102 protein-coding genes (2 of these 102 cut by a window edge) are annotated in these 113,914 nt (G+C 64.6%); 48 read left to right on the top strand and 54 right to left on the bottom strand.

Annotated elements, in window-relative coordinates; translation table 11 throughout:
* The 6 genes from hpaH to BRA471DRAFT_RS13510 form a co-directional block, all read left to right on the top strand.
* Positions 1-741, top strand: partial view of a 2-oxo-hept-4-ene-1,7-dioate hydratase gene (gene hpaH, locus BRA471DRAFT_RS13535; RefSeq protein ID WP_007608028.1) — the 3' portion only. Its footprint begins 66 nt before the window's first position; only the last 741 of its 807 coding nucleotides appear in the window; its start codon lies off the left edge, out of view; its stop codon occupies positions 739-741.
* Between the two features lie 30 nt (positions 742-771).
* Positions 772-1,170 (top strand): 5-carboxymethyl-2-hydroxymuconate Delta-isomerase, encoded by a 399-nt coding sequence (locus BRA471DRAFT_RS13530; protein ID WP_007608025.1) that lies wholly within the window; start codon positions 772-774, stop codon positions 1,168-1,170.
* Positions 1,163-2,701 carry a 5-carboxymethyl-2-hydroxymuconate semialdehyde dehydrogenase gene (gene hpaE, locus BRA471DRAFT_RS13525; RefSeq protein ID WP_007608023.1) on the top strand — a complete coding sequence of 513 codons (1,539 nt, stop codon included), beginning with the start codon at positions 1,163-1,165 and terminating at the stop codon, positions 2,699-2,701. The genes BRA471DRAFT_RS13530 and hpaE overlap by 8 nt, the downstream gene beginning before the upstream one ends.
* A gap of 133 nt (positions 2,702-2,834) precedes the next feature.
* Complete coding sequence (gene hpaD, locus BRA471DRAFT_RS13520; RefSeq protein WP_007608021.1) at positions 2,835-3,818, top strand: 3,4-dihydroxyphenylacetate 2,3-dioxygenase; 984 nt, start codon at positions 2,835-2,837, stop codon at positions 3,816-3,818.
* A 207-nt stretch (positions 3,819-4,025) separates the two neighbouring features.
* Positions 4,026-4,895 (top strand): fumarylacetoacetate hydrolase family protein, encoded by an 870-nt coding sequence (locus BRA471DRAFT_RS13515; RefSeq protein WP_007608019.1) that lies wholly within the window; start codon positions 4,026-4,028, stop codon positions 4,893-4,895.
* A gap of 25 nt (positions 4,896-4,920) precedes the next feature.
* Positions 4,921-6,549, top strand: coding sequence for a thiamine pyrophosphate-dependent enzyme (locus BRA471DRAFT_RS13510; protein WP_007608017.1), 1,629 nt, complete (start codon positions 4,921-4,923; stop codon positions 6,547-6,549).
* On the opposite strand, the gene BRA471DRAFT_RS13505 is transcribed toward BRA471DRAFT_RS13510, so the two are convergent.
* The 5 genes from BRA471DRAFT_RS13505 to BRA471DRAFT_RS13485 all read right to left on the bottom strand — a co-directional run bounded on the left by BRA471DRAFT_RS13505 (position 6,527) and on the right by BRA471DRAFT_RS13485 (position 11,416).
* Complete coding sequence (locus BRA471DRAFT_RS13505) at positions 6,527-7,768, bottom strand: MFS transporter (protein ID WP_007608015.1); 1,242 nt, start codon at positions 7,766-7,768, stop codon at positions 6,527-6,529. The genes BRA471DRAFT_RS13510 and BRA471DRAFT_RS13505 overlap by 23 nt on opposite strands.
* A gap of 53 nt (positions 7,769-7,821) precedes the next feature.
* Entirely contained in the window at positions 7,822-8,475 is a 654-nt protein-coding gene (alkB, locus tag BRA471DRAFT_RS13500; protein ID WP_007608013.1) for a DNA oxidative demethylase AlkB, read from the bottom strand.
* Between the two features lie 9 nt (positions 8,476-8,484).
* A complete protein-coding gene (locus BRA471DRAFT_RS13495) occupies positions 8,485-9,231 on the bottom strand; it encodes a 2OG-Fe(II) oxygenase (RefSeq protein ID WP_007608011.1) in 747 nt (248 codons plus the stop codon).
* Positions 9,232-9,387: 156 nt separating this feature from the next.
* Positions 9,388-10,074 (bottom strand): DUF2848 domain-containing protein, encoded by a 687-nt coding sequence (locus tag BRA471DRAFT_RS13490; protein WP_007608010.1) that lies wholly within the window; start codon positions 10,072-10,074, stop codon positions 9,388-9,390.
* A complete protein-coding gene (locus BRA471DRAFT_RS13485; RefSeq protein WP_007608009.1) occupies positions 10,067-11,416 on the bottom strand; it encodes an amidase in 1,350 nt (449 codons plus the stop codon). The genes BRA471DRAFT_RS13490 and BRA471DRAFT_RS13485 overlap by 8 nt, the downstream gene beginning before the upstream one ends.
* Before the next feature lie 173 nt (positions 11,417-11,589).
* Here BRA471DRAFT_RS13485 and BRA471DRAFT_RS13480 point away from each other — a divergent pair, with 173 nt between their 5' ends.
* The 4 genes from BRA471DRAFT_RS13480 (at position 11,590) to BRA471DRAFT_RS13465 (ending at position 15,423) form a co-directional block, all read left to right on the top strand.
* Positions 11,590-12,003 (top strand): Zn-ribbon domain-containing OB-fold protein, encoded by a 414-nt coding sequence (locus BRA471DRAFT_RS13480; RefSeq protein ID WP_007608007.1) that lies wholly within the window; start codon positions 11,590-11,592, stop codon positions 12,001-12,003.
* A 4-nt stretch (positions 12,004-12,007) separates the two neighbouring features.
* Positions 12,008-13,147, top strand: coding sequence for a hypothetical protein (locus BRA471DRAFT_RS13475; protein WP_007608005.1), 1,140 nt, complete (start codon positions 12,008-12,010; stop codon positions 13,145-13,147).
* A 107-nt stretch (positions 13,148-13,254) separates the two neighbouring features.
* On the top strand, positions 13,255-14,169 hold the full coding sequence (locus BRA471DRAFT_RS13470) for an SDR family oxidoreductase (protein WP_007608003.1): 915 nt from the start codon (positions 13,255-13,257) through the stop codon (positions 14,167-14,169).
* Between the two features lie 141 nt (positions 14,170-14,310).
* Positions 14,311-15,423, top strand: a complete 1,113-nt coding sequence (locus BRA471DRAFT_RS13465; protein WP_007608002.1) for an SMP-30/gluconolactonase/LRE family protein — start codon at positions 14,311-14,313, stop codon at positions 15,421-15,423.
* A gap of 130 nt (positions 15,424-15,553) precedes the next feature.
* Here BRA471DRAFT_RS13465 and ppc read toward each other — a convergent pair whose 3' ends face one another.
* The 5 genes from ppc to BRA471DRAFT_RS13440 form a co-directional block, all read right to left on the bottom strand.
* Positions 15,554-18,343 (bottom strand): phosphoenolpyruvate carboxylase, encoded by a 2,790-nt coding sequence (ppc, locus tag BRA471DRAFT_RS13460; protein ID WP_007607998.1) that lies wholly within the window; start codon positions 18,341-18,343, stop codon positions 15,554-15,556.
* A gap of 1,125 nt (positions 18,344-19,468) precedes the next feature.
* On the bottom strand, positions 19,469-20,200 hold the full coding sequence (locus BRA471DRAFT_RS13455; protein ID WP_231171111.1) for a chemotaxis protein CheB: 732 nt from the start codon (positions 20,198-20,200) through the stop codon (positions 19,469-19,471).
* 229 nt (positions 20,201-20,429) lie between these two features.
* Positions 20,430-20,834, bottom strand: a complete 405-nt coding sequence (locus BRA471DRAFT_RS13450; RefSeq protein WP_007607993.1) for a YccF domain-containing protein — start codon at positions 20,832-20,834, stop codon at positions 20,430-20,432.
* 170 nt (positions 20,835-21,004) lie between these two features.
* Positions 21,005-22,549 (bottom strand): acyl-CoA synthetase, encoded by a 1,545-nt coding sequence (locus BRA471DRAFT_RS13445; protein WP_007607992.1) that lies wholly within the window; start codon positions 22,547-22,549, stop codon positions 21,005-21,007.
* Positions 22,550-22,668: 119 nt separating this feature from the next.
* The gene (locus BRA471DRAFT_RS13440) at positions 22,669-23,478 is read right to left on the bottom strand and encodes a crotonase/enoyl-CoA hydratase family protein (protein WP_007607991.1); all 810 of its coding nucleotides are present in this window, start codon (positions 23,476-23,478) and stop codon (positions 22,669-22,671) included.
* A gap of 116 nt (positions 23,479-23,594) precedes the next feature.
* Here BRA471DRAFT_RS13440 and BRA471DRAFT_RS13435 point away from each other — a divergent pair, with 116 nt between their 5' ends.
* Positions 23,595-24,467 (top strand): SDR family oxidoreductase, encoded by an 873-nt coding sequence (locus BRA471DRAFT_RS13435; protein WP_007607990.1) that lies wholly within the window; start codon positions 23,595-23,597, stop codon positions 24,465-24,467.
* A 127-nt stretch (positions 24,468-24,594) separates the two neighbouring features.
* Positions 24,595-26,172, top strand: coding sequence for a fatty acid--CoA ligase (locus tag BRA471DRAFT_RS13430; protein ID WP_007607989.1), 1,578 nt, complete (start codon positions 24,595-24,597; stop codon positions 26,170-26,172).
* A gap of 177 nt (positions 26,173-26,349) precedes the next feature.
* Here BRA471DRAFT_RS13430 and BRA471DRAFT_RS13425 read toward each other — a convergent pair whose 3' ends face one another.
* Positions 26,350-27,624, bottom strand: a complete 1,275-nt coding sequence (locus BRA471DRAFT_RS13425) for an acyl-CoA dehydrogenase family protein (RefSeq protein ID WP_007607988.1) — start codon at positions 27,622-27,624, stop codon at positions 26,350-26,352.
* Between the two features lie 210 nt (positions 27,625-27,834).
* Here BRA471DRAFT_RS13425 and BRA471DRAFT_RS13420 point away from each other — a divergent pair, with 210 nt between their 5' ends.
* Positions 27,835-28,614 (top strand): enoyl-CoA hydratase-related protein, encoded by a 780-nt coding sequence (locus tag BRA471DRAFT_RS13420; protein WP_007607987.1) that lies wholly within the window; start codon positions 27,835-27,837, stop codon positions 28,612-28,614.
* Between the two features lie 159 nt (positions 28,615-28,773).
* Here the strand turns inward: BRA471DRAFT_RS13420 and BRA471DRAFT_RS13415 are convergent, their stop codons facing one another.
* Genes BRA471DRAFT_RS13415 through BRA471DRAFT_RS13405 form a run of 3 tightly spaced genes read right to left on the bottom strand, consistent with a single transcriptional unit; the run spans position 28,774 to position 30,920 of the window.
* Positions 28,774-29,145, bottom strand: a complete 372-nt coding sequence (locus tag BRA471DRAFT_RS13415; RefSeq protein WP_007607986.1) for a DUF6285 domain-containing protein — start codon at positions 29,143-29,145, stop codon at positions 28,774-28,776.
* Positions 29,146-29,148: 3 nt separating this feature from the next.
* Positions 29,149-30,135 carry a phosphotransferase family protein gene (locus BRA471DRAFT_RS13410; protein WP_007607984.1) on the bottom strand — a complete coding sequence of 329 codons (987 nt, stop codon included), beginning with the start codon at positions 30,133-30,135 and terminating at the stop codon, positions 29,149-29,151.
* Positions 30,132-30,920 (bottom strand): enoyl-CoA hydratase/isomerase, encoded by a 789-nt coding sequence (locus BRA471DRAFT_RS13405; protein ID WP_007607982.1) that lies wholly within the window; start codon positions 30,918-30,920, stop codon positions 30,132-30,134. The genes BRA471DRAFT_RS13410 and BRA471DRAFT_RS13405 overlap by 4 nt, the downstream gene beginning before the upstream one ends.
* Positions 30,921-31,087: 167 nt before the next feature.
* Here BRA471DRAFT_RS13405 and BRA471DRAFT_RS13400 point away from each other — a divergent pair, with 167 nt between their 5' ends.
* From BRA471DRAFT_RS13400 to BRA471DRAFT_RS13390, 3 genes are all read left to right on the top strand, one after another.
* Complete coding sequence (locus BRA471DRAFT_RS13400) at positions 31,088-31,867, top strand: SDR family NAD(P)-dependent oxidoreductase (protein ID WP_007607980.1); 780 nt, start codon at positions 31,088-31,090, stop codon at positions 31,865-31,867.
* A 108-nt stretch (positions 31,868-31,975) separates the two neighbouring features.
* Positions 31,976-32,356: a VOC family protein gene (locus BRA471DRAFT_RS13395; protein ID WP_007607979.1), complete on the top strand. Its 381-nt coding sequence runs from the start codon at positions 31,976-31,978 to the stop codon at positions 32,354-32,356.
* A gap of 305 nt (positions 32,357-32,661) precedes the next feature.
* Positions 32,662-33,939: an acyl-CoA dehydrogenase family protein gene (locus tag BRA471DRAFT_RS13390; protein WP_007593713.1), complete on the top strand. Its 1,278-nt coding sequence runs from the start codon at positions 32,662-32,664 to the stop codon at positions 33,937-33,939.
* Positions 33,940-34,112: 173 nt separating this feature from the next.
* Here the strand turns inward: BRA471DRAFT_RS13390 and yghU are convergent, their stop codons facing one another.
* Positions 34,113-34,994 carry a glutathione-dependent disulfide-bond oxidoreductase gene (gene yghU, locus BRA471DRAFT_RS13385; protein ID WP_007607978.1) on the bottom strand — a complete coding sequence of 294 codons (882 nt, stop codon included), beginning with the start codon at positions 34,992-34,994 and terminating at the stop codon, positions 34,113-34,115.
* 304 nt (positions 34,995-35,298) lie between these two features.
* Between yghU and BRA471DRAFT_RS13380 the strand changes: the two genes are divergently transcribed.
* The gene (locus tag BRA471DRAFT_RS13380) at positions 35,299-36,432 is read left to right on the top strand and encodes a nitronate monooxygenase (protein ID WP_007607976.1); all 1,134 of its coding nucleotides are present in this window, start codon (positions 35,299-35,301) and stop codon (positions 36,430-36,432) included.
* A gap of 186 nt (positions 36,433-36,618) precedes the next feature.
* Positions 36,619-38,136: an acetyl-CoA acetyltransferase gene (locus BRA471DRAFT_RS13375; RefSeq protein ID WP_007607974.1), complete on the top strand. Its 1,518-nt coding sequence runs from the start codon at positions 36,619-36,621 to the stop codon at positions 38,134-38,136.
* 152 nt (positions 38,137-38,288) lie between these two features.
* Here the strand turns inward: BRA471DRAFT_RS13375 and BRA471DRAFT_RS13370 are convergent, their stop codons facing one another.
* The 7 genes from BRA471DRAFT_RS13370 to ltnD all read right to left on the bottom strand — a co-directional run bounded on the left by BRA471DRAFT_RS13370 (position 38,289) and on the right by ltnD (position 49,639).
* The gene (locus tag BRA471DRAFT_RS13370) at positions 38,289-39,491 is read right to left on the bottom strand and encodes an efflux RND transporter periplasmic adaptor subunit (protein WP_007607972.1); all 1,203 of its coding nucleotides are present in this window, start codon (positions 39,489-39,491) and stop codon (positions 38,289-38,291) included.
* Positions 39,478-42,657 (bottom strand): efflux RND transporter permease subunit, encoded by a 3,180-nt coding sequence (locus tag BRA471DRAFT_RS13365; protein WP_007607970.1) that lies wholly within the window; start codon positions 42,655-42,657, stop codon positions 39,478-39,480. The genes BRA471DRAFT_RS13370 and BRA471DRAFT_RS13365 overlap by 14 nt, the downstream gene beginning before the upstream one ends.
* 165 nt (positions 42,658-42,822) lie before the next feature.
* Complete coding sequence (locus BRA471DRAFT_RS13360; protein WP_007607969.1) at positions 42,823-44,517, bottom strand: methyl-accepting chemotaxis protein; 1,695 nt, start codon at positions 44,515-44,517, stop codon at positions 42,823-42,825.
* A 261-nt stretch (positions 44,518-44,778) separates the two neighbouring features.
* Entirely contained in the window at positions 44,779-46,470 is a 1,692-nt protein-coding gene (locus tag BRA471DRAFT_RS13355) for a methyl-accepting chemotaxis protein (protein ID WP_007607968.1), read from the bottom strand.
* A 168-nt stretch (positions 46,471-46,638) separates the two neighbouring features.
* A complete protein-coding gene (gene otnK / locus BRA471DRAFT_RS13350) occupies positions 46,639-47,928 on the bottom strand; it encodes a 3-oxo-tetronate kinase (RefSeq protein WP_007607967.1) in 1,290 nt (429 codons plus the stop codon).
* Complete coding sequence (gene otnI, locus BRA471DRAFT_RS13345) at positions 47,925-48,707, bottom strand: 2-oxo-tetronate isomerase (RefSeq protein ID WP_007607966.1); 783 nt, start codon at positions 48,705-48,707, stop codon at positions 47,925-47,927. Before otnI ends, otnK begins: the two co-directional genes overlap by 4 nt.
* Before the next feature lie 14 nt (positions 48,708-48,721).
* On the bottom strand, positions 48,722-49,639 hold the full coding sequence (gene ltnD / locus BRA471DRAFT_RS13340; protein ID WP_007607965.1) for an L-threonate dehydrogenase: 918 nt from the start codon (positions 49,637-49,639) through the stop codon (positions 48,722-48,724).
* A 103-nt stretch (positions 49,640-49,742) separates the two neighbouring features.
* On the opposite strand from ltnD, the gene BRA471DRAFT_RS13335 reads away from it, so the two are divergent.
* A complete protein-coding gene (locus BRA471DRAFT_RS13335; RefSeq protein WP_007607964.1) occupies positions 49,743-50,435 on the top strand; it encodes an aldolase in 693 nt (230 codons plus the stop codon).
* A 128-nt stretch (positions 50,436-50,563) separates the two neighbouring features.
* On the opposite strand, the gene BRA471DRAFT_RS13330 is transcribed toward BRA471DRAFT_RS13335, so the two are convergent.
* From BRA471DRAFT_RS13330 to BRA471DRAFT_RS13305, 6 genes are all read right to left on the bottom strand, one after another.
* Positions 50,564-51,268 (bottom strand): ABC transporter ATP-binding protein, encoded by a 705-nt coding sequence (locus tag BRA471DRAFT_RS13330; protein WP_007607963.1) that lies wholly within the window; start codon positions 51,266-51,268, stop codon positions 50,564-50,566.
* Positions 51,252-51,983 carry an ABC transporter ATP-binding protein gene (locus BRA471DRAFT_RS13325; RefSeq protein ID WP_007607962.1) on the bottom strand — a complete coding sequence of 244 codons (732 nt, stop codon included), beginning with the start codon at positions 51,981-51,983 and terminating at the stop codon, positions 51,252-51,254. The genes BRA471DRAFT_RS13330 and BRA471DRAFT_RS13325 overlap by 17 nt, the downstream gene beginning before the upstream one ends.
* A complete protein-coding gene (locus BRA471DRAFT_RS13320; RefSeq protein WP_007607961.1) occupies positions 51,980-52,963 on the bottom strand; it encodes a branched-chain amino acid ABC transporter permease in 984 nt (327 codons plus the stop codon). The genes BRA471DRAFT_RS13325 and BRA471DRAFT_RS13320 overlap by 4 nt, the downstream gene beginning before the upstream one ends.
* Complete coding sequence (locus BRA471DRAFT_RS13315; protein WP_007607960.1) at positions 52,963-53,841, bottom strand: branched-chain amino acid ABC transporter permease; 879 nt, start codon at positions 53,839-53,841, stop codon at positions 52,963-52,965. The genes BRA471DRAFT_RS13320 and BRA471DRAFT_RS13315 overlap by 1 nt, the downstream gene beginning before the upstream one ends.
* A 152-nt stretch (positions 53,842-53,993) precedes the next feature.
* On the bottom strand, positions 53,994-55,238 hold the full coding sequence (locus BRA471DRAFT_RS13310) for an ABC transporter substrate-binding protein (RefSeq protein WP_007607959.1): 1,245 nt from the start codon (positions 55,236-55,238) through the stop codon (positions 53,994-53,996).
* Positions 55,239-55,328: 90 nt separating this feature from the next.
* The gene (locus BRA471DRAFT_RS13305; protein WP_007607957.1) at positions 55,329-56,144 is read right to left on the bottom strand and encodes a putative hydro-lyase; all 816 of its coding nucleotides are present in this window, start codon (positions 56,142-56,144) and stop codon (positions 55,329-55,331) included.
* Between the two features lie 120 nt (positions 56,145-56,264).
* Between BRA471DRAFT_RS13305 and BRA471DRAFT_RS13300 the strand changes: the two genes are divergently transcribed.
* The 4 genes from BRA471DRAFT_RS13300 (at position 56,265) to BRA471DRAFT_RS13285 (ending at position 60,670) form a co-directional block, all read left to right on the top strand.
* Positions 56,265-57,182 carry a LysR family transcriptional regulator gene (locus BRA471DRAFT_RS13300; RefSeq protein ID WP_007607955.1) on the top strand — a complete coding sequence of 306 codons (918 nt, stop codon included), beginning with the start codon at positions 56,265-56,267 and terminating at the stop codon, positions 57,180-57,182.
* A gap of 118 nt (positions 57,183-57,300) precedes the next feature.
* Positions 57,301-58,551: a Zn-dependent hydrolase gene (locus BRA471DRAFT_RS13295; RefSeq protein WP_007607953.1), complete on the top strand. Its 1,251-nt coding sequence runs from the start codon at positions 57,301-57,303 to the stop codon at positions 58,549-58,551.
* A gap of 12 nt (positions 58,552-58,563) precedes the next feature.
* Positions 58,564-59,475, top strand: a complete 912-nt coding sequence (locus tag BRA471DRAFT_RS13290) for an NAD(P)-dependent oxidoreductase (protein WP_007607950.1) — start codon at positions 58,564-58,566, stop codon at positions 59,473-59,475.
* Positions 59,476-59,596: 121 nt separating this feature from the next.
* Positions 59,597-60,670, top strand: coding sequence for a malate/lactate/ureidoglycolate dehydrogenase (locus tag BRA471DRAFT_RS13285; protein ID WP_007607948.1), 1,074 nt, complete (start codon positions 59,597-59,599; stop codon positions 60,668-60,670).
* Positions 60,671-60,837: 167 nt separating this feature from the next.
* On the opposite strand, the gene BRA471DRAFT_RS13280 is transcribed toward BRA471DRAFT_RS13285, so the two are convergent.
* Entirely contained in the window at positions 60,838-61,911 is a 1,074-nt protein-coding gene (locus tag BRA471DRAFT_RS13280; protein ID WP_007607947.1) for a tartrate dehydrogenase, read from the bottom strand.
* A gap of 157 nt (positions 61,912-62,068) precedes the next feature.
* Between BRA471DRAFT_RS13280 and BRA471DRAFT_RS13275 the strand changes: the two genes are divergently transcribed.
* Together BRA471DRAFT_RS13275 and BRA471DRAFT_RS13270 are read left to right on the top strand one after the other, a co-directional pair.
* Positions 62,069-62,845 (top strand): SDR family oxidoreductase, encoded by a 777-nt coding sequence (locus BRA471DRAFT_RS13275; protein ID WP_007607946.1) that lies wholly within the window; start codon positions 62,069-62,071, stop codon positions 62,843-62,845.
* A 126-nt stretch (positions 62,846-62,971) separates the two neighbouring features.
* A complete protein-coding gene (locus BRA471DRAFT_RS13270) occupies positions 62,972-64,390 on the top strand; it encodes an amidase (protein WP_007607943.1) in 1,419 nt (472 codons plus the stop codon).
* Between the two features lie 175 nt (positions 64,391-64,565).
* Here BRA471DRAFT_RS13270 and BRA471DRAFT_RS13265 read toward each other — a convergent pair whose 3' ends face one another.
* Positions 64,566-65,672, bottom strand: a complete 1,107-nt coding sequence (locus BRA471DRAFT_RS13265) for an amino acid ABC transporter permease (protein ID WP_007607941.1) — start codon at positions 65,670-65,672, stop codon at positions 64,566-64,568.
* A 2-nt stretch (positions 65,673-65,674) separates the two neighbouring features.
* Positions 65,675-66,862: an amino acid ABC transporter permease gene (locus tag BRA471DRAFT_RS13260; RefSeq protein WP_007607939.1), complete on the bottom strand. Its 1,188-nt coding sequence runs from the start codon at positions 66,860-66,862 to the stop codon at positions 65,675-65,677.
* Between the two features lie 86 nt (positions 66,863-66,948).
* On the opposite strand from BRA471DRAFT_RS13260, the gene BRA471DRAFT_RS13255 reads away from it, so the two are divergent.
* The 4 genes from BRA471DRAFT_RS13255 (at position 66,949) to BRA471DRAFT_RS13240 (ending at position 70,914) form a co-directional block, all read left to right on the top strand.
* On the top strand, positions 66,949-67,821 hold the full coding sequence (locus BRA471DRAFT_RS13255; protein ID WP_007607937.1) for a MurR/RpiR family transcriptional regulator: 873 nt from the start codon (positions 66,949-66,951) through the stop codon (positions 67,819-67,821).
* Positions 67,822-67,824: 3 nt separating this feature from the next.
* Positions 67,825-69,174, top strand: coding sequence for an aspartate aminotransferase family protein (locus BRA471DRAFT_RS13250; RefSeq protein WP_007607935.1), 1,350 nt, complete (start codon positions 67,825-67,827; stop codon positions 69,172-69,174).
* A gap of 12 nt (positions 69,175-69,186) precedes the next feature.
* On the top strand, positions 69,187-70,200 hold the full coding sequence (locus BRA471DRAFT_RS13245; RefSeq protein WP_007607934.1) for an amino acid ABC transporter substrate-binding protein: 1,014 nt from the start codon (positions 69,187-69,189) through the stop codon (positions 70,198-70,200).
* Between the two features lie 63 nt (positions 70,201-70,263).
* Complete coding sequence (locus BRA471DRAFT_RS13240; RefSeq protein ID WP_007607933.1) at positions 70,264-70,914, top strand: aspartate/glutamate racemase family protein; 651 nt, start codon at positions 70,264-70,266, stop codon at positions 70,912-70,914.
* Here BRA471DRAFT_RS13240 and BRA471DRAFT_RS13235 read toward each other — a convergent pair.
* A complete protein-coding gene (locus tag BRA471DRAFT_RS13235) occupies positions 70,911-71,558 on the bottom strand; it encodes a TetR/AcrR family transcriptional regulator (protein WP_007607932.1) in 648 nt (215 codons plus the stop codon). The two genes, BRA471DRAFT_RS13240 and BRA471DRAFT_RS13235, sit on opposite strands and share 4 nt — an antisense overlap.
* A 134-nt stretch (positions 71,559-71,692) precedes the next feature.
* Between BRA471DRAFT_RS13235 and BRA471DRAFT_RS13230 the strand changes: the two genes are divergently transcribed.
* The 5 genes from BRA471DRAFT_RS13230 to BRA471DRAFT_RS13210 are packed head-to-tail and all read left to right on the top strand — an operon-like array spanning position 71,693 to position 76,454.
* Positions 71,693-71,902 carry a ferredoxin gene (locus BRA471DRAFT_RS13230; RefSeq protein WP_007607931.1) on the top strand — a complete coding sequence of 70 codons (210 nt, stop codon included), beginning with the start codon at positions 71,693-71,695 and terminating at the stop codon, positions 71,900-71,902.
* Positions 71,903-71,958: 56 nt separating this feature from the next.
* The gene (locus BRA471DRAFT_RS13225; protein WP_007607928.1) at positions 71,959-73,182 is read left to right on the top strand and encodes a cytochrome P450; all 1,224 of its coding nucleotides are present in this window, start codon (positions 71,959-71,961) and stop codon (positions 73,180-73,182) included.
* Between the two features lie 33 nt (positions 73,183-73,215).
* Complete coding sequence (locus BRA471DRAFT_RS13220; protein ID WP_007607924.1) at positions 73,216-74,538, top strand: MFS transporter; 1,323 nt, start codon at positions 73,216-73,218, stop codon at positions 74,536-74,538.
* A gap of 3 nt (positions 74,539-74,541) precedes the next feature.
* Positions 74,542-75,204, top strand: coding sequence for a sulfite oxidase-like oxidoreductase (locus BRA471DRAFT_RS13215; RefSeq protein WP_007607923.1), 663 nt, complete (start codon positions 74,542-74,544; stop codon positions 75,202-75,204).
* Positions 75,205-75,230: 26 nt separating this feature from the next.
* Positions 75,231-76,454 carry a bifunctional alpha/beta hydrolase/OsmC family protein gene (locus BRA471DRAFT_RS13210; protein ID WP_007607922.1) on the top strand — a complete coding sequence of 408 codons (1,224 nt, stop codon included), beginning with the start codon at positions 75,231-75,233 and terminating at the stop codon, positions 76,452-76,454.
* Position 76,455: 1 nt separating this feature from the next.
* Here the strand turns inward: BRA471DRAFT_RS13210 and BRA471DRAFT_RS13205 are convergent, their stop codons facing one another.
* The 16 genes from BRA471DRAFT_RS13205 to BRA471DRAFT_RS13130 all read right to left on the bottom strand — a co-directional run bounded on the left by BRA471DRAFT_RS13205 (position 76,456) and on the right by BRA471DRAFT_RS13130 (position 90,693).
* Positions 76,456-77,538: a YeeE/YedE family protein gene (locus tag BRA471DRAFT_RS13205; RefSeq protein ID WP_007607921.1), complete on the bottom strand. Its 1,083-nt coding sequence runs from the start codon at positions 77,536-77,538 to the stop codon at positions 76,456-76,458.
* A 2-nt stretch (positions 77,539-77,540) separates the two neighbouring features.
* Positions 77,541-78,545: a zinc-binding alcohol dehydrogenase family protein gene (locus tag BRA471DRAFT_RS13200; RefSeq protein ID WP_007607920.1), complete on the bottom strand. Its 1,005-nt coding sequence runs from the start codon at positions 78,543-78,545 to the stop codon at positions 77,541-77,543.
* 181 nt (positions 78,546-78,726) lie between these two features.
* Positions 78,727-80,058 carry a phenylacetate--CoA ligase PaaK gene (paaK, locus tag BRA471DRAFT_RS13195; RefSeq protein WP_007607919.1) on the bottom strand — a complete coding sequence of 444 codons (1,332 nt, stop codon included), beginning with the start codon at positions 80,056-80,058 and terminating at the stop codon, positions 78,727-78,729.
* 28 nt (positions 80,059-80,086) lie between these two features.
* Positions 80,087-80,536, bottom strand: coding sequence for a hydroxyphenylacetyl-CoA thioesterase PaaI (gene paaI, locus BRA471DRAFT_RS13190; RefSeq protein ID WP_007607918.1), 450 nt, complete (start codon positions 80,534-80,536; stop codon positions 80,087-80,089).
* 55 nt (positions 80,537-80,591) lie between these two features.
* Positions 80,592-81,674: a 1,2-phenylacetyl-CoA epoxidase subunit PaaE gene (gene paaE, locus BRA471DRAFT_RS13185; protein ID WP_007607917.1), complete on the bottom strand. Its 1,083-nt coding sequence runs from the start codon at positions 81,672-81,674 to the stop codon at positions 80,592-80,594.
* A gap of 2 nt (positions 81,675-81,676) precedes the next feature.
* Positions 81,677-82,180, bottom strand: a complete 504-nt coding sequence (paaD, locus tag BRA471DRAFT_RS13180; RefSeq protein ID WP_007607915.1) for a 1,2-phenylacetyl-CoA epoxidase subunit PaaD — start codon at positions 82,178-82,180, stop codon at positions 81,677-81,679.
* A complete protein-coding gene (gene paaC, locus BRA471DRAFT_RS13175; RefSeq protein ID WP_007607914.1) occupies positions 82,174-82,950 on the bottom strand; it encodes a 1,2-phenylacetyl-CoA epoxidase subunit PaaC in 777 nt (258 codons plus the stop codon). The genes paaD and paaC overlap by 7 nt, the downstream gene beginning before the upstream one ends.
* 130 nt (positions 82,951-83,080) lie before the next feature.
* Entirely contained in the window at positions 83,081-83,368 is a 288-nt protein-coding gene (gene paaB, locus BRA471DRAFT_RS13170) for a 1,2-phenylacetyl-CoA epoxidase subunit PaaB (protein ID WP_007607912.1), read from the bottom strand.
* 10 nt (positions 83,369-83,378) lie between these two features.
* Positions 83,379-84,371 carry a 1,2-phenylacetyl-CoA epoxidase subunit PaaA gene (gene paaA, locus BRA471DRAFT_RS13165; protein WP_007607910.1) on the bottom strand — a complete coding sequence of 331 codons (993 nt, stop codon included), beginning with the start codon at positions 84,369-84,371 and terminating at the stop codon, positions 83,379-83,381.
* A 76-nt stretch (positions 84,372-84,447) separates the two neighbouring features.
* Positions 84,448-85,314 (bottom strand): phenylacetic acid degradation operon negative regulatory protein PaaX, encoded by an 867-nt coding sequence (paaX, locus tag BRA471DRAFT_RS13160; RefSeq protein ID WP_007607908.1) that lies wholly within the window; start codon positions 85,312-85,314, stop codon positions 84,448-84,450.
* Between the two features lie 197 nt (positions 85,315-85,511).
* Positions 85,512-86,282, bottom strand: coding sequence for a triacylglycerol lipase (locus BRA471DRAFT_RS13155; protein WP_007607906.1), 771 nt, complete (start codon positions 86,280-86,282; stop codon positions 85,512-85,514).
* A 201-nt stretch (positions 86,283-86,483) separates the two neighbouring features.
* On the bottom strand, positions 86,484-87,770 hold the full coding sequence (locus tag BRA471DRAFT_RS13150; RefSeq protein WP_007607905.1) for a DUF445 domain-containing protein: 1,287 nt from the start codon (positions 87,768-87,770) through the stop codon (positions 86,484-86,486).
* Positions 87,771-87,981: 211 nt separating this feature from the next.
* Positions 87,982-88,437, bottom strand: coding sequence for a phasin (locus tag BRA471DRAFT_RS13145; protein WP_007607904.1), 456 nt, complete (start codon positions 88,435-88,437; stop codon positions 87,982-87,984).
* A 203-nt stretch (positions 88,438-88,640) separates the two neighbouring features.
* On the bottom strand, positions 88,641-89,234 hold the full coding sequence (locus BRA471DRAFT_RS13140; protein WP_007607903.1) for a GNAT family N-acetyltransferase: 594 nt from the start codon (positions 89,232-89,234) through the stop codon (positions 88,641-88,643).
* A complete protein-coding gene (locus BRA471DRAFT_RS13135; RefSeq protein WP_007607902.1) occupies positions 89,231-90,313 on the bottom strand; it encodes an alpha/beta hydrolase in 1,083 nt (360 codons plus the stop codon). The genes BRA471DRAFT_RS13140 and BRA471DRAFT_RS13135 overlap by 4 nt, the downstream gene beginning before the upstream one ends.
* Positions 90,310-90,693 carry a hypothetical protein gene (locus BRA471DRAFT_RS13130; protein ID WP_007607901.1) on the bottom strand — a complete coding sequence of 128 codons (384 nt, stop codon included), beginning with the start codon at positions 90,691-90,693 and terminating at the stop codon, positions 90,310-90,312. Before BRA471DRAFT_RS13130 ends, BRA471DRAFT_RS13135 begins: the two co-directional genes overlap by 4 nt.
* 171 nt (positions 90,694-90,864) lie before the next feature.
* Here BRA471DRAFT_RS13130 and BRA471DRAFT_RS13125 point away from each other — a divergent pair, with 171 nt between their 5' ends.
* On the top strand, positions 90,865-91,779 hold the full coding sequence (locus tag BRA471DRAFT_RS13125) for an alpha/beta fold hydrolase (protein WP_007607895.1): 915 nt from the start codon (positions 90,865-90,867) through the stop codon (positions 91,777-91,779).
* A 146-nt stretch (positions 91,780-91,925) separates the two neighbouring features.
* Positions 91,926-92,390: a nuclear transport factor 2 family protein gene (locus BRA471DRAFT_RS13120; RefSeq protein WP_007607893.1), complete on the top strand. Its 465-nt coding sequence runs from the start codon at positions 91,926-91,928 to the stop codon at positions 92,388-92,390.
* Positions 92,391-92,490: 100 nt separating this feature from the next.
* On the opposite strand, the gene BRA471DRAFT_RS13115 is transcribed toward BRA471DRAFT_RS13120, so the two are convergent.
* The 6 genes from BRA471DRAFT_RS13115 to BRA471DRAFT_RS13090 form a co-directional block, all read right to left on the bottom strand.
* Positions 92,491-93,165 carry a spermidine synthase gene (locus BRA471DRAFT_RS13115; protein WP_007607886.1) on the bottom strand — a complete coding sequence of 225 codons (675 nt, stop codon included), beginning with the start codon at positions 93,163-93,165 and terminating at the stop codon, positions 92,491-92,493.
* Positions 93,166-93,196: 31 nt separating this feature from the next.
* The gene (locus BRA471DRAFT_RS13110; protein WP_007607884.1) at positions 93,197-96,430 is read right to left on the bottom strand and encodes a bifunctional cytochrome P450/NADPH--P450 reductase; all 3,234 of its coding nucleotides are present in this window, start codon (positions 96,428-96,430) and stop codon (positions 93,197-93,199) included.
* Between the two features lie 130 nt (positions 96,431-96,560).
* The gene (locus BRA471DRAFT_RS13105; RefSeq protein WP_007607882.1) at positions 96,561-97,556 is read right to left on the bottom strand and encodes an alpha/beta fold hydrolase; all 996 of its coding nucleotides are present in this window, start codon (positions 97,554-97,556) and stop codon (positions 96,561-96,563) included.
* Positions 97,557-97,566: 10 nt separating this feature from the next.
* Positions 97,567-99,117 carry a wax ester/triacylglycerol synthase family O-acyltransferase gene (locus BRA471DRAFT_RS13100; protein WP_007607880.1) on the bottom strand — a complete coding sequence of 517 codons (1,551 nt, stop codon included), beginning with the start codon at positions 99,115-99,117 and terminating at the stop codon, positions 97,567-97,569.
* Positions 99,118-99,163: 46 nt separating this feature from the next.
* A complete protein-coding gene (locus BRA471DRAFT_RS13095) occupies positions 99,164-99,964 on the bottom strand; it encodes a triacylglycerol lipase (RefSeq protein ID WP_007607879.1) in 801 nt (266 codons plus the stop codon).
* On the bottom strand, positions 99,964-100,221 hold the full coding sequence (locus tag BRA471DRAFT_RS13090; protein WP_007593837.1) for a DUF6489 family protein: 258 nt from the start codon (positions 100,219-100,221) through the stop codon (positions 99,964-99,966). Before BRA471DRAFT_RS13090 ends, BRA471DRAFT_RS13095 begins: the two co-directional genes overlap by 1 nt.
* Before the next feature lie 302 nt (positions 100,222-100,523).
* Here BRA471DRAFT_RS13090 and BRA471DRAFT_RS13085 point away from each other — a divergent pair, with 302 nt between their 5' ends.
* From BRA471DRAFT_RS13085 to BRA471DRAFT_RS13030, 12 genes are all read left to right on the top strand, one after another.
* The gene (locus BRA471DRAFT_RS13085) at positions 100,524-102,119 is read left to right on the top strand and encodes an ABC transporter substrate-binding protein (protein ID WP_007607878.1); all 1,596 of its coding nucleotides are present in this window, start codon (positions 100,524-100,526) and stop codon (positions 102,117-102,119) included.
* A 104-nt stretch (positions 102,120-102,223) separates the two neighbouring features.
* Positions 102,224-103,204, top strand: coding sequence for an ABC transporter permease (locus tag BRA471DRAFT_RS13080; RefSeq protein ID WP_007607877.1), 981 nt, complete (start codon positions 102,224-102,226; stop codon positions 103,202-103,204).
* Between the two features lie 10 nt (positions 103,205-103,214).
* A complete protein-coding gene (locus BRA471DRAFT_RS13075; protein WP_007607876.1) occupies positions 103,215-104,186 on the top strand; it encodes an ABC transporter permease in 972 nt (323 codons plus the stop codon).
* Between the two features lie 58 nt (positions 104,187-104,244).
* Positions 104,245-105,231, top strand: a complete 987-nt coding sequence (locus BRA471DRAFT_RS13070) for an ABC transporter ATP-binding protein (protein ID WP_007607875.1) — start codon at positions 104,245-104,247, stop codon at positions 105,229-105,231.
* On the top strand, positions 105,228-106,217 hold the full coding sequence (locus BRA471DRAFT_RS13065) for an ABC transporter ATP-binding protein (protein ID WP_007607874.1): 990 nt from the start codon (positions 105,228-105,230) through the stop codon (positions 106,215-106,217). Before BRA471DRAFT_RS13070 ends, BRA471DRAFT_RS13065 begins: the two co-directional genes overlap by 4 nt.
* Positions 106,218-106,298: 81 nt before the next feature.
* Positions 106,299-108,104 (top strand): gamma-glutamyltransferase family protein, encoded by a 1,806-nt coding sequence (locus tag BRA471DRAFT_RS13060; RefSeq protein WP_007607873.1) that lies wholly within the window; start codon positions 106,299-106,301, stop codon positions 108,102-108,104.
* A gap of 9 nt (positions 108,105-108,113) precedes the next feature.
* Positions 108,114-108,824, top strand: coding sequence for a DUF1028 domain-containing protein (locus BRA471DRAFT_RS13055; RefSeq protein ID WP_007607871.1), 711 nt, complete (start codon positions 108,114-108,116; stop codon positions 108,822-108,824).
* Positions 108,821-109,810 (top strand): ABC transporter ATP-binding protein, encoded by a 990-nt coding sequence (locus tag BRA471DRAFT_RS13050; protein WP_007607870.1) that lies wholly within the window; start codon positions 108,821-108,823, stop codon positions 109,808-109,810. The genes BRA471DRAFT_RS13055 and BRA471DRAFT_RS13050 overlap by 4 nt, the downstream gene beginning before the upstream one ends.
* Positions 109,810-110,910 carry an ABC transporter ATP-binding protein gene (locus BRA471DRAFT_RS13045; RefSeq protein ID WP_007607867.1) on the top strand — a complete coding sequence of 367 codons (1,101 nt, stop codon included), beginning with the start codon at positions 109,810-109,812 and terminating at the stop codon, positions 110,908-110,910. Before BRA471DRAFT_RS13050 ends, BRA471DRAFT_RS13045 begins: the two co-directional genes overlap by 1 nt.
* A 23-nt stretch (positions 110,911-110,933) precedes the next feature.
* A complete protein-coding gene (locus BRA471DRAFT_RS13040) occupies positions 110,934-112,451 on the top strand; it encodes an ABC transporter substrate-binding protein (RefSeq protein ID WP_007607866.1) in 1,518 nt (505 codons plus the stop codon).
* A 157-nt stretch (positions 112,452-112,608) separates the two neighbouring features.
* On the top strand, positions 112,609-113,550 hold the full coding sequence (locus BRA471DRAFT_RS13035; protein ID WP_035974921.1) for an ABC transporter permease: 942 nt from the start codon (positions 112,609-112,611) through the stop codon (positions 113,548-113,550).
* A 4-nt stretch (positions 113,551-113,554) separates the two neighbouring features.
* Positions 113,555-113,914: the start of an ABC transporter permease gene (locus BRA471DRAFT_RS13030; RefSeq protein WP_007607862.1), read on the top strand. It continues 528 nt past the right edge of the window; the window shows 360 of its 888 coding nt (coding positions 1-360); its start codon is at positions 113,555-113,557; its stop codon lies off the right edge, out of view.

Below are 113,914 nucleotides of genomic sequence, written 5' to 3'. Positions count from 1 at the left end.
ACGCAGATCCGGCAGCTCTCGCAGGACTTTCCCGACATCAGCATCGCTGACGCCTATGCGATTCAGAAGGCCTGGGTCGACGTCAAGATCGCCGAAGGGCGCATCGTCCGGGGACACAAGATCGGCCTGACCTCGAAGGCGATGCAAAGCGCGCTCGGAATCAACGAGCCGGATTCCGGCGTGTTGCTCGACGACATGTTCTTCGCCGATGGCGGCCTCGTCCCGACGGAGCGCTTCATTGCGACGCGCGTGGAAGCCGAGCTCGCCTTCGTCATGAGCAAGCGCCTCGCGGGCCCCGACTGCACGCTGTTCGACGTGCTCAACGCCACCGATTTCGTGGTGCCGGCGCTGGAGATTCTGGACACGCGGATCGAACGCGTCGATCCCCGGACAAAGGCGACGCGAAAGATCTTCGACACCATCGCCGATAACGCGGCGAACGCCGGCATCGTGCTCGGTGGACGGCCGATCCGTCCGCTGGACGCGGACCTGCGCTGGATCGGCGCGTTGTGTTTCAAGAACGGCCAGCTCGAAGAGACCGGCCTTGCCGCCGGCGTGCTCAATCATCCCGCCACGGCCGTTGCCTGGCTCGCCAACAAGATCGCGCCGCTTGGGCTAGCGCTCGAGCCCGGACAGGTCGTGCTGGCGGGCTCCTTCATCCGTCCGATCGAGACCCGCAAGGGCGACACAATTCAAGCCGATTATGGCGCCTACGGCTCGGTGAGCTACTACTTCGCCTAGACGAACAAAAAGACAGGGAGTGAAACCGCGATGCCGCATTTCACGATCGAGTATTCGGCCAATCTCGACGACCGCCTCGACATCGGCGCGGCGTGCGAGGTGGTACGCAGGGCGGCGGTCGAGACCGGCATCTTCCCGCTCGGCGGCATCCGCGTCCGCGCCGTCAGATGCGAGCATTATGCGATCGCCGATGCGCGGCAAGACTACGGCTTTCTCGACATGGTGCTGCGCATTGGCGAAGGCCGTGATCTGCCAACCCGCAAGCAGGCCGGCGAACATGTCTTCCAGGCGCTCTCCCGCCATCTCGATCCCGTCTTCGCAAGCTCCAAATTCGCCCTGTCGTTCGACATGCAGATCAACGACAAGGACACGAGTTGGAAGCGCAACAACATCCACGACGCCCTGAAGGCGGAGGCCGCCCATGGATAAGCCCACGCCGAAAACCGATGTGTTCCAGGCCAATCGCGACCGCATAGCACCGCTGCTGAAGACGCTGCGCGCCGACGGCATCGGCCACATGATCGACGGCAAGATCGTGCCGTCGATCTCGGGCGAGACCTTTGAGACCAAGTCGCCGGTCGACGGCGCGACTCTGGCCAGCGTCGCGCGCGGCAATGCCGAGGATATCGATCGCGCCGCCACCGCTGCTTCGCTGGCCTTCAAATCCTGGCGCGACATGGCGCCGGCGATGCGGAAGAAGCTGCTGCATCGCGTCGCCGACGCCATCGAGGACAATGCCGAGGACATCGCGGTGCTCGAATGCATCGACACCGGCCAGGCCTATCGCTTCATGGCCAAGGCCGCGATTCGCGCCGCCGAGAATTTCCGCTTCTTTGCCGATCGATGCGGCGAGGCGCGCGACGGCCAGAACACGCCGAGCGACGAGCATTGGAACGTCTCGACCCGCGTGCCGATCGGCCCGGTCGGCGTCATCACGCCGTGGAATACGCCGTTCATGCTTTCGACCTGGAAGATCGCCCCTGCCCTCGCGGCCGGGTGCACCGTCGTGCACAAGCCGGCCGAGTGGTCGCCGGTCACGGCGGCCATTCTTGCAAAGCTCGTCAAGGAAGCCGGCGTGCCCGACGGCGTGCTCAACACCGTGCACGGCTTTGGCGAAGAGGCCGGCAAGGCGCTGACCGAGCATCCCGCCATCAAGGCGATCGGCTTTGTCGGCGAAAGTTCGACCGGCTCGGCGATCATGGTTCAGGGCGCGCCCACGCTGAAGCGCGTGCATTTCGAGCTCGGCGGCAAGAACCCCGTCATCGTGTTCGACGACGCCGATCTCGACCGCGCGCTCGATGCGGTCGTGTTCATGATCTACTCGCTCAACGGCGAGCGCTGCACGTCGTCGAGCCGCCTGCTGATCCAGGCCAGCATCGCGGAGAAATTCGTGGAGAAGCTGGCCGCGCGGGTAAGAGCCCTGAAGGTCGGCCATCCCCTCGATCCCGCAACCGAGATCGGGCCCCTGATCCACGAGCGGCATCTGGCAAAGGTGTGCTCTTATTTCGACGTCGCACGCCAGGACGGCGCGACGATTGCGGTTGGCGGCAAGGCCTATGACGGGCCGGGCGGCGGACATTATGTCGAGCCGACGCTGGTGACCGGCGCGCATGGCAAGATGCGCGTGGCGCAGGAAGAGGTGTTCGGCCCCTTCCTCACCGTGCTTCCCTTTAAGGACGAAGCAGACGCGATCGAGATCGCCAACGACATCCGCTATGGCCTGACCGGCTATGTCTGGACCAACGATGTCGGCCGCGCGTTGCGTGTCGCGGATGCGCTGGAGGCCGGCATGATCTGGCTGAACTCGGAAAACGTCCGCCATTTGCCGACGCCGTTCGGCGGCATGAAGGCCTCAGGCATCGGCCGCGACGGCGGCGATTACTCGTTCGATTTCTACATGGAAACCAAGCACGTCTCGCTGGCGCGGGGCACGCACAAGATTCAGAAGCTGGGAATCTAGAACCGCCGTCGTTCCGGGGCGGCGCGGAGCGTCGAACCCGGAACCTCGAGATTCTCAGGTGCGCAATTGCGCACCATAGTTCGGCTCTGCGAGCCGCCCCGGAATGACGGGGGACCTCAAGAGGGGAAACGCAATGCCCGTACCGCAACATGTCTTCGAGCCGCCGTTCAACATCATCCGCTCCAGCCACGCCGTGCTGGACGTCACCGATCTGAAGCTCAGCCGCGAGTTCTATGAAAGCGTTGTCGGCCTGCATGTCGAGGACGCCGACGACAAGGTCGTTTACTTGCGCGCCGCCGAGGAGCACCAGCATCACTCGCTGGTGTTGCGCAAGGCGGCGGCGCCCGCCTGCAACCGCCTCGGCTTCAAGGTCGGCAATGACGGGGATCTGGACAAGGCCGCGAAGTTCCTGTCCGAGAACGCTCTGGGCTACGCGTTCATCGATCAGCCGTTCCAGGGCCGCACGCTGCAATTCACCGATCCCTTCGGCTTCCAGATCGAGCTGTATGCGTCGATGGACCGGCGGCCGCATCTGCTGCGCCGCTACGATCTCTACAGGGGCTGCCATCCGCAGCGGCTCGACCATTTCAACGTGTTCGCCGCCGAAGTGCAGGACACCGTCGAATTCTATGCCCGGCTCGGCTTTCGCCTCACCGAATACGCCGAGGAGGACGGACCGAACGGGCGCATCGCCGCGGCCTGGATGCATCGCAAGGGCAATGTCCACGATTTTGCCATCACCAACGGCAAGGGCCCGCGGCTGCACCACTTCGCGTACTGGACGCCGACGGCGATGAACATCATCCATCTCTGCGACGTCATGGCCTCGCAGGGCTTCGTGAAGAACATCGAGCGTGGTCCCGGCCGCCACGGCATCTCGAATGCGTTCTTCCTCTACGTTCGCGACCCCGATGGACACCGGCTGGAGCTCTACACCAGTGACTATTTCACCGGCGATCACGATCACGAGCCGCTGCGCTGGTCGCTGCGCGATCCCCGTCGCCAGACATTGTGGGGCGCACCCGCCCCGCGCTCCTGGTTCGAGCAGGGCTCGCCGTTCTCCGGCCAAGCCGTGCGTGAGCCGAAGTTCGTGGCCGACGTGCTGGTGGCGGATTGATGCTAGCGCAGAACTTTCAGTCCGCCGTCCCGGCCTAGTGCGCAATTGCGCACGGGGGCCAGGACCCATAACCACAGGGAGGAGTTTGGCGAAGACACGTTGTTCGGTACGCCTACCTTCTCCAATCGAAAGATCACGCGGTATGGGTCCCGGCCCCCGTGCGCAATTGCGCACTAGGCCGGGACGACAAAGAATGATGAGCAGCCAATGAACCCCCCTCGCCTCGCCACCTATTCCGTCAAGGGTGCAACGAAGTATGGCGCCGTCGTCGACGGCGGCATTGTCGATCTCTCCGCGCGCCACCGAAAAGACTATCCGACGCTGCGCGAGGTGATCGCGGCAGGACAGCTCGCGAGCCTTGCCGAGGACGCCGCCGGCCACACGCCCGATCACGCGCTTGGTGACATCATCTGGCTGCCGCCGGTGCCCGCGCCGGAAAAGATCATCTGCATCGGCGTCAATTATCCCGAGCGCAATGCCGAGTACAAGGACGGCCAGGACGCGCCGAAATATCCGAGCATGTTCATGCGCTCGCCGCGCTCCTTCGTCGGCCACGACACGCCGCTGGTGCGCCCGCGCGCCTCCGCGCAGCTCGACTATGAGGGCGAGATCGTGCTGGTGATCGGCAAGCAAGGCCGGCACATCCCCGAAAGTTCTGCGCTCGACCACATCGCCGCGCTGACGCTCTGCAACGAAGGCTCGGTGCGCGACTGGCTGCGCCATGCCAAGTTCAATGTCACGCAAGGCAAGAACTTCGATTCCAGCGGCAGTCTCGGCCCGTGGCTGGTGCCGTACACGCAGGAATCGCAGATCGCCGACATCCGCCTCACCACGCACGTCAATGGCGAGCTGCGGCAGGACGACCGCACCAGCCGGCTGATGTTTCCGTTCCGCTATCTCATCAGCTATATCTCGACCTTCGCAACGCTCGTTCCCGGCGACGTCATCGTCACGGGCACGCCAACGGGCGCCGGTGCGCGGTTCGATCCGCCGCGTTATCTCAAGCCGGGCGATATTATCGAAGTCGCGGCCGAGGGCATCGGAACCTTACGCAACGGCGTCGTCGACGAAGCCTGAACACCGATTGAAATGGAATAATGCCATGACCACCCTCACCGGCGGCGAAGCGATCGTAAGCGGCCTTGTCGCCCACGGCGTCGACACCGTGTTCGGCCTGCCCGGCGCGCAGGTCTACGGCCTGTTCGACGCCTTCCACCAGGCCCAGCTCAAGGTGATCGGCGCGCGGCACGAGCAGGCCTGCGGCTACATGGCGTTCGGCTATGCACGCTCCAGCGGCAGGCCCGGCGTGTTCAGCGTGGTGCCGGGTCCCGGCGTGCTCAACGCCAGCGCGGCACTGCTCACCGCCTTCGGCTGCAACGAGCCGGTGCTATGCGTCACCGGCCAGGTGCCGACGCAGTTTCTGGGCAAGGGTCGCGGCCATCTGCACGAGATGCCGGACCAGCTCGCGACCTTGCGCACCTATGTGAAATGGGCGGATCGGATCGAATATCCCGGCAACGCGCCGACCACGGTCGCGCGCGCCTTCCAGGAGATGACGTCTGGACGGCGTGGCCCCGCCTCCGTCGAGATGCCCTGGGACGTCTTCACCCAACGCGCGGATACCACCGCAGCACAGGTGCTGGCGCCCTTGCCCGCGCCCCAGCCCGACCCTGATATGATCAAGCAGGCGGCCGCGCTGATCAAGAACAGCAAGGCGCCGATGATCTTCGTCGGCAGCGGCGCGATCGAAGCGCGCGAGGAGATTCTCGAACTCGCCGAGATGACCGACGCGCCTGTCGTCGCCTTCCGGAGCGGCCGCGGCATCGTCTCCAACGCGCATGAGCTTGGACTCACGATGGCGGCGGCCTACAAGCTGTGGCCGACAACCGATTTGATGATCGCGATCGGCACGCGCGCCGAGCTGCCGGCGTCGGGCTTCCGCTGGCCATATCAGCCGAAGGGGCTGAAATCCATTCGTGTCGATATCGATCCGGCCGAGATGCGCCGGCTCGCCTCCAATGTCGCCATCGTCGCCGACGCCAAAGCCGGCGCGGCCGATCTGGTCACCGCCGTGAAGAGGGCCGGCTATGCCAGGACCAGCGGCCGGCGGGGAGAGATCCGCGAGGTGACCGCGACGGCGCAAGCCGAGATCCAACGCATCCAGCCGCAGATGGCCTATCTCAACATCCTGCGCGAGGTGCTGCCGGCGAACGCGATCGTGACGGATGAATTGTCGCAGTTCGGTTTCGCATCCTGGTACGGTTTTCCGATCTACGAGCCGCGCACCTTCATTACGTCAGGCTATCAGGGCACGTTGGGCTCGGGCTTCCCGACCGCGCTCGGGGCCAAGGTCGCCAATCCCGACAAGCCGGTGGTGGCGATCACCGGCGACGGCGGCTTCATGTTCGGCGTGCAGGAGCTCGCCACCGCCGTGCAGTTCAACATCGGCGTGGTGACGCTGGTGTTCAATAACAACGCCTATGGCAATGTCCGCCGCGACCAGCGCGAACGTTTCGACGGCCGCGTGGTGGCGTCCGATCTGGTAAACCCGGATTTCGTCAAGCTCGCGGAGTCATTTGGCGTGGCCGCCGCGCGCGTCACCGCGCCGGACCAGTTCAAGGCGGCGATGGAGAAGGCCCTGGCGCATGGCGGGCCCTATCTGATCTCGGTCGAGGTGACGCGGGACTCGGAAGTCAGCCCGTGGGCGTTCATCCACCCGCCGAAGCCTTGAGGTGAACGCCGCCCTGTAGCCGCGCCGCCGCGATCACCAGCAGGCCCGCGCCTGCGACCGCCCAGCAGGCGACCGGGGCCCAGTGCAGCAGCGGCGCGTAGTCAGGCATTTTCTGCAAGCCGCCGGCGACCGCCGCCATCCGCGCGAAGGTCCCGAGCGCGAGCGCCGAGAAGACGAGACCGGTCACCTTTCCCTCCGCGCCGGTCGAGCCGATCGCCAACGCAGCCGAGATCGCGCTCATCAGCATGCAGCCCCACGCCGCTCCGGCGAGAAACTGCGCGACGATCAGCGTGTTGAGGCTGCCGGCGAATTCGGCCGCAGCAATCGCGACCGCTCCAAGCAGTCCGGCCGCGCCTATCACGATCACGCCGCCACGGTGCTTGACGACGAGGCTTGCCGGAAACATCGCAATGTTGAAACCGATCCAGAACACCGGCATCAGCCATTGCAGCTCATCCGGCTTGGCAAAGCGTAGGTAGAACGGCGCGCTGTTCAGAGCGAAGTGCAACTGATAGCCGAGCGCGAGCGCCACCATCGCGACGATGAAGGCGATCGGCACGACGCCAAGCGGCTTTGCCGCTTCGGCCGGTGTCGGCGGCGCGGTGTCGCGGGCCACCTCGTGCTCGATCCGTGACAGTCCGAGCGCGGTCAACAGCAACACTGCGCTCGATATCACGAAGGGCAGCCGCGCATCGTGCTCGCGCAGCACCACGCCGAGATAGGGCGAGACTGCGCCGGCGACGCCATAGCCGAGCATCGCGAGCGCGGCGAGGAACGGCACCTGCGGCCGGGCGCGGTATTTGCCGAGCAGGGTCAGCGGCGGCGCGCGCAGCGCGGACGAGGTGATCGACCAGACCACGATCAGGGCAATGAACCACCCCTGCGCGGCCACGCCGCGCCCTGCGACGAAAGGCAACGCGACGAACGCGCCGCAGGAGATCGCGGCCAGGAGCCCGACGAACAGGCCAAGCCTGCCGAGATGGGGAGCGATCCTGTCGGCGGCTATCCCCATCGCGGTGTCGGCGATGGTGAAGATCGCCTGGTCCAGCATCAGGATGAGGATGACGGCCGATGGCGCGATGCCGACCTCAGCCGCGAGCTTTGGCAGATAGATGACGTAGGTGGTCCAGCCAAGCGTGAACGCCAGTTGCAGCAAGGCCAGATACAGGCCGGTGCGGTTGGCCGCGCCAGCGCCGGCCGAGAGCTGTGTGGTCGCCATATCGCGTCTCCCCCGCCGGAAGCTTAGACGAGCGGGGGCTGCGAGGAAACGCGTCAGCGGACCTTTCGGAACGTCAAATTGACCCGCTTGCGGCCGAGCAACGCATGCTCGCCATCGGCCAGCGGCGCGACGCCGTGATAGGCCAGCCTGCTGGGGCCGCCCCAGACCACGACGTCACCATGGACGAGGCGGAAGCGCCGCGGCTTGTCGCTGCGTGCCATGCCGCCGAACAGGAAGGTCGCGGGCAGGCCGAGCGAGACCGAGACGATCGGCGCCGAATAATCCAGCTCGTCCTTGTCCTGATGCAATGACAGCCGCGTGCCAGGCTCGTAGCGATTGACGAGGCAGGCATCGGGCGCGAAGCCGGCAAAGCCGCCCTGCCCCGCGGCGCGCAAAGCCAGATCGCGGAGCACCGGCGGCATCGCCGGCCATGGCGCGCTCGTTCGCGGGTCAATGGGATCATAGCGATAGCCGGTATGATCGGTGATCCAGCCGCGCTCGCCGCAATTGGTCATGGCCACCGACATCAGGTGCCCGCCGGGCGTGGTCATGCGACGGAACGGCGACTGCGCCACGATGGCGCGCACGGCTTCGATCAGCTCGCTCTCGATCGGCTTGACGAAGCCGCGCAGCAGAACGGCGCCGTCGGCGATCTCCTCGCGCGACGGCTGGGCTTCGGCGACATGGTCGAACAAATCAGCCGTCAATCGCAGCGCTCACTTGGCATCATGAAAGATCACACCCAGCGTGTGGCGCTGGCCAGAGCGAATCCGGCTGACGCCGTGGCGGAGATTAACGCGGTAGGTGCCGCGTGTCCCCTGCACCGGGCGGTGATGCACAGCGAAGGCCACGGCGTCGCCCTGCGCGAGCGGAACCACCTCGGCACGGGACTGCATGCGCGGGCGCTGCTCGGTCAGCACGAACTCGCCACCGGTGAATTCGCGGCCGGGCTCGGACAAGAGGATCGCGACCTGAAGCGGGAACACGTGCTCGCCATAGAGATCCTGATGCAGGCAGTTGAAATCGCCCGTCTCGTATTGCAGCAGCAGCGGCGTCGGCCGCGTCTGCCCGGCCTCGTGGCAGCGCTTCAGGAACGCCGCATGCGCGGCCGGATAGCGGATGTCGATCCCCATCGCCTCGTTCCAGCGATTGGCGACGCCCTGGAGATGCGCGTAGAGCGCCGGGCGGAGCTGCGCGATCAGGTCGGGCAGCGGATAGGAGAAATATTTGTACTCGCCGCGGCCAAAGCCGTGGCGGCCCATGACGATGCGGCTGCGGAAGTTGGCGTCGTCGGGATACAGCGCGGCGACGGTGCGGCATTGCTCCGGCGTGAACAGCCCCTTCAGGACAGCGCAGCCCTGGGTATCGAGCTCGCCTGTGATCTGCGGCCAGTCGAGGGCATCGACATGGGCGGCGAGGTCGGCTGTCGGAGATTGAGCCGATTTGCGTGCTATTGCTGTCATGGCTCTGACTTTCGCAGGACCGCCCCGTCCTCTACCACCCGATTTCCGTCTCTCTCCCCGTCATTGCGAGCGCAGCGAAGCGATCCAGAATCCCTCCGGGGAACCAGTCTGGATTGCTTCGTCGCAAGGGCTCCTCGCAATGACGGCGGAGAGGCGTCAGCCTCTCACCGGCAGCGTCACTACGTCGTATCCATGCTTGATCGTGCGCTTCAGCACGGGGTCTTCCAGCTCAAAATCGAAACGGTCGGCGGAACGGATACCGCCCTTCGCCGCAAACGTACCGCCGAACATGGCGCAGCCGTCGGGGAATTTCCCACCCTCGAAGCCACGCGCGATCAGGTCGGCGACCGGAAGCATCGCGTCGAGCCTGCCCTCCTGGTAGAGCACGCGCTCGCCCTTGATCGTGGCCCAGGAGCGCAGGATCATGCTGTCCCAATGGCCGATGACGTCCTCCAGCTCCCACAGCGTGGATGCGATCGGCTTGTCGCACATCTGCTTGGACACCGTGACGTTATAGGCCTCGACCTTGCGGTCGGTGTGGTCGGAGCCGCAGCCGACGAAAATACGGCCCTGCCAGCCGATCAGCACGAACTCGACCTCGCCGCTGGAATCGCCGCCAGTGCACTCGATGCTGTCTTCCATCGTCAGCCGCCGCGCCGAGGCGCGATAGTAGATCGGCGTGGAGGCCGGCGGGGCAATACCCATCTCCTGCAGCTCGGCAATGTGCTTGTCGCGCGCGACCGGATCGCGGCCGGTCCAGCCGGCGATGACCATCTGGTCGATCGCCAGCGTCAGCGGCGTGGTGGTGTCCTGGGCGTCGACGGTGAAAGTCAGGTCAAACACGAATTACGGCCTCCATGCCGGCAGCAAGCTCGAAGATACGGCGGTCCGATCCGCCCGCGCCCGCCAGCATCAGGCCGACGGGGATCTCGCCCTCGCGATGCGCAGGCAGCGAGATGGCACAGCCGTCGATCATGTTGATCAGGGTGCAGTTGCGGAGCGCCCGCAGGTTTTCCCTGGTGAACTCCTTGTCATCGGCAAGATCCGAAATTTTCGGCGGCGTGTTGGCGGTGGTCGGCAGCACCAGCGCATCATAGGGCGCGATGCGCGCATTGACGCGGGTGATCAGGGAGCGGCGCTCGTTGAGAAGATCGATGTAGTCCGCCGCGCTCTGCGCTTCGCCGCGCATGATACGCACGGAGACTCTGGGATCGTAGACGTCGCCCTTGGACGTGAGGAGGTAGCGATGCCAGGCATAGCTTTCGGAAGCCGCAAAGCCGCCCTTGGCGTTCATCGGCCCGATGTCGTGGAATTCGGCCATCTCAATGCGCTCGATGATCGCACCGTGATCGGCAAGGCTCTTGAGCGCCCGCTCGAATGTCCCGGCCACAGCCGCATCGAGGTCGTCGAGCGCGATCGTGGTCGGTACCGCCAGCCGCATGCCCTTGACCGAGCGAGGCTTCAGCGGGGCGATCGGCTCGTTCGCGAGCACGGCATCGAGAATGGCACAGCAACTGACCGATCGTGCCAGCGGCCCGATGCTGTCGAGCGAGAACGACAGCGGCACGGCCCCATCGAGCGGCACGCGCCGCTGCGTCGGCTTGTAGCCGACGACGCCGTTATAGGCCGCCGGAATCCGGCAGGAGCCGCCGGTGTCGGTGCCGAGCGCACCATGCGCCATGCCGTCGAGCACGGAGACCGCGGCACCCGAGGACGAACCGCCGGGCACGTGGCCCTCGGCCCGGTTCCAGGCACCCTTCGGCGTGCCGTAATGCGGATTGATGCCGATGCCGGAATAGGCGAACTCGGTCATGTTGGTGCGCCCGATCACGACGAAGCCGGCCTTGCGCAGCCGCGCTACGGTGGGGGCATCCTGCTCGGCCGGCGAGGAATCGTCGAGCGCGCGGGAGCCGGCGCGCGTCACCTGGCCCTTGATGTCGAAGAGATCCTTGATCGAGACCGGGATACCGGCGTAGCGCGAGGGCGTCGCCTTCACCTTGCGCAAACCGTCCATCGCGTCCGCCGCCACAAGCGCGGCATCCTTGTCGACATGGATGAAGGCACGCTGCCCCTCGCCGGCCGGATCGGCGATTTTGGCGAGGCACACCTCGACCAGCTTGCGGGAGCTGGTGCGGCCGCTTTCGAGGTCTTCGGCGAGCTTCGTCAGTGTCGAAAAATCGGGCATGTCTGTCTCACGGAATATTTGCGCGCAATGTATAGCGCTGCCTCACTTCGACACAAGCATTGTGCGCATGATGGCATGCATGCGCATTGCTGGACCGTTGACGCGCCATGGTCGATTGTCGCATCAAGATCGCAACAGCCGGGCTAAGCTTGGCCTTGGGAGGACCCGCCGAGATGGCCGAACCGCAGCGCGCGCGACCGAAACCGACGCCGGAGACCCAGCATTTCTGGGACGGCACCAAGGCGGGCGAGTTGCGCCTGCAGCGCTGCGACGCCTGCGCGCATGTCTATTTCCCGCCACGTCCGTTCTGCCCGTCCTGCGCCTCGCGCAAGGTCAGCATCTTCAAGGCGAGCGGCAAAGGCTTTCTCTACAGCTACGTGATCAACCACCGTCCCGCGGCGCCCGGCTTCACGCCGCCTTACGCGATCGCGGTGGTCGAACTCGAGGAGGGGCCGCGGATGATGAGCAACATCATCGACTGCCCGCAGACGCCGGAGGCGCTCGAACTCGACATGAAGCTCGAGGTCGCCTTCGAGGCGCTCGACGACAAGATCACCCTTCCCGTATTCCGTCCGGCGAAGGGGTAAGCCCATGCGCAGCAATCAGGTTGCCGTCGTCGGCGCGGCCGAGACCACCGAACTCGGTGTCATCCCCAACGTCTCGCAGCTCCAGCTTCATGCGGATGCGGCGCTCAATGCCATTGCCGATGCCGGGCTGAAGCTGTCGGACATCGACGGCTTCGCCACCGCGGTCGAAACGCCGCAGCAGGTCTGCCACTATCTCGGCATCAAGCCGACCTGGGTGGACGGCACCTCGGTCGGCGGCTGCTCCTTCATGCTGCACGTCCGCCATGCCGCCGCGGCGATCGAGGCTGGCCTGTGCAAGACCGTGCTGATCACCCATGCCGAGAGCGGCAAGTCGATGATCGGCAAGGCGCCGCGCTCGATTCCCCCCGACAGTCTGCAAGGCCAGTTCGAGGCGCCGTTCGGCGTCTACGGCCCGCCCAGCATGTTCCCGATCCCCGTGCTGCGCTTCATGAAGACCTACGGCATCACGCACGAGCAGCTCGCCTCGGTGGCAGTGGTGCAGCGGGAATGGGCGGCGAAGAATCCGCGTGCGATGATGAAGGATCCCATCACGGTCGCAGACGTCCTCAACTCGCGCATGATCGCTTATCCGTTCCGCCTGCTGCAATGCTGCCTCGTCACCGACGGCGGCGGCGCGCTGATCCTGACCTCGGCGGACCGCGCCCGGGATTTTCCGCGCAAGCCGGTCTACATCATGGGGACCGGCGAGAGCGTGGAGACGCCGATGGTCAGCCAGATGGAGACGTTCAACTCCTCACGCGCGTTCAAGACCGCGGGACCGCTGGCGTTCAGGGAGGCCGGCATCGCACACAAGGACGTCGACCATCTCATGATCTACGACGCGTTTGCGCATCTGCCGCTGTTCGGCCTCGGCGATCTCGGCTTCATGCCGCACGAGGAGACCGGCAAGTTCATCGCCGACGGCAACACCCGCCCCGGCGGCAAGCTGCCGCTCAACACCAATGGCGGTGGCTTGAGCTACATGCATTCCGGCATGTACGGCATGTACGCGCTCCAGGAGAGCATACGGCAGATGCGCGGCATTGCGCCGGCGCAGGTCGCCAACGCGAAGATTTCGGTGTGCCACGGCGTCGGCGGCATGTTCGCCGCGTCGGGCACGATCGTGTTTACGAACGAGAGGTAATTTTCTCGTCGTTCCGGGATGGTCCGAAGGACCAGACCCGGAACCTCGAGATTCCGGGTTCGTGCTTCGCACGCCCCGGAATGACAGAGACAACAGGAGACATCCACATGACGAAATCACTGCAAGACAAGGTCATCATCGTCACCGGCGCAGGCCGCGGCATCGGGCGCGAGATTGCGCTGCTGTGCGCGGCTGAAGGCGCCAAGGTCGTCGTCAACGATCCCGGCGTCGCCGCGGACGGCGCCGGCACGAGCGCCGCGCCCGCCGAGGAAGTGGTCGAGGAGATCAAGAAGCGAGGCGGCACCGCGGTTGCCAATTTCGAGTCGGTGGCCGAAGCCATCCCCGCCAGCAAGATCGTGAAGACCGCGACCGATCATTTCGGCCGGCTCGACGGCGTGGTCAACAATGCAGGCATTTTGCGCGACATGATCTTCCACAAGATGAGCGTGGAAGCGTTCGAGGCCGTCATCAAGGTTCACCTGATGGGCTCGTTCTACGTCAGCCACGCCGCGGCGCGGATCTTCCGCGAGCAGGAGTCCGGATCGTTCGTGCATTTCACCTCGACCTCCGGCCTGATCGGCAACTTCGGCCAAGCCAATTACGCCGCCGCCAAGCTCGGCATCGTCGGCCTGTCGAAGTCGATTGCGCTCGACATGGGCCGCTTCAACGTTCGCTCCAATTGCGTCTCGCCGTTCGCCTGGACCCGCATGATCGGCACCATCCCGACCGAGACCGAAGCCGAGAAGGCGCGGGTCGAGAAGATCAAGCAGATGGGCCCGGAGAAGATCGCGCCGGTCTGCGCCTATCTGCTCTCCGATGCCGCCAAGGACGTCTCCGGGCAGATCTTCGGCGCCCGCATGAACGAGCTGTTCCTGTTCAGCCAGAATCGTCCGCTGCGCTCGGTGCATCGGAGCGAAGGCTGGACGCCGCAATCGATCGCGGAACACGGGATGCCGGCGCTGAAGGGTTCGTTCTACAAGCTCGACCGCTCCGCCGATATCTTCCCCTGGGATCCCGTTTAAGGATCCCGTCTAGCCGCACTTCCGGCATTACTTCCGGCATTCCTGCCCTGCGATCTCCGGTTGTCTTGTCCGGAGATCGCTCCGCTTTACGCCCAATTGCAGGCGGATGGTGGCCTCCCAACACAACTTTGGGAGGAAACCATGACAAGAATACTGACCGACTCCGACCACACGACTGTAAGCAGCGGCCTTGGCCGCCGCACACTCCTCAAGGGCGCCGCAACGGTGGCCGCAACTGCCCTGCTCGCCTCACGCGCGGACGCCCGCGACTTCGGCGCCAGTGCCGAGCCGCAGCGCTATCCCGACCCTGACATCATCGCCATCGATCCCAAGCGCTTCAAGGCCAAGGTCGGCAACACCGCAATCAAGCGGCTCTACACCGGCTGCCTGTGGGCGGAAGGGCCGGCGTGGAATGCGCAGGGGCAATATCTCGTCTGGAGCGACATCCCCGCCAACCGGCAGCTGCGCTACCTCGACGACGACGGCCACATCTCCGAGCAATTCCACAAGCCCTCGAACGAGGCCAACGGCAACTCGTTCGACACCGAGGGACGCCAGATCAGCGCCGAGCGCACCCGGCTCGTCCGTTACGAGCACGACGGTTCGGTGACGACGCTGGCCGAACAGGCGGGTGGCAAGCCACTCAACGGTCCCAACGACATGGTCGTGCATCCCAACGACAAGGCGATCTGGTTCACCGATCCCGGCTACGGCGCGATCAGCATCTACGAGGGCAAGCTTGCCAATACCGGTTCGCTGCAGCCGTATCAGAAGGAAGCGGTCTATCGCATTGATCCGCAGAGCGGCCAGGTCGCGAAGGTCGCCGACGAGCCGTTCAAGCCGAACGGCATCGCTTTCAGTCACGACTACAAGAAGCTCTATGTGTGCGACACCGGCATCACGCATTACCCGCAGGCCGAGAACGTGGTGTGGTCCTACGACATCGACGGGGCGAAGCTGTCGAACCCGAAGCGGCTGATCGACATGAAGCTCGACGGCAAGTCAGGCTTCCCGGACGGACTGCGCGTCGACACCGAGGGCAACATCTGGGTCGGCGCCGGCTGGGTCGGACCCGGGTATGACGGCGTACAGGTGTTCGCGCCAAACGACGGCGCGCGCATCGGGCAGATCCTGCTTCCCGAGACCTGCGCCAATGTCTGCTTCGGCGGCAAGAAGCGCAACCGCCTGTTCATGACCGCGAGCCAGTCGCTCTATGCGGTCTATGTGGAGACGCAAGGCGCGCATTTCTGTTGAGGGGACACCGCCCTCTCCACTCGTCATGGCCGGGCTTGTCCCGGCCATCCACGACTCGACGCGCGGCACTGAGAACGTGGATGCTCGGGACAAGCCCGGGCATGACGACTGAGGATGTGGCCGCCGTGAACTACCCCGTGTTCCTCAGCCCCGCCGAGATTCCGTTGATCGTCAGCTGAATCCCGCGCAGCACCTGCTCGTCCGGGTTCTGCGCGCGGTGCTCTTTCAGCAGCTCGACCTGCACATGGTTGAGCGGGTCGAGATAGGGGAAGCGGTGGCGCACCGAGCGTTCCAGCAGCGGGTTGCCTTGCAGCAGCCGGTCCTGCCCCATGATATCCAGCAGCGTCTCGATGCAGGAATGCCATTCGCGACGGATACGGCCGAAGATTTTTTCGCGCAGCGCCTCGTCGGGCACGAGCTCGGCATAGCGCGAGGCGATCGCGATCGAGCTCTTGGCCAGCACCATGTCCATGTTCGACAACAGCATGCGGAAGAACGGCCATTCCTTGTAGAGCTCCTTGAGGAACGGCATGCCCTTGTCGGGATGCTCCGCGATCCACTGCTCGACCGCGCTGCCAAAGCCATACCAGCCGGGCAGCATCAGGCGGCATTGCGCCCAGGAGAACACCCAGGGAATGGCGCGAAGGTCCTCGATCGCCCGGGTCTTCTTGCGCGACGCCGGACGGCTGCCGATGTTGAGCGTTGCGATCTCGTTGATGACGGTCGAGGCCCAGAAATAATCGACGAAGCCCTCGGTCTCGTAAACGAGGCCGCGATAGGCCTTGAAGGCGAGATTTGAAAGCTCGTCCATCGCGGTCAGATATTCGCGCCGCGGCGCGCTCTGGCGCGGATGCAACAGGCTCGCCTCCAGCGTCGCGGCGGCAAGGATCTCCAGATTGTTGCGGCCGACTTCGGCGTTGGAATATTTCGACGAGATGATCTCGCCCTGCTCGGTGATGCGGATCTGGCCGTTCACCGCGCCGCCCGGCTGGGCGATGATGGCATCATAGCTCGGGCCGCCGCCGCGGCCGACCGAACCGCCGCGGCCATGGAATAGGCGCAGGCGCACGCCATGGCGCTCGAACACGTCGACGAGGCCGATCTCGGCCTTGTAGAGCTCCCAGCCCGAAGTGACGAAGCCGCCATCCTTGTTCGAATCGGAATAGCCGAGCATGACCTCCTGCACGCTGCCGCGGCTGTCGACCAGGCGGCGGTAGTCGTGCAGCGAGAGCATGCGGTCCATGATGGCGCTGGAAGCCTGCAAATCCTCGATGGTCTCGAACAGCGGCACGATGTTGATGGCGCTGCGCCCGGACGGATGCACCAGCCCCACCTCCTTGAGCAGCACCGCGACCTCGAGCATGTCGGACATGCCCTTGCACATCGAGATGATGCATTGGGGAATGGCGTCCGAGCCGAACTTCGCATGCGCTTCTGCTGCGGCATGGAAGACGTTGAGCTCGCCCATGGTCTCGTCGCTGTACTTGACGAATGGCGACACCAGCGAGCGCGTCGAGCGCAGCTCGTTGGTGAGCAGCGAGATGCGGGCGTCCTCGCCGAGCGCGAGATAGGACATGCCGGGATTGGCGGCGTCCATCAGCTCGGCGATGGTGCGCTCGTGCACCGCCGAGTTCTGGCGGATGTCGAGCCGGGCCAGGTGGAAGCCGAAGCAGTCCACTGCACGCCGCAGCAGCCGCAGCCGGCCGCGGGCGATGACGCCGGCGTTGTTGGAAATCAGCGAGCGGTGCAGCACGTCGAGATCGGCCTTGAGCTCCCCGACGCTCTCGTAAGGCTTTCCCTTGCCGACGGGCCGGCGCGTGATCTCGACCTGGAGCATTTCGGCCGTGGCAGTCAGCCGCGCATAGATGCCGGAGACCGCGAGGCGATAAGGCTCGCCGCTCCGGTGCGGCGAGGTATCGGGCGAGCGCTCAGCGAGCGTGCGCAGCTCCTCGGAGACGTCGGCGAGATGGGCCGCGATCGAGAGCTCGGAGCCGAGCACGTGCAGCTCATTGAGATAGAACTGCATCACCCGGCTCGACTGCAGCCGCAGCGTGCCGCGCATCACGTCGGCGGTGACGAAGGGATTGCCGTCGCGGTCGCCGCCGATCCAGCTCCCCATGCGCAGGAACGAGGCGAGCTCGCCGGCCGCCTGCTCCCCGCCCTCCTCCAGCCGGTCCTCAAGCGCGTTGACCAGCCGCGGCACCTCGCGGAGAAACGTGTAATCGTAGAACGACAGGCCGTTGGCGACCTCGTCGAGCACGGTGAGCTTGGTGCGGCGGAGCAGATTGGTCTGCCACAGCGTCAGCACCTCGCGGCGGAGCTGCTCGTCGCTGGCGGCGGCCTCCTCCGCCGTCAGCGCGACGCGCTCGCGACGATCGAGCAGGCTAGCGACCTCCATCTCGCGGTCCATGGTGCTCTTGCGGCGGACCTCGGTCGGGTGCGCGGTCAGGACAGGGCTGACCAGCGCGCTCTTGAAGAAGTTGCGCAGGGCATCGGCACCGATGCCCGCAGCTCTCGCATGGGCGAGCGTCTCGGCTAGCACGCCGGAGCCGCCGCCCTTGTTGGCGCGCATCTGGCGGATGTTGTTCTGGTCTTCGGCGATGTTGGCGAGGTGGGAGAAATAGCTGAAGGCGCGGACGATCCGCACCGTCTCCGAGGTCGACATGCTGTCGAGGATCTGCTCGAGTTCGCGGCGGGCGAGCCGATCCTCATCGCGGTGGAACCGGATCGAGGTCTGCCGGATGCGTTCGACGAGGTCGAACACATCGGCGCCCTCCTGGTCGCGCACCGTGTCGCCAAGGATGCGCCCGAGCAGGCGGATGTCATCGCGCAGCCGCACGTCCGCTTCCAGCGCCTGGACATCCTCGGGGCGGTTGGGGCGCTGGTCGGCGGTGTCGGACGATATGGTCTGGAGGGACATGGCTCGCTCCCCTGGTTCGAGCTCGCTTGACTGCCCGGCTCAGCCGAGTGTGCGATATTTTTCTACCGCAGTGCAAGGTGAACTTGGTGGCGGCGCACATTAGGGGCAATGGTTTCGTGCCCCGGACGCAGCGCAGGCGCGCCGCGTCTTCGCGGCGTGATGCGCTGCAGAGCCGGGGCCCAGCTGAGAGCCCGGCGTTGATCCGCTTTTGGGTCCCGGCTCTGCGCAGCAACGCTGGCGCGTTGCAGCGCGTCCGGGACACCAGGAGGTCCTCGCGATAAACATACCTTCGCGGTCTCGCGGCGCGGGCGCCCGAGTTTTGCTGTCCGTTTCGCCCTCGTCGAGAAGAAAGGGCGCAGGGAAGGCCGGGCGCCGGCTGGCACCCAGGGTCCGCACGCGAAAAACGCACGCGGGGGTGACCACAGGTGATGCCGGAACATCCCGGCCTTCCCTGCGCAATGGTTTTACGGCTTATGGCGCGCTCTCCCCGGGGAGCGATGCACTATTGCCCCCGTCGCCTCGCGGATGATCGATGCACGCACCCGGTCGGGCCGCACATCACCGCAAGCCTTGACGCACAGACCCCGGGCGTCAGGACCACACGCTTTTGCCGTCCGCGGACGTTCCTCCCCGAGCCATCGGAGACTCGCGCGTGCTCGCCCCCAATGCCGAAAAGAAACGCTGTGACCGCGCCGTGTCGTATGCGCGGATCGCGATGACTCACGAGGATTGCCCGCCCTGCCATCCCGTCACGCGCCGGCGCTGCCGCGTCCATCGCATCCCGGCTCACGTATCGTGACGATCGCGAAACGCCCTTTTTAGCGGGCCGGGATGCCTTGCGGTTTACCCGAAGCAATGAATTCGGTCAATCAGAATATTTGCGGACCAATGCCTTGACCTGTGTATGGCGTGTTTTGCCCGTCGGGCCACGCGAGGAATGGTGTGCTCAGCGTCGACGGGGCGCGCAGGGTGGGTTGAGCCCTTGCGAAACCCATCATGCTTCATCGCCGACCGACGGATTGATGGGTTTCGCTGGCGCTCTACCCATCCTACGAGTGCTGGTTGCGTTCGCATGCGCTTTTTTCCTTCGCCGCTCAAGGCAAAGCGGGTCCCATCTTACGAGTTCTAGGCTGCCTTGACGGCCATGATCGCGATCCGGCGGACGATCTCCGCAGCGATGTCGCTGATCGAGCCGATGAAGTCGACAGGCCCATCATATTCCGTCGCATTCAAAGGCATACCGCGCGCTGCGGCGCCGTGTGTCCCCAGCACCATCGTGACGCCGCCGGCGAAATGTATTGCCTCCAAACCACGCGATCCGTCGCTTAGCTCACCGCGCAATACAACTCCGATCGCGTGCCTTCTGGCGTGAGCAGCGACAGACGTGAACAACAGATCAACCGTCCGGTTGCGATACCGGTCTTGCGGTCCCTCAATCAGGTGGACGCGGCTTCGCGCCGCCAGAGAAAGGTGCGCTGCAGGTTCGCCGACGTAGCAGACGCCAACCTGGAACTCCTCGTCCTCGTCCGGTATCATCACGGGCAGCATCGACCGGCGCGCCAGCACCTCACGCAGATAACTGATGCGGTCGCTGGGGCGATGCAGGACCACAAGCACGACGGCGGCCAGATTGGCAGGAAGCGCTCCGAGCAGGTCCCCCAAATCGCGCAAGCCCTCAGCACCGGAAGCGCCGATTGCGACAAAGCAAGGCCCGAACTCATCCGCTCGATTTGGCTGCATGTCGCCAAAATGGCAGGCTGCACTGCGACAGGATTGATCTGCCTCAAGCCTGGTCCGAAATGAGCTTGGATTGGGCCAGTACGCGGAGGATGGGTTGAGCGCTTGCGAACCCAGCATGCTTCGTCATCGGCGGACGGCTTGATGGGTTTCGCTGGCGCTCTACCCATCCTACGAGCGGAGCAAGCGCCTCGTCCTTCGAGACGACCGCTTCGCGGTCTCCTCAGGATGAGGCTGAGCTGCGTCGGGATTCGTTGCAGGTGCAGCCACCTGTTCCGCCCTCATCCTGAGGGCCCGCCAACGGCGGGCGTCTCGAAGGATGGGCCGCGGGGAAGCCTACGAGTTTGCCTTAAGCCGGCACGATCACCTTGCCGATCGGCCAGAGCGCGATGCCCGCGAGCTTGAGGTGGGCCCAGGCGAAGGGAATGCCGATGATGGTGATCGCGAGGGCCAGGGCGGTGAGGAGATGGCCGAGCGCCAGCCACCAGCCGGCCAGCACGAACCAGATGATGTTGCCGATCACCCCGAGCGGGCCGGTGCCGACATCCTCGACACCGGTGACCTCATAGCGGCTGACCGCCCGCGAGCCGAACGGCATCAGCGTGTAGACCGCGATGTTGAAAGCCGCCCGCGCCCAGGGCAGGCCGATGATCGTGACCGCCATGATGACCGCGGCGACCAGCCAACCGAGCGCCATCCAGGCGCCGCCGATGAGAATCCAGAGCAGGTTGAGCAGGATGGAAACGGGAGCCATGGGGTGATCCGGAGGTGCATGATCCCGTGAGTATAGCACGATGAGCGAGGTTGCGGTCCATGAAACCGCTCACGTATTCGCATGCTCATGTAGCCCGGATGACGAAGCGACATCCGGGTCTTACTATCCCGGGTATCGCTTCGCTCACCCGGGCTACGCGCTACGCACCGTCAGATCTTCCGCCCCGCCTGCTCCCAATAGGGATCGCGCAGGCGGCGCTTGAAGATCTTGCCGGAATCTTCGCGCGGCAGCCCGGCGCGGATCTCGACGTGTTTTGGCACCTTGTAGTCGGCGAGCGACGCCTTCAGCCGCGCTCGGATATCGCCGGCGTCGAGTGCGATGCCCGGCTGCGGCTCGACCACGGCCATCAACGCCTCGCCGAACTCTGCGTCCGGGATGCCGAACACCGCGCAATCATGCACGCCGGGGACCGCGTGCAGTACGGATTCGATCTCGGCTGGATAGATGTTGACGCCGCCCGAGATCACCATATCGCGCTTGCGGTCGCAGATGAAGACGTAGCCCTCTGCGTCGATATAGCCGACGTCGCCGGAAGTGATAAAGCCGTCGCGATCGATCTCGGCGCGCTTCTCCGGCTTGTTATGATAGGTGAAATCAGCCATTCCGGCCATGCGCGAATAGATCTCACCGATCTCGCCCACGCCCAGAACGCTTCCGTCCTCACCGATGAAGCGCAGCTCGGCGCCGGGCGATATCTTGCCGACGGTGCCAGGCTTCCTCAGCGCGTCCTCGGAGGTCGCGAAAGTGACGGCGCTGGATTCGGTCGAGCCGTAGAATTCGTAGATCACCGGCCCCCACCATTCGATCATGGCGCGCTTGACGTCCGCCGGACAGGGGGCTGCGGCGTGAATGATGTGGCGGAGCGAGGAGACGTCGAATTTCTTGCGCACCTCCTGCGGCAGCTTCATCAGGCGGATGAACATGGTCGGCACCATGAAGATGGTGTCGATTTTGTAGCGTTCGATCAGCTGGAGAAATTCTTCGGGCTCGAAGCGCGGCATCAGTACCAGTGCGCCGCCAAGCTTGCCGGCGCGGATGCCGAACGAGTTCGGCGCGGAGTGATAGAGTGGACCCGGCAGGATCGTGCGGGCGCCGGGCTTCAGCCCGTAGATCATCGCGCGCATGCGCTCGCCGGCGGCCGCCTGTTCCGGCGTCGGTGCATTGCGCCGTACGCCCTTGGGATGACCTGTCGTGCCCGAGGTGTAGATCATGTTCATGGGCTGCGGCACGATCGGGCCGTCATAGGGCTGGAATGCCGCGAGCCAGGGCTCGAAATCGATCGCGAAGTCCGGCGTCTTCAGATGATCGGGATCGATCTTGTAGCTGGACAGGATCTCCGGAGGCGTCGGCACACTGAGCACGGTGACGCCTTTCGGGATCGCATCGCGCAAGGCATGCAGCATGTCGGCATGGCCGATCAGCACGGAGGTGCCGGTATCGTTCAGGATGTAATTGATCTCTTCCGGCTTGAAATGCCAGTTGATCGGCACGCCATAGGCGCCCAGCCGCATCGCGGCGTAGGCGGCCTCAATGAAGGCGATGTCGTTGCGCATCAGCATGCAGACGCAATCGCCCTGCCTGACGCCGATCTGGCTGAGACCGCTCGCGATGCGGTCGGCACGATCAGCGATCTCGGCATGGGAGCGGCCGCGCTCGCCGGAGACGATGCCGAGGAAATTTGAGGTTTCGCTCATTTGTTGTTTTTCTTAGATTGGTGTTCATCGCCGTCATTCCGGGGCGGCTCGAAGAGCCGAACCCGGAATCTCGAGGTTCCGGGCTCGATGCTATGCATCGCCCCGGAACGACAGAGGGACTAATCCGCAAACTTGGGCGCGCGCTTCTCCAGATTGGCGCGCACCGCCTCGGTCTGGTTCGCACTGCCGATCAGCTTCTGCTGCTCGACGGACTCGGCGAGCAGTGCAGGCCCCGGATCGACCGAGAGATTGTTGAGCAGGCGTTTTGCGGCGCGGATCGCATCGGGACTCTTGCCGGCGATCTCGCGCGCGACGTCGAGCGCGGCTGCGCGCGGGTCGTCGCAGATGCGCGTGGCGAGACCGTAAGCCATCGCCTCCTGCGCGGAGAAGATGCGGCCGGTGTAGGTGAGATCGCGCAAAATGTCGTCGCGCACGAGCGAAGCCAGGATCGGCGTGCCCGCCATGTCGGGCACCAGGCCCCATTTGATTTCCATCACCGACATCCGCGCATCGGGCGTGAGAAAGCGCATGTCGGCGCCGAGCGCGAGCTGGAAGCCGCCACCGAAGGCAACGCCCTGGATCGCGGCGATCACTGGGACCGGAAGCTGGCGCCAGCCCCACACCGCCTGTTGCGCAAAATTCGCCTGGCCATGCGTGCGCTTGGTGAGATCGCGATTTTCGCCACCCGGAATTCCGTTGCCGCCCTTCTCCTTCATGGCGGCAAAACGCCCCATGTCGAGACCGGCACAGAAGGCGCGGCCTTCGCCCGACAGCACGACGACGCGCACGCTCTTGTCCTTTGAAAGCCGATCCGTTGCGGCCACCAGGGCCTCGAACATGGCTTGATCCAGCGCATTCATCTTGTCCGCGCGCACCAGCCGGACATCGGCGATGCCTTCCGAGATCGAGATCGAGACGCGCTCTTCCATGGATCAATTCTCCCCTGGTTCCCGGCTGTTCTTGTTCGGTGCCGCTTTACAGGACGACGGCGGCCGGATTTAGTCAATCGATCAATTAACCGACAATCGCGACAGGGGGAACAGCCATGTTCAAGGAAAATCTTCTGGTCGGACGGCGCATCCTCGTGACCGGTGGCGGCACCGGGCTCGGCAAGTCGATGGCGGCGCGCTTCCTCCAGCTCGGCGCGGAGGTGCACATCTGCGGCCGGCGCAAGATCGTCTGCGACGAGACCGCGACCGAGCTGATGGCCGAGTATGGCGGCCGCGTGAGCAGCCACGGCGTCGACATCCGCAACGCGCTCGCGGTCGAGGAGATGATCGAGACCATCTTTCGCGACGGCCCCCTCACCGACCTCATCAACAACGCCGCCGGCAATTTCATCTCGCGCACCGAAGAGCTGTCGCCGCGCGGCTTCGACGCCGTCGCCAACATCGTCATGCACGGCACGTTCTACGTGACGCATGCGGTCGGCAAGCGCTGGATCGCGTTGAAGCAGCCCGGCAACGTCGTCTCGATCACCACGACCTGGGTGCGCAACGGCTCGCCTTACGTGGTGCCGTCGGCGATGAGCAAGTCAGCGATCCACGCCATGACGATGTCGCTAGCCACCGAATGGGGCCGCTACGGCATCCGCCTCAACACCATCGCGCCGGGTGAGATCCCGACCGAGGGCATGAGCAAGCGCATCAAGCCGGGCGACGAAGCTGGCGCGCGCACCAAGGCGATGAACCCGATGGGCCGCGTCGGCACCATGGAGGAATTGCAGAACGTCGCCGTGTTCCTGATCTCGGGCGGTTGCGACTGGATCAGCGGCGAGACCATCGCCATGGACGGCGCGCAGGCGCTCGCGATGGGCGGCAATTTCTACCAGCTCCGCGACTGGAGCGACGACGACTGGAAAACCGCGCGCGAGAGCATCATGGCGCAGAACGAGAAGGACCGGGCGAAGCGGGGGTGATGTCGTCGTCCTGGCGAAAAGCCAGGACAACGACGTTGAAGCCATGGCGTACCTTCCCCCATCTTGTCTTCCCCCGCGGATGACGCCACACTCCCCAACATAAAAAACAAGACGTCACGGGAGAAACATGACCACACAGCCATTGGCCAATCTCGCCGACATGGTGCGCGAGCGCGCGACGAGCCGCGGCGACGCCATCGCCTTCGAGTTCGAGGGGCGCGCCACCAGTTTCGCCGATTTCGACGTCAAGACGAATAAAGTGGCCAATGCGCTGATCGCGATGGGCGTGAACAAGGGCGAGCGCATTGCCTATCTCGGCAAGAACAGCGACGTCTATTTCGAGCTGCTGATGGGCGCGATGAAGGCCGGCGTGGTGATGGCGCCGGTGAACTGGCGGCTCGCGGGCCCCGAGGTCGCCTTCATCGTGAGCGACTGCAAAGCGCCGGTGCTGTTCGTGGGAGCTGAGTTCATCACCCCGATCCGCCAGATCAAGGACCAGTTGCCGGGCGTGCGCAGCGTCATCACCACCGAAGGCGGCGCGCCGGAATGGCCTGACTTTGCAGCCTGGCGCGATGCACAGAGTGGCCACGATCCCAAGGTGCCGATCGCGACCCGGGACATCGCGATCCAGCTCTATACGTCGGGTACGACAGGCAAGCCGAAGGGCGCGATGCTGTCGCATGCGAACTTCCTCAACCTCGTGCAAACAGGCAATGCTGAGGACAAGCCCGAGTGGAACCGGTGGTCGACCGACGACGTGTCGCTGGTCGCGATGCCGATCTTCCACATCGGCGGCTCTGGCTGGGGCGTGATGGGGCTCTATCACGGCGCCCGCGGCGTAATCGCGCGCGAGTTCGATCCGACCAAGGTGCTGGATTTCTTCGAACAGTCCAGCATCACAAAGCTGTTCATGGTGCCGGCGGCAATGCAGTTCGTGGTGCGGCAGCCGCGCGCGAGGACGGTCGATTTTTCCCGGTTGAAATACATGCTGTACGGCGCCTCGCCGATCCCGGCGGCGCTGCTGAAGGAATGCATCGAGATCTTCAAATGCGGCTTCGTGCAGATGTACGGCATGACCGAGACCACAGGCACCATCGTCGCGCTGCCGCCGGAGGACCACGTCGAGGGCTTGGAGCGGATGCGCTCGGCCGGCAAGGCGCTGCCGGGCGTCGAGATCGCAATCCTCGATGTCGATGGCAAGCCGCTGCCGCCGCGCGAGGTCGGCGAGATCGCGACGCGCTCGGGCTCCAACATGGCAGGCTACTGGAACCTGCCGGAAGCGACCGCCGCGACGCTGCGCGGCGACGGCTGGCTGCGCACAGGTGACGCAGGTTACATGGACGAGGACGGCTATCTCTACATCCACGATCGCATCAAGGACATGATCATCTCCGGCGGGGAGAACATCTACCCGGCCGAGGTCGAGAGCGCGCTGTGCGATCATCCCGACGTCGCGGAGGCCGCCGTGATCGGCATACCCGACGACAAATGGGGCGAGGCGGTGAAGGCCGTCGTGGTGATGAAGCCAGGCAAGCAAGCGACCGCCACCGACATCATCAACTTTACCCGCGAGCGTATTGCCGGGTTCAAGACGCCGAAGAGCGTGGAGTTTTTGCCTGCGTTGCCGAGGAACCCGTCAGGCAAGATTCTGCGGCGGCAGTTGAGGGAGCCGCATTGGGCGGGGAAGGACCGAAGGGTGAATTAGGCCCGCTCTATCCACATCGTCGTCCTGGACAAGCGAAGCGCCGATCCAGGACCCATTATCCCAGAGAGCAGTTTGGGGAAGACTCGTGGTGACCTGCCTGCCTCAACGACTTCTCCCTGGGGTAATGGGTCCTGGCTTGCGCCAGGACGACGCGGAGAGATGCCCTGCAAAGTCGCCTCAGTGCTTCCCCGGCCCCATATAGCCGAACAAAAATCCCGCCACCTTGCGGATCTGGATCTCCTCGCTGCCCTCGGTGATGCGATAGCGGCGGTGGTGGCGGTAGATGTGCTCGAACGGCTTGTGGCGTGAATAGCCCATGCCGCCGTGGACCTGCATGGCGCGGTCGGCGGATTCGCAACAGAGGCGGTTTGCCCAATAGTTGCACATCGAGACGCGGTCGGAGAGCGTGCGCTCGATCTGCTCCTCGGTGAGCTTGTCCATCTCCCAGGCGGTCTTGCGGATCAACAGGCGCAGCATCTCGGCCTGCGTTGCAAGCTCGACCAGCGGGAACTGGATCGCCTGGTTCTCGGCCAGTGCCTTGCCGAACGGCTTTCGCTCGCGCGCATACTTCACGCTCTCGTTGATGCAGTAGACCGCTGCCCCCAACGAACTCGCCGCCTGCCGAATGCGGTTCTGATGGACAAAACATTGTGCCAGCGACAGGCCGCGGTCGACCTCGCCGAACAGCGCGTCCTCCGGCACGAACACATCCGTGAAGCTGACGCGGGGATGATCGGTCGGCATGTTGAAGGTCCACATGTACTCTTCGATCTTCACGCCATGGCTCTTGGCCGGCACCAGGAAGCAGGTGATGCCGCGCGCATCGCCATCATTGCCCGAGGTGCGCGCGAACAGCGCGCAATGCGTGGCGACGTGCATGCCGGTGGTCCACATCTTCTCGCCGTTGATGATCCAGCCCTTGACGTTGTCGCGGGTCGCCGGCACCGCGCGCGTTTCCATGTGAGTGGCGTCGGAGCCATGATTTGGCTCGGTCAGGCCGAAGGTGATGCGGTACTTGCCCTTGATCGAGCCGTCGATCATCGCCTTCTGGTCGTCGCGTCCGTAGCGATCGAGCATGGTGGCGACGGGGAAGTTGCCGACGATGGAATGCTCGTTCTGGAGATCGTTGTGCAGGCCCAGCCCCTTGGCGGCAAAGTGCTCGCGGATCACGGCCATCCAGAGGTTGGAGCCATCCTTGCCGCCATATTGCTTCGGCACCGCAAACCGCAAATGGCCGGCCGCGTCTGCGAGATCCTTGGCCTTGCGCAGCAGCGCTTCCCATTCGTGACGCGGCAGGCCGCCATTCTCGAAATCGGTGCGCGCCCATTCGCGGCGGTGATCGAAGAAGCGGATGTTGTCGTCGGCCGCCTCCAGCGGCTTGATCTCGCGTTCGATGAAACGGTCGAGCTGTGCGAGATAGGCGACGAGATCGGCAGGCAATGAGAAATCCACGAGTCTCTCCCGGATGATTTTTCGTTTTGCGTTAAGGCGCTGGGCGCAGCTTTGCTTCGCACGATTAAGGTGAGAAGAGCGCCGCCAAGTCAAGCAATGCGAGGCGTGTGAGACGCGCAAGGCGCGCCCGCGCAATTCGATGGTGCTGAAACGCGCCTGCGCGCTAGTATAGCCGCAATATTCCTTCACGAGAAAATGCGGGAGCGCGCGATGGAGCTGAAATTTTCCAAGGTGGAACGCAAGGGGCCGATCACGATCGTCACGCTGTCGCGGCCCGAGGTCTACAACGCGCTGCACACGGACGCGCATTTCGAGCTGCAAAAGGTGTTCGACGATTTCTCCGCCGATCCCGAGCAATGGGTTGCGATCGTCACCGGCGCCGGCGACAAGGCGTTCTGCGCCGGCAACGATCTGAAGTGGCAGGCCGCCGGCGGCAAGCGTGGCTGGGACAAGGGCGGCTTCGCCGGCCTCACCGCGCGCTTCGACTGCGACAAGCCGATCATCGCCGCGGTCAATGGCGTTGCCATGGGCGGCGGCTTCGAGATCGCGCTGGCCTGCGACCTCATCATCGCCTCGGAGAACGCGACCTTCGCCCTGCCCGAGCCGCGCGTGGGGCTGGCCGCACTCGCCGGCGGCCTGCACCGGCTGCCGCGCCAGATCGGGCTGAAGCGCGCCATGGGCATGATCCTCACCGCGCGCCATGTCGGCGCCAAGGAGGGACTCGAACTCGGCTTCGTCAACGAGGTGGTGCCGCAGGGCGAGGCGCTCACGGCCGCGCTGCGCTGGGCCGAGATGATCACCAAGAATTCGCCGATGTCGATCCGCGCCTCGAAGCAGGCGATCCAGAAGGGCCTCGGCGTGTCGCTGGAGCAGGCGATCGAGGAACAGCGCGAGTATCCGGCCGTGAAGGCGATGGTGGCCTCGCAGGACTACATCGAGGGACCGAAGGCGTTCTCGGAGAAGCGGCCGCCGAAATGGGTTGGCAAGTAGACTCTCCCCTCGTCATTGCTTCTTCGCAAGGGCTCCTCGCAATGACAGTTGCGAGGGACTGACGTGTAGCCCGGATGGAGCGAAGCGTAATCCGGGGCAGATGCATCGTCGCGCGACCGTCCCGGATTGCGCTTCGCTCCATCCGGGCTACAAAGCTGCCTACCGCCCCAACTCGCGCTTGTACGATGCATAATTCGGCTGGTCGACTGCGAGTTTGTCCATTGTGGTCGCCCAGAGATGCTCGGCGAGGCCTGGGGTTTCGAGATCGACCTCGCCCTTGGCGATGCGCTCGGCCAGCAGGCGGTTCAACTGGGTCACCGAGCCCTCCATGCCGAGCAGCGCACGCAGCCGCTCCACCTCCGCAGCATCGCTCCCCTCTTCCCGCGTCAACTGCCGTGTCACGAGATCGAGGATGTTGATGGCGACGCGCAGCTTGAAGGCCTGGTGGCCGGAGATCAGCGGCGCGATGTCGTTGCGGAGGAAATCGGAGACCGATTTGGTCAGCTCGATCGGGGTCGGCTCGTCCTGCATGCGTCAGCTCCCGCGCGGCGCCAGCAGCCGCAACAGATCAATCTCGGTCTCGGAAGCGCGACGGCCGATCATGGCGCGTTCCATCGAATGGTCCGGGCCCTCGCGAAACCGCTGCATCATGCCGCCGCACATGATACCCCAGCGCAGCGTGCCCATCACTTCCCAGAATTTGACACGCGATGGATCGACCTTGCGTCCCGCGGCCTGATAGCCGGCGAACAGCTCCTCGCGCGAGCCAAACCCGCCGACCGGCTTGTCGATCTCGCCAAAGCGCCAGGAGTTGACGCAGACCCAGCCGAGATCCTCCATGGGGTCGCCGAGATGAGCGAGCTCCCAGTCCAGCACGGCGCGGATGCCGTCGGCACCGATGATGAGATTGCCGTTGCGGAAATCGCCATGCACCAGCGTCGTCTCGGCCGAAGGGCCCGGATCGAGGTCGCGTAGCCAGCGCAGCGCCAGCTCGAACACGGGCTTGGGCCAGTCCAGGCTGCGATAGTCGCGTTCGAACTCGGCGATCTCCTCCGTCGCGGACCGGCTGCGCAGCTCGGGCAATTTGTCCCGCGGCAGCCCGTGCAGCTTCGCGAGCACGCCGCCGATCTGCCGTGCGAGAAGCGGCCGCGCCGCCGCGAACTCGTCGTCGCGCAGGATCTTGCGCGCGATGGTCTCGCCCTCGACCCGCTGCATGATGAAGCCGGTGCCGAGATCGTCGTCCGGCGTCAGCACATGCATCACGCGTGGCGACGGTACGCCGGCCTCATAGGCAAGCTGCATCAGCTGCGCTTCCGCGCCGAGACCTGCCGCGCGCGTCGGCGCCGCGCCATACCCCTTCGGAGAGCGGCGCAGGATCGCGCCAAACGCGCCATCGGGATGGGCGATGTCGAAGCGCCAGGTCTCCTGGCTGGCCCCGCCGGACAGCTTGGCCGCGCCGGTCACGCCGGTCGCCCCCTCGCACCAGCGCGCAACGCTGCGGGAAAGCTCCGCCTCGATCATTTGCCCTTGAACTGCGCCGGACGCTTCTCCAGGAAGGCGCCAACACCTTCGCGGAAATCATCCGTGTCGCCGGCGCGGAGCTGGCACTGGAATTCGAGATTGAGCTGATCCTCGAAGGAATTTTCCGGGCTGTCCCAATAGAGCTTGCGGATCAGCGACAGCGCGACCGTCGGGCCGCTGGCGAGGTCGCGCGCGAGCTTCATCGCCTCCTCCATCAGCACGCCGTCATCATAGACGCGGTTGATGAGGCCCCATTCCAGCGCCTTTTCGGCCGGGAGCCGCTCGCCCATCAGCGACAACTCGATCGAGCGTGCCTTGCCGATCAGCCGCGGCAAGAGCCAGGTCGAGCCGCAATCCGGCACGAGGCCGATACGGCGGAAGGCTTGCAGGAAATAGGACGAGCGCGCGCAGAGGATCATGTCGCCGAGCAGCGCGAAGCTCATGCCGGCGCCGGCCGCCGGGCCGTTGACCGCGGTCACGATCGGACAATGCAGATTGCGGATGCGGCGTAGAAACGGATGGAAGCCGGTCTCGAGCGTCAGGCCGGCCTTGGTCTTCTTCGACTGGTTGTTGCGGCCCTGGAGATTCGCCCCGGTGCAGAACGCCCGCCCCGCGCCCGTCAGCACGACGCAGCGCACCTCGCCCTTCTTTTCCTCGATCGCGTCGAGCGCTTCCGCGAGACCGCCCAGCATGTCCACGGAGACCGCGTTCATCACCTCCTGATGGTCGAGCTTGAGGATCGCGACCGAACCATCGAGATCGAGCGTGACATGTTTGAACTGCATAGTTTCCTCGTGAGTTGCGGCCTGCGCCAGTTTCGCAGACCGGAATTGCTTTTGCTGGGGCGCATATTTGATTTTTGGCGCGGTCTTGTCCATGGTGATCGGAGCATAGCAAGCAATCTTGCGCGCAGCGGCTGATGCGCGACCCAAGCAAAAACAGGAAACGCGCCATGAACCTTTTCGACCTTTCAGGCCGGGTCGCCGTGATCACCGGCGGCAATGGCGGCATCGGGCTAGGCATCGCGCAGGCGCTCGCCGGCCAGGGCTGCAATGTCTCGATCTGGGGCCGCAATCCTGACAAGAACAGCAGCGCTGCCGCGAGCCTGGCGGGGCTATCCGGCAAGGTCGACGCGCGGGTCTGCGACGTCACCGACCCGGCCTCGGTCAATGCCGCGATGAAGGCCACGCTCGACACATTTGGCCGCGTCGACGGCTGCTTTGCCAATGCCGGCATCGGCGGCGGCGGCCGGCGGTCCTTCATCGAGCGCACCGAGGAAGAATGGCGCACGATGTTTGCGACCAATCTCGACGGCGTGTTCCACGCGTTCCAGGCTGCCGCAAAACACATGACCGCGCGCGCCGAGGCGGGCGATCCCTTCGGTCGGCTGGTGGCGACCTCGAGCCTCGCTTCGATCTTCGGTACCGCCCGCAACGAGCACTACGCGGCGACCAAGGCCGCGATCAACGCGCTGGTCCGCGCGCTCGGCGTCGAGCTGGCGCGCCACGGCGTGACCGCGAATGCGATCCTGCCCGGCTGGATCAAGAGCGACATGACCTCGGGCCTGATGGCCAACGAGAAGTTCGTGGCCAACGTGATGCCGCGTATTCCGGTGCGCCGCTTCGGCGAGCCCAGTGATTTCGGCGGCATCGCGGTGTATCTGATGAGCAAGGCCTCGTCGTATCACACCGCGGATACGTTCGTGATCGACGGCGGCTATACGGCGTTTTGATTCTCGTAGCCCGGATGGAGCGCAGCGCAATCCGGGACCGCCAAAAAGGCAAACAAGACCCGGATTTCGCTTCGCTCCATCCGGGCTACAAGATGAGGGAACGGCAAAATGTTTTCACACGTGATGATCGGCACCAACGACCTCGACAAGGCCAAGGCGTTCTATGACAATTTGCTGACCACGCTCGAGGTGCGGCCGGCGCGCGTCGACGGCCATCGCATCTTCTACATCACCAAGACCGGCGTGTTCTCGGTGACGAAGCCGATCAACGGTGAGGCGGCAACGCCAGCGAATGGCGGCACCATCGGCTTTGCCGCCAACTCGCCTGAGCAGGTCAATGCATGGCATACGGCCGGCATCGCCGCCGGCGGCGTTCCTTGCGAAGATCCTCCCGGCATCCGCCAGGGCCCCGGCGTCAACCTCTACATTGCGTATTTGCGCGACCTCGACGGCAACAAGATCTGCGCAATGCACCGGATGACGAACTAGATCGACATATTCAGTGTCGTCCCGGCGAAGGCCGGGACCCATAACCACAGGGAGTGGTTGTGGAGCAAACTCGTAACTCCGGGTCTTCGTCAAACTCCTCCCTGTGGTTATGGGTCCCGGATCTGCGCTGCGCTTGTCCGGGACGACATCGGGGTGTTGGCGATATCATTCAAACAACATTTCAAACGCCCTCGCGATATTCCATCACGTGGCATGGCTCGCGTTGGAAAAATGCGCGCTCGCACTTTGGCGACGCTGCGACTATTCTCCGGCTCAACACGATCTCAGCGACCCCGGGAGGAACAATGACAAAACACACCTACATTCCCCGCACCACCAACTACACCCTCAATCCCGGGGACGAGCTCAACGACCTCCGCATGTCGGACCAGGTCCGGCCGCTCTATGATCACGTCAGGAAGTTCATCCGCGACACCGTCGAGCCGATGTCGATCGAGTTCGCCAAGGCCGGCGAAGGCAAGCAAGACCGCTGGAGCTTCACGCCGAAGCAGCTCGAGGTGCTGGAGAAGGCCAAGAACAAGGCCAAGCAGGAAGGCCTCTGGAACTTCTTCCTGCCCGACGACGAGACCGGCCAGGGGCTCAAGAATCTCGACTATGCCTATATCGCATCCGAGCTCGGCAAGAGCCCGCTGGCCTCGGAGAGCATGAACTGCTCGGCGCCGGATACCGGCAACATGGAGGTGCTGGAGCGCGTCGGCACCAAGGAGCAGAAGGAGAAGTGGCTGAAGCCGTTGATGAACGGCGAAATCCGCTCGGCCTATGTCATGACCGAGCCGAACGTTGCCTCCTCGGACGCCAAGAATATCTCGACGACGGCAAAGCTCGTCGGCGACGAATGGGTCATCAACGGCGAGAAGTATTACATCTCCGGCGTCGGCGATCCCCGTTGCAAGATCCTCATCGTGATGGTGAAGACCAATCCGGATGCGGCGCCGAGCAAGCAGCAGTCGCAGATCCTGGTGCCGCGCGACACGCCCGGCGTCGAGGTGCTCGGTCCCATGTACGTGTTCGGCCAGGACCACGCGCCGCGCGGCCACATGCACATGCGCTTCAACAATGTCCGCGTGCCCAAGGAGAACATCCTGCTCGGCGAGGGCCGCGGCTTCGAGATCTCGCAGCTTCGGCTTGGTCCGGGCCGCATCCATCACTGCATGCGGACCATCGGCAAGGCCGAGAAGGCGCTAGATTTGATGGTGCAGCGTGGCCTCACCCGCGAAGCCTTCGGCAAGAAGATCGCCCATCTCGGCGGCAACATGCAGATCATCGCGCAGGCGCGCTGCGAGATCGAGGCGATGCGGCTGATGGTGCTGAAGGCCGCCAAGGCCATGGACGTGCTCGGCAACAAGGAGGCCCGCGTCTGGGTCTCCATGGTCAAGGCCATGGTGCCGGAGCGCGCCTGCAAGATCATCGACCAGTCGATCCAGATGCACGGTGCCACCGGCATCTCGCACTGGACCCCGCTGGCCGAAATGTACCAGGACGTCCGTCATCTCCGCTTCGCGGATGGTCCGGACGAGGTGCACTGGATGGTGGTGGGACGCCACGAGCTGAGCATGGCGTGATCAACTGGCTGTCTTTTCCCTCTCCCCGTTTGCGGGGAGAGGGTCAGGGTGAGGGGGAGCCTCCGCACGGACGGTGACACTTCGACTCGCGGAGAATCCCCCTCACCCGGATTGCATCTTCGATGCAATCCGACCTCTCCCCGCAAGCGGGGCGAGGTGAAGCGAGCACCGCCCTATGACGCGGCAACCTCGCCGATCTTGTCCTGCGTCTTGGTCTCGAAATCGCCGGCATCATGCCGCTCGTGGAGCTGGCTGGCGGGGTCGCCGGAAACACGGTTGACCATGCGGCCGCGCTTGACGGCGGGGCGCTTGGCGATCTGGTCGGTCCAGCGTTGCACGTGCTTGTAGTCCTGCACGGACAGGAATTCGCCCGCGCCATAGACCAGCCCCTTGGCGAGCGCGCCGTACCAGGGCCACACCGCCATGTCGGCGATGGTGTATTCGCTGCCGGCGAGATATTCGTTGTCGGCGAGCCGGCGATCGAGCACGTCGAGCTGACGCTTGGTCTCCATTGCAAAACGGTCGATGGCATATTCGATCTTGGTCGGCGCGTAGGCGTAGAAGTGGCCGAAGCCGCCGCCGAGATAGGGCGCGCTGCCCATCTGCCAGAACAGCCACGACATCGCCTCGGTGCGGCTCTTGATGTCCTTCGGCAGGAAGGCGCCGAACTTTTCCGCGAGATAAAGCAGGATCGAGCCGGACTCGAACACCCGGATCGGCTCCGGACCGGAGCGGTCCATCAGCGCCGGGATTTTGGAATTCGGATTGATGTCGACGAAGCCGCTGCCGAACTGGTCGCCGTTGCCGATCTTGATCAGCCAGGCGTCGTATTCCGCGCCCTTGTGGCCGAGCGCCAGAAGTTCCTCCAGCATGACGGTGACCTTGACGCCGTTCGGCGTCGCCAGCGAATAGAGCTGGAAGGGATGCTTGCCGACCGGCAGCTCCTTGTCATGGGTGGGACCGGCAATGGGACGGTTGATGCTGGCGAACTGCCCGCCATTCTCCTTGTTCCAGGTCCAGACTTTCGGCGGCACGTAGGCGGGGGTGTCGGTCATGGGCGGGCTCCGGCGAAAAAGATGCGCCTGCATTAATTAGCCCACGGACGGCCGATGGCAAGCCCCGCCGGCCCTGCGTCCGGCGCGGGCCTCGCGACCGCGTCATGCATCCGACGTTGCCGAGGACGGCCATCACGGAAAACCGCATCCGTCGAGCCAGGCGTACGGCTTCGCGCAGCACGGCGTGTGCACGCAAGATGCGCCGCCAAATCCGGATTGGCATAGCGCAAGACGATGGTCTAGCGTCGATGAGCCTGCGCTCAAGATTGCAACGACAGCAACGCGAGGCCACCGGGAGAGAACGATGAAATCGCCGATCTGCGACATGCTGGGCATCGATTTCCCGCTGCTCGCCTTCAGCCATTGCCGCGATGTCGTCGCCGCCGTCAGCCGGGCCGGCGGCTTTGGCGTCTTAGGTGCGACCGTGCACACGCCGGATACGTTGGAGCGCGAACTGAAATGGATCGACGAGCACGTCGACGGCAAGCCTTACGGCATCGACGTGCTGATCCCCGAAAACATCTCGACCTCCGGCGAGAAGGACGTCACCTGGAAGAGCCTTGAAGCGCGCGTGCCACAGGAGCACCGCGACTACACCCGCGATCTCCTGAAGAAATACGACATCGAACTCACGACCACCGAGGTCGCCGACAACCAGCCGCAGCCGTTCGATGGCAGGACCGCGCTGGAGCTGCTGGAGGTCTCGTTCAACCATCCGATCCGCCTGATCGCCAATGCCCTGGGCGTGCCGCCGAAGGCCATGATCGAGATGGGCAGGAAGCACGGCGTGCCGGTTGCGGCGCTGGTCGGGGCCAAGGAGCACGCGCTGCGCCAGGTCGCGGCGGGCGTCGATATCCTCGTGGTCCAGGGCACCGAAGCCGGCGGCCATTGCGGCGAGGTCTCGACCATGGTGCTGGTGCCCGAGGTGATCAAGGCGATCAAGAAGATCCGCGACGTGCCGGTGCTCGCCGCCGGCGGCATCATGACGGGACGGCAGATGGCCGCCTGCATGGCGATGGGTGCCGCGGGCGCCTGGACCGGCTCGGTGTGGCTTGCCACCGTCGAGTCCGAGACCGCGGAGATCTTTCGCGAGAAGATGATCGCGGCATCGTCGCGCGATGCGGTGCGCTCGAAGGGCCGCACCGGCAAGCCGGCACGGCAGCTTCGCTCGGTCTGGACCGACGCCTGGGACCGCGCACCCGAGAGCCCCGGCGCATTGCCGATGCCGCTGCAAAGCATCGTCAGCCGCGACGCCTTCAACGCGATCGACCGCGCCGCGGCGGGCGGCAACGCGAAGGCGCGCGACCTCGTGAGTTACTTCGTCGGCCAGGGCGTCGGGCTGATCGACAGCGTGAAGTCGGCTGGCGCGGTGGTGCAGGAGTTCAAGGAAGAGTTCGCCGAGGCCGTCGAGCACATGAATGCGCTGGTGGCGGAGTAGTTGCCCGTGGCCGAAATAGCGCCTGCGGCTCATCCTTCGAGGCTCGGCCACCGGCGCAAGTGCGCCGCCGGCCTCGCACCTCAGGATGACGTCGTCTCCGTAGCCGTCATCCTGAGGTGCCGTAGCGTAGCGAAGGCCTCGAAGGACGATGGCGTGCCGAAGATCTAGAATGTGAAGTAAGAAGAAATGACCAACTCCACCATCCCCGAAGACCGCATCCCCGTCATCGTCGGCGTCGGCGAGATCGTCGACCGCCCCAAGGAGATCACCGAGGGCCTCGAGCCGCTCGACCTGCTCGAACAGGCCTTGCTGAGCGCGGAAGCAGATGCCGGCGCGAAGTTGCTCGGCGAGGTGCAGTCGCTCGACGTCGTCAACTTCCTGAGCTGGCGTTATCGCGATCCGGAGCAGTTGCTGGCGCAGCGGCTCGGCATCAAGCCGTCGCATTGCTATTACGGCCCGGTCGGCGGCGAGAGCCCGATCCGCTACATCCACGAAGCGGCAAAGCGCATTGCGCGCGGTGAATGCAGTGTTGCCGCGGTTTGCGGCGCGGAGGCACAGTCGACGGCGACCAAGGCGGAGCGCGCCGGCGCGAAGCTGCCATGGACCCCGTTCGCCCATGACGTCGAGGAGCCGAAACGCGGCGCAGCGTTCCAGAAACCGCTGGCCGTGAAGCTCGGCGTGTTCCGGCCAGTGACCGTCTATCCGTTCTATGAAGCGGCATCGTCGGCGCATTGGGGCCAGACGCCACGCGAAGCGATGGCGGAGTCGGGTACGCTCTGGTCGCGCTATTCGGAAGCCGCCGCGCAAAATCCAAATGCCTGGCTGAAGCGGCGCTATGCGCCGGAGGAGATCACGACGCCGACGGCGGACAACCGCCTGATCGCCTGGCCCTACAACAAGCTCATGGTTGCGAACCCCAGCGTCAACATGGGCGGCGCGCTGCTGCTCACCAGCCTCGCCAGGGCGCGTGCGGCAGGCATCGCCGAGGACAAGCTCGTCTACCCGCTCGGCGGCGCTTCGGCGGAAGAGCCGCGCGACTATCTGTTGCGCGACCAGTTTTACGAAAGCCATCCGCAGAACGCCGTCTTGAAGGCTGCGATGGATCTCGCCGGCGGCGACGGAAAGAAATTCGACGCGATCGAGCTCTATAGCTGCTTCCCGTGCGTGCCCAAGATGGCGCGGCGAACGCTGGGCCTTTCCGCCGACGTGCAGCCGACCGTAACAGGCGGCCTCACCTTCTTCGGCGCACCGCTCAACACCTACATGACGCATGCCGCCTGCGCGATGGTGCGGCGGGTGCGCGACGGCGCAACGCTCGGCCTGCTTTACGGCCAGGGCGGCTTCGTCACCAAGCATCATGCGCTGGTGGTGTCGAAGGTACCGCCGCGTGAGGCATTGGCACAGGAGACAAGCGTGCAGGCGGCGGCGGACAGCAACAAGCGTACGGTGCCGGAGTTCGTCTCGGATGTCTCGGGCAAGGGCAAGGTCGAGAGCTTTACGGTGCTCTACGGCCGGGCCGGCGATGTCGAGCACGGCGTGGTGATGCTGCGGACGGAAGACGACAGGCGCACGCTGGCGCGGATTCCCGCGAGCGACGCGGCGACACTGGCGCATCTGCTCGACATGAACAGGACGCCGGTGGGTTCGCTTGGCGAGATCACGATGGCTGCGGATGGCCTGCCGGAGTGGCGGGTGGGGAAGTAGTCTCCCTCGCCCCGCTTGCGGGGAGAGGGTCGGGGTGAGGGGGAGTCTCCGCAAGGACGGTGAGAGTGGGACTCGCCGAGAGTCCCCCTCACCCGGATCGCATCTTCGATGCGATCCGACCTCTCCCCGCAAGCGGGGCGAGGTGAAGAAAACTACCCCTTCGGCGGCTGCTTCTCGGAAGCTGTCGCGGGCTTGCCCTTGGCGGCGGCGCCGGTCACGCGGACCTGGTCGCCGTCGGAGAGGCCGTCCGGGGGTGCCGTGATGACGCGGTCCTCGGGCGCGATACCCGAGGCGAGCTCGATCTCCTTGCCGAGATCGCGGGCGATGGTCACGGGCTTGAACAGGACCTTGTCGTCCGGACCGACGGTTGCGACGCGCAGGCCGCTGCCGTTGAAGATCAGCGCGCTGGCGGGAATGCTGAGCGGCGCGGAGTCGCGCTGCAGGCTGAGCTTCACGCTGGCGTAGCCGCCGGGCATCAGCTCGCCTGAGGAATTGTCGAGACCGAGCTGCATGCGCGTCGTGCCGGAGGCGACGTCAACCGCCTGCGAGGAAGCCTCCACCGTCGCCTGGAAGGTCCGGTTCGGATACTCCGGCAGTACGATGGCGGCCTTGGCGCCGATCTTGATCGCGGGCACGTAGTTCTGGGGAACGTTGATGTAGACGCGCAGCTTGGTGATGTCGGAGACCACGAACATCGCCGGGCCCGAGCCGCCGCCTGAATTGATCAGCGCACCGACGTCGGTGTCCCGCGCCGTAACCACACCGTCGAACGGAGCGGTGATCTTCTTGTAACCGGCGAGCGCCTCGAGCCGCTCGACATTGGCCTGGCCCGAGCGAACCGCCGCGTTCTTGTTGGAGAGATCGGCGGTACGCTCGTCGATCTCCTGCGCGGAGACGAAGTTGGAGGCGACCAGCGTCTTGCGGCGGTTGAGGGTGGCTTCCGACAGCCTGGCGCTGGACTGCTGGCTGGCGAGGTCGGCGCGGGCCTGAAGTAATTGCTGGTCGAGGTCGGGCGCCTCGATCTCGGCGATCACCTGACCGGCCTTCACCCGCGCACCGATGTCGGCGCTCCAGCTTTTGAGATAGCCGGGAACGCGGGCAAAGATCGGCGCGCGATAATAGGCTTCGAGACGGCCCGGCAAGTCGATGGTCGAATTGGCAGCCTTGGCATTGGGCAGCGTCACCGCGACGCTGGGAACGGCCTGGTCATCGGTCCATGCCTTCAGCCTGGAGCCCTGCCCCTCGCGGGCACGGATGCCGGTGCCTACGACCAGGCCCGCCGCGATCAGCGCCACCACGCAGAAAATGCCCAGTTTCCGGTGCGACACCGGGGAGCGGGGTTCAGTGGGCAACATGCGGGGTCTCCAGGGAGGCGGCGGCTTTGGCGCCTTGCTTCTTGTGTACCATGCTGAACACCACCGGAACGAACATCAGCGTGGCGAAGGTTGCAAAGATCAGGCCGCCGATCACGGCGCGGCCAAGCGGCGCATTCTGCTCGCCGCCCTCGCCGAGCCCCAGCGCCATCGGCGCCATGCCGATGATCATGGCGAGCGCGGTCATCAGCACCGGGCGGAACCGGACGAAGCCGGCTTCGAGCGCCGCGGCGATGGGGTCGCCGAGCTCCTCGTAGCGCTCGCGGGCGAACGAGATCACGAGCACGCTGTTGGCGGTGGCAACGCCCATGCACATGATGGCGCCGGTCAGCGCCGGCACCGACAGCGTCGTCTCGGTGGCGAACAGCATCCAGACGATTCCGGCGAGTGCTGCGGGCAGCGCCGTGATGATCACGAACGGATCGGACCAGGACTGGAAGTTCACGACGATCAGGAAATAGATCAGGACGACCGCGCCGAGCAGGCCAAACAACAAGCCGGTGAAGGCGCTGTTCATGGTCTGCACCTGGCCGAGCAGCACCACGGAAGAGCCTTTCGGCACCTCCTTGGCGGTGTCGGCGATCACCTGGCGGATGTCGGTCGCGACTGCACCGACATCGCGGCCCGAGGTCGTGGCGAAGATCTGCACCATCGACTGGATATCGTATTGCGAGACCACCGCGCTCGAGGTCGAGCGCCTGATGTCGGCGATACCGCCGAGGATCGGCGACTGCGAATTGCCGGCCGCCGTGATCGGCAGCGTCTGAAGTGCGCTGAGCGAATCCATCTGGTATTGCGGCGTCTGCATCACGATCGAATAGGACACGCCGTTATCAGGATTGAGGTAGTAGGTCGGCGCCACCTGCGAGGAGCCGGCAAGGTTGACCACGAGACTGTTGGTGACGTCGCGCTCGGTCAGGCCGACATATTGCGCGCGGGTGCGGTCGACATCGATGTTGAAGGTCGGATTGTTCGGCGACTGCTGGATGCGCGCATCCGCGACACCGGGAATCCTGCGGACCCTGGCCAGCAGATTGTTGGCATAAGCGAAGTTGGCCCTGAGATTGGCGCCGCGGATCTGCAGGTCGATCGGCGCCGGCGCGCCGAAGTTCAGGATCTGGCTGACGATGTCGGCCGGCAGGAAGGCGAAGCTGACGCCGGGAAACAGCCGCGGCAATTGCTCACGCAGCACGCGCACATGCTCCTCCGTCGGCTTGTGGCCTTCCTTCAGTTTGATCTGGATGTCGCCATCCTGCGGGCCGATCACGCCGGTGTTGTTGTAGGTCATGTTGATGCCGGAGATCGGCATGCCGATGTTGTCGGTCAGCGTTTCGATCTCGCCCGGGATCAGCTTGCGGATCGCCTTCTGCACGTCGGCGAGCTGGTTCGCGGTCTCCTCGACGCGGGTGCCGACCTGCGTGCGGACGTGCATCAGGATGTTGCCGGCATCGACCGCGGGGAAGAAGTTGCGCCCGAGGAACGGCACCAGCGCGAACGACGCGCCGACCACGCAAAGGAAGCCGATCACGAACACCGGACGGTGCGCGAGGGCGAGCCCGAGGAAATTGTGATAGCCACCGCGAATGCGCTCGAAGCGAGCCTCGAAACCGCGCTGGAACCAGACCAGGGGATTGCGCGACTTCGGCGGACCCTCCTCGTGGTGGACATGCGCCTGCAACAAATAGTTCGCCATGGTCGGCACCAGCGTGCGCGACAGCAGGAACGACCAGATCATCGCGAACATCACCGCTTCCGCCATCGGCACGAACAGGAAGCGCGCCACGCCGGTGAGGAAGAACATCGGCACGAACACGATGCAGATGCAGAGCAGCGAGACGAAGGCCGGCGTCACGATCTGGTTGGCGCCGTCGAGGATCGACTGCTCGACCGGCTTGCCCTGCTCCAGATGGTAGTTGATGTTCTCGATCGTGACGGTGGCGTCGTCGACAAGAATGCCGACCGCGAGCGCGAGGCCGCCGAGCGTCATGATGTTCAGCGTCTCGCCGATCGCCGACAGCATGATGATGGCGCCGAGCACCGAGAGCGGAATCGAGACCGCGATGATGACGGTCGAGCGCCAGCTGCCGAGGAACAGCAGGATCATGACGCTGGTGAGCAGCGCCGCGATCACGCCTTCGAACGCGACACCTTCGATGGCGCCGCGGACGAACACCGACTGATCGCCGATGAAGCCGATCTTGAGCGCGTCCGGCAGCTGGTCCTTGACGTCGATCACCTTCTGCTTGATGCCTGCGATGATGTCGAGCGTCGAGGTCGCGCCTGCCTTGAGCACCATCATCAGCACCGAGCGGTTGCCGTCGACATGGACGATGTTGGTCTGCGGCGGGTTGCCGTCCCTGATTGTCGCGACGTCGCGCACATAGACCATCGCGCCGTTGACGGTCTTGATCGGCAGATTGCCGAGCTCCTCGATCTTCAGCGGCGAATTGTTGAGCTGGATGATGTATTCGAACTGCCCGATCTTCTGAGTGCCGACCGGCGTGATCAGGTTCTGGGCCGCGAGCGCGTTGGCGACGTCCTGGCCGGACAGACCCCGGGCCTGGAGCGCGGTCGGATCGAGGTCGATCTGGACCTGGCGCTGCTTGCCGCCGAACGGATAGGGGATCGCTGCACCAGGCACGGTGACCAGCGGCGTACGGAGCTGGTTGATCCCGATATCGGCGAGGTTCTGCTCGGTCAGCCCGTCACCCGACAGCGCCACCTGGACGATCGGCACGGTCGAGGCGGAGTAGTTCAGGATCAGAGGCGGCGTCGCGCCCGGCGGCATCTGCTTGATCAGCGTCTGCGAGATCGCGGTGACCTGCGCGTTGGCGGTGCGGATGTCGACGTTCGGCTGGAAGAAGATCTTGATGATGCCAAAGCCGTTATAGGAATTGGCGGTGATGTGCTCGATGTCGTTGACCGTCGTCGTCAGCGCGCGCTGGAACGGCGTGGTGATGCGGCCCGACATCTGGTCGGGCGGCAGGCCGGTGTACTGCCAGACCACGCCGATCACGGGGATGCGGATGTCCGGAAAGATGTCGGTCGGCGTCCGCAGCGCCGCCAGCGGTCCGATGATCAGGAGCAGGAGCGCGAGCACGACAAACGTGTAGGGCCGGCTCAGGGCAATACGGACCAGAGCAATCATTCGCCGGGAAATTCCAGGTCAAGCGAGGATACGGAATCCGCCCCCGCGGGGATCCCTTCCTCCCTTTACCCGAGCACCGCCGGAAACGCTAATCTCCGGCGGGTTTCCCGCCTTCAATTCCCTGCTACCGCACTGCGGAACACGCACTGCGGCCATGCGGCCGCCTCATGCGGCGCGGACCGAGTCCAGGAACTTGCCGACTTCGAGCTTGAGGCGGCTCGAGTCGCGCGACAGCATCTGCGCCGCCGACAACACTTGCGAGGACGCCGAGCCGGTTTCGGAAGCACCGTGCTGAACCTCGCCGACATTGGACGACACCTGCTGGGTGCCTTGGGCCGCCTGCTGCACGTTGCGGGCAATCTCCTGGGTCGCCGCGCCCTGCTGCTCCACCGCCGCCGCGATCGCCGAGGAGATCTCCGACAGGCGGGCGATCGTGCCGCTGATCTGGCCGATGGCACCAACCGATTCCTGCGTCGCCGTCTGGATGCCGCCGATCTGCTGGCCGATTTCGCCGGTGGCCTTGGCCGTCTGCTCAGCGAGCGCCTTCACCTCCGAGGCAACCACCGCGAAGCCGCGGCCGGCCTCGCCGGCACGAGCCGCCTCGATCGTCGCATTGAGCGCCAGCAGATTGGTCTGCCCGGCGATAGCGTTGATGAGCTCGACGACGTCGCCGATCCGCGACGCCGCCCGCGACAATTCGCTGACCCGCTCGGTGGTGGATTGCGCCTGGCTGACGGCCTCCCCGGCGATGCGGGCGGATTCCTGCACCTGCCGGCTGATCTCACGCACCGAGGAGGACATCTCTTCGGCCGCCGACGCCACTGAATGGACGTTGGTGGAGGCTTCTTCCGAGGCGGACGCGACCACCGTCGCCAATTCCTGCGCCCGACCGGCGGTCGAGGTCAGCGTCGTAGCCGACGCCTCGAGTTCGGTCGCCGCCGAGGACACGGTCTCGACGATTTCGCCGACCGCGGCCTCGAAGCCGTCGGCAAGCTTTGTCATGTCGGCCTTGCGCTGTCCCTCGGCACGGCGCTGTACCGCCTGCACCTCGTCGCGGCTGAAGCGGATGATGGTCTGCACAGTCTGGAGGTTGCGCAGCGCTTCGCCGATCTCGTCGTCGCGATGGATCAGGATGCGGTTGTCCAGCTTGTCCTGAACGAGATTGACCAAGGTATCGTTGAGCTGCTGCATCGGACCCTGGATCGCGCGCATGGTCGTGAGGCCGGCGAAGCCGAGGACGGCAGCGCCGGCGACGGCCAGAAGCGCCAGGCTCAGGCTGATCGTACCGCCAGTCGAGAGCGCGCCGCCGATGCCAAGCGCGAGCACGAACAGCAGCTGCAGCGCCATCGTGGTGACCAGGCGCGCCTTCAGCGTCCTGGTGAAGATCGCAAAATGGTCGAGCAGCGAGCGGCGGCGGATGATGCCGGCGTCGACGCGATAACCATGCGGCTTCTTTTCGCGGATCGCCGCGTAGACCTCTTCGGCCAGCTTGCGCTGGTCGGCCGGCAACTTGGTGCGGATCGAGGTATAGCCTGTGACCTGGCCGTTCGCGCGAATGGGCGATGCCGTCGCCAGCACCCAGTAGAAATCGCCGTTCTTGCGGCGGTTCTTCACCGCGCCGAGCCACGGCTTGCCGGCCTTCAGCGTGTCCCAGAGATTATCGAACGCCTCCGGCGGCATGTCGGGGTGGCGGACGATGTTGTGCGGCTGGCCCATGAGCTCCGCGGATGTGAAGCCCGCGGCCGCTAGGAAGTCGTCGTTGAAGTAGGTGAGCTTGCCCTTCAGGTCCGTCTTCGAAACGATGAGGGTCTCATCGCTGACGGGATATTCGATTTCTGTGACGGGAAGATTCTTGCGCATGTGGGGCCCCAAAGACCGGATGAAACATCAGTTGATTCCAATCTGGGCTGCGGCGATGCCGGCGGTCCATGCGATATCCTTCTAAGCCGAAATTAACTATCGATGAAATCGCGCCCCGTATGATTACGGGCGCCGCCTCACGATGCTACCTGCAGGCGACATCAGGCTACCGGCGCCGAAAAAAAAGAGCGGCGCTTGCGGCGCCGCTCGTTGATCGATGGATGTTGACGCCGAGGTTTACGCGCTGCGCGTGGGCCGTCGCTACGCCGCGCGAACGTTGGTCAGGAACTTGCTGACCTCGGTCTTGAGCCGGCCCGAGTCGTTGGACAGCATCTGTGCCGCCGACAGCACCTGCGAGGAGGCCGTGCCGGTCTCGGTTGCGCCGCGCTGCACGTCGGTGATGTTGGATGAGACCTGCTGGGTGCCCTGCGCCGCCTGCTGGACATTGCGGGCGATCTCCTGGGTTGCCGCGCCCTGCTCTTCCACGGCCGCCGCGATCGCCGACGAGATCTCCGACAGGCGCTCGATGGTCGACGAGATCTCCTTGATGGCGCCGACCGAGTCGTTGGTCGCCGCCTGGATGCCGGAGATCTGCTGGCCGATCTCGCCGGTCGCCTTCGCGGTCTGCTCGGCGAGCGCCTTCACCTCGGACGCGACGACCGCAAAGCCGCGGCCGGCTTCGCCGGCGCGTGCGGCTTCGATGGTCGCGTTCAGCGCCAACAAATTGGTCTGGCCGGCAATGGTGTTGATGAGCTCGACGACGTCGCCGATGCGCGAGGCGGCCTTCGAGAGTTCGCTGACGCGCTCGGTGGTGGAGCGCGCCTGGCCGACGGCATCGCCCGCCATCCGCGCCGATTCCTGCACCTGGCGGCTGATCTCGCTCACCGACGAAGCCATCTCCTCGGTCGCCGAGGCCACCGACTGCACGTTGGTCGAGGCTTCCTCCGAAGCACCGGCAACCGTGGTCGCCAGCCGCTGCGAGCGGTCGGCGGTCGAGGTCAGCGTCGAGGCCGAGGCCTCCAGCTGGGTCGAGGCCGACGACACGGTCTGCACGATCTCGCCGATCATGGTTTCGAATTCGCGGGTGATGTTGTCGACGCGGCGGCCGCGCTCGATCTTGGCTTCGGCATCGGCGGCGGCAGCTTCGTCGGCGGCCTTCTTGGCGATCAGCGCTTCCTTGAAGATCTGGAGCACGTCGGCCATGGCGCCGATCTCGGTCTTCTCACCGCGATGCGGAACCTCGGCAGAAAGCTCGCCCTTGCCCAGCGCCTGCATCGGCTCGGTAATCGAGTTGATGCCGTTCGAGACGTCCTGGACCAGGTAGAAGCCAACGCCGGAGCCGACGAGGACGGCGGCGCCGAGAATGATCGCGACCAGCATGAAGGCATGATTGTAGCTATCTGCAGCGTCCTGAGCTGCCTGGTCTCCACCCTTGGTGTTCAGCTCGATGTCCTTCCTCAGGACCTCGTCGGCCTGAAGCCCGATCTTGTTGACCGTCTTCGTGTTCAGTTCATGCGCTTCGTGCGGGACCTTGTTGGCGTCCTTGCGCGACAGCGCCATGACCTCCTGGGTGCCCTTCTTGTACTCCTCCCAGAGCTTCGACCATTCACCGTAGAGTGCCCGTTCTTCAGGCGAGGTAATCATGTCCTCGTAAGTTTTGCGAAACTTGGTGTTGGCCTCGATCACCGTCGCGAGCGTCTTTTCCATCGCGAGCTTCTCGTCCAGCGTTTCCGACAGCATATGCTCCCGGATGACGTTGCGGTAAGTGATCACGCCGGCACGCAAGTCGCCGAGCACGCGCACGCTGGGCATCCAGTTCGTGGTGATGTCGACGGTGTTGGCATTCATCGACCGCATCTTCATGACGGCGAGCAGGCCCATGCCGGCCATCGCGACCAGCAGGAACGCCACGACACTGATGATCTTGGCGCGGATGGAAATGGTGGCGAGCATATGAAGTCTCTTTGTGCTGGCGCGGCGGCGCGTCCGGAAGCTTTACGAATCAACCTAAGGGAGCAGCACCGACATCTACCACCAGAGCACCTGAGCAGATGTTAACGACGACTCCGTACGAGTACGAAGCCCGAAACAAATGAACAGGGCGCTAAAAATGCCCTGCGCTCAGCGCATGAGCCCAAGCGCGTCGGAGAAAAACTCCGCGCCGCCGAAATTTCCGGACTTCAAGGCGAGCAACATGTCGCCTTTTTCAGCACCGACTGCACGCAGCACCGGGACGCCGGCTGCGATCTCTACTCCCACCAGAAATCCGGGAATCTTCAACCGGTCGACCACGGCGCCGGATGTTTCCCCGCCGGCAACGACCAGGCGCTTGACGCCGGCTTGCACCAGACCCTCGGCGATGTCGGCCATCGCCTGCTCGATGGCGTGACCGGCCGCGTCCCGACCATGGCGCGCCTGGAGCGCTGCGACCTGATCGGGCGTCGAGCTCGATGCGATCAGGACCGGACCGTCCGCCAGTCGCGGCTTCGCCCAGGCCAGCGCGCGCTGCGCCTCGTCCTTGCCCGTAGTAATACGGTCCGGATCGAGATGCAGTACCGGCATGACGCGCTCGGCATTCGCGATCTGCTGGAGCGTCGCCTGCGAGCAGCTTCCGGCAAGGCACGCCGCCGGTCCGCCGACCGCTGCCCTCGCTTCGCTGCTCGCCGCAGCCGGCTTGACCTTGCCCGTCGACACCAGCGCCCGCGCCAGCCCAAGACCCATGCCGGAGGCGCCGACCGACAGCCGATGCTGGGCAGCGACGAGGCCGATGGTCTCGAGGTCGCGATCGAACGCGGCATCGATGATCGCCGCGCCAATGCCCTTGCCCGCGAGTTCGGCGAGCCGCGCCCGCACGGCATCCGCGCCGCGGGTAACGGTGGCGAGGTCGACGAGGCCGATTTGCGTCCTGCTCTGGCGCGCCAGCACCCGCACCAGGTTGGAATCGTGCATCGGGTTGAGCGGATGGTCCTTCAGCGGGCTCTCGTTCAGCGGCACGGCGCCCACGAACAGATTGCCCTGGTAGACGGTGCGGCCGGTCTCCGGAAACGCCGGCGTCACCAGCACGGCCGCCTCGCTGCAATCGGCGCGCAGCGCGTCCATCACCGGGCCGATATTGCCGGCATCGGTGGAATCGAACGTCGAGCATATCTTGAATAGCACGTGGCTCGCACCGCGGCCGCGCAGCCATGTCTCGGCCGCGCGCGAGCGCGACACGGCAAGGCCGGCCTCGATCGAGCGGCTCTTCAAGGACACCACGACGGCGTCGATCTCGGGCAGTGCCAGATCATCGGCGGGTATGCCGATGGTCTGCACCGTGCGCAGGCCGGCGCGCGTCAGCGTGTTGGCGAGGTCGGAGGCGCCGGTGTAGTCGTCGGCAATGCAGCCAAGAGATATTTTCGCTGCAAGAGTCACGGCTTCACTTCCGCATAAGGCCTAAACCAGGCGAGGCCGTCGGTGGTCTTGCCGCGCGGATTATATTCGCAGCCGACGAAGCCGGCATAGCCGAGCCGGTCGAGCTCGTCGAACAGGAACGGATAGTTCAGCTCCTCGCCGTCGGGCTCGTTGCGCGAGGGAATGCTGGCGATCTGGATGTGGCCGATCAGCGGCATCATCTCGCGCAGCCGCATCGTGACGTCACCATGGATGATCTGGCAGTGATAAATGTCGAACTGGAGTTTCAGGTTCGGAAGCCTCAGCTCCTGAATCAGGTCGCGCGCGAAGCCGAAATCGTTGAGGAAATAGCCGGGCACGTTGCGCGCGTTGATCGGCTCGAGCACGATGTCGATACCGTGCGGCGCAAAGAACTCGGCGGCCCACGCCACCGATTTGTAGAACGCCTCGATGGCGACGCGCTCGCCGCGATTGGCGATGCCTGCCATCAAATGCAGCCGCTTGACGCCGGTCGCCTTGGCGTAGGGCAGCGCGGTCTCCAGGCTCGCCTTCAGCTCGGGGAATCGCGACGGGAGCGCCGCAAAGCCCTTCTCGCCGGCATTCCAGTCGCCCGGCGGTAGGTTGAACAGCGCCTGCGTCAAGCCGTTGCGCTTGAGCCGCTCGCCGACCGCCTCGGCCGGATGCTCATAGGGAAAGAGAAACTCGACGGCGGTGAAGCCGGCTGCCGCAGCGGCGTCGAAGCGGTCGAGGAACGGCACCTCGGTGAACATCATCGAGAGATTGGCGGCAAAACGGGGCATGGGAATCCTCTTGTCTACTTGTCGCCGGGCAGCTTCACGCCGGTGACCTGCGCATACATCCGCGCCACCGACGCATCGTCGTCGCGGCCCATGCCGGCGGCTGATGTCATCAAGAACATCTGGAGTGCTGCGGCGGAGACCGGAACCGGGAATCTGGCACTGCGCGCCATGTCCTGGATGATGCCGAGATCCTTGACGAAGATCTCGACCGCACTGCGCGGCGTGTAATCGCCGTCGAGCACGTGCGGCATGCGGTTCTCGAACATCCAGGAGTTTCCGGCGGACGCCGTGATCACCTCATAAACCTTGCGGATGTCGAGACCCTGCTTGGCCGCGAACGCGATCGCCTCGCTAGCGGCGGCGATATGCACGCCGGCGAGCAACTGGTTGATCATCTTGAAGGCGGCGCCCTGGCCTGCGGCGTCGCCAAGCTCGTAGAGTTTTGCGGCCATGGCATCGAGCGCGGGCCGCGCTTTCTCAAACGCAGCCGGGCTGCCGGAGGCGAGGATCGTCAGCTCGCCTTGCGCTGCGCGCTGCGCCCCGCCGGAGATCGGCGCATCCAGATAGTGCCGGCCCGTCGCCTCCAACTGCCTGGCGAGACGCCGCGCCACGTCGGGATCCATAGTCGCCGACGACAGGAAGACGCTGTCCTTGGCCATGGCTTCGGCGACGCCGTCCTTGCCGAACAGGATGGTCTCGGTCTGCGCGGCATTGACGACGACGCTGACGACGATGTCGGCGCCCCTGGCAGCTTCGGCCGGCGTCTTGGCGCCCGCGCCGCCCTCCGTCACGAAGCGCGCGACCGCATCAGCCGAGACGTCGCAGCCGGTGACGACATGACCGGCGCGCTTCAGCGAGGTCGCCATGCCAAACCCCATCGAGCCGAGCCCGATGACGGCGATGCGCTGATTCTGTGACGTGGAGGCGGACATGCAACTGATCCTTGCGACGTTTCCCGGAGGGCCGCCCTTTGCGGCAGCTTGGCAACCGAATAACACGGCTTGGCCGCGCTGCCAAAGCGTGAGACAAACGGCCATGACGGCCATGAGCAAAGAGACATTGCTGCGTGAGGATATCTGCCGCTTCGGACGGTCCCTGTTCGAGCGTGGGCTGACGCCCGGCTCCTCCGGCAATATCAGCGTCAGGCTGGACGGCGGCGGCTGGCTGGTGACGCCGACCAATGCCTCGCTCGGCTTCCTCGATCCCGCAAAACTGTCGCGGCTGGACGATCAGGGCCGGCTGGTTTCGGGCGATGCGCCGACCAAGGAGGTTCCGCTGCACAATGCGCTCTACGCCACGCGCGGAAGCGCAAGGGCGATCGTGCATCTGCATTCTACCCATTCGGTCGCGCTGTCGATGCTGCCGGAGATCGATCCGCGCGCCGCGCTGCCGCCGATGACGGCCTATTATCTGATGAAATGCGGCGCCACCGCGCTCGTGCCTTATTACCGCCCTGGCGATCCCGCGGTCGCCGATGCGATCAGGGGGCTGGCGGGGAAGTACTCATCCGTGCTGCTCGCCAATCACGGCCCCGTCGTCGCGGGCGACACGCTGGAAGCGGCGGTGTTCGCGACGGAGGAGCTGGAGGAGACGGCGAAGCTGTATCTGCTGCTGCGCGGAATGAACCCGCGGTATTTGTCGCCGGAGCAGGTGACGGATCTGGTGAAGGTGTTTGGGGTATCGCTGCCGGAGCACGGGCACGAACCCCACACACCGCCGTCATCCTGAGGTGCGAGCGGCGCGATGCGAAGCATCGCGCCGGGAGCCTCGAAGGATGGGCTACAGGCGCTTGCTGCTCATCCTTCGAGGCGCGCAAGAGCGCGCACCTCAGGATGACGACTGTGCTCGCGGCGATGCTACAGCCCGAGATACGCCTTGCGCACGTCCGGATTGCCCTTGATCTCGCTTGCTGCGCCCTGCATCAGCACGCGGCCGGTTTGCAGGATGTAGGCGCGGTCGGCGATCTCCAGGCACTCCGCCATGCGCTGCTCGACGATCAGCACGGTCATGCCGGCATCGCGGATGCGCTTCACGGCCTGGAATATCTCGTCGACCAGCTTCGGCATGATGCCCTGCGAAGGCTCGTCCAGCATCAACAGCCGCGGGCGCGTCATCAGCGCACGGCCGATCGCGAGCATCTGCTGCTCGCCGCCGGAGAGGGTCTCGGCGCGCTGTTCGAGCCGTTCCGAGAGACGCGGAAACAGCTGGAACACGAGATCGAGCGGACTCTCGCGGTCGGCCTCGCCGCGATAGAGATAGCTGCCGAGGCGCAGATTGTCGCGCACGGAGAGGCGCGGAAACAGGCGGCGGTTCTCCGGCACATAGGCGATGCCGGTCGCGGTGATGTGATGCTGCGCCATGCCGTCGAGGCGCTTGCCGTCGAACGTCACCGTGCCCGAACGCGGGCGCTCGGCACCGGCGATGGATTTGAGCAGCGTCGACTTGCCCGCGCCGTTGGCGCCGGCGACGCAGACGATCTCGCCCTTGGCGACCTCGATGCTGACCGCGGAGATCGCGACCAGGCCCTGATAGGCGGTCGTGACTTCACGCACCGACAGCATGACGATCTCCCAGATATGCGCTGATCACCTTGGGATCGCGGACGATTTCAGTGGGCTTGCCCTCGACCAGCACCTTGCCGAGGTCGAGCACGATGGCCCGGTCGACCAGCGGCATCACGATCTCCATGACGTGCTCGACCATCAGCACGGTGATGCCGGCGTCACGCACCTTGCGCACCAGCGCCACACCGGTCTGTGCCTCGGTCGGCGTCAGGCCGGTGAGGACTTCGTCGAGCAGCAGCAGTTTCGGTTCTGTCGCAAGCGCGCGCGCGACTTCGAGGCGGCGTTTTTCGGCCGGCACGAGGTCGCTCGCGAGCACGTTGGCGCGCGCGGCAAGGCCGGTAAATTCGAGCACCTCATGCGCCTTGCGGCGTGCCTCGCGCATCACGGTGTTGCGCACGAGCGCACCGACGATGACGTTGTCGATAACAGTCATGGTCTCGAAGCTCTTGACCACCTGGAAGGTGCGGCCAACGCCGCGCTGGCAGCGCTCGGCTGCCGGCATGCTGGTGACATCCTCGCCGTCGAACCAGATCGAGCCTTGCGTCGGCGGCAGCACGCCGGCGATGAGATTGAACAACGTCGACTTGCCGGCACCATTCGGGCCGATCAGGCCGACGATCTCGCCGCGGCCGACCGAGATCGAGACGTCGCTGTTGGCGACGAGGCCGCCGAACCGCTGCCAGACGCCGCGGGTTTCAAGCAGCGGGATCATCGCGTGGCTCCCTTCCGCTTCGCACGAGAGAACAGACTCACCAGACCCTGCGGCAGGGCGAGCGAAATCAACACGATCAGCGTGCCGTAGACGATGAGGTCGACGCCGCGGCCGGAGCCGCCGATATAGGAGCGCGTCAGCTCCGTCATCGGGATCAGGATGACCGCCCCTAACACGGGCCCCCAGAGGGTGCCGATGCCGCCAAGCACCGCCGGCAACGCCATCAGCAGCGAGAACTGGAAGCCCATGACGCTTTCAGGATCGATATAGGCGAGAAACTGCGCGTAGAAGGCGCCGCCGATGGCAACGAGGAAAGCGGAGACGGCAGCCGCGCCCATCTTGGAGTTGAACACGACGACGCCGAGGCTCTCGGCCGCTTCCGGATTGTCCTTCACCGCGCGCCACCAGAAGCCCCATTTGGAGTCCTCTAACCACCAGGTGACGAACCAGGCGAGGCTGCATAGCACCAGTGCGAAATAGAAGTACGGCAGCTTGCTGCGCATGAACTGGAACTTCAGCCAACTGTCGCCGCGCACCGGAATGGTGATTCCCATCGCGGCCCCCGCCCATTCCCAGTTCTGGAACAACAGCAGCCCGATCTCGGCGATGACGATGGTCGCGATCACGAAATAATGGCCGCGCAGGCGGAAGAAGGGATAGCCGAGCCCCATCGCGATCGCGGCCGCGACTGCGCCGCCGGCGAGCATGCCGAACCATGGCAGCACGCCGAACTTGGTGAACAGAAGCTCGGTGGTGTAGGCGCCGATGCCGAAATAGAGCGCATGTCCCAGCGAGATCTGGCCGCAATAGCCGGAGAGAATGTTCCAGCTCTGCGACAGCGCCGCATACATCAAGGTCAGGATCAGGATGTTCTGGACGTAGACGTCCTTGATGAACAGCGGAGCGAGCGCCGCCAGGGCGGTCAGCACCGCTGCGATGATGAGGTCGCGGCGGCGCCGCGCGGCGAAATCCTTGTCCATCACATCGATCCGAACAGGCCGCGCGGCCGGATGAAGACGACCAGCAGGTAGACGGCGTAGATGCCGACCGATTTCAGCGACGGCGGCAGCACCAGCGCGGTGGTGGCCTCGACCAGGCCGACGATGATCCCGCCGGCGAAAGCGCCGAACACGCTGCCGAAGCCGCCGAGCGCGACCGTGACGTAGGCGATCAGCGCAAAGGACGCACCGACGTCGGGATAGATATAGAAGAAGCTTGCCATGATCGCTCCAGCGAGGCCGACCAGCGCGGCACCAAGCCCCCAGCCGAGCGCGAACACGCGATTCTTGTCGATGCCGACCAGCGCCACGGCGCCGGGATCTTCCCGGGTCGCTTCCAGCGCACGGCCGAAATCAGTGCGGTGGATGAACAAATAGAGCCCGGCGAAGGCCAGGATCGAGACCAGCGCGCCGATGAGTTGCGGCGCCGGCAGGAAGATGCCGGCGATCGAGATGGTTTTGCCACCGAACCAGGACTGCGGAATGCTGCGATAGTCCGGCGTGAAGAAGAACTGCGCGAGGCCGCGCATGAGGATGGCGAGGCCGAAGGTGGTGAAGATCTGCACCATGCCGGCATTGGCCTTGGCCCGCATGGCAAAGCGTACAACGAGCAGATAGACCACCGCTCCGAAAACGAACATGGCCGCGGCGACCAATGGCGCCGATAGCAGGGGATCGATCGCGAAGAAGGCGAACAGAAAAAAGGACAGGTACATCGCGAGCATCAGGAACTCGCCATGGGCGAAGTTCGTGACGTCCATCAGGCCGAAGATCAGCGCGAGGCCGACGGCGATGAGTCCGTAGAGCAGGCCCATCAGGAGGCCGCTCGCGAGACTTTGGATAATGGTTTGGGCTGTCAAAAGTCTGTCCCCCGAACTACGTCCTCATCCTGAGGAGCGCGCACCGCGCGCGTCTCGAAGGATGGCCCAGCCCTCGTCTTTCGAGACGCGGGCTGCGCCCGCTCCTCAGGATGAGGGCGGGAGCTACGATCTGTGCTCCCGCTCGCCGTGTCTTACTTCATCGGCCAGATCGCCTCGGCGATCGCGGCTTGCGGCGGGAAGATGGTGACGAACTTGCCGCCGACATATTGCAGCAGCACCGGGTCGGCGTCGTTGTTCTGGCCCATCTCGTCGAACTTGACGCGCTTCCAGGGCATGATGGTCTGCTCGCCCGGGATGTCGGTGGCGGCCAGCGCGTCGCGGATCTTTTCGCCGTCGGTCGACTTGGCGCGGCTGATGGCGTCGGCGAGGATGATCAGGCCCATGAACTGACGCGAGGTGAGATCGTTGAAATCCTTGCCCGACCGCGTCTTGAACATATCGTTGATCTTGCCGACCATCGGGCGCTTCTGCGCGAGATCGAGCGAGAAGGTGCCGCGCGAGATCACGCCTTCGAGCTTGTCGCCGACGGCGTCGTAGAGCGCCTTCTCGGAGAAGCCGGCGTCCTGCGCGACGATCGCGTTCGGCTTGTAACCGAGCTCGCCCATGGTCTTCACCAGCAGGATGCCGTCAGTGGTGTAGCTCGAGGGCATCAACACGTCGGCGTTCGCGCTCTTGAGCTGCTGCACCTCGGCCGAGAGCGAGGGCGAGTTGGCGCGATACTTGATGTCGGAGACGATCTTGTAGCCGCGCTCGCCGGCGATCTTGGCCTGGGCGTTGCCGGAATCGGTGCCGAAGATGGTGTCCTCGTGGAACAGCGACAGCGTCTCGATCTTGGTGCCCTTCTTCTTCAATGCATCGAAGAAGTCGAACATCGCGGCCGAGTACATCTCGTCGTGCGGCGCGGCGCGGAAGTAATATTTCAGGCCGCGGCGGTGCAGGCTGGGCGAGGAGTTGTCCGCGGAGACGAACGGGATCTGATAGCGCTCGCAGATCTGGCTGACGGTGACGGCGACCGCGCTCTGATAGGTACCGATGATGGCGCAGACCTTCTCTTGCGTGATCAGGCGCTCGGCCTCGGCGCGGCCCTTCTGCGGATCGGCTTGGTGGTCGGCGAAGACGAGGCGCACTTTTGCCCCGCCGAGACCCGGCAGGCCCTCGCCCTTCGCCAGCGGCAGGTCGAAATCGGTGTTCTTGTTGATGACCTCGAGCGCGGTCTCATACGCCTTCTGCGCGTCGACGCCCTGCTGCGCGCTGCCGCCGGAGAACGGATAGATCACGCCGATCACGACTTCCGAAGTCTGTGCGCGCGCTGCCAGCGGCACGAGCGCGGCCGTAGCGGTGGCTCCCAACAATACGTCGCGGCGAGTGATCGTCATGGCAAAGTCCTCTTGCTACTGAATTTCGGCTGATCGAATGAAGCGATTGATGGATGCGGTAAAGCTCGAAGAAGCGGCAAACACTGCCCACTAAATCACGGCCATGGTCCTGTTCTTCAGATCCGTCACCAGCATCAGGCCCGGTGAATGCGTGATCGCGAACGGAAGCCTGGCAGCGTTGATGACCGATTGGGGCGTCACGCCGCAGGCCCAGAACACCGGGATCTCGTCGTCGGCGACTGGCACCGGATCGCCGTAATCGGGCTTGGCGATGTCCTTGATGCCGATCAGATGCGGATGGCCGAGATGCACGGGCGCGCCGTGCACGGCCGGATAGCGCGAGGTGATCTGCACCGCGCGGATCGCATCCGCCGGCTTGAACGGACGCATCGACACCACCATGGGGCCGGCGAAGGGACCGGACTCGCCGCAGGCGATGTTGGTGCGATACATCGGCACGCGCACATTGTGCTCGATGTGGCGGATCGGCATGCCCTCGTCGAGCAGCGCCTCTTCAAACGAGAACGAGCAGCCAAGCACGAAGGTCACGAGATCGTCGCGCCAGTATTTGGTGACGTCGGTCGGCTCGTCCACGACATCGCCGTCGCGCCAGACGCGATAGCGCGGCACGTCGGTGCGAATGTCGAGATCGGCGCCCAGCGCCGGGATGTGCGGACTGCCGACGTCGGACATGCCGATGATCGGGCATGGCTTGGGGTTGAGCTGGCAGAAGCGGTGAAAGGCGCCGGCATGTTCCGCCGGCAGGATGGCCAGATTGCCCTGGACGAAGCCGGGGGCGACGCCGGCGGTGGAGGCGACCAGCCCCTCGCGATAGGCGAGCCGCGCCTTGCGGCTCGGGAGCGTGTCGGGCGTTTCAGTTTGCTGCACTGCCACCAAAACAGTCATGAGATCGACCTGCCTATAAACTCGACAAAGACAAGCCAACACCACGCGTGCTATAAAGTCTAATCTTCCTTTCTAATCAATATCGATAAATTTCATTTATCGGTCAGGAAAATCCTTCCAATGCTGGACTTCAGATCGATCGAGACATTCCTCTGGGTTGTGAAGCTCGGCAGCTTTCGCGGCGCCGCAGCACGCCTCAATACGACCCAGCCGGCGATCTCCCAGCGCATCGCCCAGCTCGAGCGCGAGCTGGGGGTGAAGCTGTTGAACCGCGACCACCGCGTGGCCTCGCCGACGCCAAGCGGCCGGCAGATGATGGTCTATGCGGAGAAGCTGATCGGCCTGCGCGCCGCGATGATCGCCGAGATCGGCGACCGCTCGGCAATGCGCGGCGTGATGCGGCTCGGCGTCGCCGAAACCATCGTGCACACCTGGCTGCCGCGGCTCGTGAAGAGCATGAACCAAGTCTACCCGAACCTGTCGCTGGAGATCGAGGTCGACATCACGCCGAACCTCACCGCGCGCCTGCTCGCGCAGGAGATCGAGCTTGCTTTCGTCGTCGGTCCGCTCTCGGCCTCCGGGGTGCACAATCGCGTCCTTGCCGACTATCCGATCGGCTTTCTCGCCAGCCCCTCGCTCGGCCTCGGCCATGGACCGGTGACGCGGGCCGAGCTCGCGCGATTTCCGATCATCACCTTCCCGCGGAAGACGCGGCCCTACGAGGTCGTGCGCGAAGTGTTCGACCGGCCGGAGCTGCCGCCGATCCGGCTGCACGCCTCCGCCTCGCTTGCGACCGTCATCCACATGGCGGTCGAGGGCCTCGGCATCGCCGTGATCCCCGACGCCATCGTCGAGAGCGAGCTTGCAGACGGGCGGCTGCAACTGCTCGACACCGATCTCAAGATCGCGCCGCTGACATTCACCGCGAGCTGGCTCGCCTCGCCCGACGTCGTGGCGGTGCAGCGGGTCGCAGAGCTTGCATGTCAGATTGCGCAGAGCAGCCTCGCAGTTGACGCGCCCGCGCCGGCGCGTCATTGAAACAGGCGCCGGATTTTCTTTCGTCATTCCGGGGCGCTCGAAGAGCGAACCCGGAATCTCGAGATTCCGGGTTCTCGCTTCGCGAGCCCCGGAATGACAGCTAAGATGGACTGACCGCATGAGCCGAGCCGCCACCAATTTGCAAATCGATTCCGCCCGCCTCTGGGGCTCCATCCACGAGACCGCGCAGTTCGGCGCGACGGCCAAGGGCGGCGTGCGGCGGCTGACCCTGAGCGCGGAGGACAAGCTGGTGCGCGACTGGTTCCGCAAGGCCTGCGAGGACGCCGGCTTGGAAGTGCACACCGATGCGCTCGGCTCGCAGTTCGGCCTGCGCAAGGGCCGCGACATGTCGAAGCCGCCGGTCGGCATCGGCTCGCATTTGGACACGCAACCCACCGGCGGCAAGTATGACGGCATTCTGGGAACGCTTGGTGCGCTCGAAGTGATCCGCACGCTGAACGACGCCGGGATCGAGACCGAGGCGCCGATCTGCGTCGTCAACTGGACCAACGAAGAGGGCTCGCGCTTCGCTCCCGCGATGATGGCCTCCGCCGCCTATGTCGGCGACTTCACCACCGACGACATCCTGTCGCGCAAGGACGCCGACGGCACCACCGTCGGCCAGGCGCTCGACGGCATCGGCTATCGCGGCGACAAGCCGGTCGGGTTCCAGAAGCTCGGCTGCTTCGTCGAGTTGCACATCGAGCAGGGCCCGATCCTGGAAGCCGAAGGCAAGACCATCGGCGTGGTCGATTCCGGACAGGGCGTGCTCTGGTACGACGGCAGGATTTCCGGCTTTGAAAGCCATGCCGGATCGACGCCGATGCCGCTGCGGCGCGATGCGCTGGCGACCCTGTCCGAGATCGTGCTGGCGATGGAGGCCATTGCGAAGAAGCACGGGCCGAAGGCCGTCGGCACCATCGGCGAGGCCGTGATCGCAAACCCCTCCCGCAATGTCATTCCCGGCGAGATCGCCTTCACGATGGATTGCCGCAGCGCCGATGGCGCGATCATGGATGCTCTCGATCGCGATCTTCGCAGCGCGATCGCCGAGATCGCCGCACGCCGCAAGGTCGAGGTGAAGATCGACCTGGTCTGGCGCAAGCCGCCGACGCATTTCGATCCCAAATTGATTGCCGCAGTCGAGAACGCGGCGAAGACGCTCGGCTACCCCTCTCGCCGCATCACCTCCGGCGCCGGCCACGACGCCTGCAACCTCAACACAATCATGCCGGCCGCAATGGTGTTCGTGCCCTGCAAGGACGGCATCAGCCATAACGAGCTGGAAGACGCCACGCAGCCCGATTGCGCCGCGGGCACTAACGTCCTCATGCACACGGTGCTGGCGATCGCCGGCGTCGCATCCTGACCGGAGAGAACCATGCGCGGAGTTTTCGTCGACGCCAATGAGGCTCTTGCCGTGATCATGGAGCGGCTGGAGCAACCGGGCGATCCCAAGGTTCGGATCCACAGGGATCCCGACATCAAGCCCGAACAATATCCTGAAATCCTCGACGGCGCCGAGATCGCGATCGTCGACCACACCGCGCTGCCGACCGATGTCGCAAAGAACTGCGCAGGGTTGAAGCACGTCGTGTTCCTCGGCACCGGCGCGCGCAGCTACATGAATCCGGAGGAGCTCGCCGAGCTCGGCATCTCCGTGCACCTGATCAAGGGCTATGGCGACACGGCGGTCGCGGAATGCGCGATCGCGCTGATGTGGGCTTCGGCCCGCGTCATCGCGATGATGGACCGCGAGATGCGCGGCGGAAACTGGCTCCGCGAAGACGGCATGCAGCTCACCGGCAAGACGCTCGGCCTGATCGGCTTCGGCGGTATTGCCGCGGAGGTCGCGCGCATTGCCTCGGGCAGCGGCATGAAGGTGATCGCCTGGAACCGCTCGCCGAAGAGCTATCCGGGCGTGGAATTCGCCGATCTCGACACGGTTTTGGCGAGAGCAGACGTCGTATCGCTGCATCTGCTGCTCAACGACGAGACACGCGGCATGATCACCCGCGAGATGATCGCGAAGATGAAGCCAGGCGTCATCCTCATCAACACCGCCCGCGCCGCCGTCGTCGACGAGGCCGCCATGATCGATGCGCTGAAGTCGGGCCACATCCGCCACGCCGGCCTCGACGTGTTCAACATCGAGCCCCTGCCCGGCGATCATCCGCTGACCAAGCTGCCCAACGTGACGCTGTCGGCGCATTCGGCCTTCCGCACACCGGAGGCGAGCGAGAACCTGATTGGCGCGGCGTGGGAGCACTGCCGCCGGATCGTGAAAACGTAGGGTGGGTTAGCGAAGCGTAACCCACCACTCTCGACGTCCGCGAAGACAGAAGAGGTGGGTTACGGCTTCGCCTAACCCACCCTACGCACCGCAATATTGGGAAGGGATAAGAGCACTAACAATGGCCGATTACCGCACCATCAAGGCACAGCCGCTCATCGAAGCCATCAGTGCCATCGTCAAGGCCGGCGGCTCCACGGACCGCGAGGCCGAGCTCGTGTCCACTAATCTGGTCGAGGCCAACCTCAAGGGACACGACTCGCACGGCGTCGGCATGATCCCACGCTATGTCCAGAGCGTCACCACGGGCGGCCTCGCCGTGAACCAGCACGTCAAGATCGTGCTCGACACCGGTCCGCTTCTCACCCTCGACGGGCTCACCGGGTACGGCCAAGTGATCGGCCATGAAGCGATGGAGCTGGCAGCCGAGCGCGCCAAGCGCAACGGCGTGTGCCTCGTCGGCCTTTCGAACTCACACCACATCGGCCGCATCGGCCACTGGGCCGAGCAGTGCATCGATCACGGGCTGGTCTCGATCCACTTCGTCAATGTGATCTCGCGTCCGATCGTGGCTCCCTGGGGCGGCAGCGATGGGCGCCACGGCACCAACCCGTTCTGCGTCGGCATCCCGCGCGCGGGCAAGGACCCGATCGTGCTCGACTTCGCCACCAGCAGGATCGCGCAGGGCAAGACCCGCGTCGCCCACAACAAGGGCGTCGAGCTCGAGCCCGGCACCATCATCGACAACGAGGGCAAGCCGACCACCAACCCGCGCTACACCGTGATCCCACCGCACGGCGCCATCCTGCCGTTCGGCGAGCACAAGGGTTCGGGGCTCGCGCTGGTGTGCGAAATCCTCGGCGGCGCGCTCTCCGGCGGACAGGTGGTCAAGGGCCCCTCCGATGGCAAGTACAACGTCCTCAACGGCATGCTCTCGATCGTCATCGACCCCGGCAAGCTCGGCACCGGTGACAATCTCGCGCGCGAAGTCGAGAGCTTCGTCGCCTGGCACACCGGCTCACCGCCCGCTGCCGGCGTCGACAAGGTAAAGATCGCCGGCGAGCCCGAGCGCGAGACGAAGCAGAAGCGCCTGGCTGAGGGTATTCCGGTTGATCCGACCACCTGGCAGGAGATCTTGGAGGCCGGGAAGAAGTTCGGACTGGATCAGGCGGCGATCGAGAAGATCGCGGGCTGAGCCATTATAAACCGGTGTCGTCCCGGACAAGCGCAGCGCAGATCCGGGACCCATAACCGCAGGAAGTGGTTTGGCGAAGACTCGCGGTTACCCGCGAGTACCGCAACTCCTCCCTGGGGTATTGGGTCCCGGCCTTCGCCGGGACGACGCGTGGTTGGTGGCCTGCCTTAATCCACCATGTCCGCAACCGCCTTGCCGCAAGCCGTGGTGTCGGCGTTGCCGCCGAGGTCCTTGGTGCGCAGCGTGCGCTCGGCCAGCGTGCGCTCGATTGCATCGACGATCGACTTGCCGGCTTCCTTCTCGCCGAGATGTTCGAGCATCATCGCGCCGGACCAGATTGCGCCGATCGGATTGGCGATGCCCTGCCCCGCGATGTCGGGCGCCGAGCCGTGCACCGGCTCGAACACCGACGGGAAATTGCCCTCGGGATTGATGTTGCCCGACGGCGCGATGCCGATGGTCCCGGTGCAGGCCGGGCCGAGGTCGGACAGGATGTCGCCGAACAGATTGGAGCCGACCACGACGTCGAACCAATCCGGATGCAGCACGAAGTTCGCGGTCAGGATGTCGATGTGGTACTTGTCCCACTTCACGCCCGGAAACTTTGTTGCCATCGCCTCCACGCGCTCGTCCCAATAGGGCATGGTGATGGAGATGCCGTTCGACTTGGTCGCCGAGGTCAGGTGCTTCTTCGGCCGCGACTGCGCGAGCTCGAACGCGAACTTCAGGATGCGATCGACGCCGATGCGGGTCATCACGGTCTGCTGCGTTACGAACTCACGGTCGGTGTCCGGGAACATGCGACCGCCGACGGAGGAATATTCACCTTCGGTGTTCTCGCGCACCACCCAGAAATCAATGTCGCCGGGCTTGCGGTTTGCCAGCGGGGACGGAACGCCCGGCATCAGCCGTACCGGGCGCAGATTCACATACTGATCGAACTCGCGGCGGAACTTGATCAGCGAACCCCAAAGCGAGACGTGATCCGGAATCTTGGCCGGCCAGCCGACCGCGCCGAAATAGATGGCATCGTGCTTGCCGATCTTATCCTTCCAATCGTCCGGCATCATCTGGCCGTGCTTCTCGTAATAGTCCCAGGACGAGAAGTCGAAATGATCGAAATGAAGGGACACGCCGTGCTTCTTCGCCGCGGTCTCCAGGACGCGCAGACCTTCGGGCATCACTTCCTTGCCGATGCCGTCGCCGGGAATGACCGCGATCCGGTATTGTTTCTTGCTCATCGAGAACGTCCTTGATTGCTCCGGCAGCCGCCGCCTTTTTGACCGCACTGCAATGGACCAAACGCGGCGGCAGTGCAACGCTGCACTGCAATGTTGACCATGGCGCGGCCGACCGCCTACTGATTTTATTCCCGTTCCTCTCCTGCGAGTAACTCCCATGGATCTGCATCTGCGTGGCAAGCGCGTCCTGATCACGGGCGCGTCCAAGGGCATCGGCGCAGCCGCCGCCGAGGCCTTTGCCGAGGAAGGCTGCCATCTCCTCCTCGCCGCCCGCAACGGCGATCAGCTCAAGGCTCTGGCCGAGCGCTTGCGCTCGGCGCACCAGATCGATGCCGCCACGTGCATCGTGGATCTGCGCAAGAGCGAGGATTTGACGCGGCTCGCCAAGGAAGCCGCCGACATCGACGTCCTCGTCAACAATGCCGGCGATATTCCCGGTGGCTCCATCGACAAGATCGACGAGGCGACCTGGCGCCACGCCTGGGAATTGAAAGTGTTCGGCTACATCAACCTCACGCGCATGATCTATGCGCAGATGAAGGCGAAGGGCGGCGGCGTGATCGTCAACGACATCGGCGCGGCCGGCGAGAAATTCGACGCCAACTACATTTGCGGCAGCGCCGGTAATGCGGCGCTGATGGCCTTCACCCGCGCGCTCGGGGGCAAGAGCCTCGCCGACAACATCCGCGTGGTCGGCATCAATCCCGGCCCTGTCGGCACCGACCGTCACGTCACCCTGCTGAAGACGCGGGCAAAGCACCAGTTCGGCGACGAGAGCCGCTACAAGGAATTTCAGAAGAGCCTGCCGCTCGGCAGGCCTGCCCATGCGCGCGAGATCGGCGACCTCATGGCGTTCCTGGCGTCGGATCGCGCGGGGTATACGTCGGGCGTGATTTACACGGTGGATGGCGGAATCAGCGCGGGATGGGGTTGATTGCCCCGAGATGATTTAGACGCGGTCATTCCGGGGCGATGCGAAGCATCGAACCCGGAATCTCGAGATTCCGGGTTCGCCCTTCGGTCACCCCGGAATGACAGTCCAGAGTTAGGAGTAAAATAGTTGTCTCAAGACCTGATCCGCGAAACCGCGTGCACCGTCGTCGACAAGCTGCGGTCCGGCGACGTCTCGCCACTGGAGCTCTTGGATGTGCTTGAGAAGCGCATCGGTGAAGTCGATGGCAAGGTCAACGCGCTGCCGACGCTGTGCTTCGAGCGCGCGCGGGATAGCGCAAAGGCGCTGATGCGGAAGCCCGCCGGCGCGCGCGGGCTGCTTGCAGGCCTGCCGGTGCCAATCAAGGACCTGACCGATGTTGCTGGCGTGCTGAACACCCAGGGCTCGCCGATCTTCAAGGACAACATCCCGGCGACGTCTGACATCCTGGTCGAGAATCTCGAGGCCAACGGCGCGGTCGTCTATGCCAAGTCGAACACGCCGGAATTCGGTGCGGGCGCCAACACCTTCAACGAGGTGTTCGGCGCGACCCTCAATCCCTGGGATACGTCCAAATCGGCAGCCGGCTCGTCAGGCGGCGCGGCCGTTGCGCTCGCCACCGGCATGGCCTGGCTCGCGCAAGGCTCCGACATGGGAGGCAGTCTGCGCAGTCCGGCAGCTTTCTGCGGCGTCGTGGGCATGCGGCCCAGCATTGGCCGGGTCGCGCATACTCCAAAATCAGCCATCGATCGTAACCTCGGCGTCGTCGGTCCGATGGCACGCAACGTCGAGGATCTCGCGCTGCTGCTCGATGCCATGAGTGGCGACTATGCGGCCGATCCATTGTCGCTTCCCGCGCCTGCGACCTCATTCCTGTTAGCGGCACAATCGGGCAAGAAGCCGAAGCGCATCGCCTACTCGCCAGACCTCGGCATCACACCGGTGGATCCCGAAGTCAAAGCGATCACGCGGAAGGCGGCGGAACGCTTCGCCGAAGCCGGCACCATCGTCGAGGAGGCGCATCCGGATTGGCGCGAGGCGCATGAGTGCTTCCACGTACTGCGCGCGTTCGACTTCGCGATCAGCAAGGCGCAGCTGCTGCGCACCAAGCGCGACCTGCTCAAGCCCGAAGTGATCTGGAACATCGAGGAAGGCCTCAAGCTCACGATCGAGCAGCTCGAACGCGCCGAGGCGCAGCGCGTCGGCATGACCGCGCGTGCGGTCGAGTTCTTCAAGAGCTACGATCTGCTGCTGGTACCGACCACGATCGTGCCGCCCTTCCCAATCGAGCACCGCTATGTCGCCGAATGCGCCGGCAAGAGGTTCGACAATTACGTCGAGTGGCTCGGCATCGTCTATGCCATCACGCTCGCCTGCTGTCCCGCGCTGTCGCTGCCGTGCGGCTTCACCGCGTCGGGCCTGCCGGTCGGGCTGCAAATCGTCGGGGCTCCGCGCGCGGATGCGCAGGTGATCGCCGGCGCGAAGGTGCTGGAGGATATTCTGGGCGTGCGCGGCACGACGCCGATTGATCCGCGGGTGAAGAAGTAGAACGAGGAAGACGCAGCGGGCTCGGTAGACTCCCTCGCCCCGCTCTTGCGGGGAGAGGGTTGGGGTGAGGGGCTGCTTCCGCGAAGACGGTGACAGTTCAACTCGCGGAGATTCCCCCTCACCCGATCGCTTCGCGATCGACCTCTCCCCGCAAACGGGACGAGGTGAAGAATCCTCACCTTCCGCTCGTCGCCTCCAGGCTCCGGCTATACCGCGACATCGCGAAGCAGAAGACAAAATAGATCCCGGCGACGAAGATGTAGACTTCGACGGAGAATTGCTGCCACGCCGGATCGATGATCGCGGTCTTGGCCGTGGTCAGCAGGTCGAAGATACCGATGATCAGAACGAGGCTGGTGTCCTTGAAGAAGGCGATGAAGGTGTTGACCAGCGGCGGGATGACGTGGCGGATCGCCTGCGGCAGGACGATCAGCCAGTTCTTGCGCCAGTAGGACAGGCCGAGCGCGTCGGCGGCCTCGTATTGTCCGCGGGGCACGGCCTGGAGGCCGCCGCGAATGACTTCGGCAAGATAGGCACCCGCGAACAGGATGATTGCGACCTGCGCGCGCAGGAGCTTGTCGATGTTGAATCCGTTCGGCATGAACAGCGGAAACATCACGCTCGCCATGAACAGCAGACTGACCAGCGGCACGCCGCGGATCAGCTCGACATAGAGCACGCTCAGCGAGCGGATCGCCGGCAGTTTTGAGCGCCGGCCAAGCGCGACGAGGATGCCGAGCGGGAAGCCGAAGGCCAGACCGAAGGTCGCCAGGATCAGCGTCACCGGCAAGCCGCCCCAACGGTCTTGCGAGACGAACGACAAGCCAAGTATGCCGCCCCACATCAGCACGCTGATCAGCGCGAGCGCTCCGATCCAGAGATAGGCCAACTCGCGCCGCCATAAGGCGCGGCGGCTGGAGAGATAGAACAGGGCGATGAACAGCAGTACCGCCAGCGCCGGCCGCCACTGCTCGTCGAACGGATAGGTGCCAAACAGGATGAAGCGGTATTTCTCGGGGATGATCGCCCAGCATGCGCCGACGCCGCGTACCGCGCGGCAGGCGCTGGAATCGTTCGCCGGGGTGAGCCAGACCGCATTGGCGATGCCCCACTGCGCGAAGCTGAAGATGGCCTTTGCGAGCACGGTCAGCAAGATGACCGAGACGATGCCGTTCGGGATCGACGAGAACAGATTGGTGCGCAGCCAGCGCAGCACCGGGTTGCCGATCTGCGGGCGCCGGGCGGCGCGCGGTGCTTCCGGAATGTCGGCGATCGCCGTCATGGTCAGCGCTCCACCAGCGCGATGCGCGAATTGTACCAGTTCATGAAGAAGCTGATGCCGAGGCTGATGGTGAGAAACACCGCCATGATCAAGGCAATGGCCTCGATCGCCTGCCCGGTCTGGTTCAGCGTCGTGTTGGCGATCGAGACCACGTCCTGATAGCCGATCGCCACCGCGAGCGAAGAATTCTTGGTCAGGTTGAGGTACTGGCTCGTCATCGGCGGCACGATGACGCGTAGCGCCTGTGGCAGGATGATCTGCCGCAGCATGAAGCTGCGGCGCAATCCGAGCGCATTGGCGGCATCCCATTGGCCGCGCGGCACCGACTGGATGCCGCTGCGCACGATCTCGGCGATGAAGGCCGAGGTGTAGGTGACGAGCGCGATCAGCAGCGCAAAATATTCCGGCGCCAGCGTCAGCCCGCCGACGAAGTTGAAGCCGCGCAACTCAGGCCATTCGATCGTCCAGGACACGCCGAGAAGCACGGACACCGCCGCAGGCAACACAACGAGCAATCCGAGTCCGAAAGGCCAGGCCGGCCGCGGCTTGCCGTCGCGCATTTGCTGCGCGATGAGCCGCCGCTGGATGACATAGAATACGACAAGTCCGAGCACTGCGGTGCCGAGCACCCAAAGCTGCGGCGTCCCGATCGGAATCGCCGGCAGGATCAGACCGCGATTGGACAGGAACACGCCCTCGATCGGCCGCCATGCCGCGCGCGCGGCCGGCAGCGCCTGCATCAGCACGTACCAGAACAGGAGCTGGAGCAGCAGCGGGATGTCGCGGAGCGTTTCGACATACACCGCGGCCAGCCGCGACAGCAGCCAGTTGGCCGACAGCCGCGAGATGCCGATCACCGTGCCCAGGATCGTTGCAAGCACGATTCCGATCACGGCGACGCGCAGTGTGTTGGCGATGCCGACGACGAAGGCCCAGAGATATGAGTCTCTCGGATTGTAGGCCAGCAGGCTATCGGAGATGGGCATGCCGGCCTCACGGCCGAGGAAGGCAAAACCGGTCGTGATGCGGCGCGCGGAGAGATTGGTGACCGTGTTGGACCAGAGAAAGACGATGACCGCGACCGCGATCCCGACCACCAGGGCCTGCCAGAACAGGCCTTTCAGCTCGCGCTGCCCGAAGGCGCCGAAGAAGCGGCGGCGCGGCGGCGGTCTCGGAGCGTCTGACGTCACAGCACAAAAATCCTTCTCGAGACAACGATTTCCGGCGGCGTACGTCAAGTGTTGCACCAAACTCTGCTTCGTGCAACAAATGTTTCATGGCCGAGCCCGCGAAATCCTCGCCGCTGAGCGAACTGCGCATTGCATTGCCATCGCTTCCGATGCGGTTGCAGGAGGTCGGGCGTTTCGTCGCGGCCAATGATTACGACGCCACGACGCGTTCGATGCGCGATCTCGCAGCGGTTGCCGGTGCCGATCCCGCCGCGTTCACGCGGCTTGCCAAGGCGATCGGCTATTCGGGCTGGGATGAGTTGCGTGCGGCGTTGACGGAGGCACGGCGGCCTTCGCAGATTGCGCCGTTCTCCGGCCGCGCCCGGAGCCGACGCCACGGCCCGAACGCCGATGTCGCGCTCGTCACCGAAAAGCTGGAGGCCGAGGCCGCCGGCCTTCCGCGCATCCCGGCCCAGCCGATTACGGAGGCGGCGCGCGCGCTGCACGACGCAAAGCGGATCTGGATCACCGGCTACCGAAGCTGCCGCAGCGTCGCGGAACTGTTGAACTACGAGCTCCGGCTGTTTCGTCCCGAACAGGTGCAACTCGTCGGCGCGTCCGGCCCCGATGATCTCGACATGGGCGCGTTCCGGCCCGGCGAGGCCGTCATCGTCGTCGGCTTCATGCCCTACACCCATGCGAGCGTCCGGGTTGCGCAGGCCGCCTATCGCTCCGGCGCGGCCTTGATCGCGATCGCCGATAGCCCTTCGGCGCCGATGGCTGAAGGCGCCGACCACGTGCTGCTGTTCGAGGCGGCCTCCTCTCCCGGCTTTTTCCCGAGCCTCACCGGCGCCATTGCCATCGCGCAATCGCTCGCCGCCGTGACGTTTTCGCTCGGCGGCACGGCGGCGAAGAAGCGCCTGGAGAATACCGAGGCGCGGCTGGCCGCGGCCTCAACTTACGTTTCAGAGAAAGGTTGACCCATGGCCGCTCGCACCAGCCGCGTGCTGCATCGCTCGCTGCGCGAAACGCCGCCCAAGGCGATCGGCGGCGAAGGCGTCTATCTCTTTGCCGAGGATGGACGCCGCGTGATCGACGCCTCCGGCGGCGCGGCAGTCTCTTGCCTCGGCCACCAGCATCCACGCGTCATCGCGGCGATGACGAAGCAGGCCTCGACGCTGGCGTACGCCCACACAGCCTTCTTCTCGTCCGAGCCGGCGGAGGCCCTTGCCGAGACGCTGGTCGGCCATGAGCCCGGCGGCCTCGCCTACGCCTATTTCGTCAGCGGCGGGTCGGAGGCGATCGAGGCCAGCATCAAGCTCGCGCGGCAGTATTTCATCGAACGCGGCGAGCCGCAGCGGCAGCATTTCATCGCCCGGCGGCAGAGCTATCACGGCAACACGCTCGGCGCGCTGGCCGCCGGCGGCAATGCCTGGCGGCGTGCGCCCTATGCGCCGCTGCTCTCCGACGCCTTCAGCCATGTGACCCCGGCCTTCGCCTATCACGAGAAGCACGAGGGCGAATCCGATGCGCAATTCGTCGCCCGGCTTGTGGCGGAGCTCGAAGCCGAGTTTCAGCGCCTCGGTCCCAATACGGTCGCCGCGTTCCTCGCCGAGCCCGTCGTCGGCGCCACCGCAGGTGCCGTGACGGCGCCGGACGGTTACTTCAAGGCGGTGCGCGAGATCTGCGACCGACACGGCGCGCTGCTCATCCTCGACGAGGTCATGTGCGGCATGGGCCGCACCGGCACCACGCATGCCTGGGAGCAGGAAGGCATCGCGCCCGACATCCAGGCGATCGCCAAGGGCCTCGGCGGCGGCTACCAGCCGATCGGCGCGATGCTCGCGAGCGGCAGGATCATCGACACAATCCGCTCAGGCTCGGGCGCCTTCCTGCACGGCCACACTTATCTCGCTCATCCCCTCGCTTGCGCTGCCGCCCTCGCGGTGCAGGACGTGATCCGCGAGGACAGCCTGCTCGACCGAGTCAAGGAGCGCGGCAAGCAGCTCGAGCAGCGGCTCACCGAGCGATTCGGCAATCACCGCCATGTCGGCGATATCAGGGGCCGCGGGCTGTTCTGGGCCATCGAGCTCGTCGCCGATCGCGCCAGCCGGACCTCGTTCGATCCCGCGCTGAAGCTGAACCAGAAGATCAAGGCGGAGGCCTTCGCCAACGGCCTCGGCTGCTATCCCGGCGGCGGCACCGCGGACGGCGTCCGTGGCGACCACGTGCTGCTGGCGCCGCCCTATATCACCTCCGCGGAGGAGATCGATCTGATCGTCGACAAGCTCGGCACGGCCGTCGACAGCGTATTGCGTCGTGTCAATCACTGAGGGGAGAATAGCATGATGAGAAGAGTGGTTATCATAGCCGGCGTGCTCGCGGCATCGACGGTGGTCGCGTCGGCGGCAACGCTCGACACGGTGAAAAGCCGCGGCACGCTGATATGCGGCGTCAGCGCCGGTTTTGCCGGCTTCTCCGCGCCGGATTCGCAAGGCAACTACAAGGGTCTCGACGTCGATTATTGCCGCGCGCTCGCCGCCGGCGTGCTCGGCGATGCCAGCAAGGTGCGCTACGTCTCGCTGACCGCGCAGAACCGCTTCACCGCGCTCCAGTCCGGCGAGATCGACGTGCTCTACCGCAACTCGACGCAGACCTATCTGCGCGGCGTCACGCTGGGCCTGCGGCAAGGCCCAATCAACTTCTACGACGGTCAGGGCTTTGTCGTGAAGAAGGACCTCGGCGTGAAGGAGATCAAGGATCTCAAGGGCGCCACCGTCTGCGTCGCGCAGGGCACTACGCATGAGGTCACGCTCGGTGACTACGGCCGCGCCAACGGCATCGACTGGAAGCCACTGGTGTTCGACCGCGTCGACACCATGTACCAGACCTTCTTCGGCGGGCGTTGCGATGCCATGACCCAGGACGCTTCCGCGCTCGCAGGCGCCGTGACGACCGCGGCGCCGAACGCGGCCGACTACGTCGTGCTGCCGCAGACCATCAGCAAGGAGCCGCTCGGCCCCTTCACCCGCAATGGCGACGAGGTCTGGAGCGACATCATCACCTGGCTGCATTACGGCTTGATCGAGGCCGAAGAGCTTGGCGTCACACAGGGCAATGTCGACGAGATGGCGAAGTCGCCGACGCCCGCGATCCAGCGCCTGCTCGGTGCTTCCGGCGATCTCGGCTCGCGGCTCGGGCTCGACAACAAATGGCTGGTCACGGCCATCAAGGCCACCGGCAATTACGGCGAGATCTACGAGCGGAATGTCGGCAAGGCGAGCCCGCTCAAGCTCGAGCGCGGCCTCAACGGCCTCTGGAGCAAGGGCGGCTTGATGTACGCGGTGCCGTTCAAGTAAACGCTTCGCGTGTCCCGGACGCGCGGCGTCCGGGGCACGCGACCTCCCATCAGGTAACGTTCAATGCCGACGTCTCCTCGCATCGCCCTGATCCACGCCCTCAAGCATTCCATCGCTCCGATCGAAGCTGCGTTCGCGAAGGCGTGGCCGGAAGCGCGGCTGATGAACCTGCTCGATGACAGCCTGTCGTCGGATCTGGCGCGTGACGGCAAGCTCAACGATGCCATGACCGAACGCTTTCTTGCGCTCGGTCGTTACGCCGCGGCAACAGGCGCGGATGCGATCCTGTTCACCTGCTCGGCCTTCGGTCCCTGCATCGAGGCGGTCGCGCGCGCGCATGCGCCGATGCCGGTGCTCAAGCCGAACGAAGCCATGATCGAACGGGCGGTGACGATGGGCCAGCGCATCGGCCTGCTCTCGACCTTCCCGCCGACGCTGGCCTCGATGCCGCCGGAGTTTCCTTCCTCCGTCCAGATCGTACCGAAGCTTGCCGAAGGCGCGCTGGCCGCGCTCGACCGCGGCGACCGCGCTACGCATGACCGGCTGATCGTGGAAGCCGCACGCGATTTGCGCGATTGCGACGTCGTCGCGCTCGCGCAGTTCAGCATCGCGGCAACTGCGCCCCTCGTGGCAGAAGCCACCGGCCGCGCTGTGGTGACGACGCCTGACAGCGCCGTCGAGAAGCTGATGAAGCTGTTGGCGGCGAAGGCTTAAGCGCCGGCCTTTTTCCGGCGTCGCGCGCCCTTGATCGCCGCCGCAAGCGCGACCTTGGTTTCGCTGACAAAATCCTCGACAAGGTCCTCGCGCGTGGCATGGGCCGCCTCGCCGGTGAACAGTCCCTGCTCAGCCAACATCACCACGCCGTGCACCGCCGCCCAGATCTTGAGCGCCTGCCGCTCGCGCAAGTAATCAACTGCCGGAGCTTCCAGCGCTTCGACCACGAGCGCAAAGGTTTCGCGCGTCGCTTCGTGCAGCTCGCTGCCTTTCGCCGCACACGACACCGTGCGCGAGGCGAACATCAAGCGGTAGATGCCATTGCGCCGTAAGCCGAAATCCAGCGTCGCCTGGGCCAGCAGCGACAGTTTCGAGCGCTTCGACGGCTTTGCCATCGCCGCCCGCAAGATCCCGCTGAGTTGCCGGAACGCCTCCGCCGTCACCGCCGTTAGCAGCGCCTCGCGATCGGCAAAATGCCGGTAGGGCGCCGGCTGCGAGACGCCCAGCTGCTTTGCAAGCGCCTTGATGCTGATCGCCTCCGTCCCGCCCTGCTCGGCTTCGCGCAGCGCGGCCTTGATCAAGGCGTCGCGGAGATCGCCATGGTGGTAGGTATTCTCGGGCTTGCGGGCAAGTTGTGAACGCATCTTGCGCAGAGCCTATAAGTTTGCGCTTGACAGGGGAAGCCTGCCGCGAATGTAATAGCCTATAACTTGAACAAGAACTCAAATGGGAGCGCGTGCCGGCTTCGACCGGGGCGCACACGACCGAGGAAGCCGCCATGACAGAGCGACTGAGGGTTCACGTCGATCCGGACAAATGCCAGGGGCACGCGCGCTGCAAGGCGCTGGCGCCGGAGCTGTTCGAGCTCGACGAATACGGCAACGCCCACGAAGCCGGCGACGGCACCGTCCCGCCCGGCCTCGAAGACAAGGCCTGGCTTGCCAAATCCAATTGTCCGGAAATCGCAATCGACGTGATCGAGGAGTAGCGCAGCCGCTGCCGCCCGCGTGCCTTCCGCGACCACGAGCCCCAAGGGATTTCCAGATGTCCGACATCAGCCAGCCCGCCGCCCATCCGCCCGTGACCGACTGGGTCCATGATTTCGACCACACCGATCCGCAATGGACCGAAGATCCCTTCCCGATCTGGGACGAGCTGCGCGCCGCAAGCCCGGTCGTGCACACCGAGCGCTTCCTCGGCTGCTACCTGCCGACGACCTATGAAGCGGTGCGCGAGATCGCCAACGACAGCGAGCATTTCTCCTCACGCCGCATCATCGTCCGCGACGTTCGGCCGGAGATCACCAGCAGAAACTCCGCCCCGCCGATCACGTCCGATCCGCCGGTGCACAAGCCAGCCAAGCAATTGCTGCTGCCGCCGTTCACGCCGGACGCGATGAAGAAGCTGGAGCCGCGGGTGCGCGCGATCTGTAACGAGTTGATCGACGGTTTCATCGCTGAAGGCCGACTGGACGCGGCAGAGCGCTACACCAAGCACATTCCGGTTCGCGCGATCGCACACATGCTCGGCATCCCCGAGACAGACAGCGATCTCTTCATCCGCTGGATCCACATGATCCTGGAACTTGGCATCAAGGACGAAAACACGCTGCTCCAGGCGGTGCAGGAGATGACCGTCTATTTCAGCGGCCATATCGAGGCGCGCAAGACCAAGCCGACCGACGATCTTATTTCCTACCTGATGAATGCCAGGGACAAGGACGGCAACCCGCTCGAGGATTCACACGTGCTGGGCTCGCTGCGCCTGCTCCTGATTGCCGGCATCGACACCACCTGGAGCGCGATCGGCTCCTCGCTCTGGCACCTCGCCCGGACGCCCGCCGACCGCGAGCGCCTGGTCGCCGAGCCCGGGTTGATCCCGACCGCGGTGGAGGAGCTGCTGCGCGCCTATTCGCCGGTGACGATGGCGCGCGAAGTGGTCAAGGAGACCACGATTTCCGGCTGCCCGGTCAAGGCGGGCAACATGGTGCTGCTGTCCTTCCCGGCCGCCAACCGTGACCCGAAAATGTTTCCGGATGCTGACAAGGTCGTGATTGACCGCCGCGAGAACCGGCACGCCGCCTTCGGCCTCGGCATCCACCGCTGCGTCGGCTCGAACCTTGCGCGCATGGAAATGCAGGTTGCACTGGAGGAATGGCTGAAGCGAATTCCGGACTTCGCCCTCGATCCGGCAGGCACGGTGACCTGGTCACAGGGAACCGTCAGAGGTCCCCGCCAGTTGCCATTTTTGCTTGGAAAGGCGATGTAGACCTCTCCAAACAGCGATACGGAGAGGCCGGACGTGACTGAGCAACTAACGCGACCGGCCTCCGACCACATTGACGTTGCCGACGCCAAGCGCCGGATCAAGGCGATCTTCATCGGCTCGATCGGCAATTTGGTCGAGTGGTACGACTTCTACGCCTACACCGCGTTTGCGCTCTATTTCGCTCCCGCCTTCTTTCCCGGCAACGACCCCGTCGTCCAGCAATTGAATGTCGCCGTCGTATTCGCAGCGACCTTCCTGATGCGGCCCCTGGGCGGCTGGCTATTCGGCTATATCGCCGATCATTACGGGCGGCGCATCTCGCTGACGCTGTCGGTCGTCTTCATGTGCTTCGGCTCGCTGATCATCGCGTTGACGCCGACCTACGCCACGATCGGCTTCGCCGCACCGGTGATCCTGGCGCTCGCCCGCGTCATCGAAGGCTTGAGTCTCGGCGGCGAATACGGCGCCAGCGCCACCTATCTCAGCGAGGTCGCCGACCCCAAGCATCGCGGCTTCTATTCGAGCTTCCAATACGTCACCCTGATCGGCGGCCAGCTCACCGCGATCATCGTACTGTTGGCTCTGCAAAAGATCTTCCTCACGCCGGAGGAACTGAGAGCCTGGGGCTGGCGCATCCCGTTTGCGATCGGTGCGGCGCTCGCGATCTTTGCCGCGGTGATGCGGCGCGGCTTGCACGAGACCGAGGCCTTCGAAGAAGCCAGGAAGGTGGTAAAGCCGACCGGCTCGCTCACCAATTTGCTGCGCTATCCCCGCGAGTTGCTCCTGGTGGTCGGCTTGACCGCGGGCGGCACCGCGGCGTTCTACACTTTCACCACCTATATGCAGACCTTCGTCAAGCTTTCGGTGGGGTTGACCGAGGACCAGACCACGTTCGTGATCTTCGGCACGCTGATCTTCGCGACCATCCTGCAGCCGATCTATGGCGCCATCTCCGACAAGATCGGCCGCAAGCCGCTGCTGATCTTCTTCGGCGTCGCTGGCACGCTCGCCACCGTGCCGCTCCTGATGACGCTGAAGGAGACCAAGTCGCCCTTCATTGCGTTCATCCTGATCTGCGCGGCCTGGCTGTTCGTTGCCGGATACACCTCGATCAACGCGGTAGTGAAGGCCGAGCTGTTCCCGACCAATGTCCGCGCCCTCGGCGTCGGCCTGCCTTATGCGATCACCGTCTCGATGTTCGGCGGCACGGCGCCGGCGATCGCGCTCTATTTCAAGAGCATCGGGCATGAGGCGTGGTTCTACTACTATCTTGCCAGCATCATCTTCCTGTCGCTGGTGATCTATTCTACCATGCGCGACACCAAGCACGCCTCCGCGATGCATCGCCACGAGTAGCCGATGGCCGAAGACAACGAACCGCCCGACAGCAAGCTGACGCGCACCAAGGAAAAATGGGCGCGCGAAGGCCGGTTTTTGACCGGCAAGATCACTCGCTCGGAGGATCAGCGCCTGCCGCCGGGCCAGCATCTGACAAAGGACTGGCCGGTACTCGATCTCGGGGTCGTGCCGCCGGTGTCGCGCGAGCGCTGGCGGCTCGACGTCTACGGCGCGATCGAGAACCCCGTGTTCTGGACCTTTGCCGAGTTCGCCGCCCAGAAGCAGGCGCAGTTCACCTCCGACATCCACTGCGTCACCACCTGGTCGCGCTACGACAATGAGTGGGAGGGGCTCGCTACGCGCGAGCTGCTCGCGGCCTGCCAGCCGCGCGAGGACGCGCGCTTCGTCGTGCTGCATTCCCACGACGGCTACACCACCAATCTCACATTGGACGACTTTGCCGCCGAGGACGCGTTGCTCGCCCATAGCTGGTCCGGTGAGCCATTGTCGGACGAGCATGGCGGCCCGGTGCGGCTGGTGGTGCCGCATCTGTATTTCTGGAAGAGCGCCAAATGGCTCCAGGCCATCGAGTTCCTGACCGAGGACGCGCCGGGCTTCTGGGAAGTCCGCGGCTACCATAATCGCGGCGACCCCTGGGCAGAGCAGCGCTATTCGGGCGATTAGGTTCAAGGCAAGGACGGGGGAAGCTCATGCCGACAGAGCGCTTTCAATTTACCGGCGAAGGCGGCCATCAACTTTCGGCCGCGCTGGAGCTACCCGACGGCGAGCCCGCGGCCTTCGCGCTGTTCGCGCATTGCTTCACCTGCGGCAAGGACACGCTGGCCGCCAAACGCATCTCGGTCGCGCTCGCCGCCAAGGGCATCGCGGTGCTTCGCTTCGACTTCACCGGGCTCGGTTCCAGTGAAGGGGATTTCGCCAATTCGACGTTTTCCTCCAACGTCGCCGATCTCGTGCGCGCCGCCGATCACCTGCGTAGCGTCCGCAAGGCGCCGTCGATCCTGATCGGTCACAGCCTCGGCGGCGCCGCGATCCTTGCGGCAGCAGGACAAATCCCGGAAGCCAAGGCGGTTGTGACCATTGCGGCACCATCCGATCCCGCCCACGTCACCGGCCTGTTCAAAGAGCATCTCGGCGACATTCGCACGCAAGGTGAGCTCGAAGTCTCGCTTGCGGGACGCCCGTTCCGGATCAAGCGCGAATTCCTCGACGATATCGCCGAGCACGAGCTGATGAAGGACGTCACCGGCCTGCACAAGGCGCTGTTGGTGATGCATTCTCCGGTCGACGATACCGTCGGCATCGACAATGCGACGAAGCTCTTCGTTTCCGCCCGGCATCCCAAGAGCTTCGTCTCGCTCGATCATGCCGATCATCTCCTGACCAAGCCGGCCGACGCGCTCTACGCAGCCGACGTGATCGCGGCCTGGGCGAGCCGATACATCGACACGGCGAAACCTGCGCAGGCGATGGATCTCCCCGAGGCGCCGCGCCGGGTCGTGGTGCAGGAGACCCGCAAGAGCAAGTTCAACCAGACCATCTCCGTCGGTCCGCATCAGCTCATCGCGGATGAGCCGGTCGCCGCCGGCGGCGAGGATGCCGGCCCTGGTCCCTACGATCTCCTGCTCGCTGGCCTCGGGGCCTGTACCTCCATGACCATGCGCCTCTATGCCGACCGCAAGTCGCTGCCGCTCGATCGTGTCACCGTCTCGCTGAAGCATTCCAAGATCTATGCAAAAGACTGCGCGGAGTGCGAGACGCGCGATGGCATGCTCGACCAGATCGAGCGCGACATCGCGATGGACGGCGCGCTCGATGCCGAGCAGCGCAAGAAGCTGATGGAGATCGCCGACAAGTGCCCGGTGCACCGGACACTAACCTCGGAAATCCGCATCGTGACCAAGGCCGTGGAATGATCTAGGCGGTGCTTGACGTTGTGTCGGTTACCGGCTTGAACGGGACTACGCGCAGCATCCCGCGCAAGCCCGCCGTCGTGCCGAGCAGGATGCCGGCGACGGCGACGAACGAGCCCAGCGCGAGCGTCGACACGCCGGTTAGCCCCTGCCCGATCGAACAGCCGAAGGCCATCACGCCGCCGATGCCCATCAGCGCGGCGCCACCGGCCGATCGCAGCATGTGGCTTGGCGAGGAATAGCCTTCGAGATGGAAACGGCCCGTCGCAAGCGCGGTGCCCAGACTGCCGGCGAAGACGCCGGCAACCGTCGCGATGCCGAAGTTCGGCGTCAAGCCGGTCGAGAGCATGGCATACTGCAGGCTGTCCGCGATCGGCGCGATGAAGGTGAGCGAGGTCACTGGGACGGGGTTGAAGTCATCCGCGCCGAGATAGCCGGTGACGAACCAGCCGCCCGCGACGAGGAGACCGACGATGACACCGGCCGCAATCTGGCCGGGCGAACGCCGGAACGCTGGGTGCGCGAAAGCAAACAGGATCAGCAAGACGACGATGACAGCAGCAGCCATCGCGCGCGAAACCGCTTCAGCCGGACCGAACATGGCCAACAGCGACGGCAACGAATTCATGTTGACCGTGGTTTGCGAGGCCTGGACCAGCGCGATGCGCGCCGGCGCAATCAGGCCCTTGAGCGTCATCTGCGCGGCGATGGCGAGCACGACCACCACGACGAAGGAGCGCAGATTGCCGCGACCGAGCAGCACCAGCGCGCGCGAACCGCAGCCGTTCGACAGCACCATGCCGTATCCGAACAGAAGTCCACCCAGAAACAGCACCGGCACCGAAAAGGACTGTTGCAGGTAGATCGATTTACCGAGATCGACCATGCCGTTGCCGGCGAGGAGTTGGCTCGCTGCGGTCGCGACCGCGATCGCCAGCGCATAGGTTCGTACCAACCGTCCATCCCCGTTCGATAGCCAACCGCGCATGCTGCTCATCAGGCAAAAGCCACTGAGCAGGCCGGTGGCGCCGTAAACCAGGCCGATGACGAGGCCCGCGAGGATGACGAGTTGGGTGGACGATTCCATGATCAAGGCTTCAGGATCACGCGGTCCCGGGACGAGCCGGCAACGGCGACATAGGCCTCCTTCGCGCGTTCGAGCGAATAGACGGCGTTCGCCTTGATGGGAAACGGTTTCAGGTACCCGCTCGCGAAGCCCGGGCCGAGGTCACGCAGCACAGCGCCTGTCGCGATCGACGACAGGCCGAGCGTGTCGATGCCGACATAGGTATGTTGCCCGCGATAGAATTCGAGGATGTTGAACTGCACGATGCGATCGATCGCGGCGATCAGGATCTGGCGGCCGCGAAGCGCGAGCGACTTGTGCGCCGCCTCGAAATAGGGATCGCCGACCGTGTTGAAGACGATGTCGGCGCCTCTACCATCGGTCAACTCGCGCACGCGTGTGGCGACGTCGGTCGCGGAAGCGTCGATCACCTCGATGGATGCGTTGGTGTGGCCCTCATAAGCTTCCGCCTTGCGCACCACGCCGATGACACGCGCGCCCTGCCAGGTCGCGATCTGCACCGCAGCTTGACCGACCTTGCCATTGACGCCGAACACCAGCACCGTTTCCCCAAGCTTTGGAATGCCGGCGCGGCGAAAACCCTCCATGGCGGTGACAAAGGGCACACCGATGCCGGCGGCCTCCTCCCAGGATACGGTTTTCGGCTTCTCCACCACCGCGTCGGATTCAACGACGAGATGGCTGGCGTGAGTGCCGTCGCGGCGGATGCCGAGATCGCCGGAGGAGCCGAACACCTCACGGCCGATCGTACCGGCCGGCCCGTCGATCACCACGCCGGCGTAATCGCGACCCGGCGTGCGCGGGAAGACGGCATAGGGCATCAGCCCGGTCGCGGCCTTGGCGTCGGAGGGATTGACGGCAGCGGCCTTCACCTCGATCAGGAGTTCATTCGGACCACGCGTGAGGGTATGACGCTCGATGGCAGGTGCAAGCGCGGCGGCGTTCTCTGCCTTGGCGTTGAGGCGCACGCAGCGCGCGTCGACGGCTTTGCGATCGGCTGGTGACATCGATGGACCCGTGATTTCTCGCGGGCCTTGTCGCCTCTGGAGAGAGCCAAGTCAACCGGCCTCGCCTCATTCTGAGGAGCCGCGCCAGCGCCGCCTCGAAGGATGAAGGCCCGCGTTGCAGCATCCTGGCCGGCATGGTTCGAGACGGCGCTGCGCGCCTCCTCACCATGAGGGGTGAGACCTAATCCTTCGGCCGCTTGTCGTAGAGACGCTTGGCCTTGCCGAGCGAGCGTTCCAGCGTGGCCGGCGCAACGACCCGCACGTTGGAGCTGATGCCGATCGTGTTCTTGACATGGGTTGAGATCCGATCGGCATGGTCGAGGAGACCCCGGCCATCCCAGCTCTCGGGCCGCGCCTCGGCAATGATGGTCAGTTCGTCCATGCGGCCTTCGCGGGTGAGTTCCAGAATGAAATGCCCGCCGCACCAGTCGGTGGCGAGCAGAACCTCCTCGATCTGGGTCGGGAACAGATTGACGCCGCGCAGGATGATCATGTCGTCGGAACGACCCGTGACCTTCTCCATCCGCCGCATGCCCGGCCGCGCCGTGCCCGGCAACAGTCGCGTCAGGTCTCGGGTGCGATAGCGGATCACCGGAAAGGCTTCCTTGGTGAGCGAAGTAAACACCAGTTCGCCCTTCTCGCCGTCGGGCAGCACCACACCGGTATCAGGGTCGATCACTTCAGGATAGAAGTGATCCTCCCAGATATGCAGGCCGTCCTTGGTCTCGATACATTCCTGCGCAACGCCGGGCCCGATCACCTCGGAAAGACCGTAGATGTCGGTCGCGTCCATGTCGAAGGCGTCTTCGATCTCGCCGCGCATCGCATTGGTCCAGGGCTCCGCGCCAAAAATGCCGACCTTGAGCGAGCATTGACGCGGATCGAGCTTCTGACGCTTGAACTCGTCGAGGATCGCCAGCATGTAGCTCGGCGTCACCGTGATGATGTCGGGCCGGAAATCGTTGATGAGCTGCACCTGCCGCTCGGTCATGCCGCCGGAGATCGGCACCACGGTGCAGCCGAGCTTTTCGGCGCCATAGTGCACCCCTAACCCGCCGGTGAAGAGACCGTAGCCATAGGCATTGTGGATGATCATGCCGGTGCGACCGCCGGCGGCCCGGATCGAGCGCGCCATCACGTCCGACCATGTGTCGATGTCGCGTTGCGTATAGCCTACCACGATCGGCTTGCCCGTCGTGCCGGAGGACGCATGCACGCGCACCAGCTTTTCACGGGGCACGGCAAACATGTTGAAGGGATAGTTGTCGCGCAGATCCGTCTTCACCGTGAACGGGAATTTCGCAAGATCGGAGAGCTCGCGAAAGTCGGACGGATGCACGCCGGCCGCGTCGAAGGCCTTGCGATAATGCGGGACGTTGTCGTAGGCGTGCTTCAGCGACCAGGCCAGCCGCTGCGCCTGCAGTGCCATGATCTCGTCGCGCGATGCGCGCTCATGCGCATCCATTTCGGCGCGATAGGTGTTACCACCTTCCTTGAGCCTCGACAGAGCCATCCTCATTTCCCCGTATCATTGCTTTTCTTTATTGATTGTGCGCCGGCAGCCAATTGCCGGGAATGACCCGCGAGTGCCCGCGGAATTCGGCGATGACTGTATCGCCGGCAGTGACGCGCACGTCATAGATGCCGGACCGGCCGCCGCGCGCAACTTCGCGCGCTCTTGCGACGAGGCGATCGCCGAGCTTGCCCGGCTTGATGAAGGTGATCTGTCCCTGCGCCGCCACGACGCGGTCGTTGTGCGAGTTGCACGCGAAAGCGAACGCGGAATCGGCAAGCGTGAAGATGAAGCCGCCATGGGCGATGCGCTGGCCGTTGACCATGTCCGGCCGTACAGTCATAGCGAGCGTCGCATAGCCCGGGCCGATCTCGACGATCTCCATGCCGAGTCCCTTGGAGGCGTCGTCCTCCGCCCACATCGCATCGGCGCAGGCGCGGGCAACATCCTCGGGCGACAAGGTGGCTTTGACGTTCACGCGCTCCTCCCGTCCGGTTGTTTGGAGACGATGTTCTGCTGCCCGGCTGAAACTGTCAAACGTGGTCGTAATCGACCACAACCCGCTCCGACGATGGCTTGGCCTGACAGGTCAGGACAAAGCCGGCCTTCAGCTCCCAGGGTTCCAGCGAGTAGTTGATGTCCATCGGCGCCTCACCCTCCACTAGTTTGGCACGGCAGGTCGAGCACATGCCGCCCTTGCAGGCGAAGGGCAGATCGACGCCGGCGCGTAGCGCGGCATCGAGGATCGCCTCGTCCTCGGCCACCGGCACGTCGCGACGCTTGCCGTCGATGATCAGCGACGCGATCGCTTTCGGCGGCGCGTCCGGCGCAACGATCTTCTTCGGCCGCGGCTTGCCGCCGAACTCCGAGACGAAGCGCTCGACATGGATACGCTCGTCCGCAATGCCGAGCCCTCGGCAGGTCGCCTCGATGTCCTCGCTCATGCCGGACGGACCGCAGATGAAGACGTGATCGACGCTTTCCGCCGGTACCAGCGAGCGCAGCAGCACCCTCACCTTGTCGCCGTCGAGCCGGCCGTGCAGGATCGGAATGTCCTGTTCCTCGCCCGAGATGACGTGGAAGATCGAGAGGCGATCGATGAAGCGATCCTTGAGCTCTTCGAGCGTCTCGAGGAACATGATGTTGTCGGTCGTGCGATTGCCGTAGAACAGGAAGAAGCGGCTGTCGGCTTCGCGCGCGAGCACGCCCTTCACGATCGACAGGATCGGCGTGATGCCGGAGCCCGCGGCAAAGCCGACATGGATGCGGCCGACGCCGGCAGGCGGGATCACGCCGAAGCGTCCCGTGGGCGTCATCACGTCCAGCGCGTCGCCACACTTCAAATCGTCCGCCGCCCAGCTCGAAAACGCGCCTCCATCGACCTTCTTGACGGCGATGCGTATCTCGCCGTCGTCGGGCCCGGAGCAGATCGAATAGGAGCGGCGCACTTCCTCGCCATCCAGCATGGTGCGGAGTGTGAGGTATTGGCCGGGGGTGAAGGCGTAGTCGGTCGCAAGCTCCGTCGGGATGGCGAATGTCAGCGATACGGCGTCCGACGCCTCGCGGCGGAGGTCGTTGACGGCCAGGCGATGGAAGCGCGGTGCGGCTGCTGACATGATCAATGACACTTGAAATAGTCAAAGGGTTCGCGGCAGGCCCTGCAGCGCCAGAGCGCCTTGCAGGAGGTCGAGCCGAATTCGGACAGCAGCTCGGTATTCGTCGAGCCGCATTGCGGGCACGCAACGGCCTGCTCGCCGAACAGCGCGCGGCCTGAATTCGAAGCCTGCGGCGGCGCGATTCCGTAGGCGTGAAGCTTCTGGCGGCCCTCTTCGCTCATCCAGTCGGTGGTCCAGGCCGGCGACAGCACGGTGCGGACCTTTGGATGGCGGAAACCGGCGCGCTCCAGCGCGACCTCGATTTCCAATGCGATCATGTTCATGGCCGGGCAGCCCGAATAGGTCGGCGTGATCGCGACCTCGACCTGATCGCCGTCGAGGACGACATCGCGGAGGACGCCGAGATCGGCGATGGTCAAAACCGGAATTTCGGGATCGACCACGCTCGCCGCAGCATCCCAGGCCCGTTGGCGCAGTTCGTTATGGGGCTCCAGCACCGTCACCATGTCTGCCCCGGGAAGGTACGCTGTATCGATTGCAGCTCTGAGAGAAGATGGCCGAGATGCTCGCTGTGCCGGCCCACGCGGCCGCCCTGCTGCATCCAGTTGGCCTGCGGCAGCTTGAGCGTTGCTTCGCCGATCACATCCGAGAGTGTCGTCAGCCAGCGACCGCGCAAGGTCCCTGGGTCTACGGCGATACCGGCATGGATCAAGGCGCGCTCGCCGTCGTCGACGGCAAACATCTCGCCGGTGAACGCCCAGAGATGATCGATGGCAGCCTGCGCGCGGGCGTGGCTCTCGTCGGTGCCGTCGCCGAGCCGGATGATCCACTCCGAGGAATGCCGCAAATGATAGGCACTCTCCTTCTCCGACTTGGCGGCAATGGCCGCAAGCGCCGCGTCGCGCGAAGCCATCATCGCACGCCAGTAGAGATCGGCGAAGGCGGAGTAGAAGAATTGCCGCACCAGCGTCTGGGCAAAGTCGCCGTTCGGCTGCTCGAGGAGCAGCAGATTGCGATATTGCCTGACATCGCGCAGGTAGGCGAGCTTGTCTTCGTCGTTGTCCTTGCCTTCGGCTTTGGCTGCGTAGGTGTAGAGCTCGCGGGCCTGGCCGATGAGGTCGAGCGCGATGTTGGAGAGCGCCATGTCCTCTTCCAGCATCGGTGCGTGCCCGCACCATTCCGACAGCCGGTGGCCGAGGATCAGCGCGTCGTCGGCGCGGCGCAATGCATAGAGCACCAGCGGCGTTTCAGAGATCTGGATGTTCGCGACGGGCATCTATCCTATCCACTTGTTCCGACCTCATCCTGAGGAGGCGCGAAGCGCCGTCTCGAACGATGGGCCGCGGGTCACGGGCCCTCATGGTTCGAGACGCCGCTTCGCGGCTCCACACCATGAGGAGAAAGAGCTACATGTGCCCCACTTCCTCAGGCACTTCATAGAACGTCGGGTGCCGGTAGATCTTCGATTCCGCCGGCTCGAACATCATCCCCTTCTCCGCGGGATCGCTTGCGGTGATCGCAGCCGACGGCACGACCCAGATCGAAAGGCCCTCGCCGCGGCGGGTGTAGATGTCACGGGCGGCCTGCAGGGCCATGGTGGCGTCGCTTGCATGCAGCGATCCCACGTGCTTGTGCGCGAGCCCGTTGCGGCTGCGAATGAAGACTTCCCACAGCGGCGTGTTCGGCGTGGCCATCGCGATCTCCCTACTCTGCCGCTTGTGCAGTTCGACGCTGCGCGCGCTTTGCGGCATAGCTAGCTGCCGCCTCGCGTACCCAGGCGCCCTCGTCATGCGCCTTACGGCGCGCAGCCATCCGGTCACGGTTGCAGGGGCCGTTGCCGGCGAGCACCTGCTTGAACTCGGTCCAGTCGATCTCGCTGTAACGCCAGTGCCCGTCCGCATCCTGAATCATGCCGGGATCGGGAATGGTGAGGCCGAGATATTGCGCCTGCGGGACGGTGGCGTCGACGAATTTCTGGCGCAGCTCGTCATTGGAGAAACGCTTGATCTTCCACTTCGTCGAAGTGTCGCTGTGCTGGCTGGTGGCATCGGGCGGCCCGAACATCATCAGCACCGGCCACCACCATCTGTTCAAGGCATCCTGCGCCATCGCCTTCTGCTCGTCCGAGCCACGGCATAGCGTCAGCATGATCTCGTAGCCCTGGCGCTGGTGGAACGACTCCTCCTTGCAGACGCGGATCATCGCGCGGGCATAGGGACCGTAGGAGCAGCGGCACAGCGGGATCTGGTTCATGATCGCGGCGCCGTCGACCAGCCAGCCGATGGTGCCGATGTCGGCCCAGGTCAGCGTCGGATAGTTGAATATCGAGGAATATTTTGCCTTGCCCGCGAGCATGGCGTCGACCAGCTCTTCGCGCGACGTGCCGAGCGTCTCGGCGGCGGCATAGAGATAGAGGCCATGGCCGCACTCGTCCTGCACCTTGGCGAGCAGCGCGGCCTTGCGGCGCAACGACGGCGCGCGCGTGATCCAGTTGCCTTCGGGCAGCATGCCGACGATTTCGGAATGGGCGTGCTGGGAAATCTGACGGGTGAGCGTCTTGCGATAGGCCGCCGGCATCCAGTCGTTCGGCTCGATGCGCTCTTCGGCATCGATGCGGGCCTGGAACTGCGCAGCCTTGCCCGCGTCCTCGAGGCCGCGATCATCGCTCTCGGCCGTATTCAGCGCCTGGGTATACATGCGCATCCTCCCAATCTTATTGGGAGCAATATATAACAGAAACTAAGTCATGCAAGATATTTCTGTAACATATCGATCAGGCCGCGAACCTTCGTTCCAGAAGCTTTCGTGCCGGTGGCAATGGCCCCTTCTCATTGGTTCCATGGCCATCAAGCCATTGTTCGGATGGGACGAGCAGCGCCCGATAGATCTCGCCGCAGAGTTCGCGGGCAGCCCTGCCCGGCCAATCGGCCGGCAGCAGGCTCTCGGGCAGCAGGGGATCGCGCAGCACGACGCGGCGGTAATGGTGGATCAGGAGGATGCGCGCGGTGAAGGCGTCGGCCTCGGACAAGTCGCTGCCCCGTGCGATCGCGGCGCGCAGCGGCTCGAACGTCTTCATGAACTTGAGATAGGCGTCCGCGGTGCGATCCAGCGGCCAGCTGGCACTGAGCAGCCGGCGGCCGCTGTCATCCTCGGCCGAGACTTCCAGACGGATGGCGCCCGCGGCCTCGTCCGGCACTGGCACGCCTGACGGCGCGACCCACACACCCGGCAGCGGGCTGCCGAAGCCGGCATTGCGGAGCGCCTCGCGCGAGGCGTCCCGATCCTCGCCATTGCCGATCAGCAGCAGCTCGAAGCGCCCGGTCCAGTCGGATGGCGGCGGATCGTAGATGTGGCGTGTCGCGGCCTCGAAGATCTGGCGGCCCTTGTCGGCCAAGCGGTAAAAACTATTGCGGCCGACCTTTTCGCGCGTCAGCCAGCCATCGGCGGCAAGCCGCGACATCGCGGTACGCACCACGCCGCTGTCGATGTCCAGGGTCTCGAAGAATTCCAGGAGCGTGCCGAGCCATACCGAGCCGCCACGCGGCACGATGGCATCGCCGAACACGGTGATGACGATAGAGCCGGTGCGCGACGGCTCGCGCTTGAGCTGCTCGATGATGCGGGACAACGGATGCGCCATGCGCGAGGCATAGCGCGTTTGGTGCGGGCGCGACAATGGACCGGTGCGACAATGCAAGAGCCGGGCTCAATCCTTCGAGACGGCGCTTCGCGCCTCCTCAGGATGAGGTCTAACTACCTACGCGCCGCGCCACGTGGTCTCAATCCTCATGGTGAGGAGCGCGGCAAAGCCGCGCGTCTCGAACCATGCAGGCCCGGCTACCGATGCGGATCGGGATAGACCACGCTGCGCCAGCCGCTGCGGTCGAAGGGCCGCCAGCTGCCTTCCTTCTGCGCAAGGCGATCAGCCACCGCGAAGACAGCGGCGGGATGATGGCCCATGCCGCAATGGCTGCTCTCGATCTCGATGCTCTCGGTCTGCGTGCCCGTCTTCTCCATGCAGCCCTGCCAGGCGCAGACGCCGTCGGTGCGGCTGAAGATCGCCGTGGTCGGCACCGGCGGCGGAACGGCGAGATCGCCGCCGAACTGCGGATCGACCTCGTCGGACTTCCGCCCGCTCGCCCATTCATAGACGCGCCAGGCGTTGGTCGAATGCGGATCGCCGGCAAAGGGGCTGCCGAGCGTGATCACCTGGCGTACGCGGTCGGGCATCATCTTGGCGAGCTGGCGCGCATAGAGTCCGCCGAGGCTCCAGCCGACCAGGCTGATCTTGCGGCCGTGCCTGTCGCTGAGCTCCTGAACCAGATCCACCATCGCGTGCTGCACGCCCTCGCGCAGGCCGTAATTGCGGCCCTGGCGCCAGCCGCTCACCGCATAGCCCTTGCCGGACAGAAAGGTGCGCAGTGCACGCGTGGACCCGTCGGAGGCCACGAGGCCCGGCAGAACCAGCACCGGATGCCCATCGCCGCGCGGCGCAAGGCTGAGCAGCGGCAGCGCGCCGAGGAATGCGCCGAACTCGTGGATCGCTCGCCCTTCCAGGAACATCAGGGTGCGAGACGGCGGGCTCAGCGTCTGGGCAGTAGCGGTCATCAATGGTCCCCTTGGGAGAATTGCTGAAAAGGCCACCGGTTGTTTGCCGGCAAATGGGTATGGGATTCCAACACGCCGGCTTCTTGATCGTTCCGCAACGCAACATGAATCAGCTAGGCAGCGAGTTCCCGACATTCAAGCGGGAGACACACCCGGCCACAATAGGCCCGCGCGTTAATGCTGACGTCCGTGACGCAAAAGTCACAACCATCGCAGCAGGAATTCTACGGAGTAAAGCGCAAGACCCGCGAGCCCGCCGATCAGCGAGCCGTTGAAGCGGATGTATTGCAGGTCGCGGCCGATGTTGATTTCGATCAGCGAAATCAGCTGCGCCATGTCCCACGCCTTGACCTGGTCGGAGATGAAGGTCGAGACGCCGCTCTTCTGGTCGGCGACGAAGCTGCGCAGCACCGCGACCACACCCTTGTTGATCTCGCCGCGCAGCTCGCCATCGCCGGCAAGCGCTTCGCCCGCGGCGACACACATGCCGGCGAGATGATGCTGCAGCACCTGCGTCTCGCCGCTTGCACTCCGTTCGATGAAGGACCGCGTGTTGGCCCAGACGGTGCGGGCGAGATCGGCAAGCTCGGGACGCGCGAGCAGATCACGCTTCAGGCCATCGATGCGGTCGATATAGGCTTGGTCGGTGCCGAGCCGGTCGACGAAGCTCAGCACCATGCGATCGAACTCGCCGCGGAACGGATGTTTGGGATCGCTGCGCACCTCATTGAAGAAAGCTGTGGCGGAGGCCACGATCTTGTTCACCAGAAATTTGTCGGCCCGATAGAGCCTGAGCAAGGTCGGCAATTCCGCACGCACCTTCTCGCGGATCATCGCCATCGTCTCGGTCTGGTTCAGCGTCTCGTGCATGACGCGCAGAAGATCGTCGAACAGGATCTGGTGACGTCCCTCCGCCACGAAGCCGCGCAGCGTGCCGGCCGCGAGCGGCGCGAGGTCGATCGCCTGGAGCTGCGATGACATGCGGCGAAGGATGAAGGTCATCAGGCCCGAGCTTTCCGTCGCGGAGACGGCCTCCGGCAGCAGGCGCAGTGCAAAGCGCGCAAGGTCGTCACTACGCTTGCGGTCGCGCAGCCAGTCGGCGACGAAGGAGCCGAAATCGATCTCGTTCAGCTTGGCCTCGACCGGACCAGCCTCGAGGAAATGCACCTGAATGAACTCGCCGAGCTTGTCGGCGATGCGGGCCTGATTGCTCTGGATGATCGCGGTGTGCGGGATTGGCAGGCCGAGTGGACGCTTGAACAGTGCCACCACCGCATACCAGTCGGCGAGCCCGCCGATGGTCGCGGCTTCCGCGAATGCCGCGATGAAACCGAACACCGGATGTACGGGCAGCAGCCATTTCGCGACGACGAACAGGACGAGCGTAGAGCCCAGCACCAGCGTCGCCAGCGCTTTCACGCGGCGAAGCTCGGCGGCGCGTTCTGCGTCGCCGGGGGAATCGAAGGAGAAGGTGGCGGGTGGAGTCATGGTAGATACTTAGCGCGTCTATCTCCGCGTGTCCCGGACGCGGTGCAGCGCGGAGCGATGCGCCGCAGAGCCGGGACCCAGCATGGACCCCGGATCAGCAGTGCACCACGCCGCAAACGCGGCGCGCTGCACAGCATCCGGGGAACGCAAGAGACAAAAAACAAGGCCCGCCGAAGCGGGCCTCAAATTCAGTTTTTACTCAGGGCGCGTATCAGGCGGTCTTGTTGTAGACCTTGGCAAAGTTGTCCTGAGCGGACTTCGCACCGTTAGCGGCGAGCTTGCCGAAATAGTCGGTGGTCGCCTTGGCGCGCGAGACGAACGCTTCGCCGCGGGAGCGGAGCAGGCCGGACTGGATCTCGACAGCTTCGCTGAACGACTTGGCGGACGCGAGCTTGTCGATGCCCGCGAAGAACGCCTCGGCGTCCTCGTAGATCGCCTGCTGGATGTTGCGGCTGATCTTGCCGGCTTCGGTGACGGACTCGGTCACCGCGTTTTCGACGGCGGCAGTCACGCGCTCGGAACCAGCGAACACCTCGGCAGCACGGTCCTTGGCGGTATTGGCGGACTTCTTGACGAACTCGCGGGCGGCCTCGGGAACTTCCAGGTTCTGGATGTTCTTGAACGCGTCCTTGAAGCCTTCGAAAGCGGTGTTGGTTTCGGTGGTCATTGGGGTCTCTCCATCCTCATTGGTTGAGCTATGGGCTCACCCCGTCCGGTTTTGGCCCGGGGCTCGACTTATATGGCATAGTTAATTGTGCGATGCAATATTCATATTGCAGTGCGATATCACGAAACCGTGAATAGCCTTAATGAGAGGCAATCTGGCGCCTCCCTCACCATCCGGGTTCCCGACCACCCGCCCAGCGGTTCTCAGTGCTGGACGGCGCCCGGCAGCCCATAGGCTTCCATCTGGGCCTGGACCTGCGCGATGTTGTGCCCGAGTACGACGATGTCGTGGGTCTTGCCGTCGACGTCGCGGACATGGTCGCGCAGCAGTGCCTCGGCCTTGAAGCCGAGGCTCTCGAACAGCGTGATCGCTGCCTGCTGATCGACCGTCATCTGGACCGAGAGCTTCTCGAGGCCGGCGCCGAGCGCGAGTGCGAAGGTCTCCTGAGATAGCGTCCGTCCCACCCCCTTCCCGCGCACGTCGAGCGAGACCACCATCCGGATCTCGCCGACATGGGGCGACCAGGAGTGCGGGTCGCGCACCAGCGTGCCGCAGCCGACGACCGTGCCGCCCCTGACCGCGAGCAGGCTTGTGATCGCGCCGCGCTCGATCTCCTTGACCCAGGCGGAGAGCACCTTCGGCTCACTGATATTGCGCGGCAGGAATAACAGGTCGTGGGTCGGCAGGCCCTTGCCGAAGGCGAGCACCGCGGCTTCGTCCGCCGGCGACATCTGGCGGATCTCGATATCGCCCGCGTCCGTCTTCACATGACGCGGATAGGAACGCTGCTCACTCATGTCGATCTCTTCCCCAGCCAGGAATCCAGTTTCGGCCATAGCCGCTTCACCGCATTGGCCCCGGCAACGAGCGAGACGTGACCGCCCTTCAGCATCACCTCCTCCTTGTCCTGCGATCCAATCTTGGTGATCAGGTGCTTTGCCGCATCATACGGCACGATGTGATCGTGCTCCGCCACCGCGTGCAGGAACGGCACCTTGATGTCCTCGAGCTTCGCAGCACGGCCGCCGACCGACATTGTGTCGTTGAACAGCTTGTTGTCCCACATCAGGTCCTTGGTGATGGTGCGGAAATATTCGCCGGCCAGCGGCAGCGTGTCGGTCGCCCAGCGGTCGAACATCCGGTAGGATTTAACGAACTCGTCGTTCCAGATGTTTTCCCAGAGCTGGATCTGGCTGACGGTGCGGGAGGCCGGGCGCAGCATCTCGAACGACGACAGGATCATCTCGGGCGGCACGTTGCCGACGCTGTCGACGAGGCGATCGACGTCGAAATAGCGACGGTCGGAGAAGTTCGAGAACAGCTTCATCTCGCGAAAGTCGACCGGCGTGGTGAAGCAGATCAAATTCTTCATCGGCCCGTCCCTGTGGATCGAGCCGTAGAGCAGCGACAGCACGCCGCCGAAGCAATAGCCGATGACGGAGACGTCCTGTTCGCCGGAATCCTGCTGCACGCGGCGGATGCAGTCCGGGATGAAGTCGAGGACATAGTCCTCCATGCGCAGGCTCTTCTCCTCCGGCCGTGGCGCGCTCCAGTCGAGCATGTAGACGTCGTAGCCGCGCTTCAAGAGGAACTCGATGAAACTCTGGCCGGGCACGAGGTCGAGAATGTAACCGCGATTGGTGGTCGCCATCACGATCAAGATCGGAATTCGATAGATCTCGTCGGACATCGGCCGATAATGGTAGAGGCTCATCGTGCCGCGCGAATGCAGCACGTCCTTCGGCGTCGAGCCGAGCGTGGGACCGGACGTCGAGAAATATTCGACGCCCTTGATGCTGCGCTGGATCGCGCGCTGCACCTCGGACTGGATGCGCTCCGGGATCCCTGCGAAGTCTAATCCGGCGGGTGCATTCATGTCTGCTCTCCGCCTTCAGATGGCGGGCGCTTGGTGCGCGGCCGGCGCAATGCGGTATCGGAGCCCTGAGAAATGCCGGAACTTGCAGCCATCTGGCTCAGCATCGACTTGATCTCACCGATCTGTCCCTCGATGGACTGCAGCCGTTCCGCAAGGCCGGTGACCTGGTCCCGGCTCGGCAGATTCATGGAGACTAGATATTTCTCCATGAGGTCGCCGAGTTGCTTCTGAGCACCTGCAGCAACGCCGCCGGCCCGGTTCACGGCCTGCGAAAACTCGGGCGACGACATGGCCTGATTGGCGAAGGAGTTGAACCCCTTCTCCATCTCGCCAACCATCTTCTGCCACATGGCAATGGGGTCGTTGCTCTTGTCGGTCATCGGCGTCCTCCTGAACTCGAGAGCTTCGATGCCCTTCCTTTTTTCGCCATACCACACCGTTGCGCGGTGCCGGTCAACCGGCAAGCAGCGGGTCCGGTGTCGCGAACGCGGCTTCATTGCGAGGGGAAACCGTGCGATACAGCATTAATCAAAAGCCGAGGGAACGCAGCCGTGAACGCCTATCATCCGCCGCAAACCGTCCACGCCAACGGCATCGACATCTGTTACGAGATTTTCGGCAACGACAATGCCGAGCCGTTGCTGCTGATCATGGGGTTAGGCGCCCAGATGATCCACTGGGACGATGCGTTCTGCGAGCAGCTGGCCGCGCAGGGCTTTCGCGTCATCCGGTTCGACAATCGCGACATCGGCAAGTCGAGCCATCTCACCGGCGGCAAGCGTCTGACGCCGCTCGAACTGTTGAAGCTGCGGTTCCTCAGAATTCCCGTGGCCGCAACCTACAAGCTGATCGACATGGCGAAAGACACGGTCGGACTGATGGACGCACTCGACATCAAGTCGGCGCATCTGGTCGGGGCGTCCATGGGCGGCATGATTGCGCAAGAAGTGACGTTGTCGTTTCCCGAGCGCGTGCGCTCACTGACATCGATCATGTCGACGACCGGCAATCCGCGCGTGCCGCCGCCGACACGTGAGGCCGCCGCGATGCTGATGGCGCCGCCGCCGCGCAGCAAGGAGGAGTTCATCGTCCGCTACGGCCAGACCTGGAACGTGTTGCGGGCCGGGTCCTTTCCGGAGGAAGAGGCGCTCGATCCCGGTCGTGCCGAGCGCGTGTTCGCGCGCGGGCTCAATCCGGCCGGCGTCGGTCGGCAGCTCCGTGCGGTGCTTGCCTCCGGCAGCCGCAAGGAGCGGCTGCACGGCGTCAAGACGCCGACGCTGGTCATCCATGGCACCGTCGATCCGCTGGTCCGCCCCGAGGGCGGCAAGGACACGGCAGAGTCCATTCCGGGCGCCAAGCTGTTGATGATCGAAGGCATGGGCCACGCGCTGCCGATGCGCTTCTGGCCGGAGATCATCGGCGCCATCGCCAAGCACGCGCATGGCGCAGCAGCGCAGGCGGCGTAGATTGACCGGCGCAGAAGGTCTCCTCGCGGTGACCATGTGAGCTGCCGGTTACTCTCTTAACGGAAGCCGGCGCGAAGGCTATACAGGTCTCCTTCATTCGCCGAGAACCTCAATCGCCAACGAGGCTGCCGCCTCTCGGAGTTCACATGCATCTCTTCGTCCGGTCGGCCGCAGTCGTCGCTGCTTCAGTCCTCACGCTGTCCCTCGCCAGTGGCGTCGCGATGGCGGGTAGCGCGCAAGAAGAAGCCAATCGCAAGACTGTCCTTGCGTTCTACGAGAAGGGGCTCAACCAAAAGGACGCCGATGCAGCCCTCGCCCATGTCGGCGACCGCTACGTCCAGCACAATCCCAACGCGGCAGATGGTCCGGACGGATTCCGAAAGTTCATCGGTTTCCTTCGCGAAAAATTCCCGAACTCGCACAGCGAGATCAAGCGCAGCTTCGTGGATGGGGATTACGTCATTCTGCACGTTCACGCGGTTCGCGAGCCCGGCAGCAGGGGCAACGCGATCGTCGACATCTTCAAGCTGGAGAACGGCAAAGTCGTCGAACACTGGGACGTCGTTCAACCGATCCCGGAAATTCCGGCGAACAACAACACGATGTTCTAGCTCGGAGCCGTAGCCCGGATGGAGCGCAGCGCAATCCGGGTTCTTGCGCGGATCGACCGTCCCGGATTTCGCTGCGCTCATCCGGGCTACAAATAGCCGCCTAGCTCTTCCTCGCCATCCAGATCACGTGACGTGCGCCACCGCCTCTTCCGGTGGCGCGGATATTGACTTCGTTGACGTCGAAGCCGGCGCTACCGAGCCGCTTGGCGAAGGCCGGGTTGGGTCCCGAGGACCAGACCGCGAGCACGCCTCCCGGCCGCAGCGCCGTCTTCGCTGCTTTCAACCCGCTCGCATTATAGAGCGCATCATTGCCCTTCCGGGTCAGCCCTTCCGGTCCGTTGTCGACGTCGAGGAGGATGGCATCGAATGCCGACCGCTGCGCCCGGATGATTTCGCCAACGTCGGTTTCCCGTATGCTCACCCTGACATCATCGAGACTGTCGCCGAACACCTGCGCCATCGGGCCCCGCGCCCAGGCGACCACCGCCGGCACGAGCTCTGAGACCACAATCTTCGCCTTGCCTCCCAGCACGGTCAGCGCCGCACGCAGCGTAAAACCCATGCCCAGGCCCCCGATGAGGACGACGGGTTTTGCGACCGCCTCGATCTGCTTCGCCGCCAGCGTGGCGAGCGCGGCTTCCGAGCCCGACAGGCGGTTGTTCATCAGCTCGTTGGTGCCGAGCTTGATGGAGAACTCCTTGCCTCGCCGCATCAGGCGAAGCTCTTCATCGGAGCCGGGGATTTTGGCGGTATCGATCTTTTCCCAGGGAATCATGCGAGAGCTTTAGCACGTCCCGGCCAGCGGCCTACCCTCCTGCCCAAACGTCCAGCACATACCTGTTCTTGGCGCCCATTTCCTCGATCCAGCGGGCAGCCGTGGCGGCATCGCCGCCGCTCTTCTCGCGATGAATCGCGACCAGCGCCGCCTTCACGTCGGGCTCCATCTTGCTGCCGTCGCCACAGACATAGACGATCGCGCCCTGCTCGATCAGCGGCCAGACCTTGTCCTTCTGCGCGGCGAGGACGTGCTGAACATAGGTCTTCGGTCCCTCCACACGCGAGAACGCGGTGAACAGCTCGGTGATGCCGCTTGCCGCCAGCGCCTTCAGCTCGTCCGCGTAGAGAAAATCCTGATCGGGATGACGGCAGCCGAAAAACAGCATGGCCGGACCGAGCGCGGCGCCCTTTGCCTTGCGGGCGGCGCGCTCCTGGAGGAAGCCGCGGAACGGCGCCAGTCCCGTCCCCGGGCCGATCATGACGATCGGCACGGATGGATCGTCCGGGAGCCGGAAGCCGGCCTTGGTCTCACGCACGGTTGCATGGATCACGTCGCCCGCGCGTCGATTGGCGAGATAGTTCGAGCAGATACCCTTGTAGGTGCCGCGGCCCGAGGCGGCCGGCCCTTCGACCACGCCGACCGTGACGCTGCAACGAACCGGATCGACCGACGGCGAAGACGAGATCGAATAGTAACGCGGCGCCAGCAGCGAGAGCATTTCCAGATAAACGTGGAACGGCAATTCGCAGGCCGGATATTCGAGCAGCAAATCGAACACCGATTTCCGCTTGGCCAGGATCTCGCTGCGATAACGCTCGAGCGTTTCAGGCTCCTCGCCCACGAAGGCCAGCAGCTTCGGCTGGGTCACCGGGCAGCGGGTGTGCTCGGCCATGATCTGGATCTGCTTCCGCGTCGCCACTTGCTGGAGCTCGACGAACTCGCTGAGCAGGCGGCCGACCGACACGGCATCCCCGACCGGCAATTGCGCGCGGCGGCCTTCGGCAACCTGAAGCCTGATCTGGTCGGCCGGCAGGAAGCCAAAGCGCCGGGCGACCGAATCCACCAGCGTCGGATCGTTGCGCGGAACCACGCTCAGATGATCGCCGACGCGGTAATTGATGTTGGACGGCAGCTGCACCTCGATGTGGCGCGTCGAACGCTCTGACGGATTGGAACCGGCCTTGTTCTGAAGCTCGTCATTGACCAGCACCTTCATGGCCACCGCGCCGCCCTGGGCGACGATGGTGTTGACGGCGGTCACCGCGACCGGCTCGATCGCGTAGAGCGGATCGTCCTCCGCGGTACGGGTGAAATTCCAGTCGATGCCGAATTCCTTGGTCGCGACCTGGGCGGCTGCCGGGAACCATTTCTGGAACTGGCCGTCGAGATCGCTGCGCGCATCGCCTTCGCCGCGCGGATAGACCGCGCGCGCGCCATGCGCCGATAACTGCTCATCGATGAAGCGCGGCACCGACTGATAGGTCGCGGCCCAGTCGCTGTTGCCGCAGCCGAACACGGCGTAGCGCACATTGGCAAACGCATCCTTCGGCAGCTCGTCGCCGAGCCATTTAACGAATTGGATCGCGTTGTCCGGCGGCGCGCCGTTATAGGAGGCGCAGATGATCAGCACGCCACCCTCCTGCGGCAACTTGCCGACGTAATCGTCGAGCGGCCCCAGATGCACGGCAAAGCCGTTGATCTCGGCAAGGTCGGCCATGCGCGTCGCGAGCTCCTCGGCGGTGCCGAGATTGGAGCCGTAGAGTACCAGCATCGGCGTGTTGTGGCCGGGCCGCGCGGTGGGCTGACGCGGGGCCTTCGGCGCCGACGACACCGCCACAGGTCCGCCATAGGCACCGCGCTCGCGATCGGCGCGCGGACGGACCTTGATCTTGAAGCCGTCCGGCTTCATCGTCAGCGTTTCCTTCAGATGCATCTGGTAGCGCTGGTGGTCGATCAGCTTGAACCGCTGGAGGATCATGCCGAGTGCGAGCGCGGCCTCGTGCATGGCGAAGCCGCGGCCGATGCAGGCGCGCTGGCCGTTGCCGAACGGCTTCCAGGCATTGATCGGCCGTTTGGCTTCCGCCTCACGGCTGAAATTCTCCGGATCGAACGCGTCCGGGTTCGGACCCCAGACCGAGGGATCGCGATGCAGCGCGGTCACCAGGATGGTGGTGAACGTACCCTTCCGAAGTTTGTACATGCCGCCGCCGATGGTCTCGTCGTTCAGCGGCGAGATGCCATAGGCCGGCGCCGGTGGCCATAGCCGCAGCGCCTCCTTCAGGATCTGCGTGATGTAGGTGAGCTGCGTGACCTGCTGATAGGTCGGCCGCACGTCGACATTGGGACCGAGGACGCGATCGACCTCGTCATAGGCTTTCTTGAGAATGTCGGGGTGCTTGAGCAACGCATACAGCGTGCAGGACAACAGGCCGCTGGTGGTCTCGTGGCCTGCGATCAGGAACGTGTTGATCTGATAGCGAATGTTGACGTCGTCGAGCTGCTCGCCGGTCGAGCGATCGACGCCGGTCATCATCGCCGCAAGCATATCCTTCTTGTCGTCGGTCGCATCGCCTCCCTTGCGGCGCTCCGCAATGATCTCGTCGACCATCTTGTTCATGAAGTCGACGTCTTCAGCCATGGTCTTGCGCCGCTTCTGCATCCAGAGCTGCTCGAACGGCAGGCCGCGCGTCATCATGATGGTTTCGAGCGACCGCACCAGCGACTCGACGAAAGGATGGTAGTCCCGCCGGTAGAACGAATTGAAGCGGTAGTCGAAGCCGCACAGGCCGATCGTATCCAGCGTCAGCGCCGTCATGTCGTGAACGACGTCGATCTCGTCGTCGGCATTGAGACGTTCCCATTTGCCGACGAGCTGCTCGGCGATGTCGACCATGCTCGGGTGATAGGATTGCATGGCGCGGTTGCCGAAGGGCTGGAGCAGGATGTTGTGCGCCTTGCTCCAGTTCGGCTCCCTGGTGTCGGCCGTGAACAGGCCGTCGCCGCCGACCGCGCGCACCCGCCGCAGTGCACCGCGCACCGTCTTGTCGAATCGCTTCTCGTCGGAGAGCTCGTCGACAAGATCGTGGCCGGAGACGACCACGATCGGCGAGCCCATCATGTCGAGCCAGAAGATCGGCCCCAGCTCCTTGGCAAGCCGGGTCAGATGCTGCACCGGCGCGGCCGAATCCAGTGACAGCATGTTGCCGACCACCGGCTTGGTCGGCGGCTGCGGTATCGGATCCAGACGGTTCTTGGATGACATCGAAATGTAGTCCCCCTGCCTCAGTGTCGTCATTGCGAGCGAAGCGAAGCAATCCAGAAATATGTCGGCGAAGGCAGCCTGGATTGCTTCGTCGCTTCGCTCCTCGCAATGACGAGTTCGCAATGATCAGCTAGCCAAACCGCCTTCTACGCCATTCGATCAGCTTGGCGCTGACCTCCTCCGGTTTCTCCTGCTGCGTCCAATGGCCGCTGTCTTTCACAAGATATTTCTCGAGATCAGATATCAGCGTCTCCATGCCGTCGGCCGCCGACGGCGGCAGCACGGCATCGTTCTCGGCCATGATCATCAATGACGGCACGTGCACGTGATGGTCCAGGCCTTTCGCATGCTCCCAATTGCGGGTGAAGTTGCGATACCAGTTGATGCCGCCGGTGAAGCCGGTTTTCGTGAACGTATCGACGAACACTTTCTTCTCGTCGGCGGACAGGATCGGCGTGCGCGGATCGTGCTTTGCATCATAGGCCGCGATCATCTGCGGGAACGCCAGATTGGTCTTTGACGAGGCGCCGACACCAGCGATCGGCGGCTCCTCCGGTTTCGCCGCCGGCCGCGCCAGCGGCTTGCGCATGAACGCGTCGAACGTCTGCTCGACGCGGCTGCCGAATATCCTGTCCGGCTCACGCGCGGGATCCTGGAATTGGACGATATACATCTGATCGCCGAAGCGTTGGCGGAACAGCGCGATCGGATCGATCGGCGCGCGGTCCCAATGCGGCGTGTTGACGCCGACCACACCGGCGACGCGCGAAGGATGCCGCAGCGGCATCTGCCAGACGACGAATCCGCCCCAGTCGTGGCCGACAAAGATCGCCTTGTCGATCCCGAGATGATCGAGCAGCCCGACGAGATCGCCGGTCAAATGCTCCATGTCATAAGCCTCGACCGGCTCTGGCCGGTCGGTCGCGCCGTAGCCGCGCTGGTCCGGCGCGATCACACGGATACCAGCCTCGCTCAGCGCCTTGATCTGGTGGCGCCAGGAAAATGCGAGTTCGGGCCAGCCATGGCACAGCACGATCGGCGGCTTGTCCGTGACAGGGCCCGCCTCGTAGTAGCCCATGCGGATTCCGTTCGTCTGCGCGAACTTGAGCGGTGGCATTTCAATCATCGGAACATTCCTACTCGGCGGCACCCTTGATGTCCGCCGCGGGCGAAGCATAGGCAGCCTCCAGCGCGGCAAACTCCTCCGGCAGCATGTCGCACATCACCTGCACGTGCGGAATGATGTTGGCGCCGACGATGAAGCCGAAATCGAGCTGGTCGCGATAGCTCTGCACGGTGATGTTGAGCGCCTGTCCGTGCGTCGAAATCGACACCGGGAAGATGTGCAACAGCTCCGCGCCCGCGGCGTAGAGCGTCTGCCGCGGCCCCGGCACGTTGGACACCGTGATGTTCGCAGCCGGCGGCAGCACATTCGACAAATCGGAGCGGCTGTAGAGCAGCGCCATGATCTGAACGATGATCGGCGCGCCTAGCATCGAGATGTTGGAGACCTGCGGCATCAGCGCCCGCAGCGGATGCGACATCTCCTTGGACTTGGTCGATTGCGCGATGATGGCTTCCAGGCGCGCCTTGGGATCGTCGATGTTGGTCGCGATCGAACAGATCATGCCGAACACCTGGTTGTTGGCTTCGGTGTTGCCTTCCTCGCGCAGCGAGATCGGCACGGCAGCGGTCAAGGACTTCGCCGGCAGCGTTCCGTGTTGCAGGAGGTAGCGCCGGACCACGCCGGAGGCGAGCGCCAGCACGACGTCGTTGAGCTTGCCGCCGGCCTGCTTGGCCAGCGCCTTGGATCGCGACAGCGAGATCGAGACGCCGGCGAAGCTGCGCTCGGACGAGATCGATTTGTTGAGCATGGTCGGCGGCGACACCATGCTGGCGAGGCTCTCGCGCGATTTTGGATCGGATATCTTGCCGAGCACGTCCGAGACGCTCTTGACCATGGTCGGGATGTTGCCGGCAAAGCGCACGGCGCTCTCGATCTGGTACATCGCATTGTCGAACAGGATCGAACCGATGTCGCTCTTGCCGGTGCGCGGCAGTTGCAGGTTCTTCGCGGCCGCCGATGCATCGAGCGGCTGGGTGAAAAGCTGCTGGTAGGAATCGACCAGGTTCGCTGCGATGTCGCGCGGCTCCTGCCCGGGCTTCGCGCCCGCGATCGGCGGATCGACCTTCCGCGGGATCGGCGAGATATCGTAGATCATGTTAGTCAGCGCCGCACCGGCGCCGCCGTCGATGGCGGCATGATGCATCTTCGAATAAAGCCCGACCTCGTTGTTCTTCATGCCCTCGAACACGTAGAACTCCCAGAGCGGGCGGGCGCGGTTCAAGAGCTTGGCGTGCATCCAGCCCACGATGCGTTCGAGCGTGGCGCGGTCGCGCGGCTGCGGCAGGCTGGCGCGGAAGATGTGACGGTCGATGTCGAACTGATCGTCCTCCACCCAGGAGGGATGATCGATGTCGAGCGGCGCCTTCTCCAGGCGCGCCTTGAGGATCGGCGCGATGTGCAGACGCGAGACGATCATCGCCTTGAAATCTTCGAAGAAGTCGCCCTTGTAGTCGTCCGGCAGGCGAAAGATCGCCATGCTCCCGACATGCATCGGCATTTCCGGCGTTTCCAGATAGAGAAACGACGCGTCCAGCGACGACAGCTTCTTACCGTCAGCCATAGTTCCCTCCCGAGTATTTGACGGGCACCTTAGGCGGCGCTTCTCGTCAGGCCGATACTGCCTGTTCCGGCGGGGCATATGCAATGGCAAACGGCCCTGCCCGGTCAAATGGCCAGAACTCCCCCTCCGGTTGCGCAAGGCGGTCCGCGACGGCCCACAGCGCTGCAGGGTTCACCCCAAGCCCGATGTGGCTCGCCAGGTGCACCTCGATGTTCTCGGCACGGTCGGAGGGACGCAGCAGGCAAGTCCGCCAGTTCACGATGCCGTCGGCGCGCGAATAGATCGACGTCGCCGGCACCGGAAGATCGCCGGCGATCGCTTCGCGCAGCTCGGCGAAATCCTCCACTCGCTCGCCGGACATCATCTCGTAGAGCCGCGTCGCATTGGTCGCCCGTATGTCATTGGCAAAAGGGCTGCCGAGCGTGATGACGTTGCGGACCATGTCGGGCGCCTGGAGCGCGAGATCGCGCGCATAGACGCCGCCGAGACTCCATCCGACCAGGCTGACCTTGCGTCCGCTCGCAGCATGGATTTCGGCGAGACGGGCGCGCAACGAATCCCGCATCCGTCCGAGCCCGCCGAAATTACGGCCCATTCGCCAGGCATGTGCCTCATAGCCGAGCTCGCTGAGATAGCTCCGCATCGGCGCCATCGAGAGGTCGCTGGCGAGGAAGCCAGGCAGCGCCAGCACCGGATGGCCATCGCCTTTGGGTGCCCGCATCAGGACCGGCGACAGCAGCAGGCTGGCGTTGAGTTCGAGCAACCCACGGGCTTCGGCGAGCAGCAAGGCAAGGCCGGGCGGACGAAGCCGGCCCGAGGTCTGCGGCCCGTCCGGACCGGGCGGCATTATTTCTTCTTGTCGCCGCTGCGCGTGCCGCCGAGGCCGGCCATGGTGACGAACATGTCCTGAAACCGCTCGGCAAGCTTGGGATCGAAGGTGAACCAGCTCTGGATCAGCGACTCCGGCGAGACCTTGTCGATGTTGCTCAAGACCTGCTGCTGCAGCTTGTCCATCACCGCCGTCTGCATCGGTGCCAGATCGGGCAATCCGATGAACTGACGGGCTTCGAGGGGGGTGCAGTCGATTTCGATATTAACTTTCATGTCCCCTCCAGATGAGATTCGAGCGGCCTGCCGCAGTATCGCCGCGAGACGGTGTGCAACGCAAGCGACCTGAGGCCGGCGGCGGCCTCCGGCTTCCTCGATCGGCGGATATGGTCAATCAAAATTGCCCGCCCGCGCCCATCCACCCCTCGATGCCGGTCACCATTGCTGCACAGCGGCGCAACTTGGCGCGTTCCTTGCTGGAATGGCGCTTGCACGGGTCGAGAAGTCTGGGCAACATGGATTGGGACGCCCGCCGAACAATCAAAAATCACGGCGCGGCAGAGTTGAGAGGGTCAAGAATGTCAGTCGGTCGAACTCTGTTTGCGGCGACGCTCGCCGGTATGCTTGCGTTGACGATGTCGCCCGCGTCGAGCCAGACGCTACGCTATGCCAACCAGGGCGACCTGAAGTCGCTTGATCCCTACTCGCTGAACGAGTCCACCACCCACGCCCATCTCGGTCACGTCTATCAGGGCCTCACCGCGCGGGACAAGGACCTCAAGATCATTCCGGCGCTGGCGGAGAGCTGGGAAACTCCGGAGCCGACCCGGTGGCGCTTCCATTTGCGCAAGGGCGTCAAATTCCACAACGGCGACCCCTTCACCGCCGACGACGTGCTGTTCTCCGCCGATCGCGTCCGCAACAAGAACTCGAACATGCAGACCCGGCTGGCGCCCAACGTCAAGGTCGTCAAGGTCGACGACTACACGGTCGATTTCGTCCTGCCCTCGCCCAATCCCATCCTGCATTCGTCGTGGGATGTCTGGTACATCATGGACAAGAAATGGGCTGAGGAGAACAAAGCGGTCGAGCCGACGCCGGTGTCCGCGACCTCTCCGAGCTATGCCTCGCTTCACGAGAACGGCACCGGCCCCTTCATCATCGAGAGCCATCAGCCCGGTGTGAAGACCGTGTTCAAGGCCAATCCCAACTACTGGGGCAAGATGGAAGGTAACCTGAAGGAGATCATCTTCACCCCGATCTCGTCCGATGCCACCCGCGTCGCCGCGCTGCTCTCGGGCGAAGTGGACGTCATCGAGCCGGTGCCGATCCAGGACATCTCCCGCGTCGATGCAAGCCCGAATGCCCAGGTGCTGAAGGCCCCTGAGTTGCGCACCATCTTCATCGGATTCGATCAGACGCGTGACGAGCTGCTCTACTCCAACATTAAAGGCAAGAACCCGTTCAAGGACGTCAAGGTCCGCGAAGCCTTCTACAAAGCGATCGACATCGAGCTGATCAAGACGCGGGTGATGCGCGGGCTGTCGACGCCCTCGGCGCTGATGATCGCTCCGGAATTGTTCGCGCTGTCCAAGGAGTTCACCCGGCCGAAGTTCGATCCAGATGGTGCCAAGAAGCTCCTGGCCGAGGCCGGGTACCCCGAAGGCTTCGAGGTCACCATGGACTGCCCGAACGATCGGTACGTCAACGACGCCGCGATCTGCCAGGCCGTCGTGGGCATGCTTGCCCGCATCGGCGTCAAGATCAATCTGCTGGCGCAGCCCAAGGCGCAATACTTCGCCAAGGTGTTGAAGCAGGGCGGCTATCAGACCTCGTTCTACATGCTGGGCTGGACGCCGAGCACGATGGACTCCCATAACGTGCTCTACGACATCATGGGCTGTCGCGACGATGCGAAATCATCGCGCGGCGAGGCCAATCTCGGCGGCTATTGCAACAAGGAATTCGACGCCATCACCGACAAGGTGCTGGTCGAAACCGACACGGCCAAACGCAATCAGCTGATCAAGCAGGCGTATGAGATCAGCATCAAGGACTGGGCTTATATTCCGCTGCACCAGCAGGCGCTGGCCTGGGGCGTATCGAAAAAGGTCAACCTGCCGCAGCGCGCCGACAATCTGGTCATGTTCCACTGGGCGACCAAGAAGGAATAGCGTCAGTTGAACACAAGGTCCCGGCAGCGTCAGGCTACCGGGACCTTTCCTTTTTCGGCTGACAAAGACGTCGGCCGGACGCACACTCAAGGAAAGTGGAAGGCATGCTCGCTTTCACTCTTCGCCGGGCCGTTCAGGCCATCGGCGTCATGTTCGCCGTCGGCATCATCGCGTTCTCGATGTTCCGCTTCGCCGGCGACCCTATCAACCAGATCGTCTCGCTCGATACGCCGGCGGCCGAACGCGCAGCCGTGCGCAAGTCGCTGGGGCTCGATGATCCCGTGCCGGTGCAGTTCGTGCGCTATTTCGCAGATGCCGCGCAATTCAAGTTCGGCGTCTCCTATCAGTTCCGCCAGCCGGTCTCGACGCTGTTGATGGAGCGTATGCCCGCAACGCTGGAACTCGCGATCTGCGCGACCGTATTTGCAATGGTCTCCGGCATCCTGATGGGCGTCTATTCGGCGCTCAGGCGAGACACCCTGCTCGCCAAATTATTCCAGGCGGTTTCGCTGATCGGCATCTCGCTGCCGACTTTCCTGATCGGCATCCTTCTGATCTACCTGTTCGCGGTGACGTTGGGCTGGTTGCCCTCGTTCGGCCGCGGCGAAGTCGTCAAGCTCGGCTGGTGGACCACGGGCCTGCTCACATTGTCGGGCCTGAAGGCGCTGATCATGCCCTCGATCACGCTCGGCCTGTTCCAGATGACCCTGATCATGCGGCTGGTGCGCGCGGAGATGCTGGAAGTGCTTCGGACCGACTATATCCGCTTCGCCCGCGCCCGCGGGCTGACAACCCGTGCCATTCATTTCGGCCACGCGCTGAAGAACACGCTGATTCCCGTGATCACGGTGGCAGGACTTCAGTTTGGCTCGGTTATTGCATTTTCGATCATCACCGAAACCGTGTTCCAATGGCCCGGCATGGGACTTCTGTTCGTGCAGGCCGTGCAAAACGTCGATATCCCGATTATGGCTGCCTACCTGCTGATGGTCTCGCTGATTTTCGTCACCATCAATCTGGTGGTCGACATCCTCTACACCGTCGTCGATCCGCGCCTGCGCGCGACCGTCGGCCGCGCCACATAAGGCAGCCTGTATGTCCGAAGTGGTCGCCTCCAATCCCGACAAGCCGAGCACGCTGCCGACGCATGCCGCCCGCAGCTGGTTCAGCCGCGCACTCGACAGCGACGTCTTCTACTCGTTTCGCCGATCCAAGCTGACCATGGTCGCGGCAGCCATTACCGTGCTGTTCTTCCTGCTCGCGATCTTTGCCTCCGCGCTCGCGGTGCAGGACCCTTTCGATCCGGCACAGCTCCAATTGATGAATTCCAGGATCTCACCGCTGTGGACCGCTGAGGGGCAGAGCCCGTTCCTGCTCGGCACGGACGAGCAGGGCCGCGATGTGTTCTCCGCCATTCTCTACGGGCTGCGCATTTCGCTCGCTGTCGGCGTGGCCGGCGTGATCTTCGCGGGCGCGCTCGGCATCGCGCTTGGCCTGGTCGCCGGCTATTTCGGCGGCGCGGTGGACGGCGTGATCATGCGGATCGCCGACGTGCAACTCACTTTCCCCGCCATCCTGATCGCGCTGCTGGTCAACGGCATCGCCAAATCGATTCTCGGCAACCGGCTGGATGCAACCAGCATGCTGATCGTGCTGGTGATCTCGATCGGCCTGAGTTTCTGGGTCGGGTATGCCCGGACGGTGCGCGGTTCCGTGATGGTCGAGAAGAACAAGGACTACGTGGCCGCCGCGCAATTGATCGGCCTTCCCGCACCAAAGATCATGTTCCGCCATGTGCTGCCAAACACGATGGGTCCGATCCTGGTCATCGCGACGATCAACCTCGCGCTCGCCATCATCACCGAGGCGACGCTGTCTTTCCTCGGCGTCGGCCTGCCCGACACAATGCCCTCGCTCGGCACGTTGATCCGCATCGGCAACAACTACCTGTTCGCGGGCGAATGGTGGATCGTGGCCTTCCCTGGTATCGCGCTCGCCGCCCTGATCCTGTCGATCAACCTGCTCGGCGACTGGCTGCGCGACGCGCTCAACCCGAAGCTCCGATGAGCAAAATTTCAAAGAGCGAAATCTGGATGAGCAAAACTTGGATGAGAGCGTCTCGCTCATGACCGACCCCATCCTCTCCGTGCGTAATCTTCAGGTCGAGTTCGCCTCCCGCCGCGGCACGCTGCGCGCCATCGACGGTGTCTCCTTCGACATCGCCAAGGGCGAGGTACTCGGCGTGGTCGGCGAATCCGGCGCCGGCAAGTCCGTCACGGGTCTGGCCGTGATCGGCCTGATCGATCCGCCCGGCCGCATCGCCGGCGGCGAGATTCGTCTTGCGGGCCTGCGCATCGACAATTTGCCGGCGGAGGAGCTGCGCCGTATCCGCGGAAAACGGATCGGCATGATCTTCCAGGATCCCCTGACATCGCTCAATCCGCTCTACCGCGTCGGCGATCAGCTGATCGAGACGATCAGAACCCATCTGAACCTGTCCGAGACCGCCGCGCGCCGCCGCGCCATCGACCTGCTCGCCGAAGTCGGAATCCCCGCACCCGAAAAGCGCATTGACGGCTATCCCCACGAATTCTCCGGTGGCATGCGCCAGCGCGTGGTCATTGCGCTCGCGATCTGTGCCGAGCCGGAGCTGATCATCGCGGACGAGCCGACCACCGCACTCGACGTCTCCGTACAGGCGCAGATCATCTCGCTGATCAAGCGACTCGGACGCGACCACGGCACCGCCGTGATGCTGGTGACCCACGACATGGGCGTCATCGCGGAGGCGTCCGACCGCGTCGCGGTGATGTATGCCGGCCGCGTTGCCGAGATCGGTCCGGTGCAGGACGTCGTCAGGAACCCGCTGCACCCTTATGCCAAGGGCCTGATGGGCGCGATCCCCACCCTTGCCGGCGACGACAAGCGTCTGGTGCAGATCCCCGGCTCCATGCCGCGCCTGTCGGCGATCCCACGCGGCTGTTCGTTCAATCCGCGCTGCGCATTCGCATTCGACCGATGCCGCGTGGAGAGGCCGGAGCCACTACCGCGCGGCACGCAATCCGTCGCGTGCCACCTCTATGACAGTGTGCCGGCGGAGAGCGCGGCATGAGCACTTCCTTCGTCCAGGCCACAAATCTGCGGCGCGTCTTCGACGTATCGAAACCCTGGCTCAACCGCGTGCTCGAGGGCGGCCATCTCGAATACCTCAAGGCCGTCGACGGCGTCACCTTCGACATCAGGAAGGGCGAGACCTTCGCGCTGGTCGGCGAGTCCGGCTCGGGCAAGACCACGGTCGCACGGATGGTCGTGGGCCTGCTGCCGCCGAGCTCCGGCGACGTCCTGATCGACGGCGTCTCGATGACCGACCCGAGGCAGGCACCGGCACGCCGAAAGCTCCGCCGCCGCATCCAGATGATCTTCCAGGATCCCTATGCGAGCCTGAACCCACGCTTCCGGGTCGACGCCATCATCTCCGAGCCGATCCGCGCTTTCGACCTGATCGAGGGCGAGCGCGACATCCAGGCGCGCGTCGGCGAACTCCTCAGCCTTGTCGGCCTGCATCCCGACGACCGGCTGAAATTTCCGCACGAATTCTCGGGCGGCCAACGTCAGCGCATCGCGATCGCTCGCGCGCTCGCCTCCGACGCGGAGTTCATTGTCTGCGACGAGCCGACCTCCGCGCTCGACGTCTCCGTGCAAGCGCAGATCCTGAACCTGATGCGCGACCTCCAGGACAAGTTCGGCCTGACCTACATGTTCATCAGCCACAACCTCGCCGTCGTCCGCCACATGGCGAGCCGCGTCGGCGTGATGTATCTCGGACGCATCGTCGAGATCGCGGAAGGGCGCGAGCTGTTTGCCCGTCCTCGCATGCCCTACACCAAGATGCTGCTCGGCGCCGTGCCCGATCTTGCCATGAGCGGCCGCCAGCGCATTCCCGTGAAGGGCGAGATCCCGAACCCGATCAATCCGCCGCCTGGGTGCGCCTTCAATCCGCGCTGCCCGCTGGCGTTCGATCTCTGCCGCAAGGAAGCACCTGAATTGATCGACGGCGTCGCCTGCCATGCGGTCAACACCGCGCCGGTACCGGCGTGACGCGCGCGTGCCATGCAGCCTGCGCATTTGGCGGCGGCCTGGCCCTGTGATCAATTGCGCGCGCCGCACATGAGGTAGTCCATGGCCAGCATCGTCAATCCCGATCCCTTCACGACACGCCCCGAGATCGAAGGCACCTTCGGCGTCGTCGCGACCACGCACTGGATCGCGACCGCTATCGGCATGGCCATCCTGGAAAAGGGCGGCAATGCCTTTGACGCCGGCGTCGCCACGGCTTTCACGCTCCAGGTGGTCGAGCCGCATCTGAACGGCCCAGGCGGCGACGTTCCGATCATCGTGCACGACGTGAAGCGCGGCCGCACCGAGGTGATCTGCGGCCAGGGTCCGGCACCGGCCCGCGCCACCATCGCGCATTACAAGAGCGAAGGCCTCGACATGGTGCCCGGCACCGGCCTGCTCGCGGCCTGCGTCCCCGGCACCTTCGAATCCTGGATGATGCTGCTGCGTGACTACGGCACGATGCGCGTGCGCGACGTGCTGGAGCCGGCGATCTCCTATGCGCGCGACGGCTATCCGCTGGTCGAGCGCGCCTGCGCCACGATCCAGGCCGTCGAGCAATTATTCCGCAAGCACTGGCCGACATCAGCCGCCGTCTATCTGCCGAACGACGAAGTGCCAAAGCCCGGCACGCTCTTCACCAACAAGACGCTTGCAGCGACCTACGCACGAATCCTGAGCGAGGCCGAAAGCGATGGCGGCGGCCGCGATGCCGAGATCGAGCGCGCGCGAAAGGCGTGGTCGCAGGGCTTCGTCGCGGAAGCCATCGACAAATTCTGCCGGACGCAGGAGGTGATGGACGTCAGCGGCTCGCCGCACCGCGGCGTGCTGTCGGCCGATGACATGGCGCGCTGGCAACCGACGGTCGAGGCCCCGCTCACCTACGATTATGGCCGCTACACTGTCTGCAAGGCCGGCGTCTGGAGCCAGGGTCCGGTGACGCTGCAGCAGCTCGCGCTGCTGAAGGGCTTTGCGCTCGATGGGCTGGACCCGACCGGGCCTGAATTCATCCATCTCCAGATCGAATGCGCCAAGCTCGCCTTCGCCGACCGCGAGAAATTCTACGGCGATCCTGAGTTCAGCGAGATCCCGATCGGAACGCTGCTGTCGGATCCCTACAACAACGACCGCCGCAAGCTCGTCACCGACAAGGCCTCGCTCGATCTCCGGCCCGGTGCGATCGAGGGCTTTGGCGGCGTGGTCAAGCTGCGCCGCGCCGAGGGCCAGCGCGAGGCTGTCGGCGCGCTCGGCGCCGGTGAACCGACGGTGGGCCGTTTCGGCGAGGTGCGCGGCGACACCGTGCATTTCGACATCATCGACAAGGCCGGCAACATGGTGTCCTCGACACCATCAGGCGGCTGGCTGCAATCATCGCCGATCATCCCCGAGCTCGGCTTCTGCCTCGGCAGCCGCGCGCAGATGTTCGATCTGGAGGAGAACCAACCGAGTTCGCTCGCGCCCGGCAAGCGGCCACGCACCACTTTGTCGCCGACCATGGCGCTGCGCGATGGCGAACCCTATCTCGCCTGGGGCTCGCCCGGCGGCGACCAGCAGGACCAGTGGATCACGCAGTTTTTCCTGCGGCACGTCCATTGCAATCTGAATCTTCAGGAAGCCATCGACGCCCCGGCCTGGCACTCCGAGCATTTCCCGATCTCGTTCTGGCCCCGCACCGCGCGCCCCGGCGTGCTCGTGGTCGAGAACCGCGTGCCGAAGGCGACGATCGCGAATCTTCGCGAACGCGGACATATCGTCGAGGTCGGACCGGATTGGTCGGAAGGCCGCCTGACCGCGGCCTCGCGCGTCGGAGCACGCCGCCGCGCCGCCGCCAATCCGCGCGGCATGCAAGGCTACGCCGCAGGGCGCTGAAGGCAGCACATGACCTGGTCGATCATCGCGCGCGATTCTGCTACCGGCCAGTTCGGCATCGCCGTTGCTACGCGCTTCTTCGCCGTCGGCGCGCGTGTCCCCTACATCGCGGCGGGACTTGGCGCCATTGCGACGCAGGCCTTCGTCAATCCGTATTACGGCATCGACGGCGTCAAGCTGCTGCGGGAAGGTCTCAACGCGCACGACGTGCTGGCCGCCCTGCTCGCGACCGACGATGGCCGCGACAGCCGCCAGATCCATATCATGGACGCCAGTGGCGCGATTGCCGCGCATACCGGGGGCGACTGCGTGGATTGGTGCGGGCACATTGCGGGCAGCGACTTCTCGATCGCCGGCAACATGCTCGCGGGCGCCGATGTGCTCGAGGAGACCGCAAAAACCTATATCGCCAATGACAGCCTGCCCTTCCCGCGCCGGCTGCTCGCTGCGATGCGCGCGGGCGAAGCCGCCGGCGGCGACAAGCGCGGCAAGCAGTCCGCCGCGCTCCTGATCCACGGCGAGGAGGAATGGCCGGCATTGGACCTGCGCGCCGACGATCATCCCGATCCGCTCGGTGAGCTCGAGCGGCTCGAGCGCGTCAGCCACGAGCTCTGGGTCCACTTCCGCGCTTCCATGCCGACGCGGCAGAACCCGGCCGGCAACACCGATCGCAGCGTCATCGACGCCAGCATCGCCGCAGCGCGCGCAAACCGATCATGAACCCGAGCCCCCTTATCGAGATCAGCGATCTGCGCATTCGCTTTCACGGCGACGACGGCCGCGTCACCCACGCGGTCGACGGCGTCGATCTCAGCGTCGCCAATGGCGCGACGCTCGGCCTCGTCGGCGAGTCCGGCTGCGGCAAGAGCGTGACGTCGCTGGCCATCATGGGCCTGCTGCCGAAGCAGAGCGCGGAAATCTCCGGCGCGATCCGCTTCGACGGTTTCGACCTGCTTAGGACGTCCGACCAAACGTTGCGCGACCTTCGCGGCAACCGGCTCGCGATGATCTTCCAGGAGCCGATGACCTCACTCAATCCGAGCTTCACCATCGGCGATCAGATCGTGGAGACGATTCTGCGCCATCGCGGCGGCTCGCGAAAGAGCGCGCGTGAGCGGGCGATCGAACTCTTGCGTCGCGTCCACATCCCCTCGCCCGAGCGGCGGATCGACGAATATCCGCACAAGCTTTCCGGCGGCATGCGCCAGCGCGTCATGATCGCGATGGCGCTGGCCTGCGACCCGCGGCTGCTGATCGCGGACGAGCCGACCACCGCGCTCGACGTCACCCTGCAGGCGCAGATCCTGGAGCTGATGCGCGAGTTGAAGGCGGCGAGCGGCGCGGCCATCATCCTGATCACCCACGATCTCGGCGTCGTCGCCGAAGTCTGCGACGAGGTCGCGGTGATGTATGCCGGCGAGATCGTCGAGCGCGCGGCGGTGGACGAGCTGTTCTCGGCGCCGCAGCATCCCTACACCGTCGGCCTGCTCGGCTCGATTCCGCGGCTCGACCATCGCGCCGAACAGCTCGCCACGATCGAGGGCATGGTGCCGAACATGGCGCAGCCGGCCGCCGGCTGTCGCTTCGCCGCACGCTGCCCCTTCGTGCTGGAGGCCTGCACCAAGGCGCCGCCGCCGCTGGTCGAAGTCAGTCCCGGCCACCTCTCGCGTTGCATCCGCGCGCCGCTCGAACGTCTGGTGTCGTGATGGCTCTGCTCGAGGTCCACGGTCTGGTCAAGCATTTCGTCGCCGAGCGTTCGCTGTTCGGCCGGGCGCTGGCGCATGTCAAAGCCGTTGATGGCGTTTCCTTCTCGCTCGATGCCGGCAAGACGCTGGCGCTGGTCGGCGAATCCGGCTGCGGCAAATCCACCGTCAGCCGCCTGGTGCTGCGGCTGATCGAGCCGGATGCAGGCACAATCCGTTTCGAGGGCCGCGATCTGCTCTCGCTCGACGCCGGCGCGCTGCGCGCCTTTCGCCGCGAGGCCCAGATCATCTTCCAGGATCCCTACGCCTCGCTCAATCCGCGCATGACCGTCGGCCAGATCCTGACCGAGCCGCTGGCGCTGCACAATCTGGTGCCGCCCGCCCGGCGGCGCGAACGCATCGAGGAGATCTTGCGGCTGGTCGGGCTGGAGCCGCGGCTGGCGCGGCGTTATCCGCACGAGTTTTCCGGCGGCCAGCGCCAGCGCATCGCCATCGCCCGCGCGCTCGCGGTCGAGCCGAAACTGATCATCTGCGATGAGCCGGTCTCGGCGCTCGACGTCTCGATCCGCTCGCAGATTCTCAATCTGCTGCGCGAGCTTCAGGACCGGCTCGGGCTGGCCTACATTTTCGTCTCGCACGACCTCGCGGTGGTCAAGCACATCGCCGACCACGTGGCGGTGATGAATCTCGGCCAGATCGTCGAAACGGCGGCGGCGGACGCGCTGTTCGCCGCACCGCGTCATCCCTACAGCCGGGCTCTATTGTCCGCGATCCCGGTGCCTAAACCGCGGGCAAAGCGCAGCCGGATTGTGCTGCAGGGAGAGATCCCCAGCGCGCTCAATCCGCCGCCGGGATGCCGCTTCCACACCCGCTGCCCCTACGTGGTCGACGGTTGCCGCAGCGAAATGCCTCAGCTCGTGCGGGATGGCATCGGACATGCAACGGCGTGCCACCGAACGTCGGAACTGCCGTCGTCCGAGGCGATCGTCCCGACGGACGGCGGCTTCTCCCCGGTTCTCGAAAAATTGGTCGCCGCCTTCAGCGGCGGCCCGGAAGCAGTCCGCGGCAGCGGGGTTAGTTCATTGGGGACGAACCCGGCATAGCCGCAAAACAGAGGTTGAGAGCGATGAGTCCTATGCGTTTGGCACTCCTGGCGTCGGCATTGCTGACGTCGCTCGCAGGCGCGGCCCAGGCCCAGGCCCAGACCACGCTTCGCATCGGCATTGCCGAGGATCCTGACATCCTCGATCCCAGCATCGGCCGCACCTATGTCGGCCGCATCGTGTTCTCTGCCTTCTGTGACAAGCTGTTCGACATCGACGAGAAGCTCAACATCGTGCCGCAGCTCGCGCTGTCGCATGAGACGTCGGCCGACGGCAAGGAGATGACGATCAAGCTCCGGCCCAACGTGAAATTCCACGACGGCGAGCCGCTCGACGCGGAAGCTGCGAAGTTCTCGATCGAGCGCCATATGACGCTGCCGACCTCGTTCCGCAAGTCCGAGCTCGCGAGCGTCGACCATGTCGAAGTCGTAGACCCCCTGACCATCAAGCTGGTGCTCAAGACGCCTTACTCCCCGTTGATCGCCCAGCTGACTGATCGCTCCGGCATGATGGTCTCACCGAAGGCCGCGAAGGAAGCCGGCGACAAGTTCGGCCTGCATCCGGTCTGCGCCGGTCCCTACAAGTTCGTCGAGCGCGTGCAGCAGGACCGCATGGTCTTCGAAAAATTCGCCGACTACTGGAACAAGGACAACATCCATATCGACCGCGTGGTGTTCCTGCCGATTGTGGACGCCACGGTGCGCCTTGCCAACCTGAAGTCCGGCGGGCTCGATCTGATCGAGCGCGTGCTCGCCACCGACATCAAGGATGTGCGTGCAGATTCGCGGCTCGTGCTGTCGACGGCGCCCGAGCTCGGCTATTATGGCCTGACCGTCAATATCGGCAACGACAAAGCGAAAGGGCCGCTCAGCCAGTCGGCGAAAGTACGCCAAGCGCTCGATCTGTCGATCGATCGCGAAGCTCTCAATCAAGTCGTCTTCAACGGCGAGTTCACGCCCGGCAACCAATGGGTCAGCCCGACCCATCCCTATTACCAGAAGGCCTTTCCGGTCCGTGGCCGCGACGTCGCAAAGGCCAAGGCGCTTCTGAAGGAAGCCGGCGTCACCCTGCCGGTGACCGTCGACTACATGATTCCCAAAGGCGCGGAGAACGAAGCGGTTGCCCAGGTGATCCAGTCGATGGCCGCGGAAGCGGGCTTCGACATCAAGATCCGCGCGGTCGAATTCGCGACCACCTTCAAGCAGGCCCAGGCCGGCGAGTTCCAGATCTTCCAGATCAACTGGAGCGGCCGTATCGATCCGGACGGCAACTCCTACATCTTCATGCGCAGCAAGGCACCGCAGAACGATGGCGTCTATTCGAATCCGGAAGCCGACAAGCTGCTGGAAGAAGGAAGGGCGACATCCAACGTCGAGGAGCGCAAGGCGATCTACGCCAAGCTGAACAAGATCCTGCTCGACGACCTGCCGATCATATACATCTATCACCGCACGCTCCTGATCGCGCACACGACCAAGCTCCAGGGCTATAAGCAGGTGCCAGATGGCCTCGTGCGCGTGGTCGGGCTGAAGTTCAAGTGATGCCTCCGGCGGTGAACGCGTGTCCCGGACGCGGCGCAGCGCGCAAGCGCTGCTCCGCAGAGCCGGGACCCATAGCGACGGCACACCATGATAGATCGGTCCCGGTTCAGCAGCGCAACATTGCATGTTGCGCTGCGCCCGGGACACGACGGCCGCCATGCTGAACTTCCTCGCCCGCCGCATTGTGCAGATCGTGCCGACACTGTTCTTCGTGTCGGTGCTGATCTTCTCGCTCCAGCAATTGTTGCCGGGTGATCCGGCGCTGGTGATGGCCGGTGAGGAGCGCGATCCCGCCGTGATCGAGCAGATTCGCCAACAATACCGGCTCGATCAGCCGATTCCCGTGCAGTACGTCTACTGGCTCAAGGGAGTCCTGACCGGCAATTTCGGTGAATCGCTGCGCAACAAGATGCCGGTGCGCGAGCTGATCGCGCAGAAGCTGCCGGTGACGCTCCAGCTCGGCTCGATGGCGATGCTGATCGCGCTCCTGATCGGAATTCCTGCCGGCATCGTCTCCGCCGTGAAGAAGGGCACCGTCTGGGACTACGGCGCCAATTTGTTCGCGTTGTGGGGCATCTCGACGCCGAATTTCTGGCTCGGCATCATGCTCATCTTCCTGTTCTCGATCGAACTCGGCTGGCTGCCGGCGTCCGGCTACGTGCCGCTGACCGAGAACTGGCGTGCGAGCCTCGCCGCGACCATCATGCCGGCCTTCGTGCTTGGCAACGCGATTTCCGCGGTCCTGATGCGGCACACCCGGAGCGCCATGCTCCAGGTGCTGGAAAGCGACTATGTCCGCACCGCGCGCGCCAAGGGATTGTCCGAACGCTCGGTCATCCTCAAGCACGCCATGCGCAACGCACTCACGCCGATCATCACGCTCGGCGCGCTTGAGCTCGGCACGCTATTGTCGGGAGCGGTTCTGACCGAGCAGATCTTCTCCATTCCCGGCTTCGGCAAACTGATCGTAGACGCCGTGTTCAACCGCGACTACGCGGTCGTACAGGGCGTCGTGCTGGTGACGGCGACGGTCTACATCACGCTGAACCTGGTTGCCGATATCGCCTACATCCTCGTCAATCCACGGCTGCGGGGCTAGACACATGACCGATGCCGTCCTGCCCGCTGCTCTCGTCGCGCAAGCTGACGAGCTGGACAGCCCGGCGCGTCGCGCCCGGCGCCGCCTGTTCAAACGCAAGGCCGCAGTGTTCGGACTTGTCATGATCAGTTTGTTCGTCGGCTTCGCGGCTCTCGCGCCGCTCGTCGTGCCCTACGATCCCATCGCGACGAGCTGGAGCCTGGTCCGCAAGCCGCCCACGGCGGCGCACTGGTTCGGCACCGACGAGCTCGGTCGCGACATCCTGAGCCGCGTCGTCTACGGTGCCCGGGCGTCGTTGCTCGCGGGCCTCATCTCGGTCGCGATCGCGCTGGGCGTCGGCGTCCCCCTCGGCCTGCTTGCCGGC

Origin of the sequence: Bradyrhizobium sp. WSM471, from assembly GCF_000244915.1 — a bacterium.
Lineage (GTDB): Bacteria > Pseudomonadota > Alphaproteobacteria > Rhizobiales > Xanthobacteraceae > Bradyrhizobium.
Note: the sequence above shows the minus strand (reverse complement) of the source record. Positions and strands in the feature narration are given on the sequence as shown.

Bases quoted from the DNA above. Each gene is read 5' to 3' on its own strand.
- paaD (WP_007607915.1), bottom strand. From the start codon at position 82,180: ATGGTGACGGTGCTGGAGCCCCATAACGAACTGCGCCAACGGGCCTGG.
- BRA471DRAFT_RS13410 (WP_007607984.1), bottom strand. From the start codon at position 30,135: ATGATCGAGGCGGAGCTTTCCCGCAGCGTTGCGCGCTGGTGCGAGGGG.
- BRA471DRAFT_RS13210 (WP_007607922.1), top strand. From the start codon at position 75,231: ATGCCGACAGAGCGCTTTCAATTTACCGGCGAAGGCGGCCATCAACTT.
- BRA471DRAFT_RS13135 (WP_007607902.1), bottom strand. From the start codon at position 90,313: ATGAATGCACCCGCCGGATTAGACTTCGCAGGGATCCCGGAGCGCATC.
- ltnD (WP_007607965.1), bottom strand. From the start codon at position 49,639: ATGTCCGCCTCCACGTCACAGAATCAGCGCATCGCCGTCATCGGGCTC.
- BRA471DRAFT_RS13075 (WP_007607876.1), top strand. From the start codon at position 103,215: ATGTCCGAAGTGGTCGCCTCCAATCCCGACAAGCCGAGCACGCTGCCG.
- BRA471DRAFT_RS13215 (WP_007607923.1), top strand. From the start codon at position 74,542: ATGGCCGAAGACAACGAACCGCCCGACAGCAAGCTGACGCGCACCAAG.
- BRA471DRAFT_RS13205 (WP_007607921.1), bottom strand. From the start codon at position 77,538: ATGGAATCGTCCACCCAACTCGTCATCCTCGCGGGCCTCGTCATCGGC.
- BRA471DRAFT_RS13235 (WP_007607932.1), bottom strand. From the start codon at position 71,558: ATGCGTTCACAACTTGCCCGCAAGCCCGAGAATACCTACCACCATGGC.
- BRA471DRAFT_RS13465 (WP_007608002.1), top strand. From the start codon at position 14,311: ATGACAAGAATACTGACCGACTCCGACCACACGACTGTAAGCAGCGGC.
- BRA471DRAFT_RS13285 (WP_007607948.1), top strand. From the start codon at position 59,597: ATGGCCGATTACCGCACCATCAAGGCACAGCCGCTCATCGAAGCCATC.
- BRA471DRAFT_RS13370 (WP_007607972.1), bottom strand. From the start codon at position 39,491: ATGTTGCCCACTGAACCCCGCTCCCCGGTGTCGCACCGGAAACTGGGC.
- BRA471DRAFT_RS13145 (WP_007607904.1), bottom strand. From the start codon at position 88,437: ATGACCACCGAAACCAACACCGCTTTCGAAGGCTTCAAGGACGCGTTC.
- BRA471DRAFT_RS13300 (WP_007607955.1), top strand. From the start codon at position 56,265: ATGCTGGACTTCAGATCGATCGAGACATTCCTCTGGGTTGTGAAGCTC.
- BRA471DRAFT_RS13390 (WP_007593713.1), top strand. From the start codon at position 32,662: ATGACAAAACACACCTACATTCCCCGCACCACCAACTACACCCTCAAT.
- BRA471DRAFT_RS13070 (WP_007607875.1), top strand. From the start codon at position 104,245: ATGACCGACCCCATCCTCTCCGTGCGTAATCTTCAGGTCGAGTTCGCC.
- BRA471DRAFT_RS13440 (WP_007607991.1), bottom strand. From the start codon at position 23,478: ATGGAAGAGCGCGTCTCGATCTCGATCTCGGAAGGCATCGCCGATGTC.
- BRA471DRAFT_RS13060 (WP_007607873.1), top strand. From the start codon at position 106,299: ATGGCCAGCATCGTCAATCCCGATCCCTTCACGACACGCCCCGAGATC.
- BRA471DRAFT_RS13055 (WP_007607871.1), top strand. From the start codon at position 108,114: ATGACCTGGTCGATCATCGCGCGCGATTCTGCTACCGGCCAGTTCGGC.
- BRA471DRAFT_RS13485 (WP_007608009.1), bottom strand. From the start codon at position 11,416: ATGCCCGATTTTTCGACACTGACGAAGCTCGCCGAAGACCTCGAAAGC.
- BRA471DRAFT_RS13065 (WP_007607874.1), top strand. From the start codon at position 105,228: ATGAGCACTTCCTTCGTCCAGGCCACAAATCTGCGGCGCGTCTTCGAC.
- BRA471DRAFT_RS13400 (WP_007607980.1), top strand. From the start codon at position 31,088: ATGAACCTTTTCGACCTTTCAGGCCGGGTCGCCGTGATCACCGGCGGC.
- BRA471DRAFT_RS13310 (WP_007607959.1), bottom strand. From the start codon at position 55,238: ATGACGATCACTCGCCGCGACGTATTGTTGGGAGCCACCGCTACGGCC.
- BRA471DRAFT_RS13290 (WP_007607950.1), top strand. From the start codon at position 58,564: ATGCGCGGAGTTTTCGTCGACGCCAATGAGGCTCTTGCCGTGATCATG.
- BRA471DRAFT_RS13045 (WP_007607867.1), top strand. From the start codon at position 109,810: ATGGCTCTGCTCGAGGTCCACGGTCTGGTCAAGCATTTCGTCGCCGAG.
- BRA471DRAFT_RS13100 (WP_007607880.1), bottom strand. From the start codon at position 99,117: ATGGCTGACGGTAAGAAGCTGTCGTCGCTGGACGCGTCGTTTCTCTAT.
- BRA471DRAFT_RS13420 (WP_007607987.1), top strand. From the start codon at position 27,835: ATGGAGCTGAAATTTTCCAAGGTGGAACGCAAGGGGCCGATCACGATC.
- BRA471DRAFT_RS13275 (WP_007607946.1), top strand. From the start codon at position 62,069: ATGGATCTGCATCTGCGTGGCAAGCGCGTCCTGATCACGGGCGCGTCC.
- BRA471DRAFT_RS13395 (WP_007607979.1), top strand. From the start codon at position 31,976: ATGTTTTCACACGTGATGATCGGCACCAACGACCTCGACAAGGCCAAG.
- paaC (WP_007607914.1), bottom strand. From the start codon at position 82,950: ATGCCCGTCGCGAACATCCAGATCTCTGAAACGCCGCTGGTGCTCTAT.
- BRA471DRAFT_RS13455 (WP_231171111.1), bottom strand. From the start codon at position 20,200: ATGCTGGGTTCGCAAGCGCTCAACCCATCCTCCGCGTACTGGCCCAAT.
- BRA471DRAFT_RS13305 (WP_007607957.1), bottom strand. From the start codon at position 56,144: ATGACTGTTTTGGTGGCAGTGCAGCAAACTGAAACGCCCGACACGCTC.
- paaA (WP_007607910.1), bottom strand. From the start codon at position 84,371: ATGTATACCCAGGCGCTGAATACGGCCGAGAGCGATGATCGCGGCCTC.
- BRA471DRAFT_RS13505 (WP_007608015.1), bottom strand. From the start codon at position 7,768: ATGGCGACCACACAGCTCTCGGCCGGCGCTGGCGCGGCCAACCGCACC.
- BRA471DRAFT_RS13080 (WP_007607877.1), top strand. From the start codon at position 102,224: ATGCTCGCTTTCACTCTTCGCCGGGCCGTTCAGGCCATCGGCGTCATG.
- BRA471DRAFT_RS13225 (WP_007607928.1), top strand. From the start codon at position 71,959: ATGTCCGACATCAGCCAGCCCGCCGCCCATCCGCCCGTGACCGACTGG.
- BRA471DRAFT_RS13120 (WP_007607893.1), top strand. From the start codon at position 91,926: ATGCATCTCTTCGTCCGGTCGGCCGCAGTCGTCGCTGCTTCAGTCCTC.
- hpaE (WP_007608023.1), top strand. From the start codon at position 1,163: ATGGATAAGCCCACGCCGAAAACCGATGTGTTCCAGGCCAATCGCGAC.
- BRA471DRAFT_RS13380 (WP_007607976.1), top strand. From the start codon at position 35,299: ATGAAATCGCCGATCTGCGACATGCTGGGCATCGATTTCCCGCTGCTC.
- otnI (WP_007607966.1), bottom strand. From the start codon at position 48,707: ATGCCCCGTTTTGCCGCCAATCTCTCGATGATGTTCACCGAGGTGCCG.
- BRA471DRAFT_RS13130 (WP_007607901.1), bottom strand. From the start codon at position 90,693: ATGACCGACAAGAGCAACGACCCCATTGCCATGTGGCAGAAGATGGTT.
- BRA471DRAFT_RS13155 (WP_007607906.1), bottom strand. From the start codon at position 86,282: ATGACCGCTACTGCCCAGACGCTGAGCCCGCCGTCTCGCACCCTGATG.
- BRA471DRAFT_RS13110 (WP_007607884.1), bottom strand. From the start codon at position 96,430: ATGTCATCCAAGAACCGTCTGGATCCGATACCGCAGCCGCCGACCAAG.
- BRA471DRAFT_RS13495 (WP_007608011.1), bottom strand. From the start codon at position 9,231: ATGACAGCAATAGCACGCAAATCGGCTCAATCTCCGACAGCCGACCTC.
- BRA471DRAFT_RS13470 (WP_007608003.1), top strand. From the start codon at position 13,255: ATGACGAAATCACTGCAAGACAAGGTCATCATCGTCACCGGCGCAGGC.
- BRA471DRAFT_RS13295 (WP_007607953.1), top strand. From the start codon at position 57,301: ATGAGCCGAGCCGCCACCAATTTGCAAATCGATTCCGCCCGCCTCTGG.
- BRA471DRAFT_RS13375 (WP_007607974.1), top strand. From the start codon at position 36,619: ATGACCAACTCCACCATCCCCGAAGACCGCATCCCCGTCATCGTCGGC.
- BRA471DRAFT_RS13200 (WP_007607920.1), bottom strand. From the start codon at position 78,545: ATGTCACCAGCCGATCGCAAAGCCGTCGACGCGCGCTGCGTGCGCCTC.
- BRA471DRAFT_RS13245 (WP_007607934.1), top strand. From the start codon at position 69,187: ATGATGAGAAGAGTGGTTATCATAGCCGGCGTGCTCGCGGCATCGACG.
- BRA471DRAFT_RS13085 (WP_007607878.1), top strand. From the start codon at position 100,524: ATGTCAGTCGGTCGAACTCTGTTTGCGGCGACGCTCGCCGGTATGCTT.
- BRA471DRAFT_RS13365 (WP_007607970.1), bottom strand. From the start codon at position 42,657: ATGATTGCTCTGGTCCGTATTGCCCTGAGCCGGCCCTACACGTTTGTC.
- paaK (WP_007607919.1), bottom strand. From the start codon at position 80,058: ATGGCTCTGTCGAGGCTCAAGGAAGGTGGTAACACCTATCGCGCCGAA.
- BRA471DRAFT_RS13090 (WP_007593837.1), bottom strand. From the start codon at position 100,221: ATGAAAGTTAATATCGAAATCGACTGCACCCCCCTCGAAGCCCGTCAG.
- BRA471DRAFT_RS13250 (WP_007607935.1), top strand. From the start codon at position 67,825: ATGGCCGCTCGCACCAGCCGCGTGCTGCATCGCTCGCTGCGCGAAACG.
- BRA471DRAFT_RS13095 (WP_007607879.1), bottom strand. From the start codon at position 99,964: ATGCCGCCCGGTCCGGACGGGCCGCAGACCTCGGGCCGGCTTCGTCCG.
- BRA471DRAFT_RS13040 (WP_007607866.1), top strand. From the start codon at position 110,934: ATGAGTCCTATGCGTTTGGCACTCCTGGCGTCGGCATTGCTGACGTCG.
- BRA471DRAFT_RS13240 (WP_007607933.1), top strand. From the start codon at position 70,264: ATGCCGACGTCTCCTCGCATCGCCCTGATCCACGCCCTCAAGCATTCC.
- hpaD (WP_007608021.1), top strand. From the start codon at position 2,835: ATGCCCGTACCGCAACATGTCTTCGAGCCGCCGTTCAACATCATCCGC.
- BRA471DRAFT_RS13435 (WP_007607990.1), top strand. From the start codon at position 23,595: ATGTTCAAGGAAAATCTTCTGGTCGGACGGCGCATCCTCGTGACCGGT.
- BRA471DRAFT_RS13280 (WP_007607947.1), bottom strand. From the start codon at position 61,911: ATGAGCAAGAAACAATACCGGATCGCGGTCATTCCCGGCGACGGCATC.
- BRA471DRAFT_RS13475 (WP_007608005.1), top strand. From the start codon at position 12,008: ATGCGCAGCAATCAGGTTGCCGTCGTCGGCGCGGCCGAGACCACCGAA.
- BRA471DRAFT_RS13360 (WP_007607969.1), bottom strand. From the start codon at position 44,517: ATGCGCAAGAATCTTCCCGTCACAGAAATCGAATATCCCGTCAGCGAT.
- paaX (WP_007607908.1), bottom strand. From the start codon at position 85,314: ATGGCGCATCCGTTGTCCCGCATCATCGAGCAGCTCAAGCGCGAGCCG.
- BRA471DRAFT_RS13405 (WP_007607982.1), bottom strand. From the start codon at position 30,920: ATGCAGTTCAAACATGTCACGCTCGATCTCGATGGTTCGGTCGCGATC.
- BRA471DRAFT_RS13035 (WP_035974921.1), top strand. From the start codon at position 112,609: ATGCTGAACTTCCTCGCCCGCCGCATTGTGCAGATCGTGCCGACACTG.
- BRA471DRAFT_RS13265 (WP_007607941.1), bottom strand. From the start codon at position 65,672: ATGACGGCGATCGCCGACATTCCGGAAGCACCGCGCGCCGCCCGGCGC.
- BRA471DRAFT_RS13050 (WP_007607870.1), top strand. From the start codon at position 108,821: ATGAACCCGAGCCCCCTTATCGAGATCAGCGATCTGCGCATTCGCTTT.
- yghU (WP_007607978.1), bottom strand. From the start codon at position 34,994: ATGACCGACACCCCCGCCTACGTGCCGCCGAAAGTCTGGACCTGGAAC.
- BRA471DRAFT_RS13515 (WP_007608019.1), top strand. From the start codon at position 4,026: ATGAACCCCCCTCGCCTCGCCACCTATTCCGTCAAGGGTGCAACGAAG.
- BRA471DRAFT_RS13115 (WP_007607886.1), bottom strand. From the start codon at position 93,165: ATGATTCCCTGGGAAAAGATCGATACCGCCAAAATCCCCGGCTCCGAT.
- BRA471DRAFT_RS13355 (WP_007607968.1), bottom strand. From the start codon at position 46,470: ATGCTCGCCACCATTTCCATCCGCGCCAAGATCATCAGTGTCGTGGCG.
- BRA471DRAFT_RS13510 (WP_007608017.1), top strand. From the start codon at position 4,921: ATGACCACCCTCACCGGCGGCGAAGCGATCGTAAGCGGCCTTGTCGCC.
- BRA471DRAFT_RS13230 (WP_007607931.1), top strand. From the start codon at position 71,693: ATGACAGAGCGACTGAGGGTTCACGTCGATCCGGACAAATGCCAGGGG.
- BRA471DRAFT_RS13450 (WP_007607993.1), bottom strand. From the start codon at position 20,834: ATGGCTCCCGTTTCCATCCTGCTCAACCTGCTCTGGATTCTCATCGGC.
- paaE (WP_007607917.1), bottom strand. From the start codon at position 81,674: ATGTCAGCAGCCGCACCGCGCTTCCATCGCCTGGCCGTCAACGACCTC.
- BRA471DRAFT_RS13320 (WP_007607961.1), bottom strand. From the start codon at position 52,963: ATGGACAAGGATTTCGCCGCGCGGCGCCGCCGCGACCTCATCATCGCA.
- BRA471DRAFT_RS13530 (WP_007608025.1), top strand. From the start codon at position 772: ATGCCGCATTTCACGATCGAGTATTCGGCCAATCTCGACGACCGCCTC.
- BRA471DRAFT_RS13140 (WP_007607903.1), bottom strand. From the start codon at position 89,234: ATGAGTGAGCAGCGTTCCTATCCGCGTCATGTGAAGACGGACGCGGGC.
- BRA471DRAFT_RS13105 (WP_007607882.1), bottom strand. From the start codon at position 97,556: ATGATTGAAATGCCACCGCTCAAGTTCGCGCAGACGAACGGAATCCGC.
- paaB (WP_007607912.1), bottom strand. From the start codon at position 83,368: ATGGCCACGCCGAACACGCCGCTGTGGGAAGTCTTCATTCGCAGCCGC.
- BRA471DRAFT_RS13445 (WP_007607992.1), bottom strand. From the start codon at position 22,549: ATGAGCGAAACCTCAAATTTCCTCGGCATCGTCTCCGGCGAGCGCGGC.
- BRA471DRAFT_RS13335 (WP_007607964.1), top strand. From the start codon at position 49,743: ATGACGGCCATGAGCAAAGAGACATTGCTGCGTGAGGATATCTGCCGC.
- ppc (WP_007607998.1), bottom strand. From the start codon at position 18,343: ATGTCCCTCCAGACCATATCGTCCGACACCGCCGACCAGCGCCCCAAC.
- BRA471DRAFT_RS13150 (WP_007607905.1), bottom strand. From the start codon at position 87,770: ATGACTCCACCCGCCACCTTCTCCTTCGATTCCCCCGGCGACGCAGAA.
- BRA471DRAFT_RS13480 (WP_007608007.1), top strand. From the start codon at position 11,590: ATGGCCGAACCGCAGCGCGCGCGACCGAAACCGACGCCGGAGACCCAG.
- BRA471DRAFT_RS13330 (WP_007607963.1), bottom strand. From the start codon at position 51,268: ATGCTGTCGGTGCGTGAAGTCACGACCGCCTATCAGGGCCTGGTCGCG.
- BRA471DRAFT_RS13325 (WP_007607962.1), bottom strand. From the start codon at position 51,983: ATGATCCCGCTGCTTGAAACCCGCGGCGTCTGGCAGCGGTTCGGCGGC.
- BRA471DRAFT_RS13255 (WP_007607937.1), top strand. From the start codon at position 66,949: ATGGCCGAGCCCGCGAAATCCTCGCCGCTGAGCGAACTGCGCATTGCA.
- BRA471DRAFT_RS13430 (WP_007607989.1), top strand. From the start codon at position 24,595: ATGACCACACAGCCATTGGCCAATCTCGCCGACATGGTGCGCGAGCGC.
- BRA471DRAFT_RS13415 (WP_007607986.1), bottom strand. From the start codon at position 29,145: ATGCAGGACGAGCCGACCCCGATCGAGCTGACCAAATCGGTCTCCGAT.